78 protein-coding genes, 2 tRNA genes and 2 pseudogenes (1 of these 82 running past the window's edge) are annotated in these 92,910 nt (G+C 45.1%); 42 read left to right on the forward strand and 40 right to left on the reverse strand.

Annotated elements, in window-relative coordinates; genetic code table 11:
• Positions 1-868, forward strand: the 3' portion of a protein-coding gene (locus K4039_RS04590) for a DUF928 domain-containing protein (protein ID WP_265233956.1). It extends 5 nt beyond the left edge of the window; only the last 868 of its 873 coding nucleotides appear in the window; its start codon lies beyond the left edge, outside the window; the stop codon is at positions 866-868.
• Between the two features lie 203 nt (positions 869-1,071).
• Positions 1,072-3,165, forward strand: a complete 2,094-nt coding sequence (locus tag K4039_RS04595; protein ID WP_265233957.1) for a ShlB/FhaC/HecB family hemolysin secretion/activation protein — start codon at positions 1,072-1,074, stop codon at positions 3,163-3,165.
• Between the two features lie 465 nt (positions 3,166-3,630).
• Here the strand turns inward: K4039_RS04595 and K4039_RS04600 are convergent, their stop codons facing one another.
• Entirely contained in the window at positions 3,631-5,217 is a 1,587-nt protein-coding gene (locus K4039_RS04600) for a peptidoglycan-binding protein (RefSeq protein WP_265233958.1), read from the reverse strand.
• A gap of 189 nt (positions 5,218-5,406) precedes the next feature.
• On the opposite strand from K4039_RS04600, the gene alr reads away from it, so the two are divergent.
• The 4 genes from alr (at position 5,407) to K4039_RS04620 (ending at position 9,013) form a co-directional block, all read left to right on the forward strand.
• Positions 5,407-6,555 (forward strand): alanine racemase, encoded by a 1,149-nt coding sequence (gene alr, locus K4039_RS04605; RefSeq protein WP_321161541.1) that lies wholly within the window; start codon positions 5,407-5,409, stop codon positions 6,553-6,555.
• Between the two features lie 246 nt (positions 6,556-6,801).
• Positions 6,802-7,647, forward strand: a complete 846-nt coding sequence (locus K4039_RS04610; RefSeq protein WP_265233959.1) for a mechanosensitive ion channel family protein — start codon at positions 6,802-6,804, stop codon at positions 7,645-7,647.
• Positions 7,648-7,668: 21 nt separating this feature from the next.
• Complete coding sequence (locus tag K4039_RS04615; protein ID WP_265233960.1) at positions 7,669-8,793, forward strand: patatin-like phospholipase family protein; 1,125 nt, start codon at positions 7,669-7,671, stop codon at positions 8,791-8,793.
• Between the two features lie 131 nt (positions 8,794-8,924).
• Positions 8,925-9,013 (forward strand) — tRNA-Ser (locus K4039_RS04620).
• A gap of 118 nt (positions 9,014-9,131) precedes the next feature.
• On the opposite strand, the gene K4039_RS04625 is transcribed toward K4039_RS04620, so the two are convergent.
• Positions 9,132-10,070 (reverse strand): serine hydrolase, encoded by a 939-nt coding sequence (locus K4039_RS04625; protein ID WP_265233961.1) that lies wholly within the window; start codon positions 10,068-10,070, stop codon positions 9,132-9,134.
• Positions 10,071-10,164: 94 nt separating this feature from the next.
• Between K4039_RS04625 and K4039_RS04630 the strand changes: the two genes are divergently transcribed.
• Both K4039_RS04630 and K4039_RS04635 read left to right on the forward strand, forming a co-directional pair.
• Entirely contained in the window at positions 10,165-10,866 is a 702-nt protein-coding gene (locus tag K4039_RS04630; protein WP_265233962.1) for a C40 family peptidase, read from the forward strand.
• Positions 10,867-11,111: 245 nt separating this feature from the next.
• Positions 11,112-12,116 (forward strand): glycosyltransferase family 2 protein, encoded by a 1,005-nt coding sequence (locus K4039_RS04635; RefSeq protein ID WP_265234025.1) that lies wholly within the window; start codon positions 11,112-11,114, stop codon positions 12,114-12,116.
• 132 nt (positions 12,117-12,248) lie between these two features.
• On the opposite strand, the gene K4039_RS04640 is transcribed toward K4039_RS04635, so the two are convergent.
• Positions 12,249-13,418, reverse strand: coding sequence for an IscS subfamily cysteine desulfurase (locus K4039_RS04640; RefSeq protein ID WP_265233963.1), 1,170 nt, complete (start codon positions 13,416-13,418; stop codon positions 12,249-12,251).
• A gap of 96 nt (positions 13,419-13,514) precedes the next feature.
• Between K4039_RS04640 and K4039_RS04645 the strand changes: the two genes are divergently transcribed.
• The 7 genes and pseudogenes from K4039_RS04645 (at position 13,515) to K4039_RS04675 (ending at position 23,086) form a co-directional block, all read left to right on the forward strand.
• Positions 13,515-14,162, forward strand: a complete 648-nt coding sequence (locus K4039_RS04645) for a hypothetical protein (RefSeq protein ID WP_265233964.1) — start codon at positions 13,515-13,517, stop codon at positions 14,160-14,162.
• Positions 14,163-14,749: 587 nt separating this feature from the next.
• Positions 14,750-16,072, forward strand: coding sequence for a four-carbon acid sugar kinase family protein (locus K4039_RS04650; protein WP_265233965.1), 1,323 nt, complete (start codon positions 14,750-14,752; stop codon positions 16,070-16,072).
• Positions 16,073-16,102: 30 nt separating this feature from the next.
• On the forward strand, positions 16,103-16,252 hold the full coding sequence (locus K4039_RS04655) for a hypothetical protein (RefSeq protein WP_265233966.1): 150 nt from the start codon (positions 16,103-16,105) through the stop codon (positions 16,250-16,252).
• 247 nt (positions 16,253-16,499) lie between these two features.
• Entirely contained in the window at positions 16,500-17,651 is a 1,152-nt protein-coding gene (gene ldpA / locus K4039_RS04660; protein ID WP_265233967.1) for a circadian clock protein LdpA, read from the forward strand.
• 345 nt (positions 17,652-17,996) lie between these two features.
• Entirely contained in the window at positions 17,997-19,775 is a 1,779-nt protein-coding gene (locus K4039_RS04665) for a R3H domain-containing nucleic acid-binding protein (RefSeq protein ID WP_265233968.1), read from the forward strand.
• A gap of 335 nt (positions 19,776-20,110) precedes the next feature.
• Positions 20,111-21,766, forward strand: a complete 1,656-nt coding sequence (locus tag K4039_RS04670; protein WP_265233969.1) for a CheR family methyltransferase — start codon at positions 20,111-20,113, stop codon at positions 21,764-21,766.
• Positions 21,767-21,995: 229 nt separating this feature from the next.
• A pseudogene (locus tag K4039_RS04675) lies at positions 21,996-23,086 on the forward strand (ISAs1 family transposase).
• A 658-nt stretch (positions 23,087-23,744) separates the two neighbouring features.
• Here K4039_RS04675 and K4039_RS04680 read toward each other — a convergent pair.
• Positions 23,745-24,134: a PleD family two-component system response regulator gene (locus K4039_RS04680; RefSeq protein ID WP_265233970.1), complete on the reverse strand. Its 390-nt coding sequence runs from the start codon at positions 24,132-24,134 to the stop codon at positions 23,745-23,747.
• 733 nt (positions 24,135-24,867) lie between these two features.
• On the opposite strand from K4039_RS04680, the gene K4039_RS04685 reads away from it, so the two are divergent.
• Together K4039_RS04685 and K4039_RS04690 are read left to right on the forward strand one after the other, a co-directional pair.
• A complete protein-coding gene (locus tag K4039_RS04685; protein ID WP_265233971.1) occupies positions 24,868-27,663 on the forward strand; it encodes a GAF domain-containing protein in 2,796 nt (931 codons plus the stop codon).
• Between the two features lie 101 nt (positions 27,664-27,764).
• Positions 27,765-27,836: transfer RNA gene (locus K4039_RS04690), tRNA-Gln, on the forward strand.
• A 334-nt stretch (positions 27,837-28,170) separates the two neighbouring features.
• Here K4039_RS04690 and K4039_RS04695 read toward each other — a convergent pair.
• The gene (locus tag K4039_RS04695) at positions 28,171-29,859 is read right to left on the reverse strand and encodes a class A beta-lactamase-related serine hydrolase (RefSeq protein WP_265233972.1); all 1,689 of its coding nucleotides are present in this window, start codon (positions 29,857-29,859) and stop codon (positions 28,171-28,173) included.
• A gap of 179 nt (positions 29,860-30,038) precedes the next feature.
• On the opposite strand from K4039_RS04695, the gene K4039_RS04700 reads away from it, so the two are divergent.
• A complete protein-coding gene (locus tag K4039_RS04700) occupies positions 30,039-31,142 on the forward strand; it encodes a DUF1460 domain-containing protein (protein ID WP_265233973.1) in 1,104 nt (367 codons plus the stop codon).
• A 126-nt stretch (positions 31,143-31,268) separates the two neighbouring features.
• Here K4039_RS04700 and K4039_RS29885 read toward each other — a convergent pair whose 3' ends face one another.
• Positions 31,269-31,460, reverse strand: coding sequence for a DUF2809 domain-containing protein (locus K4039_RS29885; RefSeq protein WP_375339783.1), 192 nt, complete (start codon positions 31,458-31,460; stop codon positions 31,269-31,271).
• Positions 31,461-32,068: 608 nt separating this feature from the next.
• Here K4039_RS29885 and K4039_RS04705 point away from each other — a divergent pair.
• Positions 32,069-32,812, forward strand: coding sequence for a TylF/MycF family methyltransferase (locus K4039_RS04705; protein WP_265233974.1), 744 nt, complete (start codon positions 32,069-32,071; stop codon positions 32,810-32,812).
• Positions 32,813-33,049: 237 nt separating this feature from the next.
• Here the strand turns inward: K4039_RS04705 and K4039_RS04710 are convergent, their stop codons facing one another.
• A complete protein-coding gene (locus K4039_RS04710; RefSeq protein ID WP_321161530.1) occupies positions 33,050-34,405 on the reverse strand; it encodes a D-alanyl-D-alanine carboxypeptidase in 1,356 nt (451 codons plus the stop codon).
• 178 nt (positions 34,406-34,583) lie between these two features.
• Entirely contained in the window at positions 34,584-34,919 is a 336-nt protein-coding gene (locus tag K4039_RS04715; protein WP_265233975.1) for a ribbon-helix-helix domain-containing protein, read from the reverse strand.
• Positions 34,920-35,002: 83 nt separating this feature from the next.
• On the opposite strand from K4039_RS04715, the gene K4039_RS04720 reads away from it, so the two are divergent.
• From K4039_RS04720 to K4039_RS04730, 3 genes are all read left to right on the forward strand, one after another.
• A complete protein-coding gene (locus tag K4039_RS04720) occupies positions 35,003-35,263 on the forward strand; it encodes a hypothetical protein (RefSeq protein WP_265233976.1) in 261 nt (86 codons plus the stop codon).
• 221 nt (positions 35,264-35,484) lie between these two features.
• Positions 35,485-36,000, forward strand: coding sequence for an HNH endonuclease (locus K4039_RS04725; protein ID WP_265233977.1), 516 nt, complete (start codon positions 35,485-35,487; stop codon positions 35,998-36,000).
• Between the two features lie 393 nt (positions 36,001-36,393).
• Complete coding sequence (locus K4039_RS04730; RefSeq protein WP_265233978.1) at positions 36,394-36,792, forward strand: alr0857 family protein; 399 nt, start codon at positions 36,394-36,396, stop codon at positions 36,790-36,792.
• A 138-nt stretch (positions 36,793-36,930) separates the two neighbouring features.
• On the opposite strand, the gene K4039_RS04735 is transcribed toward K4039_RS04730, so the two are convergent.
• From K4039_RS04735 to K4039_RS04750, 5 genes are all read right to left on the reverse strand, one after another.
• A complete protein-coding gene (locus tag K4039_RS04735) occupies positions 36,931-37,947 on the reverse strand; it encodes an S-layer homology domain-containing protein (RefSeq protein WP_265233979.1) in 1,017 nt (338 codons plus the stop codon).
• Between the two features lie 78 nt (positions 37,948-38,025).
• A complete protein-coding gene (locus K4039_RS29750; RefSeq protein ID WP_321161531.1) occupies positions 38,026-38,127 on the reverse strand; it encodes a DUF3370 family protein in 102 nt (33 codons plus the stop codon).
• 9 nt (positions 38,128-38,136) lie between these two features.
• Positions 38,137-39,039, reverse strand: a complete 903-nt coding sequence (locus K4039_RS04740) for a hypothetical protein (RefSeq protein ID WP_265234027.1) — start codon at positions 39,037-39,039, stop codon at positions 38,137-38,139.
• Between the two features lie 311 nt (positions 39,040-39,350).
• On the reverse strand, positions 39,351-39,956 hold the full coding sequence (locus tag K4039_RS04745; protein ID WP_265233980.1) for a DUF1517 domain-containing protein: 606 nt from the start codon (positions 39,954-39,956) through the stop codon (positions 39,351-39,353).
• A gap of 238 nt (positions 39,957-40,194) precedes the next feature.
• Positions 40,195-40,671: a hypothetical protein gene (locus K4039_RS04750; RefSeq protein WP_265233981.1), complete on the reverse strand. Its 477-nt coding sequence runs from the start codon at positions 40,669-40,671 to the stop codon at positions 40,195-40,197.
• Between the two features lie 358 nt (positions 40,672-41,029).
• On the opposite strand from K4039_RS04750, the gene rfbB reads away from it, so the two are divergent.
• The 4 genes from rfbB to K4039_RS04770 all read left to right on the forward strand — a co-directional run bounded on the left by rfbB (position 41,030) and on the right by K4039_RS04770 (position 44,668).
• The gene (gene rfbB, locus K4039_RS04755; protein WP_265233982.1) at positions 41,030-42,136 is read left to right on the forward strand and encodes a dTDP-glucose 4,6-dehydratase; all 1,107 of its coding nucleotides are present in this window, start codon (positions 41,030-41,032) and stop codon (positions 42,134-42,136) included.
• Between the two features lie 284 nt (positions 42,137-42,420).
• Positions 42,421-43,278, forward strand: a complete 858-nt coding sequence (gene crtA, locus K4039_RS04760) for a cyanoexosortase A (protein WP_265233983.1) — start codon at positions 42,421-42,423, stop codon at positions 43,276-43,278.
• Positions 43,278-43,946, forward strand: coding sequence for a cyanoexosortase A system-associated protein (locus K4039_RS04765; RefSeq protein WP_265233984.1), 669 nt, complete (start codon positions 43,278-43,280; stop codon positions 43,944-43,946). Before crtA ends, K4039_RS04765 begins: the two co-directional genes overlap by 1 nt.
• A 44-nt stretch (positions 43,947-43,990) precedes the next feature.
• Positions 43,991-44,668 (forward strand): HpsJ family protein, encoded by a 678-nt coding sequence (locus K4039_RS04770; RefSeq protein WP_265233985.1) that lies wholly within the window; start codon positions 43,991-43,993, stop codon positions 44,666-44,668.
• A 276-nt stretch (positions 44,669-44,944) separates the two neighbouring features.
• On the opposite strand, the gene K4039_RS04775 is transcribed toward K4039_RS04770, so the two are convergent.
• Complete coding sequence (locus K4039_RS04775) at positions 44,945-45,112, reverse strand: DUF2281 domain-containing protein (protein WP_265233986.1); 168 nt, start codon at positions 45,110-45,112, stop codon at positions 44,945-44,947.
• Positions 45,113-45,477: 365 nt separating this feature from the next.
• Here K4039_RS04775 and K4039_RS04780 point away from each other — a divergent pair, with 365 nt between their 5' ends.
• From K4039_RS04780 to K4039_RS04790, 3 genes and pseudogenes are all read left to right on the forward strand, one after another.
• A complete protein-coding gene (locus K4039_RS04780; protein ID WP_265233987.1) occupies positions 45,478-46,119 on the forward strand; it encodes a peptidase M15 in 642 nt (213 codons plus the stop codon).
• Between the two features lie 190 nt (positions 46,120-46,309).
• Positions 46,310-46,528, forward strand: coding sequence for a type II toxin-antitoxin system Phd/YefM family antitoxin (locus tag K4039_RS04785; protein ID WP_265233988.1), 219 nt, complete (start codon positions 46,310-46,312; stop codon positions 46,526-46,528).
• 44 nt (positions 46,529-46,572) lie between these two features.
• Positions 46,573-46,806, forward strand: a pseudogene (locus K4039_RS04790) (Txe/YoeB family addiction module toxin); the annotation flags it as partial.
• Between the two features lie 172 nt (positions 46,807-46,978).
• On the opposite strand, the gene K4039_RS04795 reads toward K4039_RS04790, so the two are convergent.
• The 4 genes from K4039_RS04795 to K4039_RS04810 form a co-directional block, all read right to left on the reverse strand.
• Positions 46,979-48,661, reverse strand: a complete 1,683-nt coding sequence (locus K4039_RS04795; RefSeq protein WP_265233989.1) for a DNA repair helicase XPB — start codon at positions 48,659-48,661, stop codon at positions 46,979-46,981.
• A gap of 418 nt (positions 48,662-49,079) precedes the next feature.
• Complete coding sequence (locus tag K4039_RS04800) at positions 49,080-50,960, reverse strand: helicase-associated domain-containing protein (RefSeq protein WP_265233990.1); 1,881 nt, start codon at positions 50,958-50,960, stop codon at positions 49,080-49,082.
• Positions 50,961-51,201: 241 nt separating this feature from the next.
• A complete protein-coding gene (locus K4039_RS04805) occupies positions 51,202-51,486 on the reverse strand; it encodes a peptidase (protein ID WP_265233991.1) in 285 nt (94 codons plus the stop codon).
• 111 nt (positions 51,487-51,597) lie between these two features.
• A complete protein-coding gene (locus K4039_RS04810) occupies positions 51,598-52,053 on the reverse strand; it encodes a DUF4363 family protein (protein WP_265233992.1) in 456 nt (151 codons plus the stop codon).
• A 576-nt stretch (positions 52,054-52,629) separates the two neighbouring features.
• Here K4039_RS04810 and K4039_RS04815 point away from each other — a divergent pair.
• The 5 genes from K4039_RS04815 to K4039_RS04835 all read left to right on the forward strand — a co-directional run bounded on the left by K4039_RS04815 (position 52,630) and on the right by K4039_RS04835 (position 57,516).
• Complete coding sequence (locus K4039_RS04815) at positions 52,630-52,752, forward strand: hypothetical protein (protein WP_265233993.1); 123 nt, start codon at positions 52,630-52,632, stop codon at positions 52,750-52,752.
• Positions 52,753-53,035: 283 nt separating this feature from the next.
• A complete protein-coding gene (locus K4039_RS04820; RefSeq protein WP_265233994.1) occupies positions 53,036-54,460 on the forward strand; it encodes an aspartate ammonia-lyase in 1,425 nt (474 codons plus the stop codon).
• Positions 54,461-54,594: 134 nt separating this feature from the next.
• A complete protein-coding gene (locus tag K4039_RS04825; protein WP_265233995.1) occupies positions 54,595-54,921 on the forward strand; it encodes a hypothetical protein in 327 nt (108 codons plus the stop codon).
• 287 nt (positions 54,922-55,208) lie between these two features.
• Complete coding sequence (locus K4039_RS04830; RefSeq protein ID WP_265233996.1) at positions 55,209-56,177, forward strand: DUF362 domain-containing protein; 969 nt, start codon at positions 55,209-55,211, stop codon at positions 56,175-56,177.
• 463 nt (positions 56,178-56,640) lie between these two features.
• Positions 56,641-57,516, forward strand: a complete 876-nt coding sequence (locus K4039_RS04835; RefSeq protein WP_265233997.1) for a class I SAM-dependent methyltransferase — start codon at positions 56,641-56,643, stop codon at positions 57,514-57,516.
• Between the two features lie 434 nt (positions 57,517-57,950).
• On the opposite strand, the gene K4039_RS04840 is transcribed toward K4039_RS04835, so the two are convergent.
• The 12 genes from K4039_RS04840 to K4039_RS04895 form a co-directional block, all read right to left on the reverse strand.
• On the reverse strand, positions 57,951-58,274 hold the full coding sequence (locus K4039_RS04840) for a hypothetical protein (RefSeq protein WP_265233998.1): 324 nt from the start codon (positions 58,272-58,274) through the stop codon (positions 57,951-57,953).
• A gap of 527 nt (positions 58,275-58,801) precedes the next feature.
• Entirely contained in the window at positions 58,802-59,647 is an 846-nt protein-coding gene (locus K4039_RS04845) for a WecB/TagA/CpsF family glycosyltransferase (RefSeq protein ID WP_265233999.1), read from the reverse strand.
• A gap of 75 nt (positions 59,648-59,722) precedes the next feature.
• The gene (locus K4039_RS04850) at positions 59,723-60,805 is read right to left on the reverse strand and encodes an NAD-dependent epimerase/dehydratase family protein (protein ID WP_265234000.1); all 1,083 of its coding nucleotides are present in this window, start codon (positions 60,803-60,805) and stop codon (positions 59,723-59,725) included.
• A gap of 60 nt (positions 60,806-60,865) precedes the next feature.
• The gene (locus K4039_RS04855) at positions 60,866-62,095 is read right to left on the reverse strand and encodes a glycosyltransferase family 4 protein (RefSeq protein WP_265234001.1); all 1,230 of its coding nucleotides are present in this window, start codon (positions 62,093-62,095) and stop codon (positions 60,866-60,868) included.
• Between the two features lie 212 nt (positions 62,096-62,307).
• Positions 62,308-63,462 (reverse strand): glycosyltransferase family 4 protein, encoded by a 1,155-nt coding sequence (locus tag K4039_RS04860; RefSeq protein ID WP_265234002.1) that lies wholly within the window; start codon positions 63,460-63,462, stop codon positions 62,308-62,310.
• Between the two features lies 1 nt (position 63,463).
• Entirely contained in the window at positions 63,464-64,345 is an 882-nt protein-coding gene (locus K4039_RS04865; RefSeq protein ID WP_321161534.1) for a glycosyltransferase family 2 protein, read from the reverse strand.
• Between the two features lie 316 nt (positions 64,346-64,661).
• Positions 64,662-65,912, reverse strand: coding sequence for a glycosyltransferase family 4 protein (locus tag K4039_RS04870; RefSeq protein ID WP_265234004.1), 1,251 nt, complete (start codon positions 65,910-65,912; stop codon positions 64,662-64,664).
• Between the two features lie 21 nt (positions 65,913-65,933).
• On the reverse strand, positions 65,934-66,860 hold the full coding sequence (locus K4039_RS04875; RefSeq protein ID WP_265234005.1) for a glycosyltransferase family 2 protein: 927 nt from the start codon (positions 66,858-66,860) through the stop codon (positions 65,934-65,936).
• 18 nt (positions 66,861-66,878) lie between these two features.
• A complete protein-coding gene (locus tag K4039_RS04880; protein ID WP_265234006.1) occupies positions 66,879-67,940 on the reverse strand; it encodes a hypothetical protein in 1,062 nt (353 codons plus the stop codon).
• Between the two features lie 57 nt (positions 67,941-67,997).
• Positions 67,998-69,218 (reverse strand): hypothetical protein, encoded by a 1,221-nt coding sequence (locus tag K4039_RS04885; protein WP_265234007.1) that lies wholly within the window; start codon positions 69,216-69,218, stop codon positions 67,998-68,000.
• On the reverse strand, positions 69,215-70,549 hold the full coding sequence (locus K4039_RS04890) for a flippase (protein ID WP_265234008.1): 1,335 nt from the start codon (positions 70,547-70,549) through the stop codon (positions 69,215-69,217). The genes K4039_RS04885 and K4039_RS04890 overlap by 4 nt, the downstream gene beginning before the upstream one ends.
• 119 nt (positions 70,550-70,668) lie before the next feature.
• Positions 70,669-72,087, reverse strand: coding sequence for an O-antigen ligase (locus K4039_RS04895; protein ID WP_265234009.1), 1,419 nt, complete (start codon positions 72,085-72,087; stop codon positions 70,669-70,671).
• Between the two features lie 307 nt (positions 72,088-72,394).
• On the opposite strand from K4039_RS04895, the gene K4039_RS04900 reads away from it, so the two are divergent.
• The 3 genes from K4039_RS04900 to K4039_RS04910 all read left to right on the forward strand — a co-directional run bounded on the left by K4039_RS04900 (position 72,395) and on the right by K4039_RS04910 (position 77,033).
• Entirely contained in the window at positions 72,395-73,876 is a 1,482-nt protein-coding gene (locus K4039_RS04900; protein WP_265234010.1) for a polysaccharide biosynthesis/export family protein, read from the forward strand.
• Between the two features lie 136 nt (positions 73,877-74,012).
• Entirely contained in the window at positions 74,013-76,349 is a 2,337-nt protein-coding gene (locus tag K4039_RS04905; protein WP_265234011.1) for a tyrosine-protein kinase family protein, read from the forward strand.
• Positions 76,350-76,667: 318 nt separating this feature from the next.
• Complete coding sequence (locus K4039_RS04910) at positions 76,668-77,033, forward strand: response regulator transcription factor (RefSeq protein ID WP_039886668.1); 366 nt, start codon at positions 76,668-76,670, stop codon at positions 77,031-77,033.
• A 64-nt stretch (positions 77,034-77,097) separates the two neighbouring features.
• Here the strand turns inward: K4039_RS04910 and K4039_RS04915 are convergent, their stop codons facing one another.
• Together K4039_RS04915 and K4039_RS04920 are read right to left on the reverse strand one after the other, a co-directional pair.
• A complete protein-coding gene (locus tag K4039_RS04915; protein WP_265234012.1) occupies positions 77,098-77,595 on the reverse strand; it encodes a hypothetical protein in 498 nt (165 codons plus the stop codon).
• Positions 77,596-77,981: 386 nt separating this feature from the next.
• Positions 77,982-78,233 (reverse strand): CHASE3 domain-containing protein, encoded by a 252-nt coding sequence (locus tag K4039_RS04920; RefSeq protein WP_265234013.1) that lies wholly within the window; start codon positions 78,231-78,233, stop codon positions 77,982-77,984.
• 243 nt (positions 78,234-78,476) lie between these two features.
• On the opposite strand from K4039_RS04920, the gene K4039_RS29755 reads away from it, so the two are divergent.
• Both K4039_RS29755 and K4039_RS04925 read left to right on the forward strand, forming a co-directional pair.
• Positions 78,477-78,833, forward strand: a complete 357-nt coding sequence (locus K4039_RS29755) for a helix-turn-helix domain-containing protein (protein WP_321161536.1) — start codon at positions 78,477-78,479, stop codon at positions 78,831-78,833.
• Positions 78,751-79,785 (forward strand): transposase, encoded by a 1,035-nt coding sequence (locus tag K4039_RS04925; RefSeq protein ID WP_321161537.1) that lies wholly within the window; start codon positions 78,751-78,753, stop codon positions 79,783-79,785. Before K4039_RS29755 ends, K4039_RS04925 begins: the two co-directional genes overlap by 83 nt.
• Positions 79,786-80,285: 500 nt before the next feature.
• Here the strand turns inward: K4039_RS04925 and K4039_RS04930 are convergent, their stop codons facing one another.
• Positions 80,286-81,491: a 4-hydroxy-3-methylbut-2-enyl diphosphate reductase gene (locus tag K4039_RS04930; RefSeq protein ID WP_265234014.1), complete on the reverse strand. Its 1,206-nt coding sequence runs from the start codon at positions 81,489-81,491 to the stop codon at positions 80,286-80,288.
• 236 nt (positions 81,492-81,727) lie between these two features.
• Between K4039_RS04930 and K4039_RS04935 the strand changes: the two genes are divergently transcribed.
• Positions 81,728-81,859 carry a hypothetical protein gene (locus K4039_RS04935; protein ID WP_265234015.1) on the forward strand — a complete coding sequence of 44 codons (132 nt, stop codon included), beginning with the start codon at positions 81,728-81,730 and terminating at the stop codon, positions 81,857-81,859.
• Positions 81,860-81,917: 58 nt separating this feature from the next.
• Here the strand turns inward: K4039_RS04935 and K4039_RS04940 are convergent, their stop codons facing one another.
• The 7 genes from K4039_RS04940 to purE form a co-directional block, all read right to left on the reverse strand.
• A complete protein-coding gene (locus tag K4039_RS04940) occupies positions 81,918-83,369 on the reverse strand; it encodes an ammonium transporter (protein ID WP_321161538.1) in 1,452 nt (483 codons plus the stop codon).
• Positions 83,370-84,024: 655 nt separating this feature from the next.
• On the reverse strand, positions 84,025-84,882 hold the full coding sequence (locus tag K4039_RS04945) for a hypothetical protein (RefSeq protein WP_265234016.1): 858 nt from the start codon (positions 84,880-84,882) through the stop codon (positions 84,025-84,027).
• Positions 84,821-85,339 carry a hypothetical protein gene (locus K4039_RS04950; RefSeq protein ID WP_265234017.1) on the reverse strand — a complete coding sequence of 173 codons (519 nt, stop codon included), beginning with the start codon at positions 85,337-85,339 and terminating at the stop codon, positions 84,821-84,823. The genes K4039_RS04945 and K4039_RS04950 overlap by 62 nt, the downstream gene beginning before the upstream one ends.
• Entirely contained in the window at positions 85,336-85,938 is a 603-nt protein-coding gene (locus tag K4039_RS04955; protein WP_265234018.1) for an IS607 family transposase, read from the reverse strand. The genes K4039_RS04950 and K4039_RS04955 overlap by 4 nt, the downstream gene beginning before the upstream one ends.
• Before the next feature lie 112 nt (positions 85,939-86,050).
• On the reverse strand, positions 86,051-86,956 hold the full coding sequence (locus tag K4039_RS04960) for an SGNH/GDSL hydrolase family protein (protein WP_375339784.1): 906 nt from the start codon (positions 86,954-86,956) through the stop codon (positions 86,051-86,053).
• 534 nt (positions 86,957-87,490) lie between these two features.
• Complete coding sequence (locus tag K4039_RS04965) at positions 87,491-89,092, reverse strand: ammonium transporter (protein ID WP_336798485.1); 1,602 nt, start codon at positions 89,090-89,092, stop codon at positions 87,491-87,493.
• Positions 89,093-89,168: 76 nt separating this feature from the next.
• On the reverse strand, positions 89,169-89,696 hold the full coding sequence (purE, locus tag K4039_RS04970; protein WP_265234020.1) for a 5-(carboxyamino)imidazole ribonucleotide mutase: 528 nt from the start codon (positions 89,694-89,696) through the stop codon (positions 89,169-89,171).
• 205 nt (positions 89,697-89,901) lie between these two features.
• On the opposite strand from purE, the gene nagA reads away from it, so the two are divergent.
• Together nagA and bchM are read left to right on the forward strand one after the other, a co-directional pair.
• Positions 89,902-91,173, forward strand: a complete 1,272-nt coding sequence (gene nagA, locus K4039_RS04975; RefSeq protein ID WP_265234021.1) for an N-acetylglucosamine-6-phosphate deacetylase — start codon at positions 89,902-89,904, stop codon at positions 91,171-91,173.
• A 307-nt stretch (positions 91,174-91,480) separates the two neighbouring features.
• The gene (gene bchM, locus K4039_RS04980) at positions 91,481-92,167 is read left to right on the forward strand and encodes a magnesium protoporphyrin IX methyltransferase (RefSeq protein WP_265234022.1); all 687 of its coding nucleotides are present in this window, start codon (positions 91,481-91,483) and stop codon (positions 92,165-92,167) included.
• Positions 92,168-92,910 lie beyond the last annotated feature (743 nt).

Here is a 92,910-nt window from a genome sequence, read left to right on the forward strand (position 1 = left end):
TTGGAAGTCTGCTCTAAACATCGGTACCCTTTCCTTAATTCTGTCTTTAGAGGCAGTTGCCGCTGGTAGTTTCTTAATACCAGCAAAGGCTCTCAACAGCCCCGCAAACAGCGTTCACCCCCCCTCACCACCGCAGCTACCCCTCAACTGGCAAACAGTTCAAACCCTCTCCCCAACCGGAAGCAGACCGAACACCCAGCAACCGGGAGTCACGTGGAATAACTTTCAACCGCCGGAGCAGGGAGTACCTGGAAGGCGCGAAGGCGGAGGAACCCGCGGCTTATCCTGCCCTACGGCTACAAATGCCTTAACTGCCTTGATTCCCCAATCAACTATGGGGCAAACCATATCAGAAAAGCCGACATTTTTTTACTACGTTCCGCTAGCCCTCGACAAAACAGTTCAGTTTGAGTTAGCGGACGAAAACGACAAAACAGTATACAAAAAAAGTTTTCGGATGGTAACTAGCCGTGCTGGTATCGTTAGCGTCAGCCTCGGCTCCGACGGCAACTCGCCAGCCCTGAAAGTTGGCAAAAACTATCAATGGTACTTTACGATCAAATGCAACCCAAAAAGCTATACAACAGATGATGTTCTCGTTTCCGGGTGGATCAACCGCACCGCAGTCGCCCCAACCTTGAAAACAGAGTTGGATCGATCGCCCGACAGTCGCGCCAAGCTCAGCATCTTTGCCCAACAAGGTCTCTGGTACGAGTACCTGGCAACTCTAGCTCAATTGCGCACGGAGTCTCCCAGCGATGACAGTTTAGCGCTCAAGTGGTCAGAAATGTTGAACTCAGTCCAACTCGGCAAAATCGCCCAAGAACCATTAGTCCCCAGTGAGTTAACACCAATTGCCAAAAAATAATTGGACTTATGCAGCAAGTACCAAAAACCCGGTGGCGATCGCAGTATTTCGCAGCGCCACAGATGATTTATGAGGCGTTGGAGGTTTTTTGGTCGATCGTCCTCAATAAATTAAAATTTTTGTGGTAACGCTCATCAACGATCGCTTGCCTCTTGAAAGCCGGACTCTTGAAATCTTGATTGTTAAACTGCTCCCAACACTAAATGATAAACTCGCACAGTCAAGCAGCATACAAACTTATTTTAGACAAAATATTAATTATGCGCCCGATTGCAAATATTGCTATATTTCGGTTGGGGATTTCACTTCTAACGGCGCTCCCAATCGCTTGCTATGACGCCAATCGAGCCCTATCCCAAACAGACGATATTTCTCAGTTGCCCGCCGCCACTCACAACTCAGCAGATCCAAGCAACGGAGTATTAGCATGGCAAAAACTCGAAATCCAGCAGGATGAAACCGCAACCAACTTAAATCAACTCCCCGATTTTCCAGAAACCAACCCTCTTGACAACCAGCCCGATCGCTGCTCCACAATTGATCAAACGGATTGTGAGGTTAGCCCCCAGCCCGCAGCCAAAAATCTAGTTGACAGTGAACCCAAATGTCAGAACCCTCTAGATTGCGATGTTTTAGCCCAAAACCAACAAAATCCCCCTCCAAACCTGCCGCCGCCACCGACTCAGCCCGATCCAAATCGCGATCGATTTTTGCAACCAGCCCCGCAGCCTTCGGCAGAACCTCCTCAAATACCGCAACCAGTTGCGCCGGATCGCCCGTCCCCAGTTCCCCTGCCACTGCCGAATACAGTAATTCAGGTGCGGAAAATTCAAGTAGTTGGCAGCACAATTTTAACCCAAAACGAAATTAATGCCTTAATCAAGCCGTTTGAGGGTAGTTCTGCCACCCTAGAACAGCTCAAACAAATTGCCGACAAAATTACCGAAATTTACCTCAATCGAGGCTACATCACTTCGAGAGCAGTCTTGCCACCCCAAACTATCACCGCAGGGGTAGTCCAAATTCAAGTGATCGAAGGCAAGCTGGGCAAAATTGAGGTAGAAGGAACTAAAAGATTGCACCAAAATTACATCCGCAGCCGGATTCGACTCGGTGCCGGAATGCCTTTAAGTACAGGTGCATTAGAAGACCAACTCCGGCTGCTGAGAGTCGATCCTTTATTTGACAATGTAGAAGCCAGTCTGCGGGCTGGGGATAATGAAGGAGAGAGCATTCTGATCGTCCGAGTCACGGAAGCTAATCCGTTTCAATCTAGTTTCAGCTTTGATAATTACTCGCCTCCCAGCGTCGGTTCTGAAAGATTGGGTGTTAGTTTACGGCACCGCAATATAACAGGAAATGGCGACGAACTTGCCGCTGCTTATTATAGATCGCTAGGCGATTCAGATGTGTTTGATTTCAGCTATCGCGTGCCACTAAATGCGATGAACGGCACGCTGCAATTGAGGGCTGCGCCGAACCGCAACAGTATTGTACAAGCACCTTTTGACACTTTTGATATTTCGGGGAAGTCACATTTATTTGAAGTTAGTTACCGCCAACCGCTGCGGAGAACGCCGATCGAAGAATTTGCCTTATCTGCCGGTTTTACGTATCAGACAGGCAGAACTTTTCTCGCCGGCGAACCGTTTCCTTTTGGCATCGGCCCTGACTCCCAGGGTGTTACAACTACCAGTGCAATTAAGCTGGGACAGGACTACATTCGGCGCGACTCCCAGGGTGCTTGGGCCTTGCGATCGCAATTTACGATCGGCACTAGCTTGTTTGATGCTACTCAAAACGAAGGTTCTGTCCCTGACGGACAATTTTTTAGCTGGCTGGGTCAAGTGCAGCGAGTACAGCGATTGAACGACAAACATTTATTAATTTTGCAGTCAGACTTGCAGCTTTCAGCGAATAGTTTGTTACCTTCACAGCAATTTGTAATTGGGGGCGGGCAATCTTTGCGCGGCTACCGCCAGAATGTCAGTTCTGGCGATAACGGCTTCCGAGTGTCGATCGAGGATCGGATTACTTTGCAGCGCGATGCTTCGGGAAATCCCAAACTTCAATTAGCTCCCTTTTTAGATGCGGGTACGGTGTGGAATACTCCCAACAATCCCAATAAATTAACCAATCAAAGATTCTTGGCAGGTCTGGGTTTGGGGGTAATCTGGGCACCGATACGGCAGGTGAACTTGCGCGTAGATTACGCTTTTCCTTTGGTGAGAATTAGCGATAAAGGCGACAATCTGCAAGATAACGGCATTTACTTCAACCTAATTTATACACCATGAGGAGAAGCGGGAGAGGGGGAGAAGTCGGAGAGGGGGAGAATGGGAGAGGGGGAGAATGGGAGAGGGGGAGATGAACAAAATATTTCCTTCTTCCCTGTGGGAGCATCTCATTATCGCTCACTTAGGGTTTTGCCGATTGAGCAGGCTCGGTTGCTGAATCTCTCCTCTCCTAATTCAATACTGACTCCATTCTTGTCCCACCAGTTCAACATTTTTATGACTTTTTTTTATTGTGTTTTCACCACTTTACCGCCATTTGTACCGGCTGAAATGAATTCCTGCTCTACCTTTCATGGATGCGGTGAAAAGTAAGACTGCAAACCTGGTTTGTAGTCTTACTTTAGTCCTGTTACTAGATTTTTTTAGGACTGAAGTCCGAACGATCGAACCAGGTTGGTAATAAAGACTTTAGTCCTTTTTGCAGATTTTTTTAGGACTGAAGTCCGAAGGATTGAACCAGGTAGATTAATCTTGGAACACCATAATGCTGCCCGAATAACAAGCGACCCACACCTGATTAGTTTCCGGATCGTAAGTAATCCCGATCGGACTTGAATTAACCTTCACTGTTTGCAGCACTTTCAGATCGCTCGTCCTCACTTTGCTCACAGTATTCGAGAAATAGTTAACCACATAAATCAATTTTCCATCACCAGAAATCGTCATGCTGCGAGGTGCATTTCCCGTCGAAACTTTGTCTACCACTTCACCAGTTGCCAGGTCAATTTTGGCCACATTCCCTTCACCATTCAAAGTGGCATATAGATACTTGCCATTGGGATCTATCGTCAAATGACGGGGCGCATTGCCAATATTTTTCAACCATTCTACCGAAAAGTCTAGCAGATTTACTTTCGCAATATCGGAAGAACCCATGACGGCAACATAGGCATTTTTGGAATCGGGAGTGACCACAATTCCGCGAGGATATGCACCCAGTTTTACCCGCTCGACTTCGCGATTTTTATTGATATCAACTATGCTCAAATCCCAAGTACACCAATTGCTCGCGAGTACGAAGCGATTGTCAGGCGAAACAGCATTAAATTTCGGAACCGCACCTACAGGAATTATCTGTTCTATTTTCAATGTTTGGGTGTTGATGCGGTACAGGAAACTTTGGTCGTGTTTTGCTGATGGAGAACACCTGTCGCTACCGGGATTTTTAAACCCAGAACCGTACATTTGATAGTTGGATACATAGCCATACTTGCCATCTGTTGAAAAAGCAGCTTCTACGGGAGAACCTTGATAATTGCCTTTGAATTTAGAAAAGCCAAACTTTGACAAGTTGACTGTATCGGGAATAGTCTTGACTAATTTAAAGTTCCTATCATAAACTGTGATGCTATGGCTGTACATCATGTTTTGAGCAAAGAACAAACCCGCTCCCGAATAAACTATTGATTTGGGCGATATTTTGCCGTAAATAGTTTTTTTCAAAGTCATTTTACCTTCAGTATTTACCAGCCTTTTACCTTGTGATTCATTTTCTTTGTTTTCAAGGTTTGGAGCAGGAGTTTCTGTTTTAAATGGTGGTAAAAATGGTTCTTGAAAGAGAGGTTGTTGTGGCTGATTTTTAGTTGTATCTTCGAGTTTGTTGTTGTTTTCTGTGGCGGTAGGAGATGGCGAAGGTCGATCGACCTTTGACGATGTTTTTTCCGCAGATTCCTGGTCAGGGCTGGCGGCTGGCGACTTGCCTTTGAGGGCTGACAAGGTTTGAGGGCCGACAATTCCGTCAACTTTTAGGTTGTTCTCTGCTTGAAACTTTTTCACCGCAGCCAGGGTGATAGAACCGTAAAATCCTGTAACCCTACGGCCAAAATATCCTGATGTTTGTAGAGTTTTCTGGAGTTCGACAACTTCCGGGCCTGAATCACCTTTTTTGAGGGCGAGGGCGGGATAGACTAAATTGGAAATTGTGAGACAGATTGTAAAGAAGAGTAAAGGAGTCGAGGCTAAATTTAGGTGATTTGTCGCGTTGGGCGATCGAGTTTGAGCTGGGGGTGTTTCCCAAGTTTCAGCTAAATGCAGGTATGCCAGTCCGTCCATAGTTTTTACCAGGTATTTTTGATGCTATGATACACCAGTTAACATTGATGAAAGAGAAAATTTCATTATAATTAAATCTAGGGTGAAATCTTCGAGCAGTTTTTAATGGTGTCAGCAAGTAGGAGCGATCGACTAATGTTGAGTGAGGAACAAACAACCGCAGGATCAACACCCCCAAAATCCCGCCAGATGCTGCTCTGGGAAGGCGATGGCGGACTTTGCCAGCGGGCTTGGGTCGAAATCGATTTAGCAGCTTTAACTCACAATGTAAAACAGCTTAAAAATCTCTTATCTCCCCAAACCGAACTGATGGCAGTTGTGAAAGCAGATGCTTACGGGCACGGTGCGATCGCAGTTAGTCAAACAGCCTTGCAAGCAGGTGCTAGTTGGCTGGGTGTGGCGACGATTCCCGAAGGCATAGAATTGCGAGAAGCTGGGATAGAAGCGCCGATTTTGCTGTTGGGGGCAACTCATACAGCGGCACAGGTAAAGGCGATCGCCCAATGGCACTTACAACCCACTATTTGTACTGCCAAACAAGCCCTAATTTTTTCGGAAGTTCTCGTCAGTCTCAATCAATCTTTGTCTGTTCACGCTAAGTTAGATACGGGAATGTCTCGTTTGGGTACACTCTGGCAAGACGCTACAGAATTTGTGCAATTAGTCAATAGTTTGCCAAATTTAAAATTAGCCAGCATTTACTCTCACTTGGCGACAGCCGATAGTCCCGATCCCGCCGTGATGAGAGAGCAACAGCAAGGGTTCAAAAAGGCGATCGCCCAAATCCAAACAGCAGGAATTAACCCCCGTCGCCTCCACTTGGCCAACTCTGCTGCCACTCTCACAGACTCCGATTTGCACTATGATTTAGTGCGAGTCGGTTTGGCTACCTACGGTCTTTATCCTGCTCCTCACTTGCAGGCGATCACCAATTTGCAGCCCGCAATGCAGGTAAAAGCTCGGGTGACGCAGGTGAAAACAATTGCAGCAGGAACTGGCGTTAGTTATGGCTATCAATTTATTGCTGGGCGCGAGACACAAATTGCGGTAGTTGGTATCGGCTATGCAGATGGGATTCCCCGCAATCTTTCTAATAAAATGCAGGTTTTAGTTAGGGGCGAATTTGTGCCGCAAGTCGGGGCTGTGACGATGGATCAATTAATGCTGGATGTAACTGATATTCCCGATTTAGAAGTCGGGGAAGTGGTGACTTTATTGGGTAAAGATGGGGAAAATCAAATTACTGCTGATGATTGGGCGGAAACTTTAGGAACTATTTCATGGGAAATTCTCTGCGGTTTTAAACACCGATTGCCTCGCGTTGCAGTAAACTCTTAACTAGGACGATCTGGATGCTCGCAAATACAGTATGATTCAAGACGCTTCAGTTAATCATGTTTATGCCCCGGAGATCCCCCTAAATCCCCCGAAAGCAAGGGGGACTTTGAGCAATTTCTTGTTCCCCCATTTTTAAGGGGGGCTAGGGGGGATCGGGCTTAACTTAACCGTAGAGGAGTATAATTTTGATGCGATCAAATTTGATATTACCAATTACAAATTACCAATTACAAATTACCAATTGACATGACAGCCAGCACAATTATACTAATAGCTCAAACCTTGACGGCGCAGCTAGATGCAGAAAGAATACAGGCGATGCAAGTAGCCCAAGAATTCTCGAAAAAATTCGTAGAATTGGGGTTTAAAGTTGTACCTCAAGCGCTGTGGGCGATCGGTATTTTGTTAATTACGCGATTTGCGATCGACGTTGCGGGCCGCGTGACTCGCCGAACCCTCAGCCGCACGGAAGCCACGCTGCGGAAATTTTTAGTTCAAGCTGCGGAAATTGTGATTTTGATAGTGGGAGTAGTCGCCGCTTTGAATCAGTTGGGAATTCAAACGACTAGCGTGGTGGCTGTTGTGGGTGCGGCGGGTTTGGCGATTGGTTTGGCGTGGCAAAATACTCTATCTCACTTTGCTGCTGGGGTAATGTTGATTAGTTTACGGCCTTTTGAAGTCGGAGATGCGATCGAAGCTGCGGATGTTAAGGGAGTGGTGGACAGCATCGGGATTTTTTCAACAACCGTCGTGACGGACGATCGCATAAAAATTATTGTTCCGAATAATAATTTATTTAACGGTACACTGAAAAATACTACGGCGATGGGTACGAGGCGAGTAGACTTAAAAATTGATATTGGCGATCGACCGATCCGTCCAACGATGGCTGAGTTGTTAGAAATTGCCCATTCTCACCCGCTGGTTTTGGAAAATCCGCCCCCGACTTGTTTGGTAGCCGAGATCACTCCAGATACGACTATTCTATCTCTCCGGCCCTGGTGCGCGTCGGTAGCCTACGAACAAGTGCGATCGCAAGTTCAAGAACACGTCAAAGAAGCAATGAATGCCAACCAAAATCAAGCACAATAAATCTAAAATCCAAAATCTAAAATGAGCAAGTTGTATCCCCAGCAAATTTTGCAAGAACCGGGCGTCAGGATGTCCCTCACCGAAAAAGAAACAATTCTCAAAAAATTTCCGCCTCCCGACACAGACGGTCAAATTTATGCAGACGCCATTTTTGAAGGTGGTGGCGTGCGCGGAGTTGCCTTTTTAGGAGCACTCAGATGCTGTCACGATTTGGGTATCCGTTGGCGAAAATTGGCCGGTACTTCTGCGGGTGCAATTACTGCCGCAGTATTGGCAACAGACTTGTCAATGGATGACTTAGAGCAGTTGTTAGGAGACCTCGATTACAGCATATTTTTAACTCAAAAAAACAGTCCTCTAATTTTAAATGGCGATCCAGCAGACGACTTGCAATCTCCAGCTTGGACGCTAATTTTTCTCACAATTAGCCGCCAGATGGGAGAATATTCTGCACAACCTTTCCGGCAGTGGCTGGAAGCAATACTTAGTAAAGGTCACTTGCAGAGTTTTGCCGATGTCAAAAAACTGGAAAAAGAGCGGGAATTAAAAGTAGTAATATCCAACCTGACTCGCGGTGAAATGTTGGTGCTGCCCGATGACTTACGGCGGCAAGACTCGGCAGATTCCGATGCTTTGTACCAGCAGTTGCGGCTGCAAAATCCCGAAGAGTTTAGCGTAGCTGAAGCGGTGCGGCTGTCGATGAGCATTCCGCTATTTTTTGAGCCGGGAAAACTGGGCAATGACTTAATTGTCGATGGGGGAATTCTGAGCAATTTCCCGCTGTGGATTTATGACAAACAATCCGGTTCGACTCCGGTTGCGCCGCGCTGGTTTACCTTTGGGTTTCGATTAGTTGATACTGGCATTGAGAACCAAATTAAGATTAATAGTCCGGTGTCGATGCTGTCGGCGATGTTCACCACGATGATGAAAGCAAGAGACCGCTATCACCAGCGCGAAATGGATAAAGGCAGAGTTATCAATATTGATGTGACTGAAGCTGCGGTGACGACGACGGATTTTAATCTAGATGCCGATCGCAAGGCTAAGCTGTACCGATTGGGATATTTGTATACTAAGAGGTTCTTTTTGAGTTCTAACTTTAGTTGGGAAAAGCACTTGAAGGCTAGGGGCTTTGGGGAGTAGGAGAGGGGGAGAGTGGGGAAATATGCCTTCCGCCTTCGACCAAAGGTATATAGGGAGAGGGATTGAAGAATTTTTGATTTAGGGGTTGGCAAGAGCCTGGTGTGTGTGCTATAGTTAGTTACCGTCATCGTGGAGAGGTGGCTGAGTGGTCGAAAGCGGCAGATTGCTAATCTGTTAAGGGTGTTATCACCCTTCGGGGGTTCGAATCCCCCCCTCTCCGTTCTAAAACTTCTAGGAAAAAATTCCTTTTAATCAAATTTTGTGGGATGGGCTTCTAGCCCGTCCCAATTATTTTCGCAATTCAATTCTAGTCTAGCAGCAATCATCGGCTACCAAATCTAATCAAGCGCCTTGATTGCTTCGACAAATTGCCGCGAAATAAAGGGTAAAATCTCTTCATTCTTGCTATTCTCTTTCCCCTCGGTAAATACAACTAATAAATACGGCCGCAAACCAGGTATTTCAATATAAGCAGCATCGTGACGAACTTGACTTGTCAGCCCCGCTTTTGACCAGATTTTTGCATCTTCTGGCAATCCGCTACCTAAAAAACCTGTAACTTGATTTTCTGGATCGGCTTGTAATTCTGCTGGTTCTAAACTGCGTTTCATTAAGCCCATCATTTCTTGCGATGCTTTTGCAGAAACAGCTACGCCGCCGATTATACTGTGCAGCAAACGCGCTGTGGCATTTGTAGTGAGCATATTTCTATTTTCCATTAATTCTCCCAGAAATGCTCGCTCGCGACCGTAGGGCCCATCGCACCAGGTTTTTTGATTGGCGTTAATGTTGTGTAATTCTGGCCAATCTAATGATTGAAAGTAACGGTTGACGATGTTTCGCTGCTGTTTCCAAGTTTCAAAGGGGCCTGGTGATAATTCTGGGCCGCTGGTGGTGCCGGTGAGGGCATCTACTACTAAACCGGTGGCGTCGTTGCTGGAATCAACTATCATATCTCGGACGGCGCGTTCTAATTCTGGCGATGTTTGAATCATGCCTTTTTGCGCCCATTCCCAGATGGCCACGAGGTAGAATAATTTGACGATGCTGGCGGGATAAATTCGTTCGGATGCTCTGGCGCTAAAACCTCGCGGTTGATATTTCCAAAATTCTTGGGCGCTGAGGGCTCCGCCTGTGTTGACTCGCACCGGTGGATCGTAGACTATCCAGGTAATGGCTGTGCGATCGCCCTTCAATCCTGTAAATTCTGCCTGAGCTGCGTCTATAATGCTACTGCCGAGGGTTTTTAATTGTTCGTCTTTGTGGAAAAATGTCATGTTAATGGCTAACGGTTAACGGTTAACGGCTAGTGGCTAATGGCAATAAATCGTTAAATGTGAACAATTAACAGCAAACAATTAGCAATTAGCAATGGTCAATTATCAATTATCTGATGGTGTGGAGTACCGCGCGCGATCGCACATAAATATTTACGATTCCCCAAAGTGCGATCGATTAGCAACTCAAGCAGCACTGGGGCGACATTTGCGCGCCCTTAACCAGAGTTTGAACAATGTAAACTTGGATACAAAGGCTGTGATGGTGCGAGTGTGCGAAGATGATTATCCGGGATGGCTGGATCTTCGAGATATTGAGTTGCTCGAAGTCACAGAAACATCGTATCATCCTTTGGTGCTTTCTGAGGCAGAAATTAGAGAAAAATTGCCGATCGCAATTACTTTTACTCACGAGGCTATGCACCAATCCAATTATTATCTTTGGGGCGGTACAGTCGGGCCAAATTATGATTGTTCGGGATTAATGCAAGCTGCCTTTGTGGCTGCCGGCATCTGGTTGCCGAGGGATGCTTATCAGCAGGAAGGTTTTACTCAGCCTATTAGTATTAGTGATGTACAACCGGGAGATTTAGTCTTTTTTGGTACAGCGGAAAAAGCAACTCACGTAGGATTATATCTCGGAGATGATCGCTACATTCACAGTTCAGGAAAAGCCCAAGGTCGCGACGGTATCGGTATTGATTTTTTGTCAGAAAAGGGCGATGCAGTCAGTCAAGCTTATTATCAGCAATTGCGCGGATATGGTAAAGTTGTGGCAAGTTATCAACCTAGTTAGTTTATTTCGCGATCGCACTACGAACAAAGAAACCGGGTTTTTACCGAGATTGAGGGTTGGAACAAATGATTTTCGTAAAAAACCCGGTTTCTGGCCACCACGCCTAAGTTCTATAGTTGTTCATCTATGACTCATAACTAATGACTAATGACTAATGACTCATAACTAATGACAACTGACAACTGACAACTGACAACTGACAACTGACAACTGACAACTGACTAATGATGTTATCTAACAAAACAATGGACGCTGCATTATTTTTGGAAAAATTGGCCGCACAGCAGGCTGCCGATGAGATTGTTCTCGACGTTTCGGTGGTGGTGCCGGTGTATAATGAGGTGGAAAGTTTACCTCATCTAATTGAGGCGATCGCCTCTGCGATTCAACCATCTGGACTCAGCTATCAAATTATTTGTGTAGATGACGGTTCTAAAGACGGTTCTGCGGAACTTCTCAAGCAATTAGCCAGCAGTCGCGATGACCTTTGTGCTGTACTTTTGCGCCGCAATTATGGGCAGACTGCTGCCATGTCGGCAGGCTTCGATCGCGCAACTGGTCGTGCTATTGTTACCCTAGACGGCGATTTGCAAAATGACCCTGCTGATATTCCGATGTTGTTGGAAAAGTTAAATGAAGGCTACGATTTAGTTAGCGGCTGGCGCAAAAATCGGCAGGATAATACTATCAGCCGCTTGATTCCTTCTAAAATTGCCAATTGGTTAATTGGTCGCGTTACGGGCGTAACTTTGCACGACTACGGCTGTTCTTTAAAAGCTTATAAATCCGAGTTAGTAGCAGACTTGAATTTGTACGGAGAATTGCACCGATTTTTGCCTGCTTTGGCTTTTATTGAAGGGGCTAGAATTGCGGAACTTCCGGTGCGACATCACGCGCGGCGTTTCGGTCAAAGTAAGTACGGGATCTGGCGGACTTTTCGAGTGTTGATGGATTTGTTAACTATTTCTTTTATGAAGAAGTTTCTAACTCGGCCGATGCACGTTTTTGGACTTTTGGGAATGATTTCGATGGCGTTCGGAACGGTTTTAGGGATTTATTTGACTTTCGTGAAATTGGGTCTGGGTCAAAGTATTGGTAATCGTCCTTTGCTGATTTTGGCTGTGGTTTTGTTGTTGACTGGTGTGCAGTTATTTTGTTTTGGTTTGTTGGCGGAAGTGATGATGCGGACTTATCATGAGTCGCAGGGAAAACCGATTTATCGGGTGCGTGAGGTGTTTGGTTCTAAGTAAAATTGGGCGGTTGAAACCGCCCCTTGTCAAAGGAAGTCGGCGGTTTCAACCGCCCCTAAACACACGAAGTCCGCCTGCGCGGACTGAAGAATAAAGGATGTATTTAGACGGACGCAATCTAACTCCTAACTCCTAACTCATGACTTTTTGAGCTTGGCGGAGAGATTGAATAGTTGCGATCGCGTGTTGAGACACTGCATCTATTTCAGCAGCGGTATTGAACCTCCCAATTCCAAAGCGGATAGAAGCGTAAGCTAATTTATCCGATCGCCCGATCGCTGCTAAAACATGAGATGGGGATATTTTCGCCGAAGTGCAAGCAGAACCCGAAGAAACTGCCGCCGCCGGTTGCAAACCCAACATCAACGCTTGACCGTCAACCCCGCCTACACTAATATTCAGATTCCCAGGTAATCTCTTCGTCGCGTGACCGTTGAGAACAACATCACCCAATTCACTCAAATTTTCCCACAAACGCTGCCGCAGATTCACAACTCGTGCTGTTTCCGACTCCATTTCCGAAATTGCCAATTCTACTGCTTTGGCAAACCCGACTATTTGCGGTGGGTAAAGAGTGCCCGATCGCATTCCCCGTTCGTGGCCTCCTCCGTGCATTTGCGGCGCTAGCTGCACTCTCGGTTTATTGCGGCGGACGTAGAGAGCACCAATGCCTTTTGGCCCGTATATTTTGTGCGCCGTCAAAGACATTAAATCAATGTTCATCTCCTGTACATCCAGGGGAATTTTGCCGATCGCCTGGGCCGCATCTGTGTGAAACAGAATGTCATTTCCGCGACAGATAGATGCAATTTCGGCGATCGGCTGAATCACACCAATTTCATTATTAGCCGTCATCACCGAAACTAAAATTGTCTCAGCCCGAATCGCTTTGATCAAATCGCCGATATCAATCAGTCCGTCACTTTTTACTGGTAAAACAGTAATATCAAACCCCAATTTTTCCAAATATGTACAGGGGTCAAGAATTGCATTATGTTCGGTTTTTACTGTTATAATGTGCTTTCCTTTGCTGAAATAGGCTTCCGCGATGCCTTTAATCGCTAAATTATTTGCTTCCGTTGCGCCGCTGGTAAACACAATTTCTTCTGGAGAAGCATTGATCGCTTCTGCTATGATTTGCCGCGATTTTTTGACCGCTGCTTCTGCTTCCCAGCCGTAGACGTGGTTGATACTGGCTGCGTTGCCGAATTGTTCGGTAAAATAGGGCAGCATCGCATCAAGTACCCGTTTGTCTACAGGGGTTGTGGCGTGGTTGTCTAGGTAGATAGGACGTGCGGACATAGTGCAGTTTTGGTTAAAAAAAGTGTTAGATTTATTGTAGACGAGCCTTTTGTTCTACCACAAAACTTTATATTTAACAAATATTTGTGAAGATTTATGCGAGCTGACATTCAGGGATTAGAAATTACTGTCGGTGAGCTCAGGCATCTGTGCGGCACGGGGCCCGATCGCGTATACCGGCCTGTGAGTGCGACCAAGTTTGCTCGCGAAGCTTTGAAAACAGTTGGTTTAATTGTTTTGGTTCTAATTAGTTGTTGGCTGCTGGTGGCGATATTTCCTAGAGCTTATGTGTTTTGGTTCGCCCTTCACCTCGCTGCGATCTGCGGTTTGATTTTTGAGGATGCGTGGAAAATTTGGAGCAGCCAAAATAAAGATTTAATCAATTTGTTTGATGATGTCGATCGCTATAATGGTATAATCAAAGCGATCGAAATTAACGATCGGATAGAAGATGCGGGCAATGCGGAAGTCAAAATAGGCGATCGAGCCAAAGTCATTCAAGCCTTGCAGATGATTAGAGATGATTTAGTTCGAGCTTTAAAAACTGAAAGAATTCTCAGGGACAACAAAAAATTTGTCGCAACTAACTCGGAACTGTTTGCCAATAATTTGAGAACTTTGAATGCCCTGCAAATTAGCGATCGAGCCACCAAACAAGGGAGATTGCTCAACGAAGCTTTGCAGTTAGCTACAGAAGTTCAAGCAGAAATAAAAAAGTTGCAAGATCGAAACGCTGCTAACTAAAAAAACTGCCCCAATTAGTAGGGTTTTCGAGCCCCCAAAACCCCCTTTCATCAGGTAGGAAAAGAGCATTTTTTACTTAAACTTCCCCTGAAGAATGGGGATGCGAGGGGTATATGGACTATGCTATAAACGAGAGATAAGCCGTTGTGCATCTAGATTGTGTATGGTGATTGAGGGGGAGAGGGGGAGAAGGTGAGAGGGGGAGAAGGTGTTTGATCGATCGTCGAAATATACAATTTAAATGCACAACAGCTTACAAAGGTTTTAGAGTTAAGTTGACAGGAAGCATCTGGTGTTTTGCATTTTATAGTGGGAGCTTAAGAACTCGCGTATTGTACTCGCGAGCTCTTAAGCTCCCACTATCATTAAAAATGCTTTTTACAAAAATGAGATTCTCCCAGTTAACACCCATTGGTGCATCGCCTTATTTGGTAGCAACTGGCACATTACTGAAGCGATCGAACTCAAAGACATTTTAAAATTCATCAGTGATGAGAATTGTTAAGAAATATCATGATTGTAAATTTTTGGCTGTTAAGTAACAGGTAAGGATATCTTGGAAAGGTGACGTTAACAACCAGGTCAGTATGTCTTCTAGCAAACCCAAGATTATAGTTCTCGACGACGATCCGACAGGTTCTCAAACCGTGCACAGTTGCTTGCTGCTGACACGTTGGGACGAAGACACTCTGCGTTTGGGACTGCGGGACAAGTCCCCGATTTTCTTTATACTGACAAATACTCGATCGCTAACTCCCGAACAAGCCACCTCCGTCACCCGCGAAGTGTGCCAAAATCTTAAAAAGGCGATCGCCAGCGAAGAAATCGCAGACTTCCTAATCGTTAGCCGTTCCGATTCTACCCTGCGCGGCCACTATCCGATCGAAACCGACGCGATCGCCGAAGAGCTCGGCCCCTTCGACGCACATTTTCTAATTCCCGCCTTTTTTGAAGGAGGCAGAATTACCCGCAACAGCGTACACTACCTCATGGTTAACAGCGTTGCAACCCCTGTTCACGAAACCGAATTTGCCAAAGATTCTGTCTTCGGCTACAGTCACAGTTACCTGCCAGACTACGTAGAAGAAAAAACCAAAGGTCGCATCAAAGCTGATACAGTCGATCGCATTTTACTCGCAGATATGCGCTACGGAAGTTTAGATCGACTGATGGACATGACAGACAACCAATGTGCAGTTGTTGACGGCGAAAGTCAAGGCGATTTAGACACATTTGCCAAACACATTCTCGATGCAGCCAGTCAAGGTAAAAAGTTTTTATTCCGCAGCGCGGCCAGTATTTTAACATCCTTAGCTGACATCGGCCACCAGCCTGTAGCAGCCGACGAAATGGCAAAATATGTGAGAAAGGGCAAACCCGGTGCAGTAATAGTGGGTTCCCACGTTAAGAAAACTACAGAACAATTGGAACGCTTGTTAAAAGAACCCAATATAGTTAGCATTGAAATAGATGTATCTCACTTGTTAGAAGATTCACCAGAGTATCGCACCCAAATTCTCGATGAAATTCTCGAAAAAGTCCGCACCGCTCATGCCGACGGCAAAACGCCTGTAATTTATACCAGCCGCCAAGAACTACAATTTCCCACAGCAGAAATTCGGTTAAAATTTGGAGCTGCTGTTTCTGCTTTGTTGATGGATGTCGTGCGGGGACTGCCTGCGGATATCGGTTTTTTAATTAGCAAGGGCGGCATTACTTCCAATGATGTTTTGAGTACAGGTTTGTCGCTGAAAAGTGTCAGGCAAATCGGTCAAATTCTCGCAGGTTGTTCGGTGGTGAAAACCGAGGCAGATCATCCTCTGTTTCCCAATTTACCTGTGGTTTTGTTTCCGGGAAATGTCGGGGATAGCCATGCTTTGGCTACGGTTTACAAGCGGCTGAGCAAGTAGTATAGGTAGTTGAATCGCAGATTAACCCAGATGAATTTAGCTTCTAGCGAGGGAGGAGAATGTTCATCTGCGGTTGGTCGATTGGCTTCAATGCTCGATCGAACTTTATGGCAATTGCCACTTCACGGCAACTTCAAAAAAAAATCTCTAGTCTACTTTTTCCTTGCTAAATCCACCTAAGTATGATAGACGAGAAATTCTGTGTGTAACTAAAGCCGATCGCCAAAATTAAAAATCGCGTCATCGTTAGGCACTCTCAAAAAAATTAGATTTCTCAAAAATAGTTAAGTCAGAACTCTACATATAGGGCCAACAGCGCCAGAGCTACTGCTATCAGTAGCGTTTCTGGGTAGTATCAGCCGAAATCTCAAAAAAAAATAAAAATTTTCACATAGTAATTTTTAGTTGAAAGGATTAGCATATAAGGGTGACAGAAAATTATCATCCCCTAAACTCATTAAAAAGCGGCCGCTGGTTCAAGTTGATCTGTGGGGCGAGCTTTCAACACCTGCCTGCGGTTCGGAATCTCACCTTGGCTTACACCTTAGCAGGCGCTGACTGTATCGATGTCGCGGCAGATCCCGCCGCCGTCGCAGCAGCGAAAGAAGCCCTACAAGTTGCCAGCGAATTACAGACAAGAACTCAAAACCGCAGATTTGGTGGCAAAGGGTTGCCCTGGCTGATGGTGAGTTTAAACGATGGGGAAGACCCGCATTTTCGCAAAGCCGAATTTAACCCAGCCGAATGTCCGATGGACTGCTGGCGGCCCTGCGAAAAAATATGTCCAGCCGAAGCAATAGTTTTTCAGGAAGCTGTTGAGGGTTTTTCTGGGGTGATAGACCAGCAGTGCTATGGCTGCGGTCGCTGTCTGCCAGTTTGTCCGAGCCAACTGATTTACACTCGTTCTTACGTGTCTGCTCCCAGCGCGATCGCACCTTTAATCTTGCAATCCGGTGCGGATGCCCTAGAAATCCACACGCAAGTAGGCAGAGAGGCAGATTTTGCGCGACTTTGGTCGAGCATAGCTCCCTGGGTAGATCAACTCAAAGTAATAGCAATTAGTTGCCCCGATGGAGACGGTTTGATTGACTATTTGCGGACACTGTATCAAATAATTTCCCCCCTTCCTTGTCCCCTAATTTGGCAAACCGACGGTAGGCCAATGAGCGGAGATATCGGAACAGGAACTACTAGAGCCGCAGTCAAACTCGGTCAAAAAGTTTTGGCTGCCCAGTTGCCGGGATTTGTGCAACTTGCAGGCGGCACTAATGCTCACACTGTCAGCAAACTTAAAGCCTCTGGACTGCTCTTGGATGGCGGGAAAAATTTGTCTGTTCCCCCTATCCAATACATTGCCGGTGTAGCTTACGGCAGCTATGCCAGGGTTTTACTGTCGCCAATTTTAGAACAATTAGACACAATGCAGAGCGATCGAGCTTATGCCGTTCCGGTGGCAGCCGCTCACAGCGCAGCCGAAGTTCCAACACATCGGTTGAATCAACTCGAAGCCGTCCCAGAACTTCTCTCGGAGGCTGTGAGTTTAGCTCGTTCTCTAGTTTCTCAGATCAAAGAATTTTAGTCAGTTGACTGTTGACTGTTGACAGTAGTCAGTTGTTAGTTGTCAGTTGTTAGTTGTCAGTTGACAGTTGTTAATCAAAAAAAAACTGAAAACTGATAACTAACAACTGTAGTTCGCGATCGCACTTGCGCCATCAGAAACCCGGTTTCTTAGTATATTTCTCGTTTTTCGACGCAAAACTCGTAGAAACCGGGTTTATAGCCACCGATGCGTAATCAATGAACAGACAACTGTCAACTATCAACTGTCAACTATCAACTGTCAACTATCAACTGTCAACTATTAACTGTCAACTGTCCACTGTCAACTGTCCACTGTCAACTGTCACCGAACACACCGAGGCGAATGCAGATTACAGACGACCTCAACAGATTATTAGAAATCGTGCCAGACGAGATCCGGCAGCCCCTAGAGCAGCACCCGCAGCGCAACAATCTCATTGAGGTTGTAATGGACTTGGGCCGCCGACCAGAAGCTCGTTTTCCATCCTCGGCCGAACATCTTTCCCAAACACCGATTACCAAAGCAGACCTCAACTATTGCATCGATCGAGTCGGCAGCTTCGGCGGCGACAATCGAGCCGGTATCGAGCAAACCCTGCACCGAATTAGCGCCATTCGCAACCGCAGCGGCGAGATTATCGGCTTGACATTGAGGGTGGGCCGCGCTGTGTTCGGGACGATCGGCATTATCCGCGATTTAGTGGAAACCGGTCAGTCAATTTTGATGCTAGGCCGCCCCGGAGTCGGCAAAACCACAGCCCTGCGCGAAATCGCCCGCGTGCTCGCCGACGACTTGGAAAAACGAGTGGTAATCATCGACACCTCCAACGAAATCGCCGGAGATGGAGACATCCCGCACCCGGCGATCGGCAGAGCTCGCAGAATGCAAGTTTCCCGTCCCGAACTCCAGCACCAAGTCATGATCGAAGCAGTGGAAAACCATATGCCGCAAGTGATCGTGATTGACGAAATCGGCACGGAATTAGAAGCTTTGGCCGCTCGGACGATCGCCGAAAGGGGCGTGCAATTGGTCGGTACCGCCCACGGGAACCGCATCGAAAACTTGATGAAAAACCCGACTCTGGCCGACTTAATTGGCGGAATCCAAGCGGTGACGCTAGGAGATGACGAAGCAAGGCGGCGCGGTTCTCAAAAGACAGTTTTGGAGCGCAAATCGCCGCCTACTTTTGAAATTGCGATCGAAATGCTCGAACGCCAGCGCTGGGTAATCCACGAACGAGTCTCAGATTCGATCGACAGCCTGCTGCGGGGACGCGAACCGAACCAGCAAATCAGAAGCGTCAGCGACAGTGGAGAAGTCATTATCGAGCGCGAGTCAGCATCTCCCCCCGCCCGGTTCCCAGGAATCTCAGCTTCTGGCCCAGGCCCCGCTGCGGTATCAGCAATCCGGCCAGTCACACCGATTTCTGGGTGGCGGAGTGCCGGCAAAATGGTGCCGATGCCCCCTCAAGGCGAGAAATTCGCAGCAGCTAACAGCGCGCAGGTGGCTCCTGAGACTCGGTATTTCGAGCAACTCCTCGAAGAATCTCTGTCCGTGGAACCAGTACCGCAGTACCGGGGACGTTATTCCCAGAATGTCGGCCCTAACGGCGAAGATTTGCCCCTCCACGTTTATCCTTACGGCATAGCTCGCCACCAGCTAGAACAGGTGATTTCTACCCTGAACCTGCCGGTGCAGTTGACGAAGGATATTGAAAGTGCTGACGTGGTTTTGGCTTTGCGATCGAACGTGCGGAACCAGTCAAAATTAAGGCACTTGGCTAAAACTCGCCAAGTTCCCCTGCACACAATCAAAGCTGGCACTATTCCCCACGTAGCAAGAGCTTTGCGGCGCTTGTTGGACATGGACGACCCCGGCACGCCGGAAGTGGCAGACCTCGCCTTATTCGCCCGCAGCGGTACTTCTGACGAGCTCGAAGCTCTCGAAGAAACCCGCTTGGCTGTCGAGCAAATTGTGATTCCCAAGGGACAGCCGGTGGAACTTTTACCCCGTTCTCCCAATGTCCGCAAAATGCAGCACGAACTTGTGGAACACTATCACCTAAAATCTCACAGTTTTGGGGAAGAACCCAACCGCCGCCTGCGGATTTTTCCAGCTTAACTTTTGGAAATTGGTGCTTTTGAAGGCGGAAGGTAGAAGGCAAACGATCGAATTTTTTTCATGATTCTTTCTGTTTTCTACCTTTTGCCTTTGATCTCAAATCGGCTAAATTAACGATAATTGTCTGCGCGGGTTTACGCCTGGATCTGTAAGATCGGCAGCAGCGAGGACGTAAACTCGCCCAGACCGCAATTTGGTAGTCGATCGGGCGGAGATAATATTATTTCCGTTGGTATATTTTGGTTGTGAGTGCGATCGGCTCAAATGCCTACCCAATTCCCCATTACCAACCCATTATCATAACACCTGATACCTAAATATTTACCATATTTGATATGAACGATGCACAAATTCAGCTATTTATTCAATTAATTGCGGCTCGCACTGGTTTAGAAATTCGCCCGCAAGATCGATCGGCTTTAGCTCAAAAACTTTTGACTCGGATGAAAGCTGTAAAAATAGGCTTTCCCGATAACTATTATCAAATGTTAGCTGCGACGAGTCTGGAAAGTCAAAACGAATGGGACAAACTCGCCCTGCTGCTGACAACCAACGAAAGTTATTTCATGCGGGACAAAGGACAATTTTCGCTCCTAGAAAAAGTCATTTTCCCGGAATTGATCGATCGCCAAATCAAACTGCACGATAAATTAGGAACTAAGCCAACCCTGCGAATCTGGAGTGCAGGCTGTTCCACCGGTGAAGAACCTTATTCTTTAGTTTTTATTTTAAAAGAGCTAATTTCCGATTTGGAAAAATGGAATATTTTAGTTTTAGGTACTGATATCAATCAAGAAGTAATAGAAAAAGCACAGCGGGGAATTTACAGCCCTTGGTCATTTCGCTTAGTCGATACGGAACTACAAAATCGGTATTTCGAGCGGCGTAAAACCGAGTGGGAAATTGACCCAAAATTACGCCAACTTGTCAACTTTAGCAGCCTCAACTTGGTCACCGATAATTTTCCTAATATTTATACAGATATTCATAACATTGATTTGATTTTGTGCAGAAATGTTTTTGTTTATTTTGAAAATAAGTATATTTCACAGGTATTGAAAAAGTTTGCCAAGACGCTAAGACCTGGAGGATATTTAATGACCGGTCACGCTGAAGTTCACAGTCACACGATGAACGATTTTCAAGCCAAGGTTTTCCCGGAGTCAGTTGTTTATCAAGCCAAGAATGTCCCAGGGGAAGAACCAGGTAAAATAAATTATTTTATTGCACAAGAATCGAAAGTAAAATCAGCATTTGGGGAATCGGGAAAGGAAGGAGAATTGGACTGCAACAGCGGTCAGTTGCTACCGGGAGAAACCGTGTCAGCTAGTTGTTTTGACGGCAATTTTGCGGATATCGGGTCACTGTTAACATCAGGTGCTGGGCTAGAAAAAATGCTGCAAACTAGCTATGTCGAGCGCGATCTGGCGATTAATAAAGCGCCCGCTTTACCTTCAACACTCGCAGCAGAAAAAGCCAATCGCCAAACGCCTCAGATGCTAATTTTAGAAGCAAAAGCTTGTTTTAAAAATAAAGCTTATGTTGAGGCAATTGATAAAGCAAAACAGGCGCTTCACCTGCAATCTCAAAATTTTGAGGCTGATTATTTGCTAGCTCAAATTTATGCAAATTTAGGCAAGTATTCTCAGGCGATCGAATACTGTAAGCGAGCTAGCAAACTAGATACTATGTCAATATTTCCTTATTATTTACAAGCTCAGATTGCTGAAGAACAGGACGACTTGGAAACCGCTAAAATATATTTAAGAAAAGTTATTTATCTTTGCCCGTATTTTGTTTCAGCGTATCTCGAACTGGGGAATATATACAATAAAGAAGGCAAGCTAAATATAGCTATTAAAATGTATAATTCATCTAGCGATATTCTCAAACAACTCCCGCCCCATACTCCGATCGAGCAGCAGGGAAAAATGACAGCGAGTCAAGTATTGATGGATGTTCAAAAAAAATTGGTAAAATTGTACAGCTAACAAAACTGACGCGCAGGGAGAATTTACAAACTAATTTTTTTTGTAAGTACCTCGCTACCCAACCTAATACGATCGCATAATACCAATTTTTTATGAGGCTGCATAGAATGCGATCCCCCCTAGCCCCCCTTAACAGGGCGAACGCATCTAAATTTTATGTTAACAGCTTATGGTATCCTGGAGAAGAATTCTTAACTACCTAAAAAACATTTAATTAGAGTTTATCATTATGAAACTCAAACCTAAAATTACCATTGCCGACCATTTTGCCGACTTAGAAGATCAAGCAAGTTGAGCGGACGAAACGCCATCAATTAATTGATATTATTACTATCTCAATTTGTGCCGTGATTTGTGGTGCTGACACATGGGTGGATATCGAGAGTTACGGTCGCTCTAAATACGAATGGTTAAAGAAGATTTTAGAATTACCGAATGGCATACCATCACATGACACAATTGCAAGAGTATTTTCTCGTCTCAAACCGGAGCAGTTTCAGAAATGTTTTTTGAACTGGATTCAATCTATTAGCTGCTTCAATCCAGGAGAGGTAATCGCAATTGATGGCAAAACTCTTCGCCATTCTTACGATCGGGAGGAGATAAAAAAGCGATTCATATGGTAAGTGCTTGGGCGACCAGTCAAAGATTAGTTTTAGGGCAAGTTAAAGTTGACAAAAAATCCAATGAAATCACAGCAATTCCGGCTTTACTCAAAGTATTAGAATTAAACGGAAGCATTGTCACCATTGATGCGATGGGCTGTCAGAGGTTAATTGTGAAGTCAATTGTCGAACAGGGAGGAGACTACGTTATCACCTTAAAAAAGAACCAGCCATCCCTGTATGCCAGAGTAGAGGAGTTGTTTAAATAAGCAATTAGAAAAGGATTTTCTGGCTTTACATATACAGTTTATTCGCCCAAAAAAGAGAATAATTACGATCGCTCAGAAATCCGAAATCACAACCATGTTAAGTGAAATCAAAGAGCTGATTGATCCAGACAATCAATGGGAGAAACTTCAGAGTATAGGTATGATAGAATCGGTGCGAATAGTGAAGGGAAAAACCACTATTGAAATTCGTTATTACATTAGTAGTTTACCAAATAATGCTCTCTCATCTTGGTGAATCAGTACGCAGCCATTGGGGAATCGAAAATTCTTTACATTGGGTACTAGATGTGGGTTTTCGTGAAGATGATTGTCGGATCATAAAAGATAATGCTCCGCAAAATTTTTCTATTCTTAGACATATCTCTCTCAATCTTTTGAATCAAGAAAAAACCTCAAAAACTGGAGCAAAGAACAAGCGACTTTGAGCCGGGTGGGATGATGAGTATTTGACTAAAATCCTCGCTGTTTCAGTCAACTAAATTCTCACGAACAACTCATTGCTAACTATTATACAACTTGTAAACAGTAGTTGTAAGCTTTTTATTGTCTCAAAAATGGCAGCAAGTAAAAATTATCATTAATCAGTTCCTCTTTTCTCTTAAAAGTCATTACAAAGTGTGTCTATAGCTTCTAACAATGGTGAATTTATCTTAAAATATACTCACCACCGATGAACAGTGTTCAATAAGATGCGTTCCCCCTGGCAGTTGAATGAGGTCATGGGGAATTGGGAATTGGTAATATTGTTTGACGCGCTACTTATAGCGCTCTCGGTGCGCAGTGCGCACCCAGCCCTGTCAAGGTGTCTGTAGAGCTTGGTTTTTAGTACGTAAAATCCTTGAAATTCCGTAGTTTGTAAGTGTGTATTGCCCGAACGATGATTAGTGCGATCAATTTATTTACATCATCCTAGTGGCAGACTTCGGTAATCACCTGTTAAAAAAAGCAGATTTAACGATCGCATCCTTCGAGATTTCAAGGGTTTGAGGCACTAAAAACCAAGCTCAGCACACACCTTGACAGGGCTGGCAGTGCGCACCCTACATATAGAGGACTGTTTCTGTGATGTAGGGCGGATAACTTTTATGATTTTAGATTGATAAATTTACCAATTACTTCGCGCAATTTTTCAGCATCAAAGGGCTTAGTTAAATACTCTGTCGCTCCCGCCAAACGCCCTTGTACCTTATCAAATGCTCCATCTCGCGCTGTCAGCATCACGATCGGCAAATTATGAAATTGAGGTAAGCTGCGCACGGTGCGGCAGAGTTCCAATCCGTCAATACCAGGCATGGAAACATCGAGCAACAAAACCGAAATTTGTTCGTGATAAATAGTTGACAAAGCATCCACTGCATTGTCTGTCACGAGAACTCGAAACTCTTTGCTTAAGGCTTGTTTGACCAGTCCTTGCATGACGACGCTATCATCAACGGCCAAAATGGTTGGTACTTGACTGCTACTTGCAGACATATTCTTCTCCCTGTTTATTAATAGTTGTTGAAAATACAAAACATAATTGCCGCCGTCATTTTTTGAGAGTTGCCTCTGCGAAATAATTGCCAACTCCGTTGGAGTGCTACTAGAAACCTCACCGCTGTTTTTTTGACCTCAAACTCTAAAAAATGGATTAGGAAAGGGGTCGATCGGCGATTATAAGCAAAATGTGCATCCGAACGTAGAAACCCTCGACGGTGGAGTTTGACCAACTATTGTTACAAAGTTTAACATTTTGGCAATCTTTTGTAGTTGATCTCCTAAATGTAGTTGATCTACCTGCGGCACAGCTCGGTAAAGTGCCGTGGTATTGTGACACAAACCAATTATTTAAATCTACCAGTAAGCCAGCTACCCACGATTAGATAAGTCTGTTAAGATACTATTAAATTGATTAAAAAATTCTATGTAAGCGATCGCCATATATTTTTGAAAGGTGCTTCCTCCCCACCGAGGCTCTTAGATTCACCCAGCCGGATGTATCAAAAGCATAGTCAACTGGAAGTATAATTTATACAGTCTTAGATCTGCGGTGCTCTAACTGCTATAACTCAAAAGTTTCGATGTCAGTCAAGATGTTAGTCGGAGTTCGGCGCAAGCAGCCTGCGCGGGACTTGCGCCCACAGTCTCCCAGCACAAAATTCATAGCTTGTTTTTCCAGGGAAGTATTGAGAAGGGCGGTTGCCAGCAACTAGATGGGAAGTTATAGATGATGAAAGCACCCTTGCCTCTTGGTAAAAAAGTGTTCGAGTTCCATAACATCGACTTGTATCAGCTTCTCGGCTCGGATCCAGAGGCTTGCTTTGACGATTTGGTAGGCTTGGCGGCTCAGATCAGCCACACTCCTATGGCTTTCTTGAGCTTGATTGACGGTAACCGCCACTGGTTGAAGTCGCAGCTAGGTATCGATCGAACTTTGGGCCACCGTTACCTAAATTTTTGCGATCGCGCGATCAACCAAACTGCCGAAGAGTTAGCCGTCGGCTCAAACTCGGAATTTGACCGGGCAATTCCCCCACAAAAACCGCCAGTTGCTCCTTATTCAGCGATCGCACCCCCTGCAAATTCCTTCAAGGAACTACCCGCCGCCATTGTCCGAGACGCTTCCACAGACGTGGGATTTGTCGAGCATCCGCTCACCGTTTCCTACCCCTTTGTGAAATTTTACGCCGGCATCCCAGTCGTCACCTCAGACGGGCAGATGCTAGGAGTGCTATCCGTCATGGACTCCGTGCCGAGAGACTTGACAAAAAAAACGATAGATGCTATGGAAACTTTAACTCGGCAAGTTGCGATTTTGGTGGAGCTGCGCTGGCAATTAGTCAAAGCCCAGAAAGAGACAGCAGAGGTAGAAGATATCACCTCGGACAGGCAGCAAATCTCGGAGTTAGTTCGATACCGCGACTCCCCCTGTGCCGCACAGACGCCACAGAGCGGCACGAGAAGATACCGGACAAAAAAGCTCCCGACCATCGGGGAAACCGACAAATCTCAATATTTGCGGGAAACTTCAGGGCGCATCGGGGGCGATCGCGATACCAAACAAATCCCAGAAATCTTTGCCGGAGCACGGGACAGCTCTGATCGCCAACCAACGGCAGCCTCGCTACAGGAGCGATCGCGCTTGGGAACCCTGCAAGCTAAAGTCGGTGCAGCCCTCGGACAAGGGGGGAAAATATCTGCCATCCTCAACCGCTGCACCGAGGCAATGGTAGATTACCTCGACGCCGCAGGGGCGAGCATCTGGACGTTCAACCCGCAGACAGAGCGGTTAGAATTGCAGGCGGCTTCAGGACTCAGCAGCCAAGAGTGGGAACGGCAAATAGAAGATTGGGTGCGCTCAGAACCGGGAAAACTCCAAACGGCTCCTGTGTGCCTAATGTCGAACCCGTCTCTCTGGGCGATTGCCTATCCGCTGATTGTGGAGGAGCGGCTGGTGGGAGTGATGGCTCTATGCAGTAGCGCTTCGGTAAGCGAGGGGGCGCTAGAAGTTCTGGGCTGCATGGCTAACGCCATCGGGGTGGCGATCGATCGCGTCAAGGCCCGAGAAGAATTGTTGAGCCGCCGGGAAGGCCTGCTCTTCGGTCTCGCCAGCCAGATGCGGAATTCCCTCGACCTCGACAAAATTTTAGATACGGCTGTCAACGAAATTCGCAGTTTGTTGCAGGTTGACCAGTGCTACTTTTTGTGGTACTCGATCTCGCGAGACGGGCAGCCAAACTTTGCGATGACCCACGAGGCGGCAAATCCCGAACTGAAAGAGCGCCTCACAGAATACCCGATCGAACAAGTAACGCTGCTGGCCGAGAAAATTCACGATCACCAAACGCTGCGAATCGAGTACGCTGCAACAGCACCCTGCATAGAACCGCCCACGCGAGCTTTTTTAACTGGTGTCGGAATTGTTTCTAAGCTGCTGCTGCCGCTCAAGACTCACTCCGGTCAAATGGGGGCGATAGTTTGCAACCATTACAGCAGCCACCGTTCCTGGGCGACGAGCGAAGTGGAATTGCTGCAAGCGGTGGTGGATCAACTGGCGATCGCGATCGACCAAGCCGAACTTTACGCCCAAACCCGCGCGGCAGCCTTAGCCGCCCAAACTCAAGCCCGCCAACTGACGGAAACTTTGCAGCAGTTGCAGCAGAAAGAAGCTCAGCTCATCCAAAACGAAAAAATGTCCTCTCTCGGTCTAATGGTCGCCGGCGTCGCCCACGAAATTAACAATCCGGTTAATTTTATTTACGGCAACTTGACTTATTGCAAGCAGTACATGAAAAATCTGCTGGATTTGCTGCACTTGTATCAACAGCACTACCCCGATCCTTGCCAGGAAATTCTCGACAAAAGCGAAGAAATCGATGTTGATTTCATAGTGCCAGATTTGCTGAAAATTCTGTGTTCAATAGAGATGGGAGCCGAGCGCATCCGCCAAATTGTCCTGTCTCTGCGGAACTTCGCGCGGCACGACGAAGCCGAGATGAAGCCGGTGGACATTCACGAAGGGATTGACAGCACGCTGCTGATTTTGCACAGTCGCTTGAAGTCAAACGGGCTAATACCGGGAATTGAGTTAATTAAAGACTACGGTGACTTGCCGAAGGTAGAGTGTTATCCCGGACAGCTCAACCAAGTATTTATGAATATTTTGGGGAATGCGATCGACTCTTTGGAAAATCAGCCCGCACCCAAGACGATCGAAATCTCGACGGCGGTGGTGAGCCGATACTCGGAGGCTGCTGAGTCAGGAAAGTCGATCGGTCAACTTGTGGTGATTCGGATTCGCGACAGCGGGCCGGGATTGGCCGAAAAAGCTAAAGGCCACTTGTTTGACCCTTTCTTTACCACTAAACCTGTGGGTAAGGGTACGGGACTCGGTTTGTCTATCAGCTACCAGATTGTGGTGGAAAAACACGGCGGCAGTTTGAAGTGTATCTCGAAACCCGGACAGGGAGCGGAGTTCTGGATTGAAATCCCGCTGGTTCGACCCGTTATGGTGAAAGAATAAACTGGCGGGCGATCGGTTGCAAAAAGATTTTTTAAACTTTATTGTCAAAGTGCTTGACAGATTCCGGTGTGTGAGTGCTAATATGATGAAGGTTAAGACGTTGGGGCGTCGCCAAGTGGTAAGGCAGCTGGTTTTGGTCCAGCCATTCAGAGGTTCGAATCCTTTCGCCCCAGTTATATGATTCTTGCAATTGTTTTTTCAATTGTTGATGAAAGAAAATCGGGCGGTTAGAAACCGCGTCTACACAGGCAAAACCCGCCTCCGCGGGTTGAAGAGTGGGCGGTTAAAATTGCGCTATCATCTCTTACGATCGCAAATTAAATAATTTACACAAGTTTGTGGGATGGGCGTCCCGCCCGTCCATAAAGAACGGGCGGGACGCCCATCCCACAAGAATCATCAAATTGTAAGTTATTTAATTCTCATTCCTTAGTCCGCAGAGGCGGACATCGTTTGTATAGACGCGGTTTCAACCGCCGTCTGCATCCAAGCTACGAACCAATTTTATTATGGTTGTTTGATCGCACCGGGCCCGCGAGTATTTAGTCGATCGAACACGTATCGGGAAATTGCCGGAAAGGCTGTTTCGTCCTTGGAATAAGCCGGATCGTCGGCAAAAACAGCTAAGATATAAATCGCGCGATCGTCCAAAGTCCTGACAAATGCAACTTCGCTGCGGGATTTGGAAGTATAGCCAACCTTGGAACCAAAATAAATATTACTTGGTAAAGACTCGCCCAGAAATCCTTTGATCGAGTTACTAGGGTCATTTTTCCATGCCTTGGGGTCTAAATCTCTCGTCAGCAAGTAAGCCATTTTGCGGCTGGCGATGCTGGAAACAGCTTGCCTAGTATAGATTTCATATATTAATCTGGCGGCTTGATCGCTAGTTACTTGATTGCGAATCGGCTGAGAATCATCGCCCCGCAATTGCAAATCGCGACCGACTGGGCCTTCTTGCCTTAAATAGTATATGGGATAATTTTTGGTGCTTATACGAATATCATTGTAGCCTGCTGACTGGAAAAATGTGTTAATTTGCCTGCGCTTTTGCAGCCATGTTTGCAACTCTTCTCCTGCGAGCCGTCCGCCGGATTTTGTATCAGTGAGTTTGTCTAAAATCCTGCTAGCGGCATCGTTGTTGGAGATGCCAATCATTTGTTCTAGGTCGTTTTTAAACGCAGATTCTTTTTGGGTAATCATGCCTTTTTCTATGGCTGAGTAAAAGGCTGCCATCCAAAATAACTTGGCAACGCTAGCAGGAAATCTGAGAGTTTGATTTTGATATCCGGCGAAGCTGTGATTTTGAGGATTGCTGACATCAAATAAGCTAATTGATAGCTTGTCTGCGGGCAATCCTTTGCTGGTTGCAATTTTCACAGCTTCATCAACAATCCCTTGCAATTCTTGAGAATAAACTGGATTGGGAGGTGTTTTGATGTTGTAGGTGAAGGTAGGATCGCTTTGACTATCGACTACATTTTGGGGTGTTTGAATTGTCGGTGGCGAGATAGCCTCTTGAGGCAAGATGACGGGTGGTTCTGCGGGGCGGCGAGTTCTGAAGGGCATTGTGAGTATCCAAAAGAACGCGATCGCCCCGGCAATTAAACACAAAATGTTGCGGTATTTGAGCCGAGACAATTTTGCCTTCAGTCGGCGTTGAGATGGGACTGGACGATCGCTGATTTGAGATCGAGATGCGACTGGGCGATCGCTGATTTGCCGTCGCAGCGCGACTGGACGATCGCTGATTTGAGATCGAGATGCGACTGGGCGATCTCTGATTTGAGAGCGAGATGCGACTGGACGATCGCTGATTTGAGAGCGAGATGCGACTGGGCGATCTCTGATTTGAGAGCGAGATGCGACTGGACGATCGCTGATTTGCCGTCGCAGCGCGACTGGACGATCGCTGGTTTGGCGACGAGATTGGATTAGAGCTCTTACATAAATCTTTGATTGATCGATCAACCGCAGATACAAGGCAGACAAACCCAGATCAACCCAGATAAATTTAATAATTGAGAGCGACTTTTGCCAAAGGTCTATTGCACGTCGGATCTGGATTGGGCGTCGGGACTGGACTGGGCGATCGCTGGTTTGGCGTCGGGATGGGACTGGACGCTCGCTGGTTTGGCGTCGGGGCTGGATGGGGCGTTGGGGCCCGATTGGGCGGCGTCGGCGGTCTACTTGCATTACAGTGTTGTGGTATCAAACTCGCACGATCAGTTTATAATAGGGCGGCGTCCAATTGACAAGAGTGTCGATCGAGTCCGCTATCGTCAATTTAATCTGCCTGCTAGGCTGATTGACAGTTCTAATAATTGTAAAGGTTTCACGATAGCACTCAGTTGAAGCAAAATCCTTAGAAAAACATGAGAAATTTTGGGAATCTGGCTGTTTTGGGATTTGCGATCGCCATTGTGAATAATTCTTTGATACCTGATGTTTGGGCATTTCAGTCTCCACCTGCTGTCACTGTTGTCGATCGACAAACAAAAGCACAGGGCGCGGATGTAGTGGCTGAGTTGACCAGAGAAAGCGAAAATCGGGAAACAATAAACAAGCAAACTGTGTCCAGTTTTCCGAGTCTGTTTTGGGAAATCAACAATTTACCTAAAATTTCCTATTCCCAATGGCTCGAAGTGCTGGCGAGACGACCAGACTCAGACAATACTGCGAGAGAAACCGCTGCACAACCCGAAGATATAGCACGTTTTGATCAGATTGTACAGTATGCAAAACAGCAAAATTTGCCCGATCGCGCGATCGGACAAATCATCCAGGCGATCGGCGATAATTTCCTAGGAAAGCCCTACGCCGAGGGTTTGCTGGACAAATCCGGCGCAGAAAAGTTGATTATTACCTTAAATAAATTTGATTGTGTTTTATTTGTAGAGACAGTTTTGGCTATTTCGCGAGGCGTAGCCGTCAAAGATTACGACTATCAAAACTTTGTAAATCGCATAGAACAACAGCGGTATGTAAACGGTAAAATAAACGGTTATTGCAGCCGCTTGCACTATTTTTCCGAATGGATTAACGACAATCAAAAACGGCAAACCGTAGAAAATATTACCACTCAATTGGGCGGAGTGCCGATGAATAAAACATTAAATTTCATGAGCCAGCACCGCAGCAGTTACCCGCAAATGGTAAAAGACGAAGCAACTTATCAGTGCATAGTCAACCAAGAAGCAGACTTAGCCAAAACTACGGTTAATTACATCCCGACAAATCGGATCAAAAGTGTGTATTCTCAGTTAAAACCTGGGGATATTGTGGCGGTAGCCACGGATGTTAAAGGATTGGATGTCACCCACACGGGTTTTGTGTACCGCAATGCAGACGGGAATCTGGGCTTAATTCATGCTTCGCCGGCTGGGGCTGTGACAGTTGCTTACGACTTGCAAAGATATATTAGCAGAGTCGAAAGCGCGATCGGCATTGTAGTCGCTAGGGCGATCGATCCCAGATAAAGATACGTGAGGTTATCAAAATAAATGACTAAAGTCCTTACTACAAACCTGTTATCACAAAAAGAAATTGCCTTCCTAAAAATCGAATTTGTTAGGTTTTTTGGTGTTTTTTCATGATTTTATGCTTCAGACAAACCACCAAAACCAGTCCATAATACATCCCAAGATATACCAAAAAAATCCTCTGCAAGCCAAGCCACTACCGATAAATAGACTGCCGAATAATGTAGCAAAAATCCATTGCCAAAAAGGAGGATGCCACAGTTTGCTAAATTCAATTGCGGAGTTACAAATCAAAACTCTCCATTCTTTTAACAAGTGATTACCAATAAACGTAGTTTATTGGTAATCACTTACCCTGAGACATTGGTGAATTGACAAAACCTGAGAACCTACCCACCATCAGCCTTTACCTTAGATGTGAATTCAAGTAATTGCCTCTTGCTTCATAAAGGGAGATGATTTCAGGCTTTGGATCGCTCGGCATTTCATCCTGATTTCATAATTGCGTGCAATTCTAGAGAAGTCAACCAATTTGGAGTATCTCAGGTAGCAACATTTTCTTTGGGTACTCTATCTCTGTAACCGTTAAGGGAGGGTACGAAGTTAATAAGCTTGAGACACTATTAAGCCTCTAAGTTTGAAGTTATGAGGCTAAGTTAAGTGATTTTATCGCCTGAAACCCTGATTCTCTAGTTACCCCCTGAACAGTTACCAATGAAGTGAGTGTTCCTCAACTTCTTTGCAAAGATGGGGTTTTCATTTCTTCTATTTAAAATCATTGCTATTAACAGATTCCAAAACGTTTGTTCCACCGCTGTTCAAAACTATGTAATTCTGTTCCACTACTATGCTGCTGACGCAATGATTCTAAGTGAAGTCATCATCCTTTAAACCACTATTCACGATTTCATCTAGTAAACGACATGGACAATACTTTCATTGCAACTTATTTTGATTGGGATCACCGGACTCCACGCAAACGCCATCGTTTGGCTAATCGGGTATTGAATAAATTTCGCTTGAACGGTCAAGTTATTCCAAAAACGCCTGGAATGGCAAGTGTAGAAGCTCGAATGAATATTTTTCATTTTGCGAGCCAAACAGCAGTATACAAAGTAGATGGTGATGTTGTCGAAGTGGGTTGTAATGCCGGCGAAAGCTCCATTGTGATCCAAAAAATTCTGAATGAGTATGCGCCGGAGAAACAATTTCATGTGTTTGACAGCTTTGAAGGGCTTCCAACACTACAAGAAGACGATATTAAAGATGGAATATACGCTCAAGGTTCGATGACAGCTAAACTCGACAGATTCAAAAAGAATTTTTCCGATGTTGGACTGGAGCTACCACATATTCATAAAGGATGGTTCGAGGATACTGTTCCTTCATGTCTTCCAGATCGGATAAGCTTTGCGATTGTGGACGGCGATCTATATAGCTCTACTAAATATGTACTGCCCTATGTGTACGAGCGTCTAACGCCAGGAGCTATTTGCTTATTTGGCATTTATTATGATGACAAGGTGTTTTCACGTCCATATACTGATGAGCCATTCAAATCGCCTGGTGTAAAACGTGCTTGTGACGAGTTTTTTGAAGACAAGCCTGAAAAAGTCTCTGTACTCTATGCTTGTGAGTATTCCAACGGCTATTTTCGCAAGCTGTAGAGACAGAGCAGTTTTATGGCAATTAATCTGGTGTTTCTATCCTGAGAGTGTTTGATCGCTTTCCTGAATAGGGCGATCCTCGGAATTTGTCGATCGGCAATAAATCTTGTTGATTGCCGATCGCGAACACCTATAATGACGCAAATCCGTCCATTGCACTCCTGAGCGGGCTGGGTGCTTGTGGCACACATTAGGCTACTTAAAAATAAAGGACGAAACTCCTTACTACAAACCAAATTAATTGACAATTTCGTTGCGAGATACCTTACTCTTTCTAGCAGGATTTGCCGTTAATTCCGCCGGTGAGACTTGAACAGTTCCCCAATCGTTCAAAAAGCTTTTCAGCAAAACCTCTTGCTGAGTGCGAAATCCCTCGACATTTGCCCCTCGATTCATAATTACAAACCATACTGTTTCTTGTTTTTGAGTTGGCAGCGCTCCGCCCAAAGCGCTAACATTATCCAACGTGCCAGATTTGATTATTGCTAATTTTGGCAGCGGTCGTTCTGAGAGGATTCCTTCATCTTTTCCAACTATAGTTAAGACATCGGCAACTGTCATATTGTAAGGTTTAAGATAGCCTTCTAAAGCTATAAATAACGCGCAAGCAGCCCTCGGAGAAATACGGTTATCTTCGCTCAATCCCGAACCGTTGACGAGTTGAATTTCGGCGGGAGGAACTCCAGTTGCTGCTGCTGCTTTTTGTGCGACTATTTTCGCGCCGCCGACACTATCAGCCAGCATATCTGCCATGAGATTGTTGCTGTACTGATTCATCTTTTTGATCAGTTCAGCGAGGGGCAAAGAATAATGTTTTACTAAAGGCAGGCTGGTGGGAGGTGCTGCCACAACTTTGACAGTACCATCAATTACTATTTGAGGTTTTGGGGTATTTGGAGCTAGTGTTTGATACTGGGCGGCGGCTTCGCTCGGCCAGTTTTGACTGTTGAATGCTTGTTTTAGCAATTCTCCTGATTTGAGGGGATTTAATTCAAAATTCATGTAAAATTTATCGACAATTATCAAATTGCCAGTGATGCGCTTGATACCTTTTTGATTTAAGGTGTTACCGAGGGCGATCGCCTCTTCCCAAACAAACAATGGATCTTCGCTACCCTGAATAATTAAATCGCCTTTTAATACGCCGTCTTTGATTGTCCCGTCGGTACTAATTAAAGTGATAAATTGATGTTCCGGCCCGAATTCTTGCAGGGCTACCAGAGATGTGGCGACTTTGGTAATGGATGCGGCTGACAGAGGAACTGTACCTTGATGGTTGGCTAGCAAAGTATTGCCCGATTGCATCCAGATTCCTTGGTCTTCTTTGGCAGAACCTTGGGCTGTCAATCCGTTGAGATATTGCTGGATTTTGGTATTTGTGGCGGTTTCGGGATTGTTGACAGAGACTGTTAAGGGCTGACTTGGTTTAACCGGCGGCGGGGAAGATTCGGCTATAGGAGAGGGAGTTGCAAGTTGGGCTGATTCGGTAGCGGCGCATCCGGTGATAATTGTGAGAATGGCGATCGAACTTACAGCAGTCAAGTAGCGGTTTTTCAACATTACCTTAATTTTTTCCATCAAATTTACCATCATCTGTCGGCACGCCCGATGGAAAGTTTAGCATTAGCTGCGCGTCTTCCTTCTCCGATCTTGCTTCGCGCACTTCGCGTCTTCTTGCTTTCGTTAAATAGATATCTGGAAATGCTTCGGGATTTGATATTCAGCGCCTGGGGCCTTCACCCCAGGCCGGGCAAATTCTCGATCGACTGGTTTATCCAGCCATACTCCCCATACTTAGCGGCACCATTTCCCCGTGCATCGTCAGGCCTAATAACATCGACTCATTAACTCGGATCGTTTCTCCTGTAAGCGCGCAGCGTTCCTCCTGCTGTGCTGTGGCATTAATACTGGCTCGAATATCCTCTCGGCAAAACATCTGGCGATACTCTCCAGACTTCTGCTGGACGTAATTCCAGAGCAAATCTCGAATCAAAGCTTGATAGCCTTGATTCCCCGCGAGCTCTTTGAGTCTCTCCTTGAGCTCTTTTTCTAGTCGAATGCTGGTGACTTCCATTTCGGTGGTTGAGGTTCTAGGTAAGGTATGCATTATTTTTCTCCGTGACAGGTGGACATACGTGTAATATCAGTGTAGTATGTTTAAAGCTAGATTTAAAGGTCTCCGATCGCTTTGTGCCTACTGTGACATTTCTCTCCACCAATTCCACCTATCAACCGCAGCGCGATCGCCCTTGGGGTTGCAGCGACTCGTCACGGCACGTTTTGATGGTGGGTTTGGTCACCACAGCAACCTTCTGGGCGGGCGATCGTCTAAATAAACCCGGTTATAGTGGATTAAGACAAAATGCAGAAATTAATTACAACCAGGTAGACCGGGACGGTCTGGGAGTGGCACAGCCACAAAAAGATACGCGAAGCGGGAGGTACAGCTAAAAAAACTGTACCGACACAGGATGAAAATTTGCATGAAAGCAGTTTTTTTGGCCCCCGCTTCTGTCGTAACAGAAACGGGGGCATTTGATTGGATATTTGAGCAATTTGGAAAGGCTTGGGGAACTCGCAAAAACTAGGTGTAGCCAATGCTAGCGAAACGAAAATCCCAAATCAAAAATCTAAAATTCAAAATCTAAAATCCAAATGAGGAGGAGCAAGCCGTGATCATAGCAACTGATGTATTGAGGCAATCTGTAGTTGTATTTTCTCAAAATTACTTACCGATGAGCCGTGTCAATATCAAACGGGCGATCGTACTTTTGGTAACAGGCAAGGCTGAACCTCTGGATTTTAGCATCGGCAATGGCTATCTGGTGCGATCGCCCAGCACCAGCATCCATGTACCCGAACAAATCCGCTTGACTTTTGGTAACAGGGAGCGCGTTTGGAAAGTGCCACCGGTTAATCGCCGGGAAGTGCTGCGCCGCGACGCCCATGCTTGCCAATACTGTGGCAGCAATCGGCATTTGACGTTGGATCATGTGATGCCTCGATCGAAGGGCGGGCCGCACACTTGGGACAACGTGGTGACTGCTTGCGAAGGGTGCAACTCTCGTAAGGGCGATCGAACTCCCATAGAAGCTCAAATGTCTCTGCGAACTAAGCCGAAGGCTCCTATGCACCCCACTGTTGTTTTTGCCGAAATGTTTTGGCAAGAATACCAAATTGGTCATTAGTCATTGGTCATTGGTCATTGGTCATTGGTCATTGGTCATTAGTTAATCAAAAACAACTGACAACTAACAATTGTATTTCGCGATCGCATTTGTCACCCCAGAAACCAGGTTTCTTAATACATTGCTCGTGGATTGTCCCAAAACTCGTATAAACCCGATTTTTCACTGCCCATGCCTAATATGCGAACCAATGACCAATGACTAATGACTAATGACTGATGACTGATGATTAAGAGGGCGGGTTTTGCCATTTTTCTATTCATTTGTATCATATATTTTTAGCTAAACCCGCCCCTACGAAATGCTAATAACCAATGACCAATGACCAATGACCAATGACTAATGACTAATGACTAATTTCAAATTTTCAATTTCAAATTTAGGGCTGTCAATATGCTGAAGTTGACTTATACTGAAACGGGCTTTAACCTGGAGCGTTTGGCTCAATCTCCCGAACAGTTAGTGGCGCTGCGAGTTGTGCTGGCTATGCGAGTTGGTCAAAGCATCAGCGTCGAACCGAGCACTGCGGCATTTTTGCTGCCGGCGAATTTGCCGGCGCTGTCTCTGTTGGAATCTGAGGCCCGCCGAAATGACAGCGAGGCGATCGATCTTTGTGTTGCTGATGCTGATTTTGTGGAAGTGACTCTGCGCGGTACGTGGATTGGAGGCGCGTCAGAGGGCGCTGATGGGGTGTTTGCGACTGTTTTGGGCGATCGGGCAGAACTGTTGTTGCTCAAACTCTGGCTCGAAACTCAGGCTGCTGCTGAGGTTGTCGGGGAAGTCGGCGATTAATATCTGATGAACAAGGAAAAAAAGAGGGAAGAGGGAAGAGGCTTGAAGGAAATATTTTCTTCATCTGGGCCTTTTCCACTCTTCCCATTCTCCCCCTCGGAAGCATCTCAGTTTTGATGTTGATTGCGCCCCAAAATATTATTTGGATGGCTTGACGGGCTTCACAACATAGTCAGAAGGCTTAACAGGAACTTTGCCTTGTTTCGCCATAGCTTTGTAAATCATGGCTGCTACTTCCCCGCGAGTTGCTATTTTGTTTGGCTGCAAAAGTGTAGGATTGGGATGGTTGACAACAATGCCAGCTTTTGTTGCTGCTGCTAATTTGTCAACTGCCCATTTCGGAACTTTTTTCCTGTCTGTATAAACTTGTAAAATCTTGCTGGTATTTTTTTCTTGTTTCAGGTTTAAACCGCTAGCTAATGCTACGATGACTTCGACACGGGGAACGTCTTTTGTGGGACGGAATTCATTGTTGGGATATCCTTTAAGAAATCCTTTTTGTACGCTGCCATCGATCGCACTGGCGGCAGGGTTCTTGTCTTTCACGTCTTCAAAATTAATCGTTTTTCGGCTCGGTTCTTTGTCGGACATTCGCTCAATTAAGCGCGCTAGTTCGGCTCGCGTCATCGGTTCGTCAGGCCGAAACTTGTTGTCGGTGACATCAGTAAAGATTTTGCGATCGACTAAAGCGACAATAAAGGGACGCGCCCAATATTTTTCAGGAACATCGGACAATTTAACGGCGCCAACCTTTGGTTTAGCTGCTTTCGGTTTGATAATGACTGGAGGGACAGTCGATCGCGCAATTGGCGTTTCGGGAACCACGATCGTCCCCAGAAGAGGAAATACTGGTAAAACCGGCCCGATAGGTGCGACAGGGGCGATATCCGGTTGCGAGGGAACGATCGTGGTAGCGGGCGATCGCATATCCGAACTCGGCGACACAGGCGTTAATATTTTCAGACTGTCGGGCGCAGCAGCAGGTTGAGAAAAAACCGCTGGAAATTGCCAACTTCTGGCATTCAATCGATCGGGATTTCTGCCCGTTACCCAAAAGAAAATTGCTCCCATCGTGCCGAAAGCAACCAAGATCGCAATCAATTCATCAAAACCTAGAGGGTTTCTTTGCTTTAACGGGGGTTGTGGAGAAGACATACTTGTCACCTACTATCAATGAAGCAATTAAATCACATATTTTTTGAGTCTGGCGAAGGCAGAGACCGCTACCATCAACTATTCCAAAGTTCTCGCCGTCAATACTTGCGGCGGTGTGGCATCGGGAGGATAGATAAAATCAACTTTTATCGAGATCGGTTGCTGATGCAAGGCAATCAATCTCTTTCATCAGCGCCTTCTGCCGCTTCCGAAAGAGCGACTCCGACTCGGTTGACGAGAACTCCTGCCGCTACCAAAGCTTGGCTGGCGTTTGTTTTGATTGGGACGTGCCTGCTGCGATCGCCTCAAATCGCTGCCTCCGTAACCCGAACCAGTCGATCGATTGGCATTTGGCGGTGCTGGGCGTCTTACTGGCACATTCGATGTGGGCGATCGCAAGCGGCCCGTCGTCCTTAAAACTTGACGGTTTCTCACAGCCGGAGGCGGGGCTTGGTAGCGAGTTTGATATTGCGAGACAGCTTGGCCGTAAGTATTGCCGTACCCGCCATATCCGCTCATAATTACCCCAGGCTGATAGAGTGGCGGCACGTAATATCGCGGTGTAAATAACAAACTGCCGATCGCCTGACCTGCCAAAGCCCCTGCAAACGGCGCCCAGAAGCCTGATTGCTGCCGAACTACCACCGTTTGTGGCTGACCTGTTTGAGGATTGTTAACAGTTTCAGTAACGTTGTGAACGTACTCTATTTTAAAATCTTCTGTCAAATGCAAGCTCGCTTTATTGTTATCCAGACTTAGATAACTTTTCTTGCCTGCCGAGATTTCTTCCTCCGTCAAGCGAGCCATTTGCAAATCAGTAGTACGGTAAACAGGGGTACTGCCGGGGGGAGTATTCAGCAACATCAAACTGTACTCGCCATCACTATCGTCGTAGGTAGCTTGCTGTACGGGATATTGACCTTGACTCAACTTATTGTTATTGTTTGGTGCAGCACCCACCGTGTTAATATTCCGATTTGCAGCCGGAGTTTCAGGCTGATTCACAGGAGATTGCGCGCTAGGAGAACCGCAGGCAGTTGCCGTCCACAATAATGTTAAAGCCATTAAATAAATTGTCAGTTTTCGCAGCATAATAAATAATAATTGGTCATTGGTCATTGGTCATTGGTCATTGGTCATTATTACCCAATACGGTTCAGTTAAGCCCGATCCCCCCTAGCCCCCCTTACAAAGCGGGGAACAAGAAGTTGCTCAAAGTCCCCCTTTTTAAGGGGGATGCGAGGGGGATCTCCGGGGAATAAACAGCGCTAACTGAAGCGTATTTAATTATCAACAACTTCCTCCACACACGATCGCACTTTGGACTCAAATCCTGATTTATTCAAAGTTTAAAGACTAAAGCACTCACTACAAACCTTTTTTAGTTAAAATTTTTCTCATTATTAAAGGGGAATGAGTTCTGGAAAATTGACCAAAACTTGGTCGTTGGTAAGTTCGTCTCCCAACTGTGCGGGAGAAAAGTGAACTTGCACAGCTCGCAGCCTTTCTTGGTAATGTAAATTAATTAATGCTTTTAAGCCGACTTTCAGGGTGCTGATGTCAGCAAGGTCAGTTTCTAGAGCCGGAACTTCGCCTTCATAGGCGACTGTCAGCATCACCACCACATTTCTAGTTACTGGCAAAGACAAGGGGGAATTTTTATCGTAAACAGATGTACTATGTTGAGGCTCGCTCAGATAGCGATCGGCTGAATCAGTAAAAAGTTCATCTACATAATCGCCTGCTTCGCCTTCATCCCAAAAAACATCGCCGACATTGGCCGCTGCTTGCCAGTAGTTGTCATACTGCAACAGGTGATTGCAAATTTCAACCAGCCCTTCTCCTAACACTTCTAAATCGCCATCGGCATCAATTGATTCTCTGGCAGTGCGGTTGAGAATTCCTAACAGCGGTGCAACTTCTTCGCCTGTTAGCTGAACGAATATGCGGCAAACTGCTAATCGAGTTTTACCTGTAAATTGATTGAATCGATCGCGCCAAGCATTCATAAAAAACTATAGTTGTAAATCTGTAGGGCTATATTTCCAACAATAGCAGGCGATTTGAACTCTTGCCGTCTAACCTCAGATTGAGATCGACGGTATTTTGAGCGATCGATTCCTCTGTGATTGTTTGCTGTGCTTCACGATCGCAATCACCGCAAATTGTGTCGATAATTTAAAATCAAAAAACCTCCAATCTTGCAAGATTGGAGGCTTGCTGAGCGAATACTTTGGTTTAAGGTAACTATTTGACGATCGCACTTTCGACTTGTTCGATCGCAATTTCCGAACTCAACTCGGCAACTTGCTCGATCGACAAATCCAGCTCGCCGCCCGGAGCTTCTGGATGTTCGCGAACGCCTGCAACCGCATCTGCTGGCTCAGTTACACCTGCATCTGCCGGATCTTCAAAAATTTCAAAATTATCGCTCATCGCAGCGCAAGCAGCAGAGGCGCGCTGACCGGCGCGATAGCTCATGTAAGCCGCACCGCCACCCAAAATCCCCAAACCCAGAAAACCAAGAGCTGTTGTTTTGTAAGATTTCCACGGATTAATTTGATCAGAGCCACCGGAACCTAGCAGCGTTGTCGCAGAACCAGATTTCGTCGCCCCAGATTTGTTGTAGGAACAGGGGAAAGCAGATGCAGCATCACCTATGGCAATGCTGCTGGCGATTGCCACGATGGAAGCAATGCCAACTAACACTTGAAACTTCTTCATGGTGTTCTGGATTTTGTAAAGGATCATTAAAAAATAAATGGTAACAGCTCTTTACAAATCTATCAACAGGCGATCGCCGCCCAAATCACAGATTGATCGCAACTGCCAACGCTCGCCCGATCTCAATAAAAATTTTAAATTACCAAATTACCAGGCTGAAACTATTGTGATGCAAGCGTTTTGGCTAAAAGATTGGTATAATTGAAAGTCAGGTGAGCCAATATTTCGATCGCACTCATATCAAAAAAATTGAGGTGAAATAGCAGAAATTTTAATACAGCGTGGCAAACACTTGATGACAAACTACATTTAAGGCTACTTTTGAAAAGACTTCGTTATTGGAAAACTTTTTATTTTTATGACAGACAGCGGGAATCAAGGCATTGAGCGATCGCCTCATCGATTGTTGGTGACAGGCGGCGCTGGATTTATCGGCTCCAATTTTGTGCATCACTGGTGCAGCAGCTATCCCAATTCACGAGTAGTCGTACTAGACGCTTTAACCTACGCCGGCAACCGACAAACCCTGGCAAGTTTGGAAGGAGGAGAAAATTTTCGGTTTGTCCAAGGCGATATCTGCGATCGAGCTCTAGTCGATACCTTGCTCAAAGCAGAAAACATCAACACAGTCGCCCACTTTGCCGCAGAATCCCACGTTGACAGGTCAATTATCGGGCCTGCCGCCTTCGTTCAAACCAACGTTGTCGGCACCTTCACACTCCTAGAAGCCTTCCGCAAGCATTGGGAAGCCATTGATGATTCGTCTGTCAAAGCACAAATGCGCTTCCTCCACGTTTCCACCGACGAAGTTTACGGCAGTCTCGGCCCCGACGACCCAGCATTTACCGAAACAACCGCCTACTCCCCCAACAGTCCCTACTCAGCCTCCAAAGCCGGCAGCGACCACCTCGCCCGCGCCTATTTCCACACCTACGGCCTCCCGACAATTATCACCAACTGTTCCAACAATTACGGGCCCTATCACTTCCCCGAAAAATTGATTCCATTAATGTGCATCAATATGCTATTGGGCAAACCGCTGCCAGTATACGGCGACGGTCAAAACGTGCGAGATTGGCTGTTCGTGCTCGACCACTGCCGCGCCTTAGATGCCGTGATCAACCGCGGACAGCCTGGGGAAACCTATAATGTTGGCGGCAACAACGAGGTAAAAAATCTCGATTTAGTCAAAATGCTCTGTCAGTTAATGGACGAATTAGCCCCAGATTTACCCGCGCGTCCTTGCGAACAACTGATCTCATTTGTCAAAGATCGAGCTGGGCACGATCGGCGTTACGCTATTGATGCCAACAAAATTAAAACAGAGTTGGGCTGGACTCCCTCAGTCACAGTTGAAGAAGGTTTGCGACAGACCGTGGAATGGTACTTAGCCCATCGCGAGTGGTGGGAACCCCTACTTTCCGAGGAATATCAAACTTATTACAGCAAAATATACGCTAATTAGTCAGTTTCGTGCGATCGCACGCCAGCGTGTAAATCATTAACCGGGTTTTTCAACTCTTATCCAGGTCTTGAACCAAGCATTTTAGTTAAAAAACCCGGTTTCCGCGTAAATCCTGATTTAATTAAGTGCATTTTATATCATAAATATTCACCATTGTCAATCTTTGTGAAGATTTAGTTAACAGTCATCCCAAACGCACAAATTTAAGTGGTTGTGGCTGATAATTTCAATAGAGCGATCAAATTAAACATTTTAGAAGCTTTTAGTAAACACAGAAAGCAGCAATGACCGAAATCAACTGGCTCAAACAAGTCCAAGAACCTAAATACTGGCTGTTAGGCATCGCCTCCGGTTTGATTGCCCTCCACCTGACTCTGACTTCCAGAACCAACGACAATGACCTGTTCGGCACAATGTTACTGTTTTGGGGAGTCGTAGCATTTCTGATTTGGGAAAGGCACGAATCCTTAACCTTTGAAAGCGGAATTTTCGCCAGCTTCTTTGGGGCATCGTTAATTGCTTTCATCTTGCTCAAAAGTTCTTCGATACCTGCGGGATACGACTTTTTTATCAGACTTTCGCCCTTCTTGACAGGAGTAAGTCTGGCGTTGCTAGCTTCCGGCACAAAAGGGCTGAAACAATATTGGCAAGAATTGCTAATACTTGCTTATCTAGTTATTTCTCCCGGATTGATCGGAAACTTCGTTGACGTAGCCCCACTAACAGCAAAATTTTCAGCTTTCATCCTCCACTATTTAGGATTTGAAGTTGTTGTACGAAACGAGGTTTTTCTTATCTTAGAAAAAGGCAGTGTCGAAGTGTATCACGGCTGTTCTGGCGTGAATGCGATCCTACAATTATTAGGACTGGCGCTGGTTTTCTTGCTGATGTTTTCGACAACTTTAGGTCAAAAAATTGTAGTGCCAATCGTGGCAATAATTACTGCATTTGTAGTGAATGCCGCGCGAGTTGCTCTCATGGCCGTGCTGGTATCGCTATCTCAACCCGCAGCATTTAAATACTGGCACGAAGGAAATGGTTCGGTAGTCTTTTCGATGATTGCTGTCTTCATTTTCGGGCTATTCTGCTGGCTTGCAATCTTGCAATCGGAACCGCCAAATAATAAAAAACAAAATTGCTAATGGCTATTACCTCTTGGAAACCAATTAGAATTTCTCTTTTGGCTGTTACTTTGGCAGGAGTTTTATTAGTCGCCGGAAAGTTGACATTCTATCCATCAACAGGCAATAGTCGAGTAACCCAGTTTAATTTTCCCGAATCGGTGCCTTTAGCAGAGTGGAAACTAATCAATAGCGCGCCGCTGGAAATTACTGATACTTCACAAGTCAAGGCTGCCAGAAAGTATCAATATCAAAAAAGTAGCATTGCTTTAGAAATAGAGATGCGCTATGCGGTAAACACCATCGGGGATGTCGAAGGTATGATGAAGGGACATACTATTCTCAAGTCGTCTCCTGGTAAACTAGCATTAGCTAACACTCAAGCTGCCGGGTTTCACGGAATTTTGCAACAGCAAAATCGACTGTATTTGAGTTCATGTATCAATCCTCGTGGCAGTCCTACAGTCACTTCCCAACAGTTTAGATACAATCGCAATACTCGCGATTGGCAGCCGAACCGCATTCTGTTTTGGCTGTTGGGTAGGGGTAATATTCAAGACCGGCGATGTTTGTGGGCTCAGATGTCTGTACCTTTGGATAAAACAACTCCAGAAGATGCCCAAAAAATTCTAGAAAATGCTTGGGTTTCTTGGTATGGGTGGTGGCAACCACGATTTCCCGAACCTTAAGTGAAGTCAAGAGAGATTTTTTGTAACCACAATTGTGATTATTTATGAATGACGTACAAGGCGAGCAAGGTTTTTCGATCTACAGGCTGCGTTGGATTGGCTACGGTCTATTAATTCTATCTTTATTAGATACGATCGCAGTTCTGATACCAGCAAATTTTGGGAATCGCGTCTGGGAATTGCAGACGATTGGCGCTGTGGTGGAACGGGTGCCAGTTCCTCTATTGGCAATGGCGCTGATATTTTTTGGAGAAGGATATGACCGCAGAAGCTTGGAAAACGTTTTTTTGAAGGTTTTGTCTTGGGTGTGTCTGCTGCTGGCGGTGGTTTTTCTGTTGATGATGCCTTTGGGAATTTTTGGCACTATCTACGTGAACAACCAAAATGACAAGCAAATTACTGCTCAAGCCAACCAACAATTAGCTCAGTTGCAGCAGGTAGAAGAAAAGTTAAATAAGGGTACTCCTGAAGATTTAAAGAATTTGGCAGGGGAACTTAGCCGTTTGGGGGTACCAGCGGATACGCAAAACCCGCAGGAATTGAAAAGCCAAATTCTTTCGAGAATTACTCCGGCTAAGGAACGGTTGCAGTCTCAAAGCGCCACGGTTCAGTCAAGTCAGCGCTTGGGGTTATTCAAAAATGCTGTTAAGTGGCTGCTGGGCGCGTTGATTTCTAGTGTTTTGTTTTTCACAATCTGGCGCGGTACTGATTGGGCTCGTTAAGTAAGTATTGGTGTCAAATTATGCCTGAAACCATTGAATAATTTCGCTTTAATCTGAGTCTAGATCCCCCTGAATCCCCATTAATAAGGGGGACTTTGATCGGTATTCTTGTCCCCACTTTTTTTAAGGGGGGTTAGGGGCATCTGTCTTAACCCTATTCAGTTAATTCAGGATCTGTCACAAAATATTGGGCTGTGACAGCCATATATGGTGCTAGTATTTTATGGCGATCGGCAATTTAGCAATTTCTGTGAAAAATAGCTTGAGTGGTGGCGGTTATGTTAGCGAACTGCTGTACTCATAACTTTCTTTTGATAAATCTTGTGTCTGCTGCAATTTGTGTACTAGAAATTGCACAAAATCGAGCACTTCCTGCTGTTTGTCTGTCGAAAGCATCCGCAGATTATCTAATAATATTTTTTCGATATCGAGTGTTTGTGTCATTGATTTTTACCTGCACATCGATCGTGTTTTTGTACGGGTATTTGTAGGGCGCGTACTGCACACTTTACCTGTTCTATATCAAATTTGCACTGTCAGCAGGCGAAGATCGCTTTTTAAGTGCGATGAGTAAGATATTTGAGTCGGATGGTGCGCCGTCGATCGAAAACAGGAGATTCCGACGGGGGTAAGAAGGGGCGGACACACATGGGCAAGTTGCGGTATTTTTAGACTTGATCATGTATTGTACCGCATCTGCACTACAATTATAAGTTAGCTGGCTTCGCTTTTGGCTGAAATAATTCTTCTAAATTATCTGTCAGTGTTTAACATTAAGGTATTCACCTCTAATTGCTGTAGTTCAGTCTATGAGAAAGCCACAAACTGTTAAAGCTTTGGAAGAGCTAGGACGGATTCAACTCTCTAAGAGTTTTTTCATGCGTGAGTTTCTTTATTCGGAAATCTCTCAAATTGAAGGTATCTCTAACATTCCTAGCGATCCTGAATTGGCGATCGCAGCAGGAAAGAATTTGTGTGAGAGGGTGCTTGAACCAATTCAAGATGCGCTTGGTCGGATTAGTATCCGCTCAGCCTATCGTTCTTGTGTGGTGAACGCCAAAGGAGCAGAGAATAAAAATCAGTACAACTGTGCCAGTAATGAGTCCAACTATGCACAACATATCTGGGACGTAAAAGATTCAGAGGGGTATATGGGAGCAACAGTATGTATTGTTGTTACATCATTTATCCCTTACTATGAACGCACTCAAGATTGGACAGCATTGGCATGGTGGATACATGACCACATTGATGCTTATGCAGGAATGACCTTTTTCCCAAAGTATGCAGCATTCAACATTAGTTGGCGCGAGAATCCTAATGTTTCAAAAGTAATTTATAGCTACGTAAAAAATCCGCACACTGGTAAGAGCGGGTGTCTGACAAAGGAGGGGATGGATAATTTCTCAGGTTTGCACGAGCAGTTTTATCAAGAGTTTATCGATCGCTGACTAACTATCCCCTTGCACCTCTATGCTATAATTATATCCCTGCTCCGAATCTTTACATCGCCCGCCCTTTTCCCATATCCTAGAAAAACACAGCTATTCTAATCAGAAAAAATACGAAATGAGTATCGTAATCGAGTAAAATGTGCGATCGCTCAAACTATAATAGAGGCAGGAAAAGTTAAAAAGAGTTATGATTCCAGTCAAAGTTGCTCAACAGCAGTTACAAAATTTGATTGATACGGTGAGCCAGTCGCATCAGCCCATTATTATTGCAGGACAGAGTAGCAATGCCGTGTTGTTATCTGAAGCTGATTGGGCATCGGTGCAAGAAACATTGTATCTTCTCTCAGTTCCGGGAATGCGAGAATCGATTCGGGAAGGATTGGCGACACCGCTTGAGGAATGCTAACGGGAGTTAGAGTGGTGAGTTGGGATTGAGTTTACACCAAACAGGCACAGAAAGATGCCCAAAAACTGGCTTCGAGTAATTTACGAGATAAGGTACAAGCCTTACTTGATATCATTAAAATCAATCCGTTTCAAAATCCACCACCCTACGAAAAATTAGTGGGAGATTTGGCAGGTGCGTACTCGCGGCGAATCAATATTCAGCATCGTCTGGTGTATGAGGTTATTGATTCTGAAAATACGGTGAAAATTTTACGGATGTGGACGCATTATGAGTAGTGTTTCTTAGGGGGTGGAGTCGGATCGATCGCTTAATAGACTTGAATTCCCTAAATAGTTCGATCCGTAAACCGTAGATACAAGGCAGATTAACGCAGATAGACGTAGATAAATTCAAGAATTGAAAGGGAATGAATGCAATTCAAGTCTATTCTACAACGCTGACTAACCATCACCCTTGAACCTCAATAGTATAACTGTAGCCCTGTTCAGTCAGAAACAGTTGGCGGTGTCGCGCAAAATCCTCCTCACAAGTTTGTAGGGAGACTAATGTATAAAAACTCGCAGTATGTCCGTCAGATTTCGGGCGGAGAATTCGTCCGAGGCGCTGCGCTTCTTCTTGGCGAGAACCATATTTACCCGATACCTGAATCAACACATCGGCATCGGGTAAATCGACGGCAAAGTTGCCCACGCGAGATAGAATTAATCCGGGAATCTCTTTGTTACGGAATGCTTCGTACAGCCGATCGCGCTCAACCTGTTTTGTCTTCCCCGTAATCAGCGGTAATTTGGTAACAAGGGCGATCGCATCCAACTGTTCTAGAAACTCACCAATAATTAAAATACGGTGCCCCGCCTCCTTTTGCAACAAACTTTGCACCACATCCAACTTACCCGGATTTTCTGCAGCAATCCGAAACTGACTGCGGCGGGGCGCTAGGGCATATTCCATTTTTTCCGCCTCATTTTGGGCGACACGGATTTCGGTACAATTGGCTGTGGCAATAAATCCCTGTCCTTCCAATTCCCGCCAAGGTACGTCATAGCGCTTAGGGCCAATTAGCGTGAAAACATCGCCTTCCTTCCCGTCTTCGCGAATCAATGTCGCCGTCAAACCTAACCTGCGTCGCGCTTGTAAGTCGGCGGTAATCCGAAATATCGGTGCGGGTAATAGATGCACTTCATCATAAATAATCAGTCCCCAGGATTGCGCGTTAAATAACTCGAAATGCGGGAATTCATCATCTTTAGTCGATCGATAACTCAGCATTTGGTACGTCGAGAGGGTTACAGAAGCGGTTTTTTTGCTGTTGCTGCTGTACTCGGCGATCGCATCTTCAGTTAAACTCGTTTTGTCTAATATTTCCCTGCGCCACTGGTGCACCGAAGTCAAACTGCTAGTGAGAATCAATGTTTTTTGCTGCACCAAACTCATCGCAATCATCCCCACAATCGTCTTACCAGCGCCGCAGGGTAGGACGATCGTACCGCTGCCACCTCTAACCTCTCCGCTCTGATAGAATGCTTCTACGGCTTCCTTTTGATAGACACGCAAATTAAAGGGTAAGTCGCTTCCTAAAGTGCGATCGCGCAACGTAATTTTCAACTCCGCACCTTCCACATATCCAGCTAAATCTTCCGCCGGATAACCCACAGCTAGCAAAGCTTGTTTGAGTACACCGCGATTCCCCGCATCGACTTGAAAGCAAAGATCCGAAATCCGCTTACCTAACAGCGGTTTTACGCGCTCATCCCGCACTAGCAACTCCGTCAGCGGGCGATCGGCAATCCGCAGTTGTAAATCGGTATTTTCCGCATCAATCCTTTCAATTACCGTCAATCCGTAGCGCGTACCAAGCAGTGCGATTTCCTGCGCTACCGACTCAGGAATGTCATATTTAGCATACTTTCGCAAAGCTGCGATCATCAATTCCACTAACATTCCCGCCGCCCGCGCATTCCACACGCTTAAGGGCGTGATCCGATAGGTGTGGATGTGTTCGGGACTTTTGATTAATTCGGCAAAGGGTGCGATCGCTTCTCGTGCTTTTTGTGCTGTTGGGGCGTGCACTTCTAGTAAAATTGAGCGATCGCTCTGTACGATTAAAGCATTTTCAGCAACATAACTCATAAGTAGAAGGAAGAAGGAAGAAGGAAGAAGGAAGAGGGAAGAAGGAAGAGGGAAAAAGGAAGAAGGAAGAGGGAAGAGGGAAGAAGGAAGAGAAATTTTTGGTTTATTTTATCCAGTCTATGTCAAAGGTGCGTCGCGAGCGAGATTGTATATCTTTTTTAGAGATTGATCGCCCGCGACGCACCCTACAAATACTTAAGAAGGGGGGGACAAGATTATTCTCAAAGTCCCCCTTCTTAAGGGGGATTTAGGGGGATCTGGACTCAGCTATAAACAAAAGATACAAAGGTTTTCGGGCGATTGTTGACACTAATATAGCAGTTCTCAGAAAGATAAGGAGAGCCTCATGCCCTATGCCCTATGCCCTATGCCCTTCGCGTACCTCACCTTTTTGAGAAAGGCTATAATATCAGGTGTATTATTTATCACTCTGAGGCAAAACATAACCAATTTGCCGCAGGGCGGTGCGAAATTTAGTTTCCTGGCCCAATGGAACTGCTAAAGTGCGATCGCCCGCCAACTGACAAAACTTCTTAGTACGGGAATCATTCGCAATCAGCAATGCTAAATGGGCGGTAGTACATTCGATCAACCTGACACTACCTATATCTTGCACGCTATTCGATCGCTCCATAACATCCGTTAAAAATTGTTGCACAGTTTGCGGTAGCGGTTCAATACTCCTGGCGTCCAAAAACTCTGTAAACTCAGTTAATGGATATCCGTTTTCAATGGCTGCGAAGATTTTTGGGCGATCCAGACGCCACACAACATCCGACACTTTCTTAGTATAGATATCTAGGACGATCGCATCAGATGTCTCCACACCATCTCCCGCCGCAATAATTTCAAGATTCGGTAATACCCGCAGCGTTTGACGGATCTCAATTACTGGCGGAGTATACTTATCCGTCAACTCCAAACAGTAAGCCCCCAAACTCGTCAAGCGAAAATATACTAAGCCATCATAACGACTGAGGAATTCCATATAGTCGGTTCCCCAAAGATTGTCATAATCGCTTGGTATGAGCGCAGGATCGACATATGCAACATCAATAATTCCCAAAGTAGCAGCATACTCAAACAAAAAACACCGCATATATCGTTCTTCCAGAATCGACCAACTATGGCCACCCAATTCTGATAAGTTTCCATACCCAGCTTCACCAATATATAAACAGTACGGTTCCTCTGTTACCTCAAATCTATGACCTGTTGCGACTAGATATTTACTAAAATCATAAAATAGAATCCACTTACCGACAGGACATTCTGCGAGCACAGAGACGATCGCATCTCTGCGCCACGCCACATCCGTCATCCCATTTGCACCCCGGCCAGTTTGTCCTTTGATCGCATCAATGCGGCGAAATTCATCAAAGATTTTGGTCTTTAACCAGCGCTTCCATGCTGTTTGTAAACCTTTGGCGGGTGATTCTTGTAAGGCTTTCAGTCCCGCTTTTGTCAAAACTAGCTTTTTGCCCGATCGTTCCGCGAACTTGCTCCCTTGCGCTATCATTATCCAAGCAAAGGGCTTAATGCTACCGACTTCAGCGAATACTTCATCATCATAGTCGCTATCCTGCGCTAGGGTAATTTGACGCTGTTCCTCATTATAAAAATCACCGCCTTGTAATATAGAGGCGATCGCTTTTACACTTGCAGCACTAGCTAAACCAGTTCTCACGCTAACAGCAACTTTCCCCGACTGAATCAAACGCAAAACAGCAGCTAAATCCTTTGTGGCTGCCAACTGTGTTTCACAAGAAGCCAAGGGAATATCGTATTCTTCTGTATCTTTTTCCCCTGTACTATAGTTGTATTTTCGGACGCTGAGTTTAACATGATTTTTTAATGTTTCACCACTATGATCCAAGGTCGTTTTTTTCGGCTTTGGCACAAATTTTAGCAATGATTTTTCTAAATCGTAAGGAATCTTGCTGCCATAAATAAACAAGCATAGCAGTGATGGTTCTCTGTTAGTTCCATAGCGATCGATTGTTCCAAAATTTGGTGATTCTCCGTATTTCGCCCTAAATATTTCAGGAAAATAATAGCCATCCTCCCCATGTATAACTTCAGCTACAGCCGCTTTTTGGAGATCGTCTAATTGCGTCCACAGTTTCCGAAGGTTATCTCCCAGCAATTGCGATCTAATTCCATCAACAAGATCCGCTTTACGGGTTAATTTACGAGAATCGGGTAATAATGCTTTGAGCTTTTTTAAATCGTCAACAATTATTGCTTCCAGTGCCTGTTGGAGGCTAAGAAGGTTATCTATACTTGGGTAACGCGGCATAATTTTTGGCGATGCGCCCGCTTCAAAAAAAAATTGCAACCCAATTATAACAACTTTATGGGATGCGAAACTTGAATTTTTGTTACAAGATTCAGAATTTTGGTTCAACAGTTACGGTACGATGAACCGGAACTCTGCATAGGTTATTTGTTTGGATTTTTAAGGGAATATTTCTCACCCTAAAATTACCTGGTTCAAGAGTCGTCATCAAGTCCTTCGTAAGTTTTTTACATCTTTACTTTTAATCGTTGGAGGTTGGCTGCTTTCTTCTAGCAAACAAACCCGACATACTTAAACCTGTCACCAGCAAGCCGAGCATTCCCAATCCGTTTAAAATCGGGTAAATTGCTTGCAGGTGAAAAATTTCACCTGTATGAATTTTCAACAATAATCTCGATGAAATTCCTGTGCTAATCGGCCACTCTTTGACAACTGTTGTAGCCATTCCAGTCAACACAGTGAGGGTAATTGGTAAAAAAACAATTATAGCTAGAATGCGATGGTACTTGCGAAATGCTTTTTTCATAACGGTTGAAAATTTAGAAATACTCAGCTTATATAATGAGGTAGCATTGAGTGTTTGTTTCTGAGCAATTACGGCGAACGCCGCACTAGAAACAAACACTCAAATTAGCACTTACATTTTGGACTTAGGAATGCTAGCGATGGTGTTTTCTAGCGACTGCAATTCAACCAGCACTAGGTCTTTGCTGGGCTTGGCTTTTTTGAGTTCGTTTGTTACTTTTTCTGTAGTTTCTTCAACGGTATCGTAGCTTTTAGGTTCCTTAGCTTTGATGCCATCTTCGACTTTCTTCCAGGAAGTTTCAAACTTGTCAAATTCGGTTTTAGCTTTAACGAAATCACCAGTGTCAACTGCTGCTTTGGTATTAGTAACTACACTCATTAACTCTGGATAGCTAGCAGTAGATACTGGTTTCTCAGATCCGGTGGTAGTAGTAGTCGTCGTCGTAGTCGTAGCAGGGGGAACCGCTGAAGGTGGGGTTGACGGAGTGGATGCTTCTTTGTCGCCGCAACCAGCCAAAGCTACAAGGGTGACGGCACTGAGGATAAGGATTGGATTGAAACGAGCCATGAAAACTCCTAAAAAATTAAGACTACAATCTATTGTGTCACAAAACCAGCAGAGCGATCGCTAAAACGGCAATTTTTGCCATTAATCGCAGTTAGCAGCCAGCCCAAGAGGATCGTGCTGCTAGCGCTGTCATCTTCGAGACGGCGCGGGAGTTACAGAAATCTAGTTTCGGGAATGAAGGTAATGTGATCGCTGACAGGATTTAACAATCTAAAGGAAACGTCGAAATGTTAGTGTATCGAAACTGACAAAGTGTAACTCGCACCGCCTCGTTCTGTACCGACGACTATCTGATATTTTCCCGTCTGGGGCAATTATTCCGACCAAGTTTTTGCTCCTTCAGTTAAGGCGTTTGTATTCGGATCGATCGCATTAAAAACAGCATTTGCTTCGACTGATTGAATTTCAAGATTCATCCTTTAACTTTGTTTGACACCAATCAAATAAATTATGACTTTGCCGCGCGCTACTCCTCCTTTTACTTCGACTGAGCTAGCACCTCTTTTAAACTTAATCTGCTGCTGTCACTGAACCATTAAAATTGCCGATTGTTCCCGGATTGCTGTGGAGGGGAAAATGCTGGACATAGCCTTGACTGAAGCTGGAAAAATTGCAGAGGCACTTAAGCCGATTATCAAATTATTTAGCTGTTTGAAAGTTTTTGCTGGTTTGTTCATGGGAGTTTCACTCTTAGTATGAAATGGATTTACTTGTACGATTATAGCTAAGCATTCCTGTCTGCGTGCGATCGCCCTTGCAGATAAATTTTAGCTTTCTGTCAACGGCTTTTTCGCCCTCGCCCTCGCCCCAGACTTGATTTGAGTTTCGAGATTTGAGATTAAACCCTAGGATGTGGGATAATTTTGGGCGATCGCAATTTATGCTACTGTACAGTCGCCAGCGAGTGCGGTAAAGTAAAAACACCCAGAACACGCTGTTACAAAAAAATTGTACACTTCCTAATTATCACAAACCAAACGATATGACGCAACAGCCAACCATTACCTACCGCACCGAAAGCGACTCAATGGGAGACAAACAAATCCCATCTAACGTTTACTACGGTATTCAAACTCTGCGCGCCGTTGAAAATTTTCCAATTAGCGGTATCAAACCTTTATCAACTTACGTCGATGCTTGCGTTTTAATTAAAAAAGCTGCGGCGATAGTCAACGGTAAACTCGGCTGCATTCCTGAAGATATCAGCCAAGCACTGATCCAAGCTGCTGATGAAGTTTTAGCAGGAAATTTGCGCGATCAATTTGTAGTTGATATCTACCAAGCAGGCGCGGGAACTTCTCACCACATGAATGTTAATGAAGTTCTTGCCAATCGCGCTTTAGAAATTATGGGCGATGAAAAAGGCAACTACAAGCGCGTCAGTCCCAACGATCATGTAAACTACGGTCAATCTACCAATGATGTGATTCCGACTGCGATTCGGATCGGCGGATTGTTGGCGTTAGAAAATACTTTGTTTCCGGCTTTGTCGGATGCCATAGTCGCCCTAGAAAACAAAGCAGAAGAATTCAAAAATATTGTTAAATCCGGCCGCACTCATATGCAAGATGCTGTGCCGGTTCGACTCGGCGACACCTTCGGCGCTTGGGCGCAAATTCTCAGAGAACATACCTTGAGAATTGACAGGGCATCCGATGATTTGACATCCCTGGGATTGGGGGGAAGTGCGGCGGGAACGGGGTTAAATACTCACCCTGAATACTCTCAAAAAGTTGCTGAAATTCTCTCAGAATTAATCGACCACCCCCTGAAACCAGCAAGGCATTTAATGGCAGCTATGCAGAGTATGGCACCGTTTGTAAATGTCTCCGGCGCACTGCGAAATCTCGCTCAGGATTGCGTTAAAATGTCCCATGACTTGCGTTTGATGGACTCAGGGCCAAAAACGGGTTTGAAAGAAATTCAACTGCCTCCGGTGCAACCTGGTTCATCAATTATGCCTGGAAAATACAATCCTGTGATGGCAGAAATGACTTCGATGGTGTGTTTTCAAGTTATGGGTTACGATAGCGCGATCGCCCTAGCAGCCCAAGCGGGACAATTAGAATTGAACGTGATGATGCCCTTAATCGCTTACAATCTAATTCACAGCATCGAAATTTTAGGCAATACCATCAGCGCCCTGACAACCAAATGCCTCGACAAAATTGAAGCAAAGGGCGATCGATGTCTCGCCTACGCAGAAGGCAGTCTCGCCCTCGTTACCGCCCTCAACACTCACATCGGCTATCTCAACGCTGCCGCCGTCGCCAAAGAATCTCTCGAAACCGGCAAATCTTTGCGGCAAATTGTGCTAGAACGCGGTTTAATGAATGCAGAAGACTTGGCAACAGTTCTAGATTTAGAGAAAATGAGTGCGATGCCAACATCTTCTGCTAACGTATAGGATCTCGCAGGAATCAGCTAGAAACTAGAAGGCTGAACTCGATTGTCACAGGTTACAGTTAAAGAATTCAGAATTCAATCTCTTACATTTAATTCTGAATTTTTTTTATAGTCTAAAGTTTGGGAGCAAGATTTATGCGCGCAGGTTCTTTTGGCAAATTAACTCAAGATAAAGAGAACACAACTCAAGTGACATTTCATTATGTGGAAGGTCACACGGAAACCTTTACTATCCCGATGCCTGCACAAGAATTTCAAGAGGAAGTGCTGAATTTATTAAATCAACCTTGGTTGACTTTTCATTTAGTCGATCAAACGGTTTTTATCTGCACTGCCAGGTTGGTGAAAGTGGAAGTTAAACCTGCTATCCCTGAACTGCAAGGCCAAGGAATATTCTCTAACTCGCAGCGAGTTAGTACCATGCAGCGGGCTGCTGTTGGTAGATTGCCGATGAATACTTGAACTTAGTTGATGGTAATTGGTAATTGGTCATGGGTAATTGGTAAGCTGTTTAGCATTTAAATTGGATATTTGGAACGGGTTCGCCTGCCCATTTCACAATATCTTTATTAATTTTTGATGTACAATTTAAACGTAGAACAGCTTAATAGGTAATGGGTAATTGGTAATGGGTAATCACGAAACGAAAAAACATCAATAATCCATTTCTCCTTCCAATGCCCAATGCCCAATGCCCAATGCCCAATGCCCAATGCCCAATGCCCAATGCCCATTACCCATTACCCATTATGTCTGCTGTTAGTTTAATTCGTGCCAATTCATACGATCGCCAAAATCTACTAAAATCTTTAGAAAATTTGCTCGCACCCTTGGGCGGAATGTCGGCTTTTGTCAAATCGGGCGATCGGGTTTTACTCAAACCCAATCTTCTGACAGGTGCTCGCCCTACCAAAGAATGCGTCACCCGGCCAGAATTAGTTTACTGCGTGGCTAAAATGGTCATTGAAGCGGGCGGAAAACCGTTTTTAGGAGACAGTCCAGCTTTTGGTAGCGCGATGGGTGTAGCCAAAGCCAACGGTTATTTACCACTGTTGGCAGAACTCAATTTGCCAGTAGTGGAGTTTCAAGGAAAACGCTACGAAACAGTCAGCCAAGAGTTCAATCATCTCCGACTTTGCAAAGAAGCAATGGAAGCAGATGTCGTGATTAACTTGCCCAAACTCAAATCTCACGTTCAATTAACCGTGACAATGGGCGTAAAAAACTTGTTCGGCTGCGTACCGGGGAAAATGAAGGCTTGGTGGCACATGGAAGCCGGCAAAGATAGCGCCAGATTCGGTCAAATGCTGGTAGAAACGGCCCGAACAATTAACCCAAATCTGACGATTTTAGACGGTATAATCGGTCACGAAGGTAACGGGCCCAGCGGCGGCGAACCTAAGTTTTTAGGAATTTTGGGCGCGTCGAGTGATGTGTTTGCTTTGGATCGAACTTTAGTGGAAATTATTAATGTCGATCCGGCGCTGGTTCCGACTGTAGCTGCGGCGATCAAATTGCGGCTGTGCTCGAATTTGGAGGCGATCGATTTTCCGCTGTTGCACCCGGAAACTCTCAAAGTTTTGGATTGGAAGTTGCCCGAAAGTATGATGCCCATTGACTTTGGGATGCCCCGCGTGATCAAGTCTACTTTCAAAAATTTGTATATCCGCTTCATTAAAGAAAATAACGGAATGTATGTGTTTTTCTGTAAAAAGTGACAAAGCAAGTTGCAACGATCGGGACATTTTTTGGGTAGCGCCTGAAACCCGCATTCTACAGTTTAAATTTTAGCTTCTAAGGAACCTGAAACCCTATTCTACGCTGATTCCTGATTGAAAACTGTCCGAACTATTCATCTTACATCTTAAATGAGTTATCTTAAATAAGATGTTAAGCTCAAAACTATCCCGGAGCAATGTGTTTCTGAAGCCTAATAATTTTAGGCTACTCATCTAATGTGTATTACGATACACAATTTTCAACGACGATAATTGATGCCAGGATTTAAGCTTCAACTTCACTGGTGATCAGTCATCAAGTACCGAAATAAGGAGAACTACAATGCAAACTCAGAATTCCTTAAGTCCTACCGTCGTTTGTCCTATATCGGGACAGAGTATGAAACCCTGGTTATTGATCCCGGGTGATTGGCGAAGACCAACAAATAAAGAGTCATTTCAATTGTACTGGTGTCAAAAATCACAACTTGGATGCCTTAATCCTCTACCAGAACTTAAGCAAATCGAAAGCTTCTACGACATCGACGATTACTATACTCACCATACAGACTTTACCGACTCAAAATCTGCCTCTTCTATTTCCTTCTTCGATAAATTGCGCACCCACCTAGCTTGGCGTTTCGATAGGGGAGTAGATGTCACAACTCAATGGTGGAAACAGCACTTCGGGACTTCTTCTTACGAGATATTAGAAATCGGTTGCGCCAATGGCAAACTGCTGGAAGAATTCAAAGTAGATGGTCACAAGGTCTGGGGAGTAGAACCAGATAGACAAGCTTTGTTTTTCGCCAAGGAACGAAATCTTGATGTATATTATGGCACTGCTGAATCTTTGCCCCCGGAAATCACGTCGAGAAAGTACGACATAATTATTATGAACCACGTACTGGAACATACCCTAGATCCTTTACTGGCACTCCGCAATACTATGGACTTGCTCGTGGACGGTGGCAAATTGGTGATGGAAGTACCAAATAACTCGTGTATGGCGCTAAAAGCATCAGGGATTGCATGGCTCCACCTAGATGTGCCCAGGCATTTGTATTTCTTCACACCCGACAGTTTGCGCGCTATCTGTAAACAGGTGGGATTTGAGGTGATTTCTACTGAGTTTAATGGCTACTATCGCTTATTTACCAACGGTTGGATTGATGATGAAAGAAAAATCTTGAATTTGTTCAATTCAATGGAATTAAAGGGGATTGCTAAGCCCAAAGAAAACAGTAAATTCCAATCTTGGAAGTTACTACTGAAAACATTTCTTGCTCCCGACCACAAAAAATACGATTCAGTCAGAATTGTTGTAAAAAAGCCCTAGTAAGAGCGAAGGAAGGGAAATAAAGCTTTGAGAATTTCTTAGTAACTTGAGAATTTCAGCATCAAGGCTTCGCATTACCTAAGACAGGACTTACGCAGGGTGCATCTCACTTCGACAATTACCAGAAAAAATTGGGCTAAAGCCTCTCCCTTGTAGGGAGAAATTAAAAGTAGACTATTCATTACTCCAATCCTCTTCCTTCCAGGTAGAGGCCGCCCTCAACTGTCAACTGAATGAAGTCTTTTTTGCCTTGGTTCGAGTTTCCCTGCATAGCAAAGCTTCCATAAAGCTATATGAACTCGCACTATTCAAGCAAAACTGAGATGCTCCCCTGACGCACTACCTCTACATACGGTGTGAAAGTAGGAACAATCCCTCTTCAGGAATCGCCACTATCCCTAGACCTCTTGCGTAAGTCCTGTAAAAGATTTTATTTAGGGCAGCCAGCGAGGGCGGAATCCTTTTAAAGCCAATGCTTGAGGTGATGGAGAATTATTAGATGTCGGTGCATTTTTTAAGTCGATCGCGATCAAGGTTGAAGACTCGATCGCATTTCCGCCCTCTGTTCTCAAATCTCCTGCGACTGGTTCTGATTTTTTGACAACTATCCGGTCTAACAGCAATTCTAACCAGTCGGGTGACAAACTCATTTTTGTCTCCACCTGATCTGGCAAAACGTTTGGTGTCAGGGATAAAATAGCGATGCCGTCTGCTTGGGGATTGGCTAATGTTGCGCTGTCTGGGGCGATCGCATCCAATCTGTCGATCGATCTGTTAAAATAAAATTCTTCTTGTTTACTGGAGAGTAATCGTCAACAAAAACCTACTAACTTTGCTGGGCTGCTCCGGTTCTGTAGCCTTAATGCTCTTAGCAGTAAATCCCGCCAATGCTAGCACCCCAATTTCCAAAATCGTAGCATTGAGTTCAATCGCGAAATCGCAGCAAATTTAGATATAAATCAAGACGAAAGCCAATCCTCGCTGCCACAAATCAACTCTGATAAAATCGGAACCTCGCCACCATAAAATTAGGCTGCGACTGCACGGGCTGTCGAACCCAAGTCCTCCAAATGATCCAACAAGGACGGTTGATACTTCCTCAGTAACGTAGATAGTAATTTACAAAACAAGCAAAACTGAAGTTACAGAAAACAACCCATTAATTCGTGATTTAAATCGTCACAAGTTTAAAGTCGCCAGTCAAAATAATTAATTATTATTTCTACTTTTGGCTTGTGGCTTTTTATTTGTCAAAACTGACTATTTACAACAGAAGAGAGAAATTTCAACCATACAACACTTCTTCTACAGGTGGCGTAGCGTCTTTGGGGTCGAACTCTTTGAGTTTGAAAGCTTGCAACAAAAACAGCCAGATATAAAGCGGATTCAACAAAACATACCGCTGCCAGAGGCGCCGGGGCTCCTTCACCAGCCGAAACAACCATTCCAAACCTATCTTAGATAAAAACTCAGGAGATTTAGCCAAATTTCCCGCATGAAAATCGTAGGCTGCACCTACAGCAATCAGTGGCATCGATAAGTCGTCCCGGTATTCGTAAGCCCAGACTTCTTGTCGCGGACACCCCAAACCCACAAAAGTAATTGCTGCACCGCTGTTGCGAATTTGCTGGGCAATTTCCTGTTTCTCTTCCGGCGAAACGTGCCTAAATTTAGAAGGCTGAGTTCCCGCAATAATTAACTTGGGATAACGCTGGCAGAGATTGCGAGATAAAGCCTCCAGTACAGAAGCTTTAGAGCCGTACAAATAGATAGATAATCCTTCTTCGGCCGCACGTTCGCAGATTTGTAACATTGCATTTGGCCCGCCAACTCGATCGGGCAATCCCGTATTATAGAGCCAATTTAATGCCCATCTTACGGGTTGACCATCTGGCAATACTAAGTCAATGTGATTGATCCGATAGCGGTGAGTGCTATCAAGCACCCCAGTCATTACCCCATGAACTGCTAGAGCCGAAACAGAAAGTGGTGTTCTGGTGCTGGCTGCCGCCATAATTTTGTTGACAGCAGCTTCATAATTAAGGGCATTTACTAAGATGCCGAGTACATTCTTTTTCCCTAAATCAATCATGGAACACCTCTCTAAGCCAACACTTGCCGTTACAGTCATAAACCTCCTGTGGGATTGGTTTAACATTGTATTCAATCGTGTACCACAATTGCCCGGACATTTTTTTTGTCCAGCTCAATTCTGCGCCCCTTCTTTCAGCCACCGCTCGCGGTTACATTCATAAATCTCCCGTAGGATTTGTTTAACATTATATTTCATTTTCCAGTCAGGATAGTGACTGGCGAATTTTGAATTGTCGCTAATCCACCAAATATGATCGCCAATGCGATTCCCTTCAGCATAAGTCCAATTAAATTTGCGTTCCGCAATTGCCTCGCACATCTGGATGGCTTCTAACATCGAACAGTTGCTGTAGCGGCCTCCTCCTGTATTATAGACTTGCGCGCTTCTGGGAGCTTTATAATATTCATAAAATGCCGAAATTAAATCAGCACTGTGAATGTTGTCGCGGACTTGCTTGCCTTTGTAGCCAAACACGGTGTATGGGGTTCCTGTTACAGCACACTTCATCAAGTAGGCGAGGAATCCGTGCAATTGAGCTCCAGAATGATTGGGCCCAGTCAGACAGCCACCGCGAAAACAAGCCGTGTTCATATTAAAATAACGGCCGTATTCTTGAACTAAAATGTCAGCGGCTACTTTGGAAGCACCAAACAAACTGTGCAGACACTGGTCAATTGACATATCTTCCCGAATGCCGTTTTCGTAAGTGTGACCGGGTTCAATTTCCCACCTATGTTCTAATTCAACTAAAGGTAATCTGTTGGGCGTATCGCCGTATACTTTGTTAGTAGAAGTGAAAATGAAAACGGCTTTGGGACAGTACAAGCGAGTTACTTCTAAAAGATTGAGAGTACCGTTAGCGTTGACGGTAAAGTCTATTTTCGGAGCACGGGAAGCCCAATCGTGACTGGGTTGGGCTGCTGTGTGAATTACTAACTCGATCGACTCGCCGTACCGCTGAAAGATATTGGTAATCGCTTCATAGTCGCGAATGTCCACATCTAAATGGTAATACTTTGTTCCCAGTGATTTTTCTAGTTGTTGGCGGTTCCAATTAGTAGAACCATCAGCACCAAAAAAAAACTGGCGCATATTGTTGTCGATACCAACTATGTCGAAACCTTGTTTGGCAAAGAACTTACAAGCCTCAGACCCAATTAAACCCGCCGCTCCAGTAATGATTGCAACGCTCACATTTCACCGCCTAAAAAATATAGTTTTCTTTGTTTTGCGAGATCTAGGTAAAATCAGAATTTATCCTGATTTTCCTTGAAATACATTTTCGCACAATCCGGCAAAAAAATTACCCTTAAAATCCCAATCATAGATTTCCCTGACACGCTTTTGACCGGCACGACCCAAGCGCGATCGCAATTCACGATCCTGTGCTAAATACACTATAGCTTCTGTTAGACCTTTTACTGCACTTTCCGGATCAGTAGCCTCGACTTTAATGCCAGTTTCAGCAGTTACTTGAGTAGCTGGGCCACCCAAATCCAAACAAATCGTCGGACGGCCAACCCCCATCATTTCCGTGCAGACAAAACCGCCAGAGTCATGCAAACTCGGATGGAGAAGAACGTGAGATTCGCCCATTTTTGAAAGAGTTTCATTGCGCGGTAAAGCTCCCCAAAAATGTACTTTATTTCCCAGTCCCAATTCTGTCACCAAAGTTTCTAAACGCTGTCTTTCTGGACCATCTCCGACAATCCAATATTCCGATTGTTCCAGCTTCGCCTCCGCAAATGCACGGAGTCCCAAATGTACCCCTTTCCAGTGCAATAGACGACCAACACTAATAAATCTAATTGGTAGATCCGGCGGAGTTGGAAATTTTTCGAGTTCCTCAATTTCCCGCTGCGATAAACCGACTTGTGAGAAAATTTTCACATTTTTTGCTTTGAGAAATCGCAGTCTTGCTGCTGTTTCTTCGGTAGTAGCTAGCGCGACGGCACTGCGGCGCGCCGTCAGCCCCACAAACGGATCGCGTTCTCCGACGCTTTGAGCCAATGCTCGCAGCGTTTCGTAAATTTTGCCCCGGCGACTAAAATCTTGCCAAAAAGGCTTTGGTGCTGCCTCTGCGCCCCCGACAGGCCCCCAAATAAAAGGATGTGGTAACAGCGCTAGGAAACTTGGAGACCAATGTTTAACATAAGTTACGTGGTGTACTATGTCAAAACCGATTTCGCGATCGAGCTTTCGAGCGATAAAATAAGCCCAGATTTGCCACAAATAATAGTGAAGTTGCAGCAATCCCTGTTTTCCCTTCCAATCTTCGCTCCACCCAAACGGATCAAAATAAACAAAGTGCAGGTTTGGGACTGGATTGCGTTCTAGTTCTGCTTCAATGTACGATCGACAAAACGTCCGAGTAAATACCCAACTTTCGTGATGTTTAGCAGATTGGATCACAGTATTCCATCCTACTCCCTCTTCAGATCCCAGATTTGGTTCGCAAGCAAAGGCAGATAATAAAATTTTCATCAGTAATTAGTAATTAGTAATCGGGCATCGGGCATCGGGAATTGGGAATTGGGCATTGGGCATTGGGCATTGGGCATTGGGCATTGGGAATTTGGCATTGGGCATTGGGCATCGGGCATTGTAGATAGAATCGGGAAGTTATTGGTAATCAATAACCAATAACCAATAACCAATAACTAATAACTAACAACTGTCAACTGTCAACCGTCAACTTACTTCATCAAAAAAGATGTAACTTCAACATAAGCTTTAGCTGCTGTTTCAGGAGTTTTTTGAGAAATTAGCTGCCGCGAATAGTCTCCCATCGATTCAATCAAATCAGGACTATCTATAAAAATCTTCATCTTTTCTGCCAACTCCTTGGCATTGCTAGGATCGAAAATATAACCGTTTTTCCCTGACGCAATTAACTCACTAGAAGCTGCACCGTTAGAACACAATACCGGTTTACCAAACACCATTGCTTCCGGTACAACCATGCCCCAGACATCCTCAAAAGTAGGAAAAACAAAAACATCAGCAAGCTGAAAATAAGCACCCAAACTTCCGTAATCAACCCATCCCACCCAGTTTACTTGATCGGGGAAATCTTGCTCTTTAATAAAAGCTTCCAACTCATCTTGCTGGTCGCCCTTGCCAACAATTAGTAAAGTATAATCAGAATATCCTTGTTTTTTTAGAATAGCACAAGCTTCTAAGAGGGTTTTAATTCCTTTTCGAGCTGTGATCCTTCCCACATATAAAAAAACTGGTTTTTTGATATCTAAATTGAGCCGCTTTTTTGTTGTCAAAGGTTTGAGCAGCGTTTCCGCATCGGGAACTAAATAAGTTCTCGTAAAAACTTGCTCTTCCGGTGCATGGAGAACCTCCACCAAATATCTTTTCCCGGCTTGGCTGTTAGAAACAAAAGCATCGGCAAACTTAGCTAGAATGCGTCTGGCGAATGTCCGAAAGCTCGAATCTCGAAAATCCGTGTTCGGAGAACTACCATCATAGATAATTGCAACTCGCCATTGACAAAGCGGTTTGAGGAGAATTACTAAGACAGTCCACAAAGAAAAAGCTTGCGGAAAAACTACTTGAGGTCTAAATTTGAGCAAGTGACCGATTATGCTAGGGGACACTGCGATGAAACCGCGATCGTATCCTGTTTCGATCTTTTCTGTCTCGACAAATTTAGTCTCCCCTACCAACTGAATTGCTGATGCTCCTGGTAGCGTCGGATCGAACCCAGACCAAACGCGACCAGTATAAAACACAGTATTTTTATATACTTTTGTAAATTCTCTCAATACAGGCTGCCAATAGGCACCCAATTCTACTTCTGGAACCAGCCAAGCGACGCGCAAATCATCTCCATCGACCATGCTATTCACCTTCAGTTTTGTTTTTAGTCAATCCCAGCTTGCTCAAAACTGAAAACCAAACTAACCTTCTGTAAGGTAGCAACCAATACACTGGCCAGAATAAACCACCGTGACGCTGAGCAAACACTTTCCACTCTTCCCAGGGTTGAAGGGTAGCATCTTTAAAAGCTAAACCCTTGGGTTGGTTCATTTTTTGCAAACCTTCACTCATATTGGCAGCCGCTGTTGTGGTTGACTGCGGATTGGGAGAACAAGTTCCTTGATATCCTGGAGCTATCCAAACTGTACAGCCTTTTTGTCTAGCACGCAGACCGTATTCCCAATCTGATAAATAATGAATAAAGGCTGGATCGAGATTGCCAACCAGTTCAACGACGCTGCGGGGAATTAACACGAAGTTACCATTCATGCTGTCACAAGGCTGAGCTGCTTTTGTTGGTTGGAGGAAGCGAAATTTAAAGGGAAGTAATGGGGTAATCTTGACTATACCGCCGTAAGTAAAATTACCTGTTTCTGGATCGCGAGTAGAGCCGGCAACGATCGCCTTTTCTTCTCCTTTTTTCATTAGCTCGCTACTGGTGGTCAACAGGTCGTTTAAAGCTTCTGGATCGAGTACGGTGTCGTCGTTGAGCCAGACATAGTAGTCTGGATCGTCTTTGATGGCTTCGCTGAAAGCCACCCGCATTCCTCCATTCCAAAATAAGTTACCATCTCCCGAAAAAATCTTGACTTGAGGGTATGTTTGCTGTACCGCTGCGGCTGTGCCATCAGTGCTGCCATCATCTACCAGATAAGCATTGAGTGCAATTTCACTTGTTAATTTTTGCTTGAACAGCGACTCTAGAGTGGCCAAAGTCTTTAACTTGCGGTTATGGCAAGTCATCAGGACTGCTATACTTATCTGCTCCATCTATATCAAATATTTGGCTGTTTGTGCAAAAATGGTAGAAAACAGTCTTCGGGCGATCGACAATGCCGATCGACTTCGAGTCCTATCCAATTATTAACTTAGTTTGCCCCAACTATCAAGATATTTACTCGATCGCTGATTTTTTAATTTTTCCAGCTTTACCCAGACTCTAATTGCCTGACGGGGTAATTGTAGCAATCAATACGTCTACTGTCCGAATATATACCAATACACATCCAAAAACAGGTATTTTCGATAGCCTACAAATTGTTGGTTTAATGAGTTTTACCTACTTAGGGGCTTGCCAAACTTCTTGATAAAGGTTTTGATACTCGCGAGCTTGCACTTCTAATGTAAACTTTGCTTTAACTTTCTCTCGTGCGTTGCGACAAAGCTTTTGGTGTCGCTCTGAATCTTCTAGCACCCAAGCAATCCCTCGCGCTAAATCCTCACTATCATAGGGTTGAGCTAAATAACCATTATGCTGGCGATCGACAATATCTTTTAATCCCGTCACATCAAAAGCCACCACAGGCGTACCACACGCCAGCGCTTCCGATGCCGTCTGACCAAAAGCTTCGTACCGCGACGGCACAACCATCACATCCGCCGCCGCATAAACCTTTGACAAAGCAGCATCATCCAGCCTGCCTAAATAATGAGTTTTGAAACCAACATCGATCGGACTTTCAGGCTCAGAACACCCAAAAACCAAAAGTTCAATCTGATCTTTCCATCCCGACTGACTCAGCCTTTGCAGAGCCGGAACCAGCAACGGAAAACCCTTCCAGCGATCGCCAGTACCCTCCATCGCCCCAAACAACACCAACCGTTTATGTTGGGGCAAATTCAAACTATCTCTCACCTGCGGGCGGTTCAGCGGCTTGTAGAGTTCAGCATCAAGACCATTCGCAATTACTTTAACTGGATATTTTTTCAACAAAGAACTAGATTTCGCGCATTCAGCCAACCAATGACTCGGAGTTACCAAAGTCAGATCCAAATTTTGCCAAGCTTCAGCTTTCCGCTGCCAAATCCAGCGAGAAATATCCGCATCTTTAGTGCTGTGCAGTTGCGGACAAGCACCGCAAGCATCAAGATAGCGATCGCAATTTTCACTATAGTGACATCCACCCGTAAACGCCCACATATCGTGCAGCGTCCAAACCACAGGTTTATTAAACTTAGCCAGGGTTTCAATCTGCATATAACCTTCACAAACCCAGTGCAAATTAATCACATCTGGGTTAATTTTGGCAACTTCCGCAGCCAGGGAATCAGGAACCCATTGCGGCGAAAAAATTACCTGACCTAATTTTGGATACAGTTTTAACGGCAATCTATTTAATTTAGGTCGGAGACTCTTAAACTTTTCTCCTAACTTTGTCGGCATCAACCGTACCGTTTCATCATCACTAGACTTATAACCAGCCAAGATTTCGGAATTTACCCCGATACTTTGCAAGCCCTGGTGCAGGCGATAAGTCGCCCTCGCAGCACCACCTTTAAGATCGTAATTACTTACCAGCAGAACTTTCATCAAAATATCCTTAACTCAGGCCTACTTACTCAACAATTGTTTAATTTTTCGTTGTACTTTCTTGACCAATTTCGGATCGTAATCATATAAACTCTCCTGAGTGAAGTTATCAGCTTGGGCGTCGCGAATCACAAACGGAGGATGTTTGAGAGGAAAGGCGATCGGTTCAACAGACATATTATTGTAGGGACTGTTGATATCATCCGTGTGAGTTCCCCCCGTTCCATGTCCGATATTTGCAGCTAAATTGACATTAGACAAAATATTCAAACCATTTTGAATAAAACTCGCAAATGTCCACTGAAAATCCCAAGTGTCAATTGCTCCTTCGTAACACAACTGACAAGTTTTAGTCCAGATTTTAGCAGCATGAGCATCTCCCAATATATCCATCAAAAAATTGCCATCTCGAACCGAAGGCCACAGCTTCATATCTAAATCGTAGTGTCGCCAAGCTCGCCTCCAACTCGCCCAACTCCAGCAGTGAGTGTAGCGAGAAAAGTAGTAGCTATAATCAGCTCGCTGCTTCCCAAACTGCACGTTTTGACCAGATATCGACATAATTCGTTCGTCGTATCGGTAGCGTTCGAGTAACTCTTCGGCAAAGTAGAAAAATGTACTATCGGGCAAACAATCATCCTCAATAATAATCGCCTCTTCCACCGTATCAAACACCCAATCTAGCCCGCTAGAAACTCGCTGACGACAGCCCAAATTGCGATCGGCATAATTTTGCAAAACTTCGCATTCCCAATCCACCTGATCAATAATCGCGCGAGTATCAGCACATTGTGTGTCTTCTCCAGGTCTATCCGGCCGCGGCCCGTCAGCAACTACTAGCAATTTAGACGGCTGGACTTTGCGAATTTCTGCGAATACTCTCTGGGTTTCTTCCGGGCGTTTGAAAATAATAAACGCGACGGGGGTTTTTAATGGTCGATCGAACATTTACAGAACTCCACTATGCTAATTGCGGACAACACTTGTGACTTTCGACAATCTCCTTTTGAGACCAGAAATTTTATTGTCAAACACATCCCAAACAGTCTTAGAAATATTGCGTTTTGGTATTCCTACATAACCCGCAACATATTTAGTAAACTGTTCTCCTACAGGCAGATTCCAAAAATCAGAGTTGGGATTAGCAACTTGTGCAAAAAGTCGCTTAATTCCGTATCCTTTTTCGGCTGGCAAATGCCACACATCCATTTTGAAATCAGCCTCAGTTGCTGTATAGTAGATCGGCGATGTCCACACTCGATTAAAGTAAGCATTCCCACTGCCGCGAGCATATCCCAGCTTATTGTAAATGTAGGTGAGCATCTGCTCTTCTGTATAAAATTTTGTCTTCCCTTCGGCAAATCTTTGCAAGCAAGTCTCCCAGATCGAGTCTACTTCGTCGGACAATATTTTAATGTGCTTACCACTTCCTACGATAAATTCTGCACCAAAATACTTGGGAGGCTCATCTACTTTATAGCCTAATTCCTCATAAATTGTCTGCATTTCTCGCCTGGTTAAACCGCTTATTTTTTTGTCGTCAGGCTCGTACAAATCGTAGGTTACCAAACCTTCTTTTTCAATATCGGCAATTATGCGATCGGCGGAGTTTACCCACACGCAGTCAGAGTCTAAAGCGATACAGCGATCGTTTAACTCAGAATTATTTTTGAGGTATTGAATGATGTCAAACTTAAAAAACGTACTTCTGAAGGCGGGGTAATATTCAAGTGGTGGCTGATAGGTAAATGGAATCTGGACAACTTTAACTCCGATTTTGTCGAAAAATTCAACGGTGTTAAAGCTTTCAAGATTTGGAATGCGATCGGCATTCGTAAATAAGATATGCTGAGCTTCCGGGTTATTTCTAACGCTGGAAGCAAAATATAGCACAGCACATCGCCAGTAAACTGATTGAAATTTTTCCGATGAAGATTTCGCATTCGATCCCTGCGGATATTTACTTTCCTGGCCTTCTTCATCACAGCACATTCCAGTAACTATGTAAACAGAACCGCTGTCATTCATGGTGTATATCTCCTATTATCTTTAAGGTGTAAAGTTAATTAAAGCCGTGAAGCGAAGCTATCCCGTTCGCGAAGCGTTCCCGAAGGGTAGGGAATCGCCTGTCATGTGAAAATAGAAATCCGAGCGTTTGAGAATCATTTCAGAACCAATATGTGCTAAGTTTTTCAAGCTAGTCGCCAGCGGCAGATATCGATAGCGAAACGAAGACAGTCTGGCGTCTGTTTCCTGATATAAAATATCTTGAGCAAAATTGCCCCACCTTTCATCAATCATATCGATCGTCATACCAGCGTGTCCCGAAGGCAGCAACATATTGGAACCGTGAATGCCAATCACCAAGCGACTTTCAGCATAAACCTGACACATTTGCCTCTCAGTTTTTTCATCAAACTTATCCACTCTTAAATCTTCTACCCACTCAGGAAAGCTAGTGCTTTTGCCTAAACCTGCCACTGCAAACTTAGCTGAAGGCAGCAATTTTCGCATTTTTGTAAACAAGCTGTGCACTTGCCAATTTTGAATACTTAAAGGAATTTGCAGCAAGTTTAGTTTTCGGCAAACTTTGAAAAGTAAATTATTGCACCACAGCCGATCTTCCCGCCAAACAAAAGTAATTTTGTATTCTTCTTTGTCAAAATCGTGTTTGGGAACCCCTGTAAATTTACTAATATCAAATTGACTGGGGTGAGAATAGGCTTTGCTTACGTAAACTTCATCAAAACGTTCTAACTGTTTGCTAACAAAATCCCCAAAACTGGGATAGTAACACTGACCATTTTTCAGCGATACAGGTACTGTCCAGACTTCGGCAACTCCTTCGGGAACCATCCACCTCATAAATTTTTGGACAATGACAATCAAACCCAATTCTGGGTGAGATTCTAAATGCCTCTGTGCGTTGAGCAACTTTAAAAGGCTGTGTCCGTAAAGATAATCAATGCAGTTTAATACGATTACCCGATCGTAAGATTTGAATATTTCTTGAGAAATTTCTAGCTGTTCGTTTTGAGGATTTTGCAGAGATTTGAGCAAGGGTTTTGCTAAAAATTCTTCTGCATATTTGTCCTTACTAAATGTTGTTCCTTCAGCTAAGTTAATGCTGTAAGCAGTTTTAGCGGCGTGGCCAATTCTCAACTCGTCAATGATCTCGCCGCCTCCTGGAGACTCAGACACAACACAGACGCGGGCACCTTGCCACAATACTTTGACAGGTTTGAGTATTTGGCCAGAGGAGAGACAGTGCGATCGATGTTCGAGCTTGGGTTTAATTTCAATCATTTGATCAATCCTCTTAGCCTGGAAGCAGCCTTGTATAAATTCAGCGAATTCAGGAGTAAATTACCAAAAGGTCTCAGTTCTTTAATCAAAAAGTTGACTAAAATAATTACGTAGAAATAAGTGATTAAAGTTGCCACCGTTGCTCCAAAAGCTCCATATTTAGGAATCAGTAGAGAGTTCAATACTATATTAAAAAATGAGCCAATAAATGTCAAATAAAGACCGTATCGCAGTTGACCTTCTAAGGCAAAATAGGTATTTCTAGCGATGCCGAAGTTACTGCCAAATTGAGCCCAAACGTAGATTGACAATACCCTAGCTGAGTCTGTATATTGAGCGCCGTAGAGAGTCTGGACTATGAAAGGAGCTAGCAGAGAGATTGGTAATGCCACTCCCAACCACAAAAATAACATGGCATCTGAGTAAATCTGAAAGTTTTTTAAGTATTCGCCATAATTTTTTTCTCTTAACTGTGCGAGTTTAGGGAAAATAGAAGAAGCGATGATCACAGGCAAAAAATCACAGATTTCCGATAGTTTGACTGCAACTGCATAATATCCCAACTCAGTTTTATCTATAGAACCGAGCATAATCTGATCGATTTTGGAATAAATAAAAACCGCCAAGCTCGACATCACCAGCGGCCAACTTTCCTGAAGCAATTGTTTGCCTCGTTGCCAACTGACTCGCCACAGCTTTAAATCATTTCCCCTGCTTTGATAGACAATGGCGATCGCCAATCCCGCCAATGCTACCTCTCCCAACCTCAACCAAGCAAAAGCAATCAGCGGTGCTTTGAGTTGAATTAATCCGATTCTGAGTCCTGCAACCAGTAATGATACGCAATTTCTAGCAACAACTGTATACTTAGATTGAACTTGAGACTGAAACCAAAAATTTATTGTTTCAAAGGACTGAAAAATAGTTCCGGCGGCGATGATCCCCACCAGCCAACGAGTTAAGTTGTCATTGGGATTTTGTATCGAAATCACTGTTACCGTTAGCAGTAAAGTGATGATTCCGCCTGCTAATTGTATGGCAAAAGCAGTTCCCAGAGTCTCTTCTTTGCAGTCGGGATTGCGAGCAATGTCGCGCACTACCAGAGTACCCAATCCCATCGTTGCTACCGAGGCAAACAGGGACACAAAGGCGATCGCATAATTGATTAAGCCAAATTGTTCCGGGCCTAGATATCTAGCTACCCACACTCCCACCAACAGACCCAGAGCCATCTGCAAAATTTGGTCTGTCAACAGCCAAGCCAGATTGCCGAGTACCTGGCGGAGGCCAGGGCCGAGCTTTTGACTGACCGCATTTAGCTTATCTAACATCAGAAAGTTTTCAGTCCTTGTCAGAAATAAATATACTTTTCGAGCGCTGGGGAATTAATCAAAAACCAGGCTCATTAATTTAGTATATCATAGTTCGATCGATTTTTAACTTCTGCAAGTTAATCATGATTCAATCTGGATGGATCTCGCTGCACCAAATCTCCTCCGTAAATGCGGCGGTTGCTGGATGGAGATTTGCTACTATCGATACTGAGTCTAACTGTGATTAACACGTAGGCAAGCCACACATCCCCAAGATCACCGATAGAACCTTCAGTTAAGTTATTCAAAACAATAAAAACTAAGTAAATAATCGGTATTCCCGATTCAGATAGCGGGCGTCGGCTCAGTTCCCGGACGGCAAAAATTAGATTGGTTAACAGAGAAACTAAGATTAGTAGGAGTCCTGGATAACCGAAAGAGAGCAATACTGATATACCGCCATTATGAGCAGTTTTCGGTTGAAATCCATTCGGAGTATATACAAAATAAGCTGGGGTTTTATCGCCCAGTAAAGCTTGTTGAAAAAATCCATCAAATCCATAGCCAAACCAAGGACGCTGATTGGCTGCCGCGATTAATTGTGGCCAGAACTCCGTGCGTCCTGTCAAAGTCAAATCCTTTCCCAAACCTCCGACAACAATGGACTCTAAATTGTCTATTATATAAACGCTGGAAATGATCCCCAATACCGTAAAACCGACAATAGAAGTAAATGCCCATTGAAACTTTAACTTGCTCAAAAAACTCAAAGATGATACTATAACTATCAGCATCAAACTATTAACTAAAGAACCACCGGAGCTAGTAGCTCTCACCAAATAAAAGGAAAACAACATGAATCCCAGAGCTATCCAGCGTTCTTTCTGAGTTTTAGCACCTTGGGAATAGTGCAGATACCAAAGTGCTGTACTCACCACCATGATGCTGCCCAGAGAATTTTTGTGACTCGTAATTCCTGCAAATTCCCGTCCCACATTCGGGTGCCGCAAAAAACTAACTATACCGATCGAGGTATAGCCCCATCGCACCAAACCTGATAGTTCGTGCCACTCATATCGTGCACCTAGATAAAAAGTAACAACAGTAAAACCTGTAAATGCTATCCCTGCTTTCAGCGTAATTTCAGGAACTAATGACCACAATGTCGATGTGATTGGTAGCAAACAATACAGCGAGAAACCAGGATTTTTCAGCAACAAAAATGACAATCCTTCTACAAACTGATTTTTGAAAAATTTAATAAATCTTCCACATAAAATAAATACTATCCAGGGATAAAAGACAATAGGAAGCTGATTGACAATAGCGCCATTAGTTTCAGTAAGATTGATAAAATGCAGGTAATTAAAAGGAGGTACATTGACGTGAGGAGATATGAAAATGTACAAAATAGCAAACCATTTCTCAAAAGTAACACCGAATTTTTTTTTGCTGGCTATCTGAAATATGAACAGAGTGATCATCAATCCACTGACACCCAATATAATCAGCAACAAATTATTGCTGATAATTAGTTCCTTAATGATTTTCGCCATAAATATTTACTCTCTCTGAGAAAAAGATCAATTTAGCAGCGGGCTAATTTCACCAAAATAACAATAAACCGAGGCAGTTGTCGCCCGCGATCTTTCTACGTAAGCTGCTGCGGATCTAAATTGTTGGTTGGGTAGGAGGAGAGGGGTTCGGGAATGAGGTTTTTTTTAATTCTGCCTTCTAGATAAGTGCTTTGGGGGGAGGGGAAGAAAATTTGATGATTTTTTTTCTTTGTATCTGCGATCGACATGGCATTTCAATGGTGAGCGATTAAACTGGTGAATGATCCTCAGATAAAATAGGTAGCCTGTGGTTAACGCTGATTTCCCCAAAAAAATAACCGCACCCCTCTTGAGTTTGACATTGTGGACGATCGCCTGCGCGAGTATTTCCCTTGGGTTCCCGCTTGGTGCAACGGCGCAACTACGATTGCGTCCCGGCGCAGTCACAACACCATCGGGGGGCGTTGGACGATCGCCCGAAAGTTACAAACTCGGTGGCGGCGATCGCATCCAAGTAGAAATACTCGAAGTACCAGAACTCACCCGTGGCTACGAAGTCCTCTCAGACGGTTCTGTCAACCTTCCCCTCATCGGTCTGATCTCCATCCGCGCCCGCACCTTAGTAGAAGCCACCAACATCATCCGCAACGCCTACCTGCGCGTCCTCAAAGACCCAGTAGTCACAGTCAGCCTCGTCGCCGCCCGCCCCCTGAACGTCGGCGTGATCGGAGAAGTCACCAGGCCCGGAAACTTCATCATTACCCTGACTCCAGGGCCGGGGGTCGCGCCGAGTGTGCAGTATCCCACCGTCACCCAAGCGATTAGACTCGCAGAAGGCGTCACGGGTGTCGCCGACATCCGCAACATCCGTGTCCGCCGTCCCCAACCAGACGGCCCGGATCAAGTGCTTAACGTCAACCTGTGGAAATTCTTGCAAGAAGGAGACATCTCCCAAGATATCATTTTGCAAGACAGAGACACTATTGTGATCCCCACAGTCACTAACTTCAACCAAGCAGAAGCGCGCCAATTCGCGATCGCCAACTTTTCGCCACCGCCCGAAAAACCTCGATCGATCTCGATCGTCGGCCAAGTCACCCGCCCGGGGGCTTACGTCGTCATCGGTGGCAACACCACAAACGACGCCAGTCGCGAAGGCTTCCCCACCGTCATCCGCGCCATTCAGCTAGCCGGGGGCATCACCTCCGATGCCGACATCCGGCAAATCCAAGTGCGCCGCGTCACCAGAAGAGGCGAACAAATTATCCCAGTCAACCTGTGGCAGTTCCTAGAGTCCGGCGACGGCGCCCAAGATACCATCCTCCAGGAGGGAGACACGATCCTCGTACCCAAAGCCACGATAGTCAACCCCGCAGAAGCTGGCGTGCTGGCTAGCACTAACTTTGCTCCCCCCGGCATTAACGTTTATGTAGTAGGAGAAGTCAGAACAGCCCTCGATCCGGTCAGGCTCCCAGCTAATGCCACGCTGAATCAAGCTTTAATTTCTAGAGGTTTTTTTGGCTACGAGAATACGAGAGCTAAAAGGAATAAAATTGAGCTAGTCCGCCTCAATACCGACGGTACAGCTACTAAACGGACGATCGAAGTTGATTTAACTCAAGGCATTAACGAAGAAGTAAATCCTCAACTTCGGAACAACGACATGATTATCGTTTCCCGCAGCGGTCTCGTCAACTTCGTAGACCGCATGAACGCTGTAGTCGGGCCTGTCGGACCAGCTACCGGAGTGTTAAATTTTATAAACGTTTTCCGAAATTTATTCAGGTAAGAACGTTGCTGGTGAGGTGGATAATTCGTGGGAAAGGCTAGAATAAATTAAACAATAGGATTTCTGGCGTCGTGGCGTGGCAGCTTCAAAAATATCAACATCACAAATATAAACCTCAAAAATACCCAGGCTGAATATGGATAGCAGACAAGATTACCAACCCTTCACACCTAAATCAAAGGGCAAACTGCCCGACTTCTCGGCTCAGAACTACAGAGATAGGTTTGTCGAGGAGACAGAGGAAGAAAAGCTAGACTTGTCCTGGCTGTTAGGAGTCCTGCGCCGCCGTATCCTGGTCATGGCAGCAGCCACCATTGCTTTGAGCGCCCTTGCCGGAACAGCGATCTTCCTGACTTCTAAAAAGATAACGCTCGAGTATGAAGGCTCCTTTTCCCTGTTAGTAGAACCAGCCACCGCTGAAGGTTTGCTATCCAAACAATTAGACAACACCGTCGCTGCCGATTTAGCAAAAATTAATATAGAAGGGATTAGCTTAGTAGACTACGAAACCCAAATTAGAATTTTGCGCAGTCCCAAAATGATGCAGCCAGTGCTTCAGGAATTGCGAGCTTGGAATCCCAACCTGACCTACAGCGAAATGATGTCAAAACTGTCGATCAGCCGCGTCAGCTACGGAAAAGATGGCAAACAACAAGGCACAAAAATTTTAGAAGTTCGCTACAAAGATTCAGACCCAAAGAGAATTTATGGCGTATTGGATAAAATTTCTAAAGCTTATCTAGAATATAGCTTGCAGCAGCGGCTGACGGGCATTAATCAAGGCATTAAATTTATAGATATGGAGATGCCCAAGCTCCGAGAAAGAGTCGAAGTTCTGCAACTACAAGTCCAAAGACTGCGGCAGGATAGTAACTTGTTTGACCCCCAGCTAGAGGGAAAATCTCTGTCAGAACAAGTTCAAAGCATTCGGGGACAGCAAGTAGGACTCCAAGTACAGTTAAAAGGGATGCGTACTCTCTACCAAAGTTATCAAAAATTAGTCAATCAAAATAACCCAGTTGGCGTGTTGATGACCCAAGGACAAGCTTACGGCGGACTCTTAGGCCAAATCCAGAAAATAGACTCAGACCTCTCCCTAAAATTAGCTCAATACAGAGATGACAGTTTGCCCGTTTTAGCGTTGCGAAAAAGTCGGGAAGAACTGATTTTGACAGCAAGTCAACAAGCCAAAGAAGTGGTGATGGCAAATTTAAGCAGCCAAATCCAAGAAGTTGAGGCGCGCGATCGCGAAATGACTCAATTACAAAAAGATCTCAACCAAAAAATCAGAAATTTTTCAGTGACAACGCGGCAATACGACAATTTACAGCGGGAACTGCAAGTAGTTACTAAGAGTTTTTCAGACTTTTTGGCAAAACGAGAAGCTTTGCGGATTGATGCAGCTCAGCAGCAAATACCTTGGGTACTGATCAATCCTCCAGAAATTCCGCTAGACAAATTCGGCAAGTTTGTCACAGCTACCGTCAAACAAACCAAAAAACAGTTAGTGCTGGCAGTAATTTTAAGTAGTCTGCTGGGCATAGCAGTCGGCTTGCTAGTAGAGGTGCTAAATAATGTTTTCCACACTCCAGAATCGCTGAGAACAGCCACAAGATTGCCGGTGCTAGGGGTGATTCCGTTTACCAAAAAAGTCAAGCGCAGACCGCCAGCCAGACCAAGGAAACTAACATCGGCTCGATCGTCGTCGAAGTCGCAAGTGCAAGTTCTCGAACCGCTCGAAGCTGCACCTACTGCTCCGATGCTGGGGCAAAGTATTTTTAGGGAGTTAGACTATCAATTTTTAGAAGCATTTCGATCGCTCTACACGAACATTCACTTGCTCAGTGCAGGTACGGCGATTCGATCGCTCTTAGTGAGCTCGGCCGTAGCTGGAGACGGCAAATCTACAGTAGCTTTGCACCTGGCAGCCACAGCAGCAGCAGTCGGACAGCGAGTATTGTTAGTAGATGCCGATTTGCGCTGCCCGCAACTGCATACTAAGCTAGGACTGCCGAACGTGCGCGGCCTGGGCGATGCCATCTCCACAGATCTCAGCCTCAACGATGCGATTCAGCGAGCGCCCAACCAAGAGAATTTGTTCGTACTTACCGCCGGCCAAATTCCCGCCGATCCGATCAAGCTGCTTTCTTCCAAAAAAATGCAGTATCTGATGGAGCAGTTTCAAGCATTTTTTGACTTAGTGATTTATGATACCCCGCCCCTATCAGGCTTGGCAGACGCCCACTTGATCGCAGCTCACACCGACGCTACGATTATGGTGGTGCAAATTGGTAAAACAGATCGATCGCAAGTTAGCAAAGTTTTAGAAGAATTAAAATTTTCTGGAGCTTCCGTCTTGGGAATCGTGGCTAACGGCTGCAAAAACGACCGTCATAGCTATCGCCAGCGCCCGATCGGTTTAGAGACGCTCTACGACCAAAAAATCGCTTTAGGTACAAAAAATCAAAATTAGACAAATTTTGATGCAGGCGGCGCGCCGCCTTCCTCGATCGGAATTGCACAAGCAAGCTGCACCGTCATTTTTTGAGAAAAGTACCATTTGAGAAAGAAAATGATAGACTAACGGACATAGCCTTGTGTGTCAACCGAGATTACGCGGATCTTTAAATTCGCGATAATTCTTTAAAAAATGATTGGGAAATCAGCAAAAGTGGGTAAACTACATCTAGCAGAACGCAATCTCAATCAGGAAAAGACACCTTTGAAGGTGAACGTTAATGCAAACGTTAATGTGAACGTTTCAACCCAGAAACTTGGTAGGGATTATTCTATGAGTACAGTTATGGTTGTTGATGATAGCGTCACTCTGCGGGAGATGATCGCTGACTTGCTCAAAGGTAGAGGACTCAACGTCACGGTAGCTAGTGATGGCGTAGAAGCTCTAGAGCAAATCAAAGCCAACCGCCCAGATTTAGTCGTTCTGGATATCGTGATGCCCCGGATGAACGGCTACGAAGTCTGTCGCCGGCTCAAAAGCGACCCCAAAACTCAGAATCTGCCGGTGGTAATGTGTTCGAGCAAAAGCGAAGAGTTCGATCGCTACTGGGGAATGAAACAAGGAGCTGATGCTTACATCGCCAAGCCATTTCACCCTCAGGAATTGGTCGGTACGATTAAGCAACTGCTGCGCGGTTGAAGTAGAGGAAGAGGGACAGAAAAAAATGTCTTGAGTGGTTCCAATTTCTGATCCCGCAGCCTCTCTAAACTATTCGATTGACAATAGTCCAAACATCCCCGTCCGATCGCACGTAGGGCACAGAAATACTCTTAAAACCAGTAATAAAAGGCTTGTAATAAACCTGCCAGTAACTGGGGCTAATTTGGTCAGCGATGGCTTTGAGTCCCTTCACTTCCGCAGCCAGTTCCCCCGCCAGTTCGTTAATCCGTTCCGCGTGTCCGCGAGCGAGAACTCTTCCCTCCTCAACCTGCTCCTCCATCGGGTTCCTTCTTTGCAAGTTTACCGATAGCTGCTGTTTCTGATGAAGTTGATCAGACAGAGCAGCGATCGCATCATCTATCCCCTTGACTTCTGCTGACACTTCTGCTGTTTCCCTCGCGTGACGGCGGTAAGCATCGGCGATCGCTTGAGGCGAATCACCGAGGGGGGCGGCAGCGCCAATGCTAAGCTGCTGGCGTTCCCGGCGCAATGCCTCAATCTGAGAAGAAATTGCTTTGATGTCTGTCTGAAGTTTGTCCACTTAATTACCGCGTGGTTTTTGGATATTTTAGCATATTAACACAAACCAATCAGTCGATCGGCCTTGAAATTGCATATTTTGGGCGATGCTCAGAGCATCGCCCCACAAGAAAAAGTTCAATTGCTTTAAAATATAAAAATTTGTATTTTTGAGTTGAGCGGTTCCCGTCTAGATCGAGTTTGGTGAATCAGCATTATAGGTTTGATCGTTCGGAATGCAAGTCCTCAAAGTTTGATGAGGACTTGCATTCCGAACGATCAAACACAATTACCAATTATTAATTGAGTTATTTTAAATTGTCACCGCTTGCTGCCTCAAACTGACTACAGCCTCCACCAAAACATCGGGTGGTACGGGTTTAGCCAAATGGCGATCGAAACCAGCTTTCAAAGCCGATAAATTACTCCGACCAGCAAATAACCGCGCTGTCCGGTTTCAGCATCTTTTAACGTGGAAAGTGTGGCTTCGAGTTCAGTTGAAACTTGGTGAGTGTGGCTCACTGAGCGTTCGTTTTCGACTAACTTGAGAGTATTGCGGTAGGAAGTTGCCGCATTGAAAATTAGCAGCCCCAAGGCCATGCCGATGCCTGCGGTGATTTGGCGAGTCAGCGATTTATTCTTGAAATACTCGGCACGCAAGTCCTGCTTTTTTTATTTTACTTGGATGTGGGCGATCGTTTTTTTGTCCGGGCACACACGGTGGCGAAAGTGTCTAAATTTAAGGCTCAAATCTGCGATGATTTATCTTGTTTCTAGTTTAGCTGGATCAGCAGAAGCCCCGCGCTCAATCCGCTTCGGATGAGCGTCGGGATGAATGGGACCGAAGCGACGATTGCCCGTTTGACAATCCCAACAATCGCAGATATCGGAAGGAGAACGGGCATGGGTCGACTCGCCGTATTCTTTGCATTTGTATTGTCTGATCCATTGTGTTATCATAGTTCCAGTAGCGTGATAAACAACATTGTGTTGAAAGCAGTCAAAGTCAGAATCTATCCCAGTCAGGAACAACAAAACCATCTGGCGCAAGCTTGTGGTTGTGTCCGTTGGGTTTGGAATCAGTCATTGGCTACGATGTCCCAGACTTACAAAGAGACTGGGAAAAGTATCTCTGCCTTCACGATGAAGAAACAGATTCCAGTCTGGAAGACTGAGTTTGAATGGCTCAAAGAGTGTTACTCTCAGTGCCTTACAGTCTTCGGTACTAAATCTGTCTCAGGCATTTATCAACTTCTTTGATGGTCGCGCCCTTTATCCAACCTTTAAGAAACCTCAGGGCAAACAATCGATTCAATTTCCTCAAAACGTTAAAGTTTTGGAACATGATCAGATTAAATTCCCTGGCAATCTTGGGGTAGTTAAGGCTAAAATTCATCGTGAATTGGTGGGTATTGTAAAAACTGTTACGGTGTCTAAGATGCCTGATTGTCGTTACTACGCATCATTGTTGATGGATGATGGCATTGCTCGACCTGAGACGATAGAAGATGGCAAAGCAATCGGCATCGACCTTGGATTACTTGACTTTGTTGTTACGTCTGAAGGCTCTAAATATCAGAACCCTCGGCATCTAAAAAAACACGAACGCAACTTAAAGCGCAAGCAGAAAAAACTATCTCGCAAAAAAAATAAGACTACGAATAAGCGACGTAAGGCTAAATTGGCTGTTGCAAAAGTCCACGCTAGAATCGCTAGAGTCAGAGAAGATTTCCGACATAAACTATCCCGTAAGATAGTCGATGAAAACCAAATCATTGTCGTAGAAAATCTGGCAGTAAAGAACATGGTGAAGAATCATTGCCTAGCTAAATCCATCAGCGATGCTGGATGGGGAATGTTTTGTACTATGCTCAAATACAAGGCAGAAGCGTTCGGTAAAGTATACCTAGAAGTAGGTCGATTCTTTCCTTCGTCGCACCTTTGTTCTGAGACTTTACTGTCGCTGCCAAAAATGGATTTGTCTGTCCGTGAATTCGATTGTCCCCACTGTGGGAAACGGCACGACCGAGACGTTAATGCAGCCATCAATATTAAAAATGAAGGCTTACGGATATTGGCGTTGGGAACCAGCGTTACTGCCCTTGGAGGCAATGTAAGACCAAAACAGTATGGGCGTAAGTCTACTAATGTCGAGGCGGTTGCTCTTGAATTGGGAAGCCCGCTCTCTATCCGTAGGATGAGAGTCGGGTAGTTCACTCTCGCTCCCCTCGCATCCTCCTTAAGTTGGAGACGGCAAACAGGCCATCTCTCGCTGCCAGCCAAGCTTAATTCGCCATGTTCTGTAGCATCGCTTTTGTTGCTTTGAGTCTTTCAAATCGTGGCAGGAAAAAAGGAGTTTTTACCTATTGATTTTGGTTGATTTTTGCGGTATATTTTAGATAATGGAAGTGGTGACTTGAATTTAAAAATTGCCACTATTCCCATCATTTAATAATACCTTGTCAATCCACCCGCGTCAAGCTTTTTACCCGAAAAAAAAGGCAATTTATTTTTTTTTATTAAAAATAAATTTTAGGACTCAGGGGAGAAATTGCTAGGGAAACGAACCGCAGATGAACGCAGATTAACGCGGATAATTTTCAGATGGGAGAGGGAATAAAAAGCAATTGGAGTTTATAGTCTGTTTGCAAGAGAGACGATCGCACTGCACGCCGAAAATGATGACCCCGAGTGCAGTGGCGAACCAGAAAATTACGCAATAACAGTGGATTTCATCGCCAAAATGCGATCGATCGCATCCTCAACCACCTTATCAGGAGTCGAAGCACCGGAAGTCACGCCCACAACAATATTACCATCAGGCAGCCAATTGTCAGCTACGACCAAATCTCCGCCTAAAGGCTTGTGTTCGATGCGATTTTCCGGTAAAATACGTTCCGCACAATCAATGTGATAAGAAGGAAGAGATTTGTGAATCGCAATCTCCTGCAAGTGCGTAGTATTAGAAGAATTAAAACCCCCAATCACCAGCATCAAATCCAACTTCTCCTCAACCAAACCCAACATAGCATCTTGCCGTTCCTGAGTCGCATCGCAGATAGTATTAAAACTCAGAAAATGTTCATTAAGATTCTCCGGGCCAAACTTCCGCATCATCGTCTTTTCAAATAATTTACCAATATTCTCAGTTTCAGTTTTGAGCATAGTAGTTTGGTTAGCGATCCCGACACTTACCAAATCCAGATCCGGGTCAAAACCAGCCGAATAAGCCTTACTAAACTTAGTAAGAAACTGATTTCTGTCGCCACCGTGCAAGATATAATTGCTGACATATTCAGCTTCCTGCAAATTCAGCACAATCAAATACTTATCGGCAAAAGAACTGGTAGCAACAGTTTCCTCATGCTTGTATTGACCGTGAATAATCGAAGTATAATCTTTCTTCTTGTGCTTTTCAACAGTATTCCAAACCTTAGAAACCCAAGGACAAGTAGTATCAACAATCTTGCAGCCCTTATCGTTCAGCAACTGCATTTCTTGGACACTAGCGCCAAAAGCAGGTAAAATTACCACATCGCCACTATCGACAACCGAAAAATCTTTCAGTCCCTTTTCAACAGCAATAAAACCCACTTCCATATCGCGCAAATGCTGATTTACAGAAGGATTGTGAATAATCTCATTAGTAATCCAAATCCGTTCCGAGGGGAAGTGCTGGCGAGTCTCGTAAGCAATAGCTACAGCGCGTTCCACCCCCCAGCAAAAGCCAAAAGCCTCAGCCAGCCGGATAGTGACTGCGCCGCGTTGCAGCCTGTAATTGTTGTCGCGAATTTGCTGGATCAGACTGCTTTGATAAGCCGTCTGCATCACCTCAGCTACCTCAGCTTGGTGTCCAAAACCCTTGCGGTGGTAGTTTTCGGACTGTTGGAGCGATCGTTTAAAAGCTTTAGTATCCATGCGGTATCGAGTTGAAATTTAGGTTAATTACCTTTGATTTTAGAAGGCCTGGGTGCGATCGGGATTATACGATTTTAGATTTTAGATTTTAGATTGGAATGAATTACTGCATAAGGGTTTGCGGCTTGTATGCAGTTACATTCTTTTTTGAAACTGGTATTATTGGATTTAGTAGCGAACAGGGAATATAGCAATCATTTTATCAGTTACGAACGTCGATCGCAGCAGGCTAACCCGTGCCGCCACAAGTGCTGCGATCGGGCAAATCCGGCAAAAATGGCTATATGCTGTGCCGGATTTTCGTTCCCGGAGTGCTGATGCGCCGCTGTGACGGGCGCGACTTTGATCAGTTCGTTAAAAAAACTTAAAAAAAGCGTAGAGACGCAGATAACTGCATCTCTACACGATCGAACTTACCCTTAAAAATCAGCTTCCCACCTTTTTAGGCGCAAAAGGAGAACCAGATTCAAAGGAACTGAAACCGCCGGCAAAATCCTCACCGTAAGCTTCTTCCCCGTGTTGGCCGATATCCAAACCTTGGTCTTCAGCAGATGAGGACACTCGCAGTTCCATAAATAGCGCCAAAATCTTCAGGATCACAAAAGTGCCGACAGCCGCAAACACGTAAGTAGCTAGAACGCCTACAAACTGGGTCACGATTTGCCCCGGATTCCCGGCAAACAGCCCGTCATTTCCGGCAGCGTTAACTACTTTAGTGGCAAACACGCCAGTCAGAATCGCGCCTACAGTACCGCCGACTCCGTGAATCGGGAAGGTATCCAAAGAGTCGTCAAACCCCAGCTTAGCCCGGAAGCTAACGGCAAAGAAGCAGCAAACTGAAGTGATCGATCCGATCAAAACCGCTCCTACTGGTAGCACGAATCCCGCCGCCGGTGTGATGCCTACAAGTCCCGCTAGGAAGCCGCTGGCAATTCCGACTGCTGTCGGTTTGCCTCTGAGCACCCATTCCAGGATTGTCCAAGTTAAGCCGCCGCCTGCTGTAGCAATCATCGTGGTGACAAAAGCCACTGTGGCTAAGGAACCAGAACCCAAGGCGCTACCTCCGTTGAAGCCAAACCAGCCGAACCACAGCAACCCAATTCCCAGCAAGACGTAGGGTACGTTGTGGGGGGTGTGGGGGTTGTTCAAGTGGTCTTTGCGGGGCCCGATCATCCAAGCTGCGACTACCGCAGATACGCCGGAACTGATGTGGACGACTGTGCCGCCGGCAAAGTCTAATGCTCCGATCGCCCCCAGCCAGCCTCTACCCCAAACCCAGTGGGCTAAAGGTGAGTAGACGAAGGTAGACCACAGCAGCACGAACCAGAAGTAGGTTTTGAATGTTACCCGTTCGACGATCGCCCCGGAAATCAATGCTGGAGTGATGATGGCGAACATCATTTGGTAAACCATGAAGACTTGGTGGGGTATTGTCGGTGCGTAGCCGATCGGATCTGGTTTGTCGGCGACGACGCCGTTCAAAAACATCCAGTCGAAGCCGCCGATGAAGGTTTCGAGTCCTTGGCCGAACCCTTTAGCATCCAGACTACCGGGGGTGACATCAAAAGCTAAGCTGTAGCCCCACAGCGTCCACGTGACGCCGATCAGTCCCATCATCACCAAGCTCATCATCATGGTGTTGAGGACGTTGCGTGATCGCACCAGTCCCCCGTAGAAAAACGCAAGCCCCGGTGTCATCAGCAGTACCAGTGCTGATGACACTAACATCCAGGCTGTATCGCCAGTGTCGATCGGATTCGCCACCACCGCCGCAATAGCCGCAGGGGGAGGAGCATCTTGAGCTAAGGCACTGTTCATCAGCGGCCAGCTTAATAGCCACAGTGCGAGGATGCCGATCGTAAAACTTTTTTTGATCACGTTACTTTCACCTTCTAAATAGTCAGCAATTTTTAGGGAAGACCGAGCCGATTTTAGATGCGAGGATTTTAGATGCAATAGTTATTTGGTTTTAAGTCCCTGTTTTAGCGGAACCAATCTTTAATAGATAATTCCCAAATCCTCAACTCCCGAACTTCCTATATCCGGACTCATCTAAATTTGTCAAGTATCAATCCAATAGTATGTGCCTTATGGATTGCACCATTTGTACAAATAGTTATTCTGTATCAGAATATACTAAATGCTAAGAATCATATTTGCTTAATCTATCCCGATGTACTTGACATAACCTGTGGAAGCAGAGTAATCGGTGTTGGGGAGAGTGGGATAGGGGGAGAGTTCGGGAGTGGGAGCATTTTTCTTCCGCTTGTAAAAACCTAACTAAATCTACCCATCGAGTAAATTAGTAGGGATAAGTCTACGGTGTAACTTTAAGTCAATCAGATTTAACGCTTACGCTTGGAAGATGCCCGACTTTTGCTATTACTAGCGACTCGCTCGACATCAGCCATAACCAAATCCGCCCAGTTAGAGATGTTATAGTAATCGTGACGACGATTAACTACAGCACATTGACCATTGAATTTATGCAGTTGGTTTAACCCGCTCCAGACGTGCTTTCTAGGGTTCACCCCTAGATGGACACAGAGCGAGGCAATCTTTCACTCAAATTCATACCACGACGCGCCATCGCAATTGCAGCGGCAACATCAGAAGATAATCCATATATTCGAGCATATTTAACCAAACCAATTAAGCTGGTATAGGCTGGATTGCGGGTAAATAAAGAGATGCCACGATTGGATAAAATTGACTCCAGTAATTGATAAAAACGACTATAAGCCCAACCAGATAACATTCGAGCATACTTTCGACCTCGCTCTCTGAGTTGAGTTTTCTTAGTCGAAAAATCCAGGGATTCACACACAACCCGACAAGCATAAGTAGTGGCTAATATTGCCAATTGAAGACAAGCATCAACAATTTGAGCATCCTGCTTGACCGTTGGTAAGCCTGTTTGCAATGGGATAGTCCCCTGTGCTTTTAGATTGCCACAGGTATCGATATATGCCCAGCCAATTGAACCAGGATTCATGTCAATACCGATGCAACCATATTGAATTTGGCGGCTAACTTTAGGTACTGGTGTAGCAGTAAATTGAACTGCAACAACCCACCGTCCATCCTTACGGTAAAAGTGCCAAGTTTTAGCACCAGTGTTTGGCAATCTATCAATATTTCGGTGGAAATTACCAATGATTGAACTAACTGTTTTGCCAAAAGAATCCTCTAGGCAGTAAGGAACTCTCATTGTCAACTTATCACCATCCCATTGACAAGATTGGTTGCCGTAGCTCTCATTTTTAGAGCCAACAATAAACACTTCGCCATGCTGTACTTTAACTCGAAGTGAAGCTAACTTGAGGTGCTTAATTCGGTTGACGAGAGTGTGAATATACCTTTGCTTGTGGTGCAATTTTGAACCATTCACACTGCCAGTTAGTAACGCGCGAGAAGATGCTAGAACTGAGTGGAAAATTACAACCAGTCTTTGAATCAATCCAGTCTTTCTTAGCATAGAATTTCTGTCGCAATTTAAGTTTTTTGGTTGCTTTACTTATCCATTTCTTAGCTGACTTGAGCTTGGCTTCTAACTGTTTGATATGGTTTTTTCGACATTTTTTTGCGCTCTCAACTTTACCTTGGGCTAAGGCGATAACTCCACGTGCTTGACGTTTGTTAATTCGGTATTTAATCTGAAGATAAGTGTTCCACTTGCTTTGGTCAAATTTGTCTGTCAAATTCAGTAAATGGTTGACAGTTTCACAAGTAGCTGAGTGCGATATCTGGCTAAATGATGTCAACAATATTTCGAGGTTTATAAATCCAATTGGATTTAGTTCTTCAATTGGAGTGGGTAGTCCTTTACAGTAAGTTAAGATGCTCATATCTTCTTGGCTACCTCTTTTAATTCTTCAACAATTTTTCTGTTTTTAGGGCTGCGACTTCCGTAAAGTCTAGCGGAAAAGACAGTAATTATTTCCAATACATCTGATGCTAAGTCTTCTTCAAAACTAGCATCTTCTGTCCGATTGATGATCACAACTTCTGTTCCAAAATGTTCGCACAGACTAAATATCAACTCAGCCCCAAATCTGAGTAGCCTGTCTTTATGAGTTAAGACCAGTCTCTCTACCTTGGCATCTATAATGAGTTTGATTAGTCTTTTCAAACCTTTTTTGTTGTAATTCATCCCACTGCCGAGATCTTCAATTGTCTCGAACTGCCATCCATTCGTAGCACAGAACAATTCGATTACTTGCTTTTGGCGAACTAGATCTTCTTTTTGGTCGTGGCTGGAGACTCTCGCATAGCCAATCGTATAAGATAGTTCGGCTTTAACACCTATCAGTTTGGCAATATCGTACCTGCGATGACCGCTCTCAGTGCGTTCTGGTACGAGTTTTCCCTCCGCCTCCCAACGTCTCAAGGTTGAAACGCTTACTCCCTTTAGTTTTGCCGCTTCAGAAATGGATACCTTACTCATTTTCTGATTATAACATAGAAAATGAGTAGATATGAAGAGATATAGCTAGCTATTTTGCATCAGCAGACTTACCCTCTTCCTTCTTCCTTCTTCCTTCTAACTAATTTTTCAACTACATTTGGCCGAACATCTGCAAGCCCGATCGCCAAACCAGATAACCTCGATCGTTCAGGTGCAGGCCGTCTGTGCTCAGTTCGATTGGTAAATTGCCGTCAGCATCCGCAAACAGCGGCTGCAAATCCAGATAGGAAACATTTTCAGAACTAGCAATTTCTTTCAGCCGCCGATTGATGGCGCGAATCCGACTGTTAGGAATCGCCAACAGTCGATCGCGATTTTCCCAAGTTGCTTGTTCCCCACTGTGCGGCAAAATCGATTGCACCACCACTTGTGCTTTCGGGTGAGCCCACCGCAAATCGCGGATAATCTGTCGCTGGTTGTTCAAAATCCCTTCGTCGCTGGCCCCCCGCAACAAATCGTTAATCCCGATCATCACAAACACTGTATCGGGCAGAGTTCGATCGAACAACTGCAACCGCTTCAGCAAACCCACGGAAGTCTCTCCCGAAATCCCTTGATTTAGCCAAATGCGATCGGGCGGTAACAGCTTCGTCGGAAACCACATACTCAGAGAATCCCCAGCCAAAACACTAAGTTTTGGGGGGCGATTGGCCGCCGCAGCCTCAGCTTCCCGCCCCAACTGCGTCACCCACTGCTGGTAAGACCATTTGTGTCGCGGCCCGGCAACAGGCAAGTCTGACACTGCCTTTGCAGAGTTTGTCGTTGTCGTCGGCTGTCGAATTAGTTCCTCAGTGCCTTCTGCCGTTACCGCAGCACTCGCAGGAGAGCTTTCTGTCAAGTTTTGTCCCCGCAGCAGTTGAGCGACTGCGAGTATCAGTATCCCGTTCGTTAGCAGAGATAGCAAAGCCCAAACCGGAACTGTTTTCGATCGGCTAACTTCCATCCCCAAGAGGGATTTATGAGTTCTACTTCTGCTAACTCCTCCAAACTTCTCCATAAACTCAAGCGATTTGCAGACACCACACCGAATAATTAGCACTGATTGCTGCATCAAATTTTACCGTTCAATTTTCGCCTCACTCAATTCTGGTAAGAATCAAGCACTGTGCTGTGTTGGGCGTGACGGCGATGCAGAACTTTGCTTTTTGGCACTACTTTACCATAAAAAATCTGACTGCCAAACTTTCTGGCGCAGACATCAGGCGATTTGAGATTTGAGATTTGACATTTTAAATTGGGGAATGATGTACTCCATGAGGATTTAAAGCTTCTATCAAGTTACATTTTTTTCTTTCCTAACCTAGTAGCCTAGAATCAGCAACCCGATTTGTTAACGTAATTGCGCGATTTGAGCAAGCAACTGAGAACGATCAACCGGGTTTAAAAGGCTCAAGAGTGCGATCGGCACTGCATCTGTGGGCGGGGGATTTCAGATTGTGGTTTTTCAGAATCTAGCCCTAGATGTACAAATGGCTCATCTAGGGCTAGAAAGCTGAAGAAAGTCGATCGTCCCACGCTTTACAGTTTTGCTCTAAAGTTTGGTAGTCCTGTCCCCAGCACCCTCAGAATAACCGCCGTAGCTGCCCTCTGTTCTGTTGCCCGAGTTAGTTTCCTTCACGAACCCGCTGTAAGCTTCCATCCCGTGTTCGCCGATATCCAAACCTTCAGCTTCCTCAACAGCAGAAACGCGGATACCCAACAAAGCTTTGAGTGCAGCCCAAAAAATCGTACTCAGCAGCACGGTCATCCCGCCTACAGAGATAATACCGATCAACTGTGGTAATAATTGATCGAAGCCTCCCCCTACTAGCAATCCCGCTTTCGGCCCAGCGGTATAAATTCCAGTTGTAGGGCCGTCAGCAAACAAACCAACTGCCAGAGTTCCCCAAATACCGCAGACTAAGTGAACTGAAGTTGCCCCTACAGGATCGTCAACTTTCAAGTTGTCGAAGAAAGTTACGGAGAAAACTACCAGGATGCCGGCGATCGCGCCGATCATGGCAGAGTTGGGGACGTTGACCCAAGCGCAGCTCGCTGTCACTCCGACTAGGCCGGCGAGGATGCCGTTGATAATCATCGAAAGGTCTGGTTTGCCGAGGTACAGCCAAGCTGTAATCGTGGCAGCAACGCCTCCGAAGGCGCCGGCGGTGTTGGTGGTAATTGCAATGTGGGCGATCGCATTTGGATCGACAGCCATTGTCGAACCGGGATTAAACCCGAACCAACCCAACCACAGAATCAAACAGCCCAGAGTGGCAATGCTCATATTGTGTCCCGGCATCGCCACAGTATCGCCGTTGCGATACCTGCCCATCCGCGGCCCAAGAAATGCCGCTCCCATCAAAGCAGCCCAACCGCCTACCGAGTGAACCACTGTCGAACCGGCAAAATCCCAGAATCCGGCTGTTGCCAGCCAGCCGCCACCCCAAATCCAGTGTCCGGTAATCGGGTAAGCAATGCCTACTAACAACAAGCAGAAAATTAAAAATTCAAGGAATTTAATTCGCTCTGCCACGGCCCCAGAAACGATCGTGGCAGCAGTTCCCGCAAAAACTAATTGGAAAAAGAATTTAGCGTTGAGGGGGACTCCCGTCCAATTTAAGGCAGTGAAAATGCCTTGATAGGCATCTCCTGTAGCGGGGCTGTTGTCAGCTACATTCCACAGGAAAAATCCGCCGCTGCTGCCGATAAAACCGTTGCCGTTGCTGAACATTAACGCAAAGCCGATCGCCCAAAATGCGATCGTAGAAAGTGCAAAAACAATCAAGTTTTTGGAGAGCACGTTAACGGCATTTTTTTGGCGGCAAAAACCAGTTTCCAACATCCCGAAACCGGCGTTCATAAAGAACACTAGCATCCCAGCTATCATCACCCACATGGTATCCATGCCCACCTTGAGGCTGGCCAATTGTTCCTCTGTGGTTGGCGTGGGAGGGGTTTGGGCTACCGCTGCATATCCCCACATCAAGACGATGATGGCAGCTAAAGGAATACAGGCTTGCCAACTCGGTCTCAGGCGGGCGATCGCCTTTTGTAATTTCTGGAACCTGTTAACTTTTGTAAAAGATTTCGCGGCTGGTAAATCCAAAGACTCCCGCCTGAATTGTTTCGATTTTTTTTTCCCGACAGTCATTTTGATCATTTTCGCCCTTTTTACAAATGTTGCGATCGGTAAGAACCCGAAAACTTTCCAATTCTACTACAGAAGTTTATAGATTTTTGTTCAGATTGAGATACTCCTGATAACCTACATTTTCTAGCTGATTTTGTTTATTCATTACAGATTCGGACAAGTTTTTGCGGTACGCGAGGACTCGATCTAGCAATTCTGGCTGAGAAACTGCTAATATTTGAACTGCCAGCAAGCCGGCATTTTTAGCATTGCCGATCGCTACTGTTGCCACCGGTATCCCGGCTGGCATTTGGACGATCGAGTACAGGGAATCTATCCCTTGCAGGTGGCGGCTCGCTATCGGCACGCCAATTACCGGCAAAGGCGTTAAAGATGCCACCATACCCGGAAGGTGCGCTGCTCCTCCAGCACCTGCAATAATTACTTTCAATCCCCGTTGGTGGGCGGTTTGGGCATATTCCACCATGCGCGAGGGGGTGCGGTGGGCGGAGACAATTGCTACGGAGCAAGGTACATTGAATTCTTCGCAAATTGCGATCGCATCTTTCATGGTAGGCAAATCCGAATCGCTACCCATGATAATTCCAACTGTCGGTTCATTCATGCAATTTTAAGATATGAGATTTCAGATTAATGGTAATTTTAAATTATGGCGTTAACTAAAATTTAGATATTTTGTAGCCAAACGGATGCTCGAAAGCAATTTGGTCACAAGCCAAGAGTGCAGAAAGCAAAAATCTCCACATCCTGATCACGAGCCCGCAGATTTATCTCGGCGAGCAAATCTAAAATCTAAAATCTAAAATCGGATGACTGAAGCCACAACCCCAACTGCCGCCCCCATAGATATTCTCAATGCTCGCGTCCCCGGTTGCAAGGATTTGCAAATGCTTGCTATTGACAAAACGGGCATCATTCAAGAAATTTGCTCGATGGACAAAATATTTAAACGGATTTGTCCTCCCGATTTGCAAGTGCTTGATGCAGCCGGAGATTGGGTTTCTCTGGGCGGTGTTGACTTGCAGATTAACGGGGCGCTCGGTTTAGCTTTCCCAGATTTAGAAAGCAAACATCTTGAAATTTTACCGAAAATTTGTCAATTTTTATGGAATCAGGGAGTCGATGCTTTTTTGCCGACTTTGCTGACAACTTCGCTCGATAAGTTTAGGCGATCGCTCTCGACGATAGCTGATTATATCCGCATTGCCAAAACTACGGCTCCCGCAACCAATCAATCCAAAACAGCCGAAATTATCGGCGTTCACCTCGAAGGGCCTTTTCTCAATCCCCAGAAGCGAGGAGCTCACCCAGTTGAGTTTTTACTACCGCTAACTATAGAAAATGTCAAGCAAGTTTTAGGAGATTGTGCCGATATTGTCAAAATAATTACTTTAGCACCGGAGTTAGACAGCACTGGCGAAGTCATTCCCTATTTGCAAAGTTTGGGAATTGCCGTTAGTCTCGGACACTCCCAAGCGACAGCAGAGCAAGCAGAGCAAGCATTTGCGCAAGGAGCTTCAATGGTAACTCACGCTTTTAATGCGATGCCGAGTTTACACCACCGAGAACCGGGTTTGTTGGGAGCGGCGATCGTTTATCCGGGTGTAAAATGCGGTTTAATTGCTGACGGAAAGCACGTTTCTCCGACAATGATTGATTTTTTGCTGCGCGCTGCTAGGTACGAAACAGGCATTTTTTTAGTGAGCGATGCTTTGGCTCCTTTGGGTTTGCCTGACGGTGTTTATCCTTGGGATTCCAGACAAATTGAAGTCAGAAAAGGTACGGCTTGGGTAACATTAGATTATCACACCCCACTGGAATCTGCTACTTTGGCAGGTACAACTCTGCCGCTGTTGGCGGGAGTGCAGAATTTGGTGAAGTGGGGGATTTGCGATGTTGAAAGTGCGATCGCCCTAGCAACTGAATCTCCCAGAAAGGCGATCCTCTTCGAGGGCGTAGCCCCCGTAGGGGCGGGCTTAGCTAACGGACTTTCGGGAATTATCGGCAAATCGGCAACTCAATTGTTACGCTGGAATTTAAATGCGGCGACAAAAGAATTGACTTGGCACAGACTATTTTAGATTGGATATTGGAGATTGGAAATTGGAGATTGGAGATTTTTATCTACAATTTAATGTATCCCATTTCAAATTAATTGCTCTAACTTGCTGGCGCGTTTTCCGAGCCTGAGTGCTGTACAATACCAATCGCACCAGACAATTAGGACGTTCTAAATAGCTGAAATGCTTGCGTTTGATTGATTCTTGCCTCGAACCTCTTCCTTCTTCCTGATGACTAAGGACTAATGACTGATGACTAATGACTAATGACTAATGACTTCTGCTATAATATCTAACCGTTGGCAATAACTCAGCAGTAGGCAGATCGATGAATTTGGTAGACGACAAGACTATAGTTAGACAGTATTTTAACTCGACGGGATTCGATCGCTGGCAGCGAATTTACGGCGATGGCAAAGTCAACAAAGTGCAGCTAGACATCCGCACCGGGCATCAGAAAACGGTGGATACAGTCATCGAATGGCTGGAAGCTGACGGCAATCTGCGCGGGCTTGGTATCTGCGATGCCGGCTGCGGTGTGGGATCTCTGAGCATTCCTTTGGCTGACGCTGGGGCAATTGTTTGTGCTAGCGACATCTCTGAAAAGATGGTAGCAGAAGCCTACGATCGATCGACAGCAGTTCCCGGCAAGCTCTACAACATATCTTTCGCCACCCAAGATTTAGAAGCCTTAACGGGCAAATTCCATACGGTTATTTGTTTGGACGTGCTGATCCACTATCCTCAAAGTAAGGCTGCGGAAATGATCGCTCACCTAAGCTCGATCGCCCAATCGCGACTAATTCTCAGTTTTGCCCCCAAAACTATAGCACTTACCGCCCTCAAAAAATTTGGCGAACTTTTCCCAGGGCCAAGCAAAACTACTCGCGCTTACCAGCACCGCGAAGCAGATATTATCAAAATCTTAGAAAGCAACGGATTTGTGATTAACAGAACAGCCATGAATAGCACTAGCTTTTACTATTCTCGCTTGCTGGAAGCTGTGCGCAAATAGGGTAAAAATATCGGTAAAAAAGCGACTTTTTCATAAACGCAGGGTGCGCACCGCGCACCTTACCGAACACCTTCGATATCAACAATTAGCTTATTTTTTCCTCTGCCTTCTTCCTTATTCTTTCTACCTTCAACCTCACAATTACTAATAAGGGTAAGGTGCGCAGTACACACCCTACAGAAAGGTTCTTTATTTCGTATCCGCTCAATAAGTTGCGGTAAATCTTAATTTTTCGACAGTGTATAACTTATTTGATTCTACAAATATCTTAATTCAGCCACAAAAATCACGCATTTACTGCTTGACCGCTAAATTTTGATTTAAATAATGTATGATCGATCATGAAATCAAGGATGTCACAGTCTTTTTGAGACAGTCACAATTTACCGTGGGTTTATATGGCAATCCTCATTGATTTTCTGCTTCGGGAAATCTTGAAATTCTTTCTAGACATGGAGTATAGCAAGACAAGCGGTGGTTATCTATTGAGGCTCAGCTCGGATTGCTATACGACACTTAATAAAGTAATCAAGTGCCGATAATTCAGAGCAGTTATATTTGGGGAAATTTCTTCAATAATCCCAGGACACACCGAAAGAACAAAGCGAAGATTGTTCACGAATGATCGTCCCTAGCTCTGGAATATTTCCCAGGTGAGAAATACGATCGTGCATATATTCAAAAAAGCTAATTCCTAATTTACGAGTAGTCGCAACCAGAGACATGAAAATGTCCATCGCCTT

It is taken from the genome of Lyngbya sp. CCAP 1446/10 (assembly GCF_026130175.1).
In the GTDB taxonomy this organism is placed as follows: domain Bacteria; phylum Cyanobacteriota; class Cyanobacteriia; order Cyanobacteriales; family Microcoleaceae; genus Microcoleus.

Bases quoted from the DNA above. Each gene is read 5' to 3' on its own strand.
- K4039_RS04595 (WP_265233957.1), top strand. From the start codon at position 1,072: ATGATAAACTCGCACAGTCAAGCAGCATACAAACTTATTTTAGACAAA.
- K4039_RS04600 (WP_265233958.1), bottom strand. From the start codon at position 5,217: ATGGACGGACTGGCATACCTGCATTTAGCTGAAACTTGGGAAACACCC.
- alr (WP_321161541.1), top strand. From the start codon at position 5,407: ATGCTGCTCTGGGAAGGCGATGGCGGACTTTGCCAGCGGGCTTGGGTC.
- K4039_RS04610 (WP_265233959.1), top strand. From the start codon at position 6,802: ATGACAGCCAGCACAATTATACTAATAGCTCAAACCTTGACGGCGCAG.
- K4039_RS04615 (WP_265233960.1), top strand. From the start codon at position 7,669: ATGAGCAAGTTGTATCCCCAGCAAATTTTGCAAGAACCGGGCGTCAGG.
- K4039_RS04625 (WP_265233961.1), bottom strand. From the start codon at position 10,070: ATGACATTTTTCCACAAAGACGAACAATTAAAAACCCTCGGCAGTAGC.
- K4039_RS04630 (WP_265233962.1), top strand. From the start codon at position 10,165: ATGGTCAATTATCAATTATCTGATGGTGTGGAGTACCGCGCGCGATCG.
- K4039_RS04635 (WP_265234025.1), top strand. From the start codon at position 11,112: ATGGACGCTGCATTATTTTTGGAAAAATTGGCCGCACAGCAGGCTGCC.
- K4039_RS04640 (WP_265233963.1), bottom strand. From the start codon at position 13,418: ATGTCCGCACGTCCTATCTACCTAGACAACCACGCCACAACCCCTGTA.
- K4039_RS04645 (WP_265233964.1), top strand. From the start codon at position 13,515: ATGCGAGCTGACATTCAGGGATTAGAAATTACTGTCGGTGAGCTCAGG.
- K4039_RS04650 (WP_265233965.1), top strand. From the start codon at position 14,750: ATGTCTTCTAGCAAACCCAAGATTATAGTTCTCGACGACGATCCGACA.
- K4039_RS04655 (WP_265233966.1), top strand. From the start codon at position 16,103: ATGAATTTAGCTTCTAGCGAGGGAGGAGAATGTTCATCTGCGGTTGGT.
- K4039_RS04665 (WP_265233968.1), top strand. From the start codon at position 17,997: ATGCAGATTACAGACGACCTCAACAGATTATTAGAAATCGTGCCAGAC.
- K4039_RS04670 (WP_265233969.1), top strand. From the start codon at position 20,111: ATGAACGATGCACAAATTCAGCTATTTATTCAATTAATTGCGGCTCGC.
- K4039_RS04680 (WP_265233970.1), bottom strand. From the start codon at position 24,134: ATGTCTGCAAGTAGCAGTCAAGTACCAACCATTTTGGCCGTTGATGAT.
- K4039_RS04685 (WP_265233971.1), top strand. From the start codon at position 24,868: ATGATGAAAGCACCCTTGCCTCTTGGTAAAAAAGTGTTCGAGTTCCAT.
- K4039_RS04695 (WP_265233972.1), bottom strand. From the start codon at position 29,859: ATGCAAGTAGACCGCCGACGCCGCCCAATCGGGCCCCAACGCCCCATC.
- K4039_RS04700 (WP_265233973.1), top strand. From the start codon at position 30,039: ATGAGAAATTTTGGGAATCTGGCTGTTTTGGGATTTGCGATCGCCATT.
- K4039_RS04705 (WP_265233974.1), top strand. From the start codon at position 32,069: ATGGACAATACTTTCATTGCAACTTATTTTGATTGGGATCACCGGACT.
- K4039_RS04710 (WP_321161530.1), bottom strand. From the start codon at position 34,405: ATGATGGTAAATTTGATGGAAAAAATTAAGGTAATGTTGAAAAACCGC.
- K4039_RS04715 (WP_265233975.1), bottom strand. From the start codon at position 34,919: ATGCATACCTTACCTAGAACCTCAACCACCGAAATGGAAGTCACCAGC.
- K4039_RS04730 (WP_265233978.1), top strand. From the start codon at position 36,394: ATGCTGAAGTTGACTTATACTGAAACGGGCTTTAACCTGGAGCGTTTG.
- K4039_RS04735 (WP_265233979.1), bottom strand. From the start codon at position 37,947: ATGTCTTCTCCACAACCCCCGTTAAAGCAAAGAAACCCTCTAGGTTTT.
- K4039_RS04740 (WP_265234027.1), bottom strand. From the start codon at position 39,039: ATGCTGCGAAAACTGACAATTTATTTAATGGCTTTAACATTATTGTGG.
- K4039_RS04745 (WP_265233980.1), bottom strand. From the start codon at position 39,956: ATGAATGCTTGGCGCGATCGATTCAATCAATTTACAGGTAAAACTCGA.
- K4039_RS04750 (WP_265233981.1), bottom strand. From the start codon at position 40,671: ATGAAGAAGTTTCAAGTGTTAGTTGGCATTGCTTCCATCGTGGCAATC.
- rfbB (WP_265233982.1), top strand. From the start codon at position 41,030: ATGACAGACAGCGGGAATCAAGGCATTGAGCGATCGCCTCATCGATTG.
- crtA (WP_265233983.1), top strand. From the start codon at position 42,421: ATGACCGAAATCAACTGGCTCAAACAAGTCCAAGAACCTAAATACTGG.
- K4039_RS04765 (WP_265233984.1), top strand. From the start codon at position 43,278: ATGGCTATTACCTCTTGGAAACCAATTAGAATTTCTCTTTTGGCTGTT.
- K4039_RS04770 (WP_265233985.1), top strand. From the start codon at position 43,991: ATGAATGACGTACAAGGCGAGCAAGGTTTTTCGATCTACAGGCTGCGT.
- K4039_RS04775 (WP_265233986.1), bottom strand. From the start codon at position 45,112: ATGACACAAACACTCGATATCGAAAAAATATTATTAGATAATCTGCGG.
- K4039_RS04780 (WP_265233987.1), top strand. From the start codon at position 45,478: ATGAGAAAGCCACAAACTGTTAAAGCTTTGGAAGAGCTAGGACGGATT.
- K4039_RS04785 (WP_265233988.1), top strand. From the start codon at position 46,310: ATGATTCCAGTCAAAGTTGCTCAACAGCAGTTACAAAATTTGATTGAT.
- K4039_RS04795 (WP_265233989.1), bottom strand. From the start codon at position 48,661: ATGAGTTATGTTGCTGAAAATGCTTTAATCGTACAGAGCGATCGCTCA.
- K4039_RS04800 (WP_265233990.1), bottom strand. From the start codon at position 50,960: ATGCCGCGTTACCCAAGTATAGATAACCTTCTTAGCCTCCAACAGGCA.
- K4039_RS04805 (WP_265233991.1), bottom strand. From the start codon at position 51,486: ATGAAAAAAGCATTTCGCAAGTACCATCGCATTCTAGCTATAATTGTT.
- K4039_RS04810 (WP_265233992.1), bottom strand. From the start codon at position 52,053: ATGGCTCGTTTCAATCCAATCCTTATCCTCAGTGCCGTCACCCTTGTA.
- K4039_RS04815 (WP_265233993.1), top strand. From the start codon at position 52,630: ATGCTGGACATAGCCTTGACTGAAGCTGGAAAAATTGCAGAGGCACTT.
- K4039_RS04820 (WP_265233994.1), top strand. From the start codon at position 53,036: ATGACGCAACAGCCAACCATTACCTACCGCACCGAAAGCGACTCAATG.
- K4039_RS04825 (WP_265233995.1), top strand. From the start codon at position 54,595: ATGCGCGCAGGTTCTTTTGGCAAATTAACTCAAGATAAAGAGAACACA.
- K4039_RS04830 (WP_265233996.1), top strand. From the start codon at position 55,209: ATGTCTGCTGTTAGTTTAATTCGTGCCAATTCATACGATCGCCAAAAT.
- K4039_RS04845 (WP_265233999.1), bottom strand. From the start codon at position 59,647: ATGACTGTAACGGCAAGTGTTGGCTTAGAGAGGTGTTCCATGATTGAT.
- K4039_RS04855 (WP_265234001.1), bottom strand. From the start codon at position 62,095: ATGAAAATTTTATTATCTGCCTTTGCTTGCGAACCAAATCTGGGATCT.
- K4039_RS04860 (WP_265234002.1), bottom strand. From the start codon at position 63,462: ATGGTCGATGGAGATGATTTGCGCGTCGCTTGGCTGGTTCCAGAAGTA.
- K4039_RS04865 (WP_321161534.1), bottom strand. From the start codon at position 64,345: ATGACTTGCCATAACCGCAAGTTAAAGACTTTGGCCACTCTAGAGTCG.
- K4039_RS04870 (WP_265234004.1), bottom strand. From the start codon at position 65,912: ATGAAAGTTCTGCTGGTAAGTAATTACGATCTTAAAGGTGGTGCTGCG.
- K4039_RS04875 (WP_265234005.1), bottom strand. From the start codon at position 66,860: ATGTTCGATCGACCATTAAAAACCCCCGTCGCGTTTATTATTTTCAAA.
- K4039_RS04880 (WP_265234006.1), bottom strand. From the start codon at position 67,940: ATGAATGACAGCGGTTCTGTTTACATAGTTACTGGAATGTGCTGTGAT.
- K4039_RS04885 (WP_265234007.1), bottom strand. From the start codon at position 69,218: ATGATTGAAATTAAACCCAAGCTCGAACATCGATCGCACTGTCTCTCC.
- K4039_RS04890 (WP_265234008.1), bottom strand. From the start codon at position 70,549: ATGTTAGATAAGCTAAATGCGGTCAGTCAAAAGCTCGGCCCTGGCCTC.
- K4039_RS04895 (WP_265234009.1), bottom strand. From the start codon at position 72,087: ATGGCGAAAATCATTAAGGAACTAATTATCAGCAATAATTTGTTGCTG.
- K4039_RS04905 (WP_265234011.1), top strand. From the start codon at position 74,013: ATGGATAGCAGACAAGATTACCAACCCTTCACACCTAAATCAAAGGGC.
- K4039_RS04910 (WP_039886668.1), top strand. From the start codon at position 76,668: ATGAGTACAGTTATGGTTGTTGATGATAGCGTCACTCTGCGGGAGATG.
- K4039_RS29755 (WP_321161536.1), top strand. From the start codon at position 78,477: ATGGGTCGACTCGCCGTATTCTTTGCATTTGTATTGTCTGATCCATTG.
- K4039_RS04930 (WP_265234014.1), bottom strand. From the start codon at position 81,491: ATGGATACTAAAGCTTTTAAACGATCGCTCCAACAGTCCGAAAACTAC.
- K4039_RS04950 (WP_265234017.1), bottom strand. From the start codon at position 85,339: ATGAGCATCTTAACTTACTGTAAAGGACTACCCACTCCAATTGAAGAA.
- K4039_RS04955 (WP_265234018.1), bottom strand. From the start codon at position 85,938: ATGAGTAAGGTATCCATTTCTGAAGCGGCAAAACTAAAGGGAGTAAGC.
- K4039_RS04960 (WP_375339784.1), bottom strand. From the start codon at position 86,956: ATGGAGAAGTTTGGAGGAGTTAGCAGAAGTAGAACTCATAAATCCCTC.
- K4039_RS04965 (WP_336798485.1), bottom strand. From the start codon at position 89,092: ATGACTGTCGGGAAAAAAAAATCGAAACAATTCAGGCGGGAGTCTTTG.
- purE (WP_265234020.1), bottom strand. From the start codon at position 89,696: ATGAATGAACCGACAGTTGGAATTATCATGGGTAGCGATTCGGATTTG.
- nagA (WP_265234021.1), top strand. From the start codon at position 89,902: ATGACTGAAGCCACAACCCCAACTGCCGCCCCCATAGATATTCTCAAT.
- bchM (WP_265234022.1), top strand. From the start codon at position 91,481: ATGAATTTGGTAGACGACAAGACTATAGTTAGACAGTATTTTAACTCG.